Annotated in this window: 101 protein-coding genes, 1 tRNA gene, 1 other RNA gene and 2 pseudogenes (1 of these 105 only partly in view); 55 read left to right on the top strand and 50 right to left on the bottom strand. The window is 59.8% G+C overall.

The window, feature by feature from the left end; translation table 11 throughout:
- The 6 genes from ACW5XD_RS02215 to ACW5XD_RS02190 form a co-directional block, all read right to left on the bottom strand.
- Window positions 1-596 (bottom strand): IS5 family transposase (locus tag ACW5XD_RS02215; RefSeq protein ID WP_456493418.1); only part of this gene is annotated, 596 nt, incomplete at its 3' end.
- Window positions 597-726: 130 nt separating this feature from the next.
- Window positions 727-1536: a cobalamin-binding protein gene (locus ACW5XD_RS02210; protein ID WP_456493417.1), complete on the bottom strand. Its 810-nt coding sequence runs from the start codon at window positions 1534-1536 to the stop codon at window positions 727-729.
- Window positions 1529-2479, bottom strand: a complete 951-nt coding sequence (locus tag ACW5XD_RS02205) for a cobalamin biosynthesis protein CobD/CbiB (protein WP_456493416.1) — start codon at window positions 2477-2479, stop codon at window positions 1529-1531. Before ACW5XD_RS02205 ends, ACW5XD_RS02210 begins: the two co-directional genes overlap by 8 nt.
- Window positions 2476-3168: a 5'-methylthioadenosine/S-adenosylhomocysteine nucleosidase gene (mtnN, locus tag ACW5XD_RS02200; protein WP_456493415.1), complete on the bottom strand. Its 693-nt coding sequence runs from the start codon at window positions 3166-3168 to the stop codon at window positions 2476-2478. Before mtnN ends, ACW5XD_RS02205 begins: the two co-directional genes overlap by 4 nt.
- Before the next feature lie 139 nt (window positions 3169-3307).
- A complete protein-coding gene (locus tag ACW5XD_RS02195; RefSeq protein ID WP_456493414.1) occupies window positions 3308-4054 on the bottom strand; it encodes a substrate-binding periplasmic protein in 747 nt (248 codons plus the stop codon).
- A 108-nt stretch (window positions 4055-4162) separates the two neighbouring features.
- A complete protein-coding gene (locus ACW5XD_RS02190; protein ID WP_456493413.1) occupies window positions 4163-5095 on the bottom strand; it encodes a ZIP family metal transporter in 933 nt (310 codons plus the stop codon).
- Window positions 5096-5465: 370 nt separating this feature from the next.
- On the opposite strand from ACW5XD_RS02190, the gene ACW5XD_RS02185 reads away from it, so the two are divergent.
- Window positions 5466-7097, top strand: coding sequence for a methyl-accepting chemotaxis protein (locus ACW5XD_RS02185; RefSeq protein ID WP_456493412.1), 1632 nt, complete (start codon window positions 5466-5468; stop codon window positions 7095-7097).
- A 366-nt stretch (window positions 7098-7463) separates the two neighbouring features.
- Here the strand turns inward: ACW5XD_RS02185 and suhB are convergent, their stop codons facing one another.
- On the bottom strand, window positions 7464-8267 hold the full coding sequence (gene suhB / locus ACW5XD_RS02180; protein ID WP_005310327.1) for an inositol-1-monophosphatase: 804 nt from the start codon (window positions 8265-8267) through the stop codon (window positions 7464-7466).
- A 200-nt stretch (window positions 8268-8467) separates the two neighbouring features.
- Here suhB and ACW5XD_RS02175 point away from each other — a divergent pair, with 200 nt between their 5' ends.
- The 3 genes from ACW5XD_RS02175 (at window position 8468) to emrD (ending at window position 11226) form a co-directional block, all read left to right on the top strand.
- Window positions 8468-8923, top strand: coding sequence for a hypothetical protein (locus ACW5XD_RS02175; protein WP_456493411.1), 456 nt, complete (start codon window positions 8468-8470; stop codon window positions 8921-8923).
- Window positions 8924-9114: 191 nt separating this feature from the next.
- Window positions 9115-9777 (top strand): glutathione S-transferase family protein, encoded by a 663-nt coding sequence (locus ACW5XD_RS02170; RefSeq protein ID WP_456493410.1) that lies wholly within the window; start codon window positions 9115-9117, stop codon window positions 9775-9777.
- Window positions 9778-10026: 249 nt separating this feature from the next.
- Window positions 10027-11226 (top strand): multidrug efflux MFS transporter EmrD, encoded by a 1200-nt coding sequence (gene emrD / locus ACW5XD_RS02165; RefSeq protein WP_456493409.1) that lies wholly within the window; start codon window positions 10027-10029, stop codon window positions 11224-11226.
- A gap of 193 nt (window positions 11227-11419) precedes the next feature.
- Here the strand turns inward: emrD and ssrS are convergent.
- Window positions 11420-11602, bottom strand: a non-coding RNA gene (gene ssrS / locus ACW5XD_RS02160) — 6S RNA.
- Window positions 11603-11618: 16 nt separating this feature from the next.
- Window positions 11619-11951, bottom strand: coding sequence for a cell division protein ZapA (gene zapA / locus ACW5XD_RS02155; RefSeq protein ID WP_042865847.1), 333 nt, complete (start codon window positions 11949-11951; stop codon window positions 11619-11621).
- Window positions 11952-12124: 173 nt separating this feature from the next.
- On the opposite strand from zapA, the gene ACW5XD_RS02150 reads away from it, so the two are divergent.
- The 6 genes from ACW5XD_RS02150 to gcvP all read left to right on the top strand — a co-directional run bounded on the left by ACW5XD_RS02150 (window position 12125) and on the right by gcvP (window position 20614).
- Window positions 12125-12694: a UPF0149 family protein gene (locus ACW5XD_RS02150; protein WP_456493408.1), complete on the top strand. Its 570-nt coding sequence runs from the start codon at window positions 12125-12127 to the stop codon at window positions 12692-12694.
- Window positions 12695-12895: 201 nt separating this feature from the next.
- Window positions 12896-14119, top strand: coding sequence for a 2-octaprenyl-6-methoxyphenyl hydroxylase (ubiH, locus tag ACW5XD_RS02145; RefSeq protein WP_456493407.1), 1224 nt, complete (start codon window positions 12896-12898; stop codon window positions 14117-14119).
- Between the two features lie 100 nt (window positions 14120-14219).
- Complete coding sequence (locus ACW5XD_RS02140; protein ID WP_456493406.1) at window positions 14220-15455, top strand: FAD-dependent 2-octaprenylphenol hydroxylase; 1236 nt, start codon at window positions 14220-14222, stop codon at window positions 15453-15455.
- A 415-nt stretch (window positions 15456-15870) separates the two neighbouring features.
- Window positions 15871-16968 (top strand): glycine cleavage system aminomethyltransferase GcvT, encoded by a 1098-nt coding sequence (gene gcvT / locus ACW5XD_RS02135; RefSeq protein ID WP_456493405.1) that lies wholly within the window; start codon window positions 15871-15873, stop codon window positions 16966-16968.
- A gap of 94 nt (window positions 16969-17062) precedes the next feature.
- A complete protein-coding gene (gene gcvH, locus ACW5XD_RS02130; protein WP_456493404.1) occupies window positions 17063-17452 on the top strand; it encodes a glycine cleavage system protein GcvH in 390 nt (129 codons plus the stop codon).
- Between the two features lie 285 nt (window positions 17453-17737).
- A complete protein-coding gene (gene gcvP, locus ACW5XD_RS02125; RefSeq protein WP_456493403.1) occupies window positions 17738-20614 on the top strand; it encodes an aminomethyl-transferring glycine dehydrogenase in 2877 nt (958 codons plus the stop codon).
- Window positions 20615-20778: 164 nt separating this feature from the next.
- On the opposite strand, the gene ACW5XD_RS02120 is transcribed toward gcvP, so the two are convergent.
- On the bottom strand, window positions 20779-22431 hold the full coding sequence (locus tag ACW5XD_RS02120; protein ID WP_456493402.1) for a methyl-accepting chemotaxis protein: 1653 nt from the start codon (window positions 22429-22431) through the stop codon (window positions 20779-20781).
- A gap of 805 nt (window positions 22432-23236) precedes the next feature.
- Window positions 23237-23386 (bottom strand): SPASM domain-containing protein, encoded by a 150-nt coding sequence (locus ACW5XD_RS02115; RefSeq protein WP_456493401.1) that lies wholly within the window; start codon window positions 23384-23386, stop codon window positions 23237-23239.
- A gap of 9 nt (window positions 23387-23395) precedes the next feature.
- On the opposite strand from ACW5XD_RS02115, the pseudogene ACW5XD_RS02110 reads away from it, so the two are divergent.
- Together ACW5XD_RS02110 and ACW5XD_RS02105 are read left to right on the top strand one after the other, a co-directional pair.
- Window positions 23396-24073: pseudogene (locus ACW5XD_RS02110) on the top strand (glycine dehydrogenase (aminomethyl-transferring)); the annotation flags it as partial.
- A gap of 170 nt (window positions 24074-24243) precedes the next feature.
- Window positions 24244-24993, top strand: coding sequence for a class I SAM-dependent methyltransferase (locus ACW5XD_RS02105; protein WP_456493400.1), 750 nt, complete (start codon window positions 24244-24246; stop codon window positions 24991-24993).
- 80 nt (window positions 24994-25073) lie between these two features.
- Here ACW5XD_RS02105 and ACW5XD_RS02100 read toward each other — a convergent pair whose 3' ends face one another.
- Window positions 25074-25319 carry a hypothetical protein gene (locus tag ACW5XD_RS02100; protein WP_456493399.1) on the bottom strand — a complete coding sequence of 82 codons (246 nt, stop codon included), beginning with the start codon at window positions 25317-25319 and terminating at the stop codon, window positions 25074-25076.
- A 123-nt stretch (window positions 25320-25442) separates the two neighbouring features.
- Window positions 25443-26774, bottom strand: a complete 1332-nt coding sequence (locus tag ACW5XD_RS02095; protein WP_456493398.1) for a GAF domain-containing sensor histidine kinase — start codon at window positions 26772-26774, stop codon at window positions 25443-25445.
- 177 nt (window positions 26775-26951) lie between these two features.
- Here ACW5XD_RS02095 and ACW5XD_RS02090 point away from each other — a divergent pair, with 177 nt between their 5' ends.
- Window positions 26952-28244: an MFS transporter gene (locus ACW5XD_RS02090; protein WP_456493397.1), complete on the top strand. Its 1293-nt coding sequence runs from the start codon at window positions 26952-26954 to the stop codon at window positions 28242-28244.
- 84 nt (window positions 28245-28328) lie between these two features.
- Here ACW5XD_RS02090 and ahpF read toward each other — a convergent pair whose 3' ends face one another.
- From ahpF to ACW5XD_RS02075, 3 genes are all read right to left on the bottom strand, one after another.
- On the bottom strand, window positions 28329-29921 hold the full coding sequence (ahpF, locus tag ACW5XD_RS02085; RefSeq protein WP_456493396.1) for an alkyl hydroperoxide reductase subunit F: 1593 nt from the start codon (window positions 29919-29921) through the stop codon (window positions 28329-28331).
- 111 nt (window positions 29922-30032) lie between these two features.
- Window positions 30033-30599: an alkyl hydroperoxide reductase subunit C gene (ahpC, locus tag ACW5XD_RS02080; protein ID WP_011705621.1), complete on the bottom strand. Its 567-nt coding sequence runs from the start codon at window positions 30597-30599 to the stop codon at window positions 30033-30035.
- A 662-nt stretch (window positions 30600-31261) separates the two neighbouring features.
- Window positions 31262-31708 (bottom strand): CBS domain-containing protein, encoded by a 447-nt coding sequence (locus ACW5XD_RS02075; RefSeq protein WP_456493395.1) that lies wholly within the window; start codon window positions 31706-31708, stop codon window positions 31262-31264.
- 211 nt (window positions 31709-31919) lie between these two features.
- Between ACW5XD_RS02075 and queA the strand changes: the two genes are divergently transcribed.
- The 7 genes from queA to nlpI all read left to right on the top strand — a co-directional run bounded on the left by queA (window position 31920) and on the right by nlpI (window position 38946).
- Window positions 31920-32972, top strand: coding sequence for a tRNA preQ1(34) S-adenosylmethionine ribosyltransferase-isomerase QueA (gene queA / locus ACW5XD_RS02070; RefSeq protein ID WP_456493394.1), 1053 nt, complete (start codon window positions 31920-31922; stop codon window positions 32970-32972).
- Window positions 32973-33088: 116 nt separating this feature from the next.
- Window positions 33089-34225, top strand: a complete 1137-nt coding sequence (gene tgt, locus ACW5XD_RS02065) for a tRNA guanosine(34) transglycosylase Tgt (protein WP_456493393.1) — start codon at window positions 33089-33091, stop codon at window positions 34223-34225.
- Between the two features lie 50 nt (window positions 34226-34275).
- Window positions 34276-34611 (top strand): preprotein translocase subunit YajC, encoded by a 336-nt coding sequence (gene yajC, locus ACW5XD_RS02060; protein ID WP_033129086.1) that lies wholly within the window; start codon window positions 34276-34278, stop codon window positions 34609-34611.
- Between the two features lie 18 nt (window positions 34612-34629).
- Entirely contained in the window at window positions 34630-36483 is a 1854-nt protein-coding gene (gene secD, locus ACW5XD_RS02055) for a protein translocase subunit SecD (RefSeq protein WP_456493392.1), read from the top strand.
- Window positions 36484-36492: 9 nt separating this feature from the next.
- Window positions 36493-37440 (top strand): protein translocase subunit SecF, encoded by a 948-nt coding sequence (gene secF / locus ACW5XD_RS02050; RefSeq protein WP_456493391.1) that lies wholly within the window; start codon window positions 36493-36495, stop codon window positions 37438-37440.
- Window positions 37441-37539: 99 nt separating this feature from the next.
- Complete coding sequence (locus ACW5XD_RS02045) at window positions 37540-37908, top strand: rhodanese-like domain-containing protein (protein WP_456493390.1); 369 nt, start codon at window positions 37540-37542, stop codon at window positions 37906-37908.
- 90 nt (window positions 37909-37998) lie between these two features.
- Window positions 37999-38946: a lipoprotein NlpI gene (nlpI, locus tag ACW5XD_RS02040; RefSeq protein WP_456493389.1), complete on the top strand. Its 948-nt coding sequence runs from the start codon at window positions 37999-38001 to the stop codon at window positions 38944-38946.
- Between the two features lie 76 nt (window positions 38947-39022).
- Here nlpI and ACW5XD_RS02035 read toward each other — a convergent pair whose 3' ends face one another.
- Window positions 39023-39895, bottom strand: a complete 873-nt coding sequence (locus tag ACW5XD_RS02035; protein ID WP_456493388.1) for a U32 family peptidase — start codon at window positions 39893-39895, stop codon at window positions 39023-39025.
- Between the two features lie 14 nt (window positions 39896-39909).
- A complete protein-coding gene (gene ubiU / locus ACW5XD_RS02030; RefSeq protein ID WP_456493387.1) occupies window positions 39910-40905 on the bottom strand; it encodes a ubiquinone anaerobic biosynthesis protein UbiU in 996 nt (331 codons plus the stop codon).
- A 191-nt stretch (window positions 40906-41096) separates the two neighbouring features.
- Between ubiU and ubiT the strand changes: the two genes are divergently transcribed.
- Complete coding sequence (gene ubiT / locus ACW5XD_RS02025) at window positions 41097-41636, top strand: ubiquinone anaerobic biosynthesis accessory factor UbiT (protein WP_456493386.1); 540 nt, start codon at window positions 41097-41099, stop codon at window positions 41634-41636.
- Here ubiT and ACW5XD_RS02020 read toward each other — a convergent pair.
- On the bottom strand, window positions 41583-41999 hold the full coding sequence (locus ACW5XD_RS02020; protein ID WP_456493385.1) for a hypothetical protein: 417 nt from the start codon (window positions 41997-41999) through the stop codon (window positions 41583-41585). The genes ubiT and ACW5XD_RS02020 overlap by 54 nt on opposite strands.
- A gap of 180 nt (window positions 42000-42179) precedes the next feature.
- On the opposite strand from ACW5XD_RS02020, the gene trmJ reads away from it, so the two are divergent.
- The 20 genes from trmJ (at window position 42180) to ACW5XD_RS01920 (ending at window position 61237) form a co-directional block, all read left to right on the top strand.
- Window positions 42180-42902: a tRNA (cytosine(32)/uridine(32)-2'-O)-methyltransferase TrmJ gene (trmJ, locus tag ACW5XD_RS02015; protein WP_456493384.1), complete on the top strand. Its 723-nt coding sequence runs from the start codon at window positions 42180-42182 to the stop codon at window positions 42900-42902.
- A gap of 93 nt (window positions 42903-42995) precedes the next feature.
- Window positions 42996-43499 carry a Fe-S cluster assembly transcriptional regulator IscR gene (gene iscR, locus ACW5XD_RS02010; protein WP_042865866.1) on the top strand — a complete coding sequence of 168 codons (504 nt, stop codon included), beginning with the start codon at window positions 42996-42998 and terminating at the stop codon, window positions 43497-43499.
- A 52-nt stretch (window positions 43500-43551) separates the two neighbouring features.
- Window positions 43552-44766, top strand: a complete 1215-nt coding sequence (locus ACW5XD_RS02005; RefSeq protein WP_043136767.1) for an IscS subfamily cysteine desulfurase — start codon at window positions 43552-43554, stop codon at window positions 44764-44766.
- Between the two features lie 41 nt (window positions 44767-44807).
- Window positions 44808-45191, top strand: coding sequence for a Fe-S cluster assembly scaffold IscU (gene iscU, locus ACW5XD_RS02000; protein WP_005299770.1), 384 nt, complete (start codon window positions 44808-44810; stop codon window positions 45189-45191).
- Window positions 45192-45206: 15 nt separating this feature from the next.
- Window positions 45207-45530 carry an iron-sulfur cluster assembly protein IscA gene (gene iscA / locus ACW5XD_RS01995; RefSeq protein WP_042865868.1) on the top strand — a complete coding sequence of 108 codons (324 nt, stop codon included), beginning with the start codon at window positions 45207-45209 and terminating at the stop codon, window positions 45528-45530.
- 109 nt (window positions 45531-45639) lie between these two features.
- Window positions 45640-46158 carry a co-chaperone HscB gene (gene hscB / locus ACW5XD_RS01990; protein WP_456493383.1) on the top strand — a complete coding sequence of 173 codons (519 nt, stop codon included), beginning with the start codon at window positions 45640-45642 and terminating at the stop codon, window positions 46156-46158.
- A 28-nt stretch (window positions 46159-46186) separates the two neighbouring features.
- On the top strand, window positions 46187-48049 hold the full coding sequence (hscA, locus tag ACW5XD_RS01985) for a Fe-S protein assembly chaperone HscA (RefSeq protein ID WP_456493382.1): 1863 nt from the start codon (window positions 46187-46189) through the stop codon (window positions 48047-48049).
- A gap of 1 nt (window position 48050) precedes the next feature.
- Window positions 48051-48389 carry an ISC system 2Fe-2S type ferredoxin gene (gene fdx / locus ACW5XD_RS01980; protein ID WP_005310414.1) on the top strand — a complete coding sequence of 113 codons (339 nt, stop codon included), beginning with the start codon at window positions 48051-48053 and terminating at the stop codon, window positions 48387-48389.
- Window positions 48390-48547: 158 nt separating this feature from the next.
- A complete protein-coding gene (gene pepB / locus ACW5XD_RS01975) occupies window positions 48548-49852 on the top strand; it encodes an aminopeptidase PepB (protein ID WP_456493381.1) in 1305 nt (434 codons plus the stop codon).
- 103 nt (window positions 49853-49955) lie between these two features.
- Entirely contained in the window at window positions 49956-51239 is a 1284-nt protein-coding gene (pepB, locus tag ACW5XD_RS01970) for an aminopeptidase PepB (RefSeq protein ID WP_456493380.1), read from the top strand.
- Window positions 51240-51522: 283 nt separating this feature from the next.
- Window positions 51523-51951, top strand: coding sequence for a nucleoside-diphosphate kinase (ndk, locus tag ACW5XD_RS01965; protein ID WP_043136750.1), 429 nt, complete (start codon window positions 51523-51525; stop codon window positions 51949-51951).
- Window positions 51952-52117: 166 nt separating this feature from the next.
- Window positions 52118-53221: a bifunctional tRNA (adenosine(37)-C2)-methyltransferase TrmG/ribosomal RNA large subunit methyltransferase RlmN gene (locus ACW5XD_RS01960; RefSeq protein WP_456493379.1), complete on the top strand. Its 1104-nt coding sequence runs from the start codon at window positions 52118-52120 to the stop codon at window positions 53219-53221.
- A gap of 12 nt (window positions 53222-53233) precedes the next feature.
- Complete coding sequence (tapF, locus tag ACW5XD_RS01955; RefSeq protein WP_456493378.1) at window positions 53234-54025, top strand: PilW family type IVa pilus biogenesis/stability lipoprotein TapF; 792 nt, start codon at window positions 53234-53236, stop codon at window positions 54023-54025.
- Window positions 54015-54956, top strand: a complete 942-nt coding sequence (locus ACW5XD_RS01950) for a RodZ domain-containing protein (protein WP_456493377.1) — start codon at window positions 54015-54017, stop codon at window positions 54954-54956. Before tapF ends, ACW5XD_RS01950 begins: the two co-directional genes overlap by 11 nt.
- Before the next feature lie 10 nt (window positions 54957-54966).
- On the top strand, window positions 54967-56082 hold the full coding sequence (gene ispG, locus ACW5XD_RS01945; RefSeq protein WP_043136741.1) for a flavodoxin-dependent (E)-4-hydroxy-3-methylbut-2-enyl-diphosphate synthase: 1116 nt from the start codon (window positions 54967-54969) through the stop codon (window positions 56080-56082).
- Between the two features lie 139 nt (window positions 56083-56221).
- Window positions 56222-57499 (top strand): histidine--tRNA ligase, encoded by a 1278-nt coding sequence (gene hisS / locus ACW5XD_RS01940; protein ID WP_456493376.1) that lies wholly within the window; start codon window positions 56222-56224, stop codon window positions 57497-57499.
- Window positions 57500-57502: 3 nt separating this feature from the next.
- On the top strand, window positions 57503-58153 hold the full coding sequence (locus ACW5XD_RS01935) for a YfgM family protein (RefSeq protein WP_042865878.1): 651 nt from the start codon (window positions 57503-57505) through the stop codon (window positions 58151-58153).
- Window positions 58146-59330, top strand: a complete 1185-nt coding sequence (gene bamB, locus ACW5XD_RS01930; protein WP_043555294.1) for an outer membrane protein assembly factor BamB — start codon at window positions 58146-58148, stop codon at window positions 59328-59330. The genes ACW5XD_RS01935 and bamB overlap by 8 nt, the downstream gene beginning before the upstream one ends.
- A gap of 74 nt (window positions 59331-59404) precedes the next feature.
- On the top strand, window positions 59405-60904 hold the full coding sequence (gene der / locus ACW5XD_RS01925) for a ribosome biogenesis GTPase Der (protein ID WP_042865880.1): 1500 nt from the start codon (window positions 59405-59407) through the stop codon (window positions 60902-60904).
- A gap of 99 nt (window positions 60905-61003) precedes the next feature.
- Complete coding sequence (locus tag ACW5XD_RS01920; protein WP_042865881.1) at window positions 61004-61237, top strand: zinc ribbon domain-containing protein; 234 nt, start codon at window positions 61004-61006, stop codon at window positions 61235-61237.
- Between the two features lie 354 nt (window positions 61238-61591).
- Here ACW5XD_RS01920 and mltF read toward each other — a convergent pair whose 3' ends face one another.
- Window positions 61592-63082, bottom strand: coding sequence for a membrane-bound lytic murein transglycosylase MltF (mltF, locus tag ACW5XD_RS01915; RefSeq protein WP_456493375.1), 1491 nt, complete (start codon window positions 63080-63082; stop codon window positions 61592-61594).
- A 149-nt stretch (window positions 63083-63231) separates the two neighbouring features.
- On the opposite strand from mltF, the gene purL reads away from it, so the two are divergent.
- Window positions 63232-67149 (top strand): phosphoribosylformylglycinamidine synthase, encoded by a 3918-nt coding sequence (purL, locus tag ACW5XD_RS01910; RefSeq protein WP_456493374.1) that lies wholly within the window; start codon window positions 63232-63234, stop codon window positions 67147-67149.
- A gap of 68 nt (window positions 67150-67217) precedes the next feature.
- Here the strand turns inward: purL and ACW5XD_RS01905 are convergent, their stop codons facing one another.
- The 23 genes from ACW5XD_RS01905 to mepA all read right to left on the bottom strand — a co-directional run bounded on the left by ACW5XD_RS01905 (window position 67218) and on the right by mepA (window position 92047).
- Window positions 67218-68762, bottom strand: a complete 1545-nt coding sequence (locus ACW5XD_RS01905) for an HD domain-containing phosphohydrolase (protein ID WP_456493373.1) — start codon at window positions 68760-68762, stop codon at window positions 67218-67220.
- 18 nt (window positions 68763-68780) lie between these two features.
- Complete coding sequence (locus ACW5XD_RS01900) at window positions 68781-70214, bottom strand: HD domain-containing phosphohydrolase (RefSeq protein ID WP_456493372.1); 1434 nt, start codon at window positions 70212-70214, stop codon at window positions 68781-68783.
- Window positions 70211-71341: an FIST signal transduction protein gene (locus ACW5XD_RS01895; protein WP_456493371.1), complete on the bottom strand. Its 1131-nt coding sequence runs from the start codon at window positions 71339-71341 to the stop codon at window positions 70211-70213. The genes ACW5XD_RS01900 and ACW5XD_RS01895 overlap by 4 nt, the downstream gene beginning before the upstream one ends.
- Window positions 71342-71543: 202 nt before the next feature.
- On the bottom strand, window positions 71544-73007 hold the full coding sequence (nuoN, locus tag ACW5XD_RS01890) for an NADH-quinone oxidoreductase subunit NuoN (protein ID WP_456493370.1): 1464 nt from the start codon (window positions 73005-73007) through the stop codon (window positions 71544-71546).
- 61 nt (window positions 73008-73068) lie between these two features.
- Complete coding sequence (gene nuoM / locus ACW5XD_RS01885; RefSeq protein ID WP_456493369.1) at window positions 73069-74589, bottom strand: NADH-quinone oxidoreductase subunit M; 1521 nt, start codon at window positions 74587-74589, stop codon at window positions 73069-73071.
- 78 nt (window positions 74590-74667) lie between these two features.
- Complete coding sequence (nuoL, locus tag ACW5XD_RS01880; protein WP_456493368.1) at window positions 74668-76515, bottom strand: NADH-quinone oxidoreductase subunit L; 1848 nt, start codon at window positions 76513-76515, stop codon at window positions 74668-74670.
- Entirely contained in the window at window positions 76512-76820 is a 309-nt protein-coding gene (gene nuoK / locus ACW5XD_RS01875) for an NADH-quinone oxidoreductase subunit NuoK (protein WP_042034381.1), read from the bottom strand. Before nuoK ends, nuoL begins: the two co-directional genes overlap by 4 nt.
- Window positions 76817-77380, bottom strand: coding sequence for an NADH-quinone oxidoreductase subunit J (gene nuoJ / locus ACW5XD_RS01870; RefSeq protein WP_456493367.1), 564 nt, complete (start codon window positions 77378-77380; stop codon window positions 76817-76819). Before nuoJ ends, nuoK begins: the two co-directional genes overlap by 4 nt.
- Before the next feature lie 10 nt (window positions 77381-77390).
- Window positions 77391-77933 (bottom strand): NADH-quinone oxidoreductase subunit NuoI, encoded by a 543-nt coding sequence (gene nuoI / locus ACW5XD_RS01865; RefSeq protein ID WP_456493366.1) that lies wholly within the window; start codon window positions 77931-77933, stop codon window positions 77391-77393.
- A gap of 128 nt (window positions 77934-78061) precedes the next feature.
- A complete protein-coding gene (nuoH, locus tag ACW5XD_RS01860) occupies window positions 78062-79030 on the bottom strand; it encodes an NADH-quinone oxidoreductase subunit NuoH (protein ID WP_456493365.1) in 969 nt (322 codons plus the stop codon).
- Entirely contained in the window at window positions 79027-81765 is a 2739-nt protein-coding gene (nuoG, locus tag ACW5XD_RS01855) for an NADH-quinone oxidoreductase subunit NuoG (protein ID WP_456493364.1), read from the bottom strand. Before nuoG ends, nuoH begins: the two co-directional genes overlap by 4 nt.
- A gap of 62 nt (window positions 81766-81827) precedes the next feature.
- Window positions 81828-83213: an NADH-quinone oxidoreductase subunit NuoF gene (nuoF, locus tag ACW5XD_RS01850; RefSeq protein ID WP_456493426.1), complete on the bottom strand. Its 1386-nt coding sequence runs from the start codon at window positions 83211-83213 to the stop codon at window positions 81828-81830.
- A gap of 55 nt (window positions 83214-83268) precedes the next feature.
- Window positions 83269-83811: an NADH-quinone oxidoreductase subunit NuoE gene (gene nuoE / locus ACW5XD_RS01845; protein ID WP_456493363.1), complete on the bottom strand. Its 543-nt coding sequence runs from the start codon at window positions 83809-83811 to the stop codon at window positions 83269-83271.
- Window positions 83812-83873: 62 nt separating this feature from the next.
- On the bottom strand, window positions 83874-85679 hold the full coding sequence (gene nuoC, locus ACW5XD_RS01840; RefSeq protein WP_264303476.1) for an NADH-quinone oxidoreductase subunit C/D: 1806 nt from the start codon (window positions 85677-85679) through the stop codon (window positions 83874-83876).
- A gap of 2 nt (window positions 85680-85681) precedes the next feature.
- A complete protein-coding gene (locus ACW5XD_RS01835) occupies window positions 85682-86356 on the bottom strand; it encodes a NuoB/complex I 20 kDa subunit family protein (RefSeq protein WP_456493362.1) in 675 nt (224 codons plus the stop codon).
- Between the two features lie 29 nt (window positions 86357-86385).
- Window positions 86386-86790, bottom strand: coding sequence for an NADH-quinone oxidoreductase subunit A (locus tag ACW5XD_RS01830; protein ID WP_456493361.1), 405 nt, complete (start codon window positions 86788-86790; stop codon window positions 86386-86388).
- Window positions 86791-87149: 359 nt separating this feature from the next.
- A complete protein-coding gene (locus tag ACW5XD_RS01825; protein ID WP_456493360.1) occupies window positions 87150-88025 on the bottom strand; it encodes a flagellar motor protein MotB in 876 nt (291 codons plus the stop codon).
- Complete coding sequence (locus ACW5XD_RS01820; protein ID WP_456493359.1) at window positions 88003-88761, bottom strand: flagellar motor protein; 759 nt, start codon at window positions 88759-88761, stop codon at window positions 88003-88005. Before ACW5XD_RS01820 ends, ACW5XD_RS01825 begins: the two co-directional genes overlap by 23 nt.
- Window positions 88762-89035: 274 nt before the next feature.
- A tRNA-Ser gene (locus ACW5XD_RS01815) sits at window positions 89036-89123 on the bottom strand.
- A 145-nt stretch (window positions 89124-89268) separates the two neighbouring features.
- Entirely contained in the window at window positions 89269-89886 is a 618-nt protein-coding gene (locus ACW5XD_RS01810; protein ID WP_456493358.1) for a TPM domain-containing protein, read from the bottom strand.
- 20 nt (window positions 89887-89906) lie between these two features.
- Window positions 89907-90638, bottom strand: a complete 732-nt coding sequence (locus tag ACW5XD_RS01805) for a TPM domain-containing protein (RefSeq protein ID WP_456493357.1) — start codon at window positions 90636-90638, stop codon at window positions 89907-89909.
- Complete coding sequence (locus tag ACW5XD_RS01800) at window positions 90635-91240, bottom strand: LemA family protein (protein WP_172955367.1); 606 nt, start codon at window positions 91238-91240, stop codon at window positions 90635-90637. Before ACW5XD_RS01800 ends, ACW5XD_RS01805 begins: the two co-directional genes overlap by 4 nt.
- 42 nt (window positions 91241-91282) lie before the next feature.
- The gene (mepA, locus tag ACW5XD_RS01795) at window positions 91283-92047 is read right to left on the bottom strand and encodes a penicillin-insensitive murein endopeptidase (protein ID WP_456493356.1); all 765 of its coding nucleotides are present in this window, start codon (window positions 92045-92047) and stop codon (window positions 91283-91285) included.
- A 163-nt stretch (window positions 92048-92210) separates the two neighbouring features.
- Here mepA and ACW5XD_RS01790 point away from each other — a divergent pair, with 163 nt between their 5' ends.
- Window positions 92211-92753 (top strand): hypothetical protein, encoded by a 543-nt coding sequence (locus tag ACW5XD_RS01790; RefSeq protein WP_456493355.1) that lies wholly within the window; start codon window positions 92211-92213, stop codon window positions 92751-92753.
- Window positions 92754-92972: 219 nt separating this feature from the next.
- Window positions 92973-93251 (top strand): RNA recognition motif domain-containing protein, encoded by a 279-nt coding sequence (locus ACW5XD_RS01785; protein ID WP_026080382.1) that lies wholly within the window; start codon window positions 92973-92975, stop codon window positions 93249-93251.
- Window positions 93252-93328: 77 nt separating this feature from the next.
- On the opposite strand, the gene ACW5XD_RS01780 is transcribed toward ACW5XD_RS01785, so the two are convergent.
- Window positions 93329-94228, bottom strand: coding sequence for an aldo/keto reductase (locus tag ACW5XD_RS01780; protein WP_456493354.1), 900 nt, complete (start codon window positions 94226-94228; stop codon window positions 93329-93331).
- A gap of 107 nt (window positions 94229-94335) precedes the next feature.
- On the opposite strand from ACW5XD_RS01780, the gene ACW5XD_RS01775 reads away from it, so the two are divergent.
- From ACW5XD_RS01775 to ltaE, 3 genes are all read left to right on the top strand, one after another.
- Window positions 94336-94743, top strand: a complete 408-nt coding sequence (locus ACW5XD_RS01775) for an XRE family transcriptional regulator (RefSeq protein WP_456493353.1) — start codon at window positions 94336-94338, stop codon at window positions 94741-94743.
- Between the two features lie 90 nt (window positions 94744-94833).
- On the top strand, window positions 94834-95535 hold the full coding sequence (locus ACW5XD_RS01770; RefSeq protein ID WP_456493352.1) for a short-chain dehydrogenase: 702 nt from the start codon (window positions 94834-94836) through the stop codon (window positions 95533-95535).
- A gap of 90 nt (window positions 95536-95625) precedes the next feature.
- Window positions 95626-96642, top strand: coding sequence for a low-specificity L-threonine aldolase (gene ltaE / locus ACW5XD_RS01765; protein ID WP_456493351.1), 1017 nt, complete (start codon window positions 95626-95628; stop codon window positions 96640-96642).
- A gap of 63 nt (window positions 96643-96705) precedes the next feature.
- Here the strand turns inward: ltaE and ACW5XD_RS01760 are convergent, their stop codons facing one another.
- From ACW5XD_RS01760 to ACW5XD_RS01745, 4 genes are all read right to left on the bottom strand, one after another.
- Complete coding sequence (locus tag ACW5XD_RS01760; protein WP_456493350.1) at window positions 96706-97137, bottom strand: PAS domain-containing protein; 432 nt, start codon at window positions 97135-97137, stop codon at window positions 96706-96708.
- Between the two features lie 9 nt (window positions 97138-97146).
- Complete coding sequence (locus tag ACW5XD_RS01755) at window positions 97147-98181, bottom strand: response regulator (protein WP_456493349.1); 1035 nt, start codon at window positions 98179-98181, stop codon at window positions 97147-97149.
- A 54-nt stretch (window positions 98182-98235) separates the two neighbouring features.
- Entirely contained in the window at window positions 98236-99174 is a 939-nt protein-coding gene (locus tag ACW5XD_RS01750; RefSeq protein WP_456493348.1) for a LysR family transcriptional regulator, read from the bottom strand.
- Between the two features lie 73 nt (window positions 99175-99247).
- Window positions 99248-99949, bottom strand: a complete 702-nt coding sequence (locus ACW5XD_RS01745; protein WP_456493347.1) for a DUF2982 domain-containing protein — start codon at window positions 99947-99949, stop codon at window positions 99248-99250.
- Between the two features lie 169 nt (window positions 99950-100118).
- On the opposite strand from ACW5XD_RS01745, the gene ACW5XD_RS01740 reads away from it, so the two are divergent.
- The 4 genes and pseudogenes from ACW5XD_RS01740 (at window position 100119) to ACW5XD_RS01725 (ending at window position 104378) form a co-directional block, all read left to right on the top strand.
- Window positions 100119-102056 (top strand): putative bifunctional diguanylate cyclase/phosphodiesterase, encoded by a 1938-nt coding sequence (locus ACW5XD_RS01740; RefSeq protein ID WP_456493425.1) that lies wholly within the window; start codon window positions 100119-100121, stop codon window positions 102054-102056.
- 94 nt (window positions 102057-102150) lie between these two features.
- Window positions 102151-102877: pseudogene (gene nfsA / locus ACW5XD_RS01735) on the top strand (oxygen-insensitive NADPH nitroreductase).
- Window positions 102878-103065: 188 nt separating this feature from the next.
- Window positions 103066-103830 carry a DNA repair protein gene (locus tag ACW5XD_RS01730; protein WP_456493346.1) on the top strand — a complete coding sequence of 255 codons (765 nt, stop codon included), beginning with the start codon at window positions 103066-103068 and terminating at the stop codon, window positions 103828-103830.
- Window positions 103824-104378 (top strand): VOC family protein, encoded by a 555-nt coding sequence (locus ACW5XD_RS01725; protein WP_456493345.1) that lies wholly within the window; start codon window positions 103824-103826, stop codon window positions 104376-104378. Before ACW5XD_RS01730 ends, ACW5XD_RS01725 begins: the two co-directional genes overlap by 7 nt.
- A 70-nt stretch (window positions 104379-104448) precedes the next feature.
- Here the strand turns inward: ACW5XD_RS01725 and ACW5XD_RS01720 are convergent, their stop codons facing one another.
- The gene (locus ACW5XD_RS01720; protein ID WP_456493344.1) at window positions 104449-105663 is read right to left on the bottom strand and encodes an MFS transporter; all 1215 of its coding nucleotides are present in this window, start codon (window positions 105661-105663) and stop codon (window positions 104449-104451) included.
- A 93-nt stretch (window positions 105664-105756) separates the two neighbouring features.
- Here ACW5XD_RS01720 and ACW5XD_RS01715 point away from each other — a divergent pair, with 93 nt between their 5' ends.
- Together ACW5XD_RS01715 and cysB are read left to right on the top strand one after the other, a co-directional pair.
- On the top strand, window positions 105757-106632 hold the full coding sequence (locus ACW5XD_RS01715) for a LysR family transcriptional regulator (RefSeq protein WP_456493424.1): 876 nt from the start codon (window positions 105757-105759) through the stop codon (window positions 106630-106632).
- Window positions 106633-106705: 73 nt separating this feature from the next.
- Window positions 106706-107680, top strand: a complete 975-nt coding sequence (gene cysB, locus ACW5XD_RS01710) for an HTH-type transcriptional regulator CysB (protein WP_456493343.1) — start codon at window positions 106706-106708, stop codon at window positions 107678-107680.
- A 79-nt stretch (window positions 107681-107759) separates the two neighbouring features.
- Here the strand turns inward: cysB and ribA are convergent, their stop codons facing one another.
- Complete coding sequence (gene ribA / locus ACW5XD_RS01705) at window positions 107760-108353, bottom strand: GTP cyclohydrolase II (RefSeq protein ID WP_043555348.1); 594 nt, start codon at window positions 108351-108353, stop codon at window positions 107760-107762.
- Between the two features lie 248 nt (window positions 108354-108601).
- On the opposite strand from ribA, the gene cmk reads away from it, so the two are divergent.
- Entirely contained in the window at window positions 108602-109294 is a 693-nt protein-coding gene (gene cmk, locus ACW5XD_RS01700) for a (d)CMP kinase (protein WP_264305282.1), read from the top strand.
- A gap of 94 nt (window positions 109295-109388) precedes the next feature.
- Window positions 109389-111006 carry the 5' portion of a 30S ribosomal protein S1 gene (gene rpsA / locus ACW5XD_RS01695; RefSeq protein WP_042034339.1) on the top strand. 53 nt of this gene lie beyond the right edge of the window, so only the first 1618 of its 1671 coding nucleotides appear in the window; it begins with the start codon at window positions 109389-109391; its stop codon lies off the right edge, out of view.

Here is a 111006-nt window from a genome sequence, read left to right as displayed (position 1 = left end):
TTGGTGTCATATGCGCCATCGGCATACACGGTCCCAAGGGCTCGGCGTAGCGGATTGAACAGGGTCGGCAACACCTCTGCATCATGAATATTTTCCAACGAGGCCTCGGCTGCCACGATGTTGTGGCTCGCCGGGTCTACCGCCAGATGCAATTTGCGCCAGACCCGGCGCTTGTCATGGCCATGCTTTCTGACCTTCCATTCGCCCTCGCCAAACACTTTCAAGCCGGTGGAATCGATAACCAAATCGGTAACCTTGCCCTTGGGGGGCCGGCGGTATCCCACCTTCACTGTACTGGCGCGTTTGCTGACACAGCTGTAGTCGGGGGCACACAGCGGCACATTCATCAGCTCAAACAGCGAGTCGAGCAGGCCCTGTGTCGCCCGCTGGGAGAGGTTGAAAATGCCCTTGAGCATGAGAAAGGTACAGATGGTCTGGTCGGTGTAGAGGGAGCTTCGTCCCCGTCGGCCATGATGTTCTTGATGGAACCAGTTATGAACGACATTCTCATCAACCCAGAACGTTAGCGAGCCGCGTTTGACCAGGGAACGGTTGTACTGTGACCAGTTGGATATGGCGTGAAGCGACTTGCCCATGATGCTGATTTGAAGAGGGATTTGGTGATCAGATCACCGTCTCCACCATAAGTTCAATTCAGGTCACTCCGATTTGGGAAACAACGCTGTGAAACATTACTCGGTTACACAGTGTGCAAGCCGATTTTGGTTACTGTGTTCCCTCAATGGTGTTGCATATCTGTTCCACCGCATTGAGTGCCCTCGGAGTGAAGCGGTGCAGTTCGTCCGAGTTGATAAGTTGCAGACGCTGGAGTTTGACCGCATCGATCATGGGCCACTGCTGCCAGTGACGGAGATCGCCGGGATCTTGGCTCCCCGCGAGGATCAGTGCCGGGTTGGCCTTGATCACCTGCTCCAGACTGACTTGAGGGTAGGGAGTCTTGGCATTGGCCATCAGGTTGTCCCCTCCGCACAGTTCGATGGCCTGAGCCGGCCAGGCGGAACCGCTGACGCTGGTCAGGGGGGGATACCAGAGCTGATAAAACACCTTGATATGCTTGGGCTGGCCGTAGCGTTGCTTGAGTGCGGCCAATCTGGCGAGATAGGCATCAGCCTGGACATTGGCGGCTCGTTCCAGCTCCAACCGTTTTCCCAGCGCCCGCATTTCCGTGGCCAGCGAGGTGAAATCCGTGGGCTCGGAGTAGAACACCGGAATGCCCAATTGCTCTATGGGAGCCAGCATGCGGGATTGGGCCGAGCGCCAGGCCACTACTAGATCCGGTTTCTGGGCCAGCAGGGCTTCCAGGTTGATGCTGCGGTAGTTGGCCACGTGCGGCCGTGCTGTCACTTCGGGTGGAAAGTCGGAGGCATCATCGGTGGCGACGATGCGATCGCCGGCACCGATGACAAACAGTAGCTCGGTCAGATGGGGTGTGAGGCTGACGATGCGCATCGGCGCAGCCGCCAGCAGCGTCAGTGGCCAGCAGAATAGGCAGATCAGAGTGACATATCTAGCCATGCAGTTGCTCCAGTGCGGTGAAGAGAACTGCCAGTGTCAGCCAGCCCCAGCCAACCTGTTGCAACCGGTTGAGCACACGCAGCGCACCGCTGGCATCAGGGTCGTTCACCGCATCGAACACCGGGAAGCGAAACAGGGTGTTCTGGTAATAGCGTGGGCCGCCCAGCCGGACCCCCTGCGAGTGGGACAGCAGCGTCAGCAAGGCGCCCATGGCAGGGTAGGGCCACCGTATGGCCGTGCGCAGGCGAGCCCCCAGTTGGCGCAACTGGGTCAGGCACAGGGGCAGTGCCAGCAGCAGGATGGCGGGGGTACAGAGCCCCTGATAAAGCACGGCAGCGGTGCGACCGAAGTGACTGAATGCCGCTTGTTTGGGGCTCCAGCCCTGGTTCATCAGCTGAGCGAGTCGCCACAGCAGGGCGCCCTGAACGCCAGCCAGAGCAAACCCCAGCAAGGGGCCTGCCCATTGCCCCGTCAGCCGCAGCGCGCAGGTCTCGCTGACCGCCTTGGCGACCCCCATCACGGAGAGTTTGCCGGTATCGCGCCTGAGCCAGGGGGCGGCCTGCAGACGGGCAACCACCAGCGTCTCCTGACTTGCCAACAAACGGGTGGCCTTGGCCAGCTCTCGCAGCGGGCGCGACTCTATCATCAGCAGCAGAAATAGCAGATCAAAAAGCGGCTCCGAGAGGGAAAGGTTGCGCACCGCCCAGAGCCCGGCGGCGCATGGCAGCCAGACGACCAGCAATGCCAGCAGACCGGCCTGGAATTGCTGCCTGGGTGCGCCATCGGGCCTGTGTACCTTGTGGCCGAGGCGGGTCAGCAGGGGCACCAGGGCGGAGAGCCTGAACTGGGCTGGCCAGGGGAGTATGGCTTCCAGCAGCGCGGCCCCGAGCAAGATGGCCGCCGGAGTGGCGGCCATCTGTTCCAGCGTGGCGAGGTCGATCACAGTTTGCCGAGCATCTTGATGATCATCTCGGCCGAATGTTGGCCCGCCACCTCGATGAAGGCGTCGAAGGATTCAACCTGTTCCTTGCCGGCGATGTCTGACATGGCGCGCACTACCAGATAGGGGATCTTGAACATGTGGCAAACTTGGCCGATGGCGGCCCCTTCCATCTCGACTGCCAGCATCTGCGGGAAATCGGCACGGGCTTTCGCAATCGCCTCGGGCTTGCACATAAACTGATCGCCAGTACAGATGAGGCCAATTTTGGTCTGATGCTTGCCTTGCTCAGCGATGCAATCCTGGGCCACCGCGATCAGCTTCTCGTCGCAGGGGAAGGCGGCGGGTTGCTGCGCCATCTGGCCCATCTCGTAGCCGAAGGCGGTCACATCCACGTCGTGGAAGCGCATTTCGCTGGCGATGACCACGTCACCTATATGCAGATCCTGGGCAAAGCCGCCGGCGGAGCCGGTGTTGATCACGCAATCCGGGGCAAATTTTTCCAGCAGCAGGCTGGTGGCGACGCTGGCGGCGACCTTACCGATGCCGGAGCGAGTCAGGATCACCTCTTTGCCCGCCAGCATCCCCTGATAGAACTCGCAACCGCCCAGTTGCAGGGTGGTTGGCTCGTTTATCTGGCTGCGCAGCAGGGCCACTTCCTGTTCCATGGCGCCGATAATACCTACTTTCATCACTCACCTCGTTTCGATGGCCGCGTGGCCGAATAAGTTGTTGTGGATCATAACAAAAGTTGGCGAATGCGCCGAGCATTCCGAGATTGTCGCCAAGAGGCAGATAAAGAGGAAGAGAAGAAAGTGGTGTATCCCTTGCCTAGCGGTATTGTTCCGCCAGCCTTGTTAGCGCGCCGCTGTCAGCCAGTTGTTGCAGCGTGTTGGCAAACAAGGCCAGCCGCGCGGGTGACGTGTGTTGATGAAACAGTATGTAGAAGGGGGTTTCTTCCATGACGGTGGGGAGTATGCGCACCTGGCCGGTGAGTTGGTGCTGGTGAATATCGAATTCAAAGCCGGGTGAGCGGTAATAGATGAAGCGCCCCCGTTTCATCCGCAGCTTGTCGTAGTTGGCGGTGCTGTTGATCCCGCCACTGTCGATGAGAAGTCCGCCGATGGCTTGCAGCCGCTCTATGGCCCCGCTGCCATGGTTGATGAGGATCACGCCCTCCTTGCCGAGGGCCCTGACATCGTCCCAGTGACGAATATGGATGGGGTCGTCGCTGCGTACCGCCAGGTGGTAGCGCACCGTGAAGATGGGCGGTTGCAGATAGATGAAGTGGTTGCGGCGGGCAGGGTTGTCACCGACGCCACAGATAAAATCGAGCTGACCGTGCAACACGCTCTTTTCCAGCCGTTTCAGCGGACGGAAGATCTGATCGCCCTGGATCCGCAGGGCGGGCTCTCGCTGCTCCATGAGTCGAAACAGATCGACGCAGATCCCGCCGACGTGTCCATCCGGGTTTTCAATGTACTTTGGGGCTGACTCCGACTGCGCCGCCGTGTGGTAGACCTCGGTCGCACTGGCTGCCCATAGCGCAGGGGCAAGCAGGCAAAGTAGTGCAACCATCCAGGATCTCATCTCATTCAGGCCTCGATGAAGGCACGGGGAGATCCCGATGCCAGCTATGTCAGTATCGTCAACGAATGAAACATTAGGATATTTATCAGCATGTTATCAACCCAATGCGGTGTCGAGTGTCATCATGAGGGCGAAGCCGGCCATCAGTCCCAGAGTGGCGTGGGTCTGGTGACCATTACGGTGGGTCTGCGGGATCACCTCGTGGGAGACCACAAACAACATGGCGCCTGCAGCCAGCCCCAGCCCTATGGGGTAGGCGATGGCCATGCCGCTGGAGAGGCCCACCCCGAGCAGGGCGCCGAGCGGTTCCAGCAGACCGCTGCCGATGGCGACCAGCACGGCGAGTGAGGGTCGAAAGCCGGCGGCGCACATGGCCAGCGCTACCGCCAGCCCTTCCGGAATGTCCTGCAGTGCGATAGCCGTGGTGAGCGGCAGCCCCACCGACATGTCTCCCTGGGAGAAACTGACGCCGATGGCCATGCCCTCCGGCAGGTTGTGCAGGGCGATAGCAAACACGAACAACCAGACCCGTGAGCAACTCTCATGGCCGGGGCCGCAGGGGCCCGTTTTGTCGTGTTCATGGGGAGTAAACTGATCCAGCCCCAGCATCAAGAGCACGCCGAGCGTCATGCCAGCCACTACCACGGCAGCGGCAAGGAAGCCATCCCCGGTGATCCCTTCCGCCGCCTCGAGTCCAGGCAGCAGCAGGGAGAAGGCACTGGCGGCCAGCATCATGCCGGCGGCAAAGCCCAGCATGCTGTCTTCTACCCGTTGCGGCACGGCGCGCAAAAAGAGGGCAGGCAGGGCCCCGAGGGCGGTGGCGGCAAAGCCTGCCAGCCCGCCGATGAGGCCATAACGGGCACCCGAACTGATGTCGCCAGCCGCCAGCATGATGAGACTTTGCAACAGCAACAACAACACGGCTGCCAGGGCGATGAGCAGACCGATCGCGGTCAGCGGGCGAGCCTGCATCTGCTCGCGCAGCTGGATTGACCAGGAGGAAACCGGCAGCGCCGACGCGTTATCCATAAACATGACCTCGATTGACAGCGGATGAGGATGGCTCATCACCATGGCCTTGCATTACACCGAGGCGAGCCTGCTTTGTCCATGCCCGCTGACCGATTGCATTAATCGGCTAACTATTTGATATGTTTTGGTCGCTATAAATAATTTGTGATGAAAGTCTGGTTGTGTGGAAAAACAACTTGCTTTCACGCCGTGAAATCCGGTGAAGGAGTAGGCGGATCTGTGGTAAAGTGCCGCCCTCGCGAAACCAGCCCTTCCCTTGGTTTTTCGCAACGTCCCATCTCCCGTCAGGAATGTCCGGGTATCAGCTCATACGGATGTGATCGCCACAGTGCACCTGCTTGTCAGCAGTTGAGGATCACCAGCCACCATGTTTTATAAAAATTTGTCTATCGGTAAGAAGATTGCCGTGGTCTTTGCGGTCATTGCCACCGTCAATGTGATATTCGGTATTTTTCTCTCCAGCGAGCTGCGCGGCGTGCGCGATCGCGTGTTGAACTTTACCGACTCCACTCTGCCGAGCGTGCTCTCGGTGGAAAACCTGCTCTATGACGTCTCTTATGTTCGTCGTGCCCAGTTTGCGTTGCTGATGATCGAGGATACTGCCGATCTGCAGGTACGTCGCAGCAGGATCCAGGACAATGTTCAAAAGGTCGATCGCGCTTTTCATGCCTATGAGGCCACGGTCGGTGCCGATCAAGAACGCCAGGTGTTCAACCGCGCCAAGCAGGACTGGCAGCAGTACCTGAACTCGGTCAATGCGGTCGATCAGATGCTGGTACAAGGTCAGCTGGCCCAGGCCAAGGAGCAGCTGTTCCAGTCCAACGCCGCCTATGGCGCGCTGGAGCAATCGGTCAACAATCTGGTGGAGGTGAACCTCGGTTTCGTGAAGGAGAACCGGGGCAGCCTGCTCGACAGCGTCAACATGGTGACCAGTTTTGCCATGGTGAGCATAGGTGGTCTGCTGCTGTTCATGATGGCCATGACCTGGTTCCTGACTCGCCAGATTTGCCTGCCACTGCAAGCCGTGGTCGCGCAGGCCAACGCCATTGCCGCCGGTGATCTCACTCATCAGCTGGATCGCCAGCACATAGGTCGCGATGAGCTGGGCATGCTGGCAAAGGCATCCCTCAAGATGCAGGACAACCTGCGTGGCCTGATTGAAGAGGTGGTAGCGGCCGTGACCCAGCTTGGCACCGCCATCGAAGAGGTGAGCGCCGTCTCCGAACAGTCGGCACAAGGGATCCAGAGCCAGCAGCAGGAGATCTCCCTGGTGGCGACCGCCATGACCCAGATGAAGGCGACCGTGGCCGACGTGGCCGGCAACACAGAGACCGCCTCCGAGTCCGCCAGCTCCGCCAACGCCCTGGCCCGTCGCGGCAATCAGGATGTACAGAGCTCGCTGGTGGCCATTACCCGGGTCGCCGAGGAGATTGAACAGGCGGGGACCCTGGTCGCCGAACTGGAGCGTGAATCAGCCCAGATCAACGTGGTGGTGGACGTGATCCGCGGTATCGCCGATCAGACCAACCTGCTGGCGCTCAACGCCGCCATCGAGGCGGCCCGTGCCGGTGAGCAGGGTCGTGGTTTTGCCGTGGTGGCCGATGAGGTGCGTACCCTGGCGGGTCGTACCCAGGCCTCCACCGGCGAGATAGTGACAATCATAGAAACCCTGCAGGCGCGCGCCAACCAGGCGAAAGAGGTGACAGGTCAAAGCTGTGACATGATCCGCCAGTGCGTGGTGCAGAGCGAGCAGACCAGCAATGGCATCCAGCAAATTGAAGAGGCTGTCGCCCAGATTGCCGATATGGCCATTCAAATTGCCAGTGCCTGTGGCGAGCAGGATGCGGTCTCCGATGAGCTGGGTCGCAACGTGGAGCGGATCAATGAATCCTCCAACGAGGTTGCCATCGGTGCCGATCATACTGCCCGTGCCTGTCTGGAGCTGAGCCAGCTGGCCGCCGGTCTGAAGCAGACCATAGGTCGTTTCCGCCTGGCCTGATGAGGGCAATGCCGGCTTGGTCTAGGCTGAGCTGGTCCATGCCCGCTGGACACACAACAAAACCCGGCGTTTGCCGGGTTTTGTTGTTTTACAGGGCGACGGGGGAGGTGGATGCCCAGTGAGTGAATTGATCTTCACGCCGGGTCTGCGATAGTGGGCGGATGGCAGCGGGCAAGGGACGATATCGGCAGTGAAGCTTGGTGAACCCGGTTGGCAGGAAAGGGAGTGTGGGGAGAACGCTCACGCCAGCTGGGCTGCGAGGAATGCTCCGCACTGCTATGGAAGGGCTTGGGATCGTTGCTGTAGCCGCCATAAAAAAACCCGGCCAAGGCCGGGTTTTTTGTGCGTGCTCTGCGAGAGGCTGGCTTACTTGGCCAGGGACTCCGGCAGGTTTTCGCGGATCTTGCCGAGCATCTCTTTCAGGACGCGCGGGTTGGCAACCACTATGTTGCCGGAGTTTTCGTAGTTGTGACCACCCACGAAGTCGGTGACGATGGCGCCGGACTCTTTGGCCAGCAGCTCACCGGCAGCGGTGTCCCAGGGCTTGAGGCCGATTTCCCAGAAACCGTCGACGCGACCGGCAGCCACATAGGCCAGATCCAGTGCGGCGGAGCCGGAGCGACGGATGTCGGCACATTCGATGAACATGCTCTGGAACATCTTCAGATACGGCTCGATGTGGTGCTTCTGCTTGAACGGAAAACCGGTGGCCAGTACTGTGCCAGCCAGCTCTTTGGCTTTGCCGACACGGATGCGGTAGCCGTTCAGCTGGGCGCCGTTACCACGGGTCGCGGTAAACAGCTCGTCACGGATGGGATCGTAAACGACGGCCTGTTCGGTCTTGCCCTTGACGCGCAGGGCGATGGAGACGGCAAAGTGCGGAATGCCCTTGACGAGGTTGGTCGTGCCATCCAGTGGGTCAATGATCCATTGGTAGTCCGGATTGGTACCGGCAATCTCACCAGACTCTTCAGCTATGATGCTGTGTTCCGGGTAAGATTTTTTGATGGTGTGAATGATGGCCGCTTCGGCGTCACGGTCAACGTTGGTCACGAAGTCATTGCTGCCTTTCTGGATGGCCTCGATGTTCTCAGGCTGGGAGAAGGCTTTTACTACTACTTGACCGGCGTTGCGCGCAGCGCGCACGGCGATATTCAGCATCGGATGCATAGGTTCACCACTGGATGTTAAAGAACGGGGGATAAAAGGACGCGGTATAATACCAGTCTTTTCGATAATGACAACCGTTATACGCCGTCTTCCTGACCTTGACGACTGCCAGATCTGACGGCTCCAATATAGGCTTCTTTTGGTCTAGTCTTATGACAGCAACCGAATAACAGGCTGCATTGAGCATAGGGACGTGGATCATGAATCTGTCATTAGTCAGTCAAAAACCGTCGACAGCGACGACTCAAAGGCTGCTGGCTGCCTTGAGAGCATCAACCGGACATGGCGACTACTTCAACGAGGTGAGCATTGCCCAGCCATCACTGTGGCAACCGGGTAAAGAAGAAGCGGCCATACTGCTGCTCGATGGCGATACCGCCTGGCCCGAATTTGCTTGGCAGCGCAATAACGATACCTTTGGCTTGCCGGTATTGCCGCTGCTGATGCGCAGAGGGGATGAAACTCTCACCATTCAGGGACCGGATGTGCGGGATCCACGTTTCTATTTTGTCTCCAACGGCATAGTACTGGACGAATCCGAACTGGCCGATCCCGCCTGCAGCAGAGTGTTATTGAGCAAGCTTGAGTCCTACTTCCCGCTGTTGTCTCGTCTCATTTTGCTGCGTCAGCGCCAACCCATGGGGCTGTGCAGCTAGCATTTCTCTTCCCTCTTTCGGGCTGTTCAAGCGGTGCAATATTTGTCATAACTGACTCGTATTGTGCCGCTTTGCCATGCCGGAGCTTGGGAAAATGTCCGCATGGCGTCTATCCCGTTGTTTTTACCGATCTGGCATAAGCACAGCCGTGGTCGTTTCTGTGCCAATGTGTGGATCATAAGGAGTTCATGATGATCGATTTTTATACCGCAGCCACCCCCAATGGTTTCAAGGTGGCGATCGCCCTCGAAGAGCTGGGGCTGCCCTATCGGGTGATCCCGCTGGATTTGTCGGCACTGGATCAGAAAACCCCCGAATTTCTGGCCATCAACCCCAACGGACGCATCCCGGCCATCGTCGATCGGGATAACGGCGATTTCGCCGTGTTTGAGTCCGGCGCCATCCTGCTCTATCTGGCAGAGAAGGCGGGCAAGTTGCTGCCACAGGATCCCAAGCGTCGTTCCCAGGCCATCCAGTGGCTGATGTTCCAGATGGGCGGGGTCGGCCCCATGATGGGGCAGGCCAACGTCTTCTATCGCTACTTCCCGGAGAAGATCCCGGCCGCCATCGAGCGCTATCAGAAGGAGGGGCGCCGTCTGTTCGAGGTGCTCGACAGCCACCTGGCGCAGCACGAATACCTGGCCGATGAGTACAGCATTGCCGACATCGCCACCTGGCCCTGGGTGCGCATTTATGACTGGAGTGGCATCTCCATCGAGGGTCTGCCGCATCTGCAAGCCTGGATGGCGCGCATGGCAGAAAAACCCGCCTGCCAGAAGGGGATCACCATACCGCCACGAAACGAGGCGCCGGAAGACTTGGTCAAGCAGGCCCAGCAGATGGTAACGCGTTGATTTTTATTGCTGACGGGGCAAATTGCCCCGTTACATTAGAAAAACTAGGGAAAGCTGATTACAAAGATTCGTTCGTTTTTCGTGATCTGAATCACTAAGATCACGCCAAGCCAAGGGAGTGTCCTGCTCCCGGCCGGTGCGGGTTCTCCGCCTTGTATTTTCACCTTTGATTGACTCTGTTTTTTGGATCCCCTCTGCAGGTTTCTGCCAGGGGTGCGGCAGCTTTTTGATGATTTGCGGGACTGAGATATGTATCGGCACAGTTTTTACCCTCTGTTTTTTCTGACCATCCTGATGGTCGCTGTGGGCCAGATGACCCAGACCCTGTATGTGCCCTCCATTCCCATGATGGCGGGGGACTTCAACGTGGCCTCCGGCCAGTTACAGGCGGTGATGGCCTGTTACCTCATTCCGTACGGGCTCTCCCAGTTTGTCTATGGCCCGCTGTCGGATCGTATCGGTCGTCGTCCTGTACTGCTCATCGGCATGATGGTGTTTCTGGTGGGGACTCTGACCATTCAGCTGATCCCGAGCTTCACCGCGTTGTTGGTGGGAAGCCTGATCCAGGGGATGGGCACGGGTGCCGGCGGTGCCATGAGCCGGACCGTGATGCGCGATCGCTACAGCGGCGCCGAACTGAACCGGGCCAATAGCTTGGTGAGCATGGGGGTGATCTTCTCCCCGCTGCTGGCGCCGGTGCTGGGTGGTTGGTTGACTGAGTTGTTCAACTGGCGTGCAGGGTACTGGTTCCTGTTCGGCTTTGGTGCCGTGACCACCCTGGCCCTGCTGGCCTGGTTTGGTGAAACCCTGCCGCAGGCGGCTCGTCAACAGCCACTGCGGGTCGGCGCCGCCTACCGCCACGTGCTGGGCAATCCGCGCTTTCAGGGCAACCTGCTCTGCCTGATGGCGACCTTCGCCGGTCTGGCGGTGTTTGAAGCGGCGGCAGGCGTGCTGCTCGGCGACGTGCTCAAGCTGAGCGCCCGCACCGTGAGCGTCCTGTTCGTGTTGCCGCTGCCCGGCTACCTGTTTGGCGCCTGGCTTTCCGCCAAGCTGAGCTTTCGGTTGAGTCAGGGCAAGCTGATGCGCCTTGGCATCGTCTTCCTGGCGCTGGGGTCGCTGATCATACTGCTGCCAGGCTTGTTCGGCGTGGTAAGTGCGGCTTCTCTGGTGGGGGGCGCGGCCGTTTATTTTATCGGTAGCGGCATTCTCTATCCGACCGCCACCTCTTGCGCCATCGAGCCCTTCCCGGGGCAGGCGGGCACCGCTGGCGCCATCCTTGGAGGGATGCAGAACCTGGGGGCGGGGATAGTCACCCTGCTGGCAGCCGGCTTCCCGATGGAAGGCCAGGTGACCCTGGGAGCCATCATGGTGGTGATGGTGCTGATTGTGGCCCTAAGCTTTGCCTGGTTGCGCCACCATGGCTCACCTCACGAACAGATGGCTGTTTGATTGCCTCGTCACAGTGACAAGCCCGCCCTCGCCGGCGGGCTTTTTATTGGCTCGATGCTGGTGTCGTGGGGACCAGGGCTGGGGGAGAAGTAGGGGATGAACCTGAGCAGACAAGAATGAGCTGCCGCACTGGGCATCTGTAAACGGGAGGCAAAGAAAGAGCCCGTCATCGTGATGACGGGCTCTTTGCTGTTGGTACCCCGGAGATGCCGTTGCCGGTTTGGGCCCTTGAACCGTAGGTTCAAGGCGGGAATCGAATCTGACCGCAGGCTTCTCGGTCGTGCCGAGCATGCGCAATAGCCAGAAGGCCGATCCCCTGGTGGGTATGATTATCGGCTCGGGGACTTGAACCGGCTGACGCACATCCCAGGGAATTTTAAAACGGTGCGCGATTAGGGCTGCAGGCCCTCGCCGCTGGATTCGCCATACTGTCCGTGCTCGATCAAGGCCGCTTCTATGGTGCGTTGCAGCATCTTGATCCGCTTGTCCATGGTCTCAGAGTATTGGTGATTCTTCTCTTTTTCAAGGCAGAGCTCATGGCAAAAATTGAGCGCTGCCATGATCGCCAATTGCTCGTTGCTGGAGACCTTGGAGCGTTGACGCAGCTCGATGAGTTTGTCAGTCAGCTGGTCGGCGGCCTGGCGCAGGGCATCCTGCTGTCCCAAGGGACAGGATACCTTGTAGGGACGTCCCAAAATGACGATTTCTACGGCCTCTGTGCTCATGCCTTCCTCAATACGGCGGTGCTGATTTCCGCCTTTATCCACGTGGACAACTGGGCGGGACTATATAGCGCAGATGCAGAAGTTTCAAGGCCTTGCTGGCTCTGGAAGGGGGAGAATGCTAGGATCCTGACCATTAATTTTGCATATTTGCCTGAACTTTGAGCGGATCTTCGATGAGCAAAACGAACCCCCTGAAATACACGGCTGTGGCCGACCTGATGGAACAGCATGAGCTGATGGCAACGGCGGTGGAGGCCCATGGCGTGATCTGCGGTCTCGTCTGCGGTGGCGTGGCACTGGACGACAAGAGCTGGCTGCCGCCCTTCAACGATCTGGTCAACGACGGTTTCGGCTTGCCGGCCACGGTGCGCCAGGTGATGACAGATCTCTATCACGAGATAGTCGAGAGTCTGATGGCCCAGAAGGGCGTCGAGCTGCTGCTGCCAAGCGATGAGGCGCCGCTCGATGAGCGCATCGATTCGCTGGTGGACTGGTCGCAGGCATTTCTGGCCGGGTTTGGCGTGGTGCAGCAGGAGCTTTCCAGGGCGTCCGAAGAGTTGCAGGAGATGATCCAGGATATCGCCAGCATCACCCAGGTCTCTGCTGAGTTCGATCAGGAAGATGACGAGAACGAAGCCTCCTTCCTGGTGCTTTACGAGCATGTGCGCCTGGGGGTCATGATGACCTTCGAGGAGTTTGGCAAGCGTCCAGATAGCCCGATCGCGCCGCCGACCCTGCACTGATCGCTCCTGCGACAGAAACAGCATAAAACAATGCAGAGCGCCCGGTGGCGCTCTGCTTTTATCCGGCCGGATGGAGGGGCCAGTTCAGTATTTTTTCAACCAGATCATGGTCGTGACGCCGTTTTTTGCCCGTGGCCTCGCATCCCGGCCCCCCGCTTTGTGGTAGCATGAGGTCACGTTCCAGCTTCTTCCTCTCATCGCATGTCTCAATCTGATCTGGTTCACGTCGACGTGGCTATCGTCGGCGGTGGAATGAGCGGCGCCGTGCTGGCGCTCTCTCTTGCCGCGCTGCGCGGTGCCGACGGCGAGCCCCTGCAGATCCTGCTGCTGGAGGCGAGCGTCCCCGAGCTCAATGCTCACCCCGGCTTCGATGCCCGCGCCATCGCGCTCTCTGCGGGTACCTGCGAGGCGCTTGCCCGCCACGGGCTCTGGCCTTGCTTCGCTCCTCTCTGCTCCCCCATCACCCAGATCCATGTCTCGGATCGGGGCCACTGTGGCCAGGCCAGCTTGTCGGCGGCGGAATATGGACTGCCCGCGCTTGGCCAGGTGATCGAGCTGTCGGCGGCCGGCATGGCACTGCAACAGGGGATGGCGGCCTGCCCCCACATCCATATGCTGTGCCCGGCCCAGCTCTCGACCATTGAGCCGCTTGAGGAGGGCGTGACCCTGACGCTGGCCAGTGGCGAGCGTTACCAGACCCGGCTGCTGGTGGCGGCCGATGGCGGTCACTCCTTCGTGCGCCAGCACTTCAAGATGGCCGTCACTCGTCACGACTTTGAGCAAAGTGCCATCATAGCCACGGTCAAGACCGCCGAGGATCCCGCCGGGCGGGCGTTCGAGCGCTTCACCCTGGGGGGGCCGCTGGCCTTGCTGCCGATGCAGGATGGGCTCTCCTCCCTGGTGTGGAGCGTCGGTCGGGAGCAGGCGGATGAACTGATGGGGCTGGATGAGGCCGCCTTTCTCGCCCGGTTGCAGCAGGCGTTTGGCTGGCGGCTGGGCCGTTTCGAGCGATGCGGCCAGCGCCACGTCTATCCGCTGGTGCTGACGGCCACCGACTACCCGCTGGCCCAGCGCACCGTGCTGGTGGGCAATGCCGCCCACCTGCTGCACCCCATAGCAGGGCAGGGCTTCAACCTCGGCATGCGCGATCTGGACCTGCTCACCCAGGCGGTTGCTGGCGCGCTCGCGGCGAAGGTGGACATAGGCAGCTTTGCGGTGCTGAACGGTTACTGGCAGTTGCGCAAGGAGGATCAGGCCCGGACCATCTGGCTCACCTCCTCGCTGGCCCAGCTCTTCTCCAATGGCCACGATCCGCTGGTGGCGGGCCGCAACTTGGCGCTCTCCCTGATGGGGCGGCTGGCTTGCCTCAAGGCGCCGCTGGCCTCCCGTACCCTGGGGTTTGTGGCCGACCTGTGCCGTAAATGAGGGGCGCCGCCCACCCGCGGCGGTCAATCGCGAATTGAAAGGGGCTATGCCAACGGGCGTCCCCTGCTGACCCAGCGGTCAGCCACGAAAGGAACAGATGATGCAGATGCAAAACGTGGATGTGGTGATAGTGGGGGGCGGCATGGTGGGCCTGGGGCTCGCCGCCGCGCTCAAGCAGAGTGGCCTCAAGATTGCCATCGTGGAGGGGCAGTTGCCCGAACCCCAGCTCGGGGACGCGCCGGACAACCGGGTCAGTGCCCTGAGTCTGGCCAGCCAGCGCATCTTGCAGCAGGTCGGCGCCTGGGCCGGGATAGCGGCGCGGCGCCTGCAGCCCTACGAGAAGATGCAGGTGTGGGAGCAAGACAGCTTCGGCCAGATTGGCTTTGATGCTGCCAGTCTGCGCCAGGGGGCGCTCGGTCACATAGTCGAGAACCGGGTCATCCAGCTGGCGTTGCTGGAGGCGATTCTTGGTGGCAATGCAGGGGAGGCAGACAACATACAGCTGCTGAGCCCGGGCCGGGCCGCCAGCTTGCAAAGTGGCGAGGCGGGGTCGCTCCTGCTGCTGGACGATGGCCGCGCGCTGTCGGCCAAACTGGTGGTGGCCGCCGATGGCGCCCACTCCTGGGTGCGCCGCCAGGCGGACATTCCGCTCACCAGCTGGGACTACGGCCAGCACGCTCTGGTGGCGACGGTGCGTTGCGCCGAGCCTCATGAGGCGGTGGCCCGCCAGATCTTCACCCCGGAAGGCCCGCTCGCCTTCCTGCCCCTGTGGCAACCGGATCTCTGCTCCATCGTCTGGTCCGTGCCCGCCAGCCGGGCCGAGGCACTGTGCGCCTGCGATGACGAGCAGTTCAACCGCCAGCTCACCACCGCCTTCGATGGCCGGCTGGGGCTGTGCAAGGTGGAAGGGGCGCGCAGCGCCATCCCGCTCACCGCCCGCTATGCCCGCGACTTCGCTCGCGAGCGGCTGGTACTGGTGGGGGATGCGGCTCACACCATACATCCGCTGGCGGGGCAGGGGGTCAACCTGGGCCTGCTGGATGCGGCGGCGCTGGCGGAGCAGATTGTGCAAACGCATCGTGCCGGTGGGGACATAGGCCTGCTGGCCAACCTGCGCAGCTACGAGCGCTGGCGCAAGAGCGAGGCGGCCCGCATGCTGGCGGCCATGGAAGGGCTCAAGCGGCTGTTCAGCGGGGCGAACCCCCTCAAGAAGCTGGTGCGCGGGGTGGGATTGTGCGCCTTCGACGCGCTGGCGCCGCTCAAGCAGGGGGTGATCCGGGCTGCCATGGGGCTCGATGGCGAACTGCCCGCCCTGGCCAAGGGTGAAAAAATCTAATACTACTCAGGTTTTTTTACAACAAAACTAATCTGACGAGGCTGATGACCCATTTTGGGCATCAGCCTTTAATCTGGGTGGCAGGCGAAACGTTTTTCTTCAAATTGTGACGAAACGGTAAAAATCAAAATTTAATCTCGCGTGAGTCGCTGTTCGACTGTTTTTATCACTGTTTTTACCTTAGTGTCTGGGGTCTGTTTACTGGCGGTGGATTAGTTTTTTTTGAGCGGCAGGCTCGCCCGCTTGTCATATAATCCGCTGCGTTCAAGGAATCACTCTTGCCCCGCGGGGCTGGAACGAGCACAGACTCCAGCCGTCTCTTCTCTTTCTGTTGCACAGGCGATTGAATGTCCTGTTGGCTGTCAGGGGAGGGCGGATTGCGAGTGTTGTCGCGAACGCTTAAGGAAACACAGCGATGATCCAGACTACAGTACTGCATCCCAAGCATCTGGAAGCCGGCGCCAAAATGGTGGACTTCCACGGTTGGGAAATGCCCATCAACTACGGCTCCCAGCTGGAAGAGCACCACGCGGTGCGCACCGATGCCGGCATGTTCGACGTCTCCCACATGACCATAGTCGACTTGACCGGCGAGCGGGTCAAAGCCTTCCTGCAACACCTGCTGGCCAACGACGTGGCCAAACTCACAGTCCCGGGTAAGGCCCTCTACAGCGGCATGCTCAATCCGGAAGGCGGCGTCATCGACGACCTCATCACCTATTATCTTGGCGATACGTTTTACCGCCTGGTGGTGAACTCCGCCACCCGTGAGAAGGATCTGGCCTGGATCCGTCACCACGCCATCGATTTTGCCGTGAGCGTGACCGAACGTCCCGAGCTCGCCATGATCGCGGTGCAGGGCCCCAACGCCAAGGCCAAGGCGGCCAAGGTGTTCACCCCTGAGCAAAATGCGGCAGTGGAAGGGATGAAGCCCTTCTTCGGCGTGCAGGCGGAGGATCTCTTCATCGCCACTACCGGCTACACAGGCGAAGACGGCTATGAAATCGTGGTGCCGCAAGAGAAGGCGTGCGACCTGTGGCAGGCGCTGCTGGACAACGGTGTGGCCCCTTGCGGGCTGGGCGCGCGGGATACCCTGCGCCTCGAAGCCGGCATGAACCTCTACAGCCAGGACATGGACGAGAGCATCAGCCCGCTCGCCGCCAACATGGCCTGGACCCTGGCCTTCGAGCCGGCCTCCCGCCAATTTATCGGTCGCGCCGCGCTGGAAGCACAGAAGGCGGCGGGCACTCAGCCCAAGCAGGTCGGTCTGGTGATGGAAGAGAAGGGCGTATTGCGTTCCGGCATGCCGGTCACCTTCACCACCGCCAGCGGCGAGAAGCGGGAAGGTGTGATCACCTCGGGTTCTTTCTCGCCGACCCTGGGCTACAGTATTGCCCTGGCGCGGGTGCCCCGCGACATCGGCGAACAGGCCGAGGTGGAGATCCGCAAGAAGCTGGTCACCGTCAAAGTCACCAAGCCCGCTTTCGTGCGCAACGGCCAGAAGCTGGTGTAACAACCCCATTGCGGCGAAGGGGGCTGCCCTTCGCCAGTACCCCTTGTACGCGGTCCAGGTACAAGTGATCCAAGTGAATAAGAAGGAAGCACAAATGAGCCATATCCCGAGCGAACTGAAATATGCCACCTCCCACGAGTGGATCCGTGTTGAAGCCAACGGCGAGGCCGTGGTCGGTATCACCGAGCACGCCCAGGATCTGCTGGGAGACATGGTATTTGTCGACCTGCCGGAAGTGGGCAAGCAAATTGGCGCCGGTGATGACTGCGCCGTGGCCGAGTCGGTCAAGGCCGCCTCCGACATCTACAGCCCGGTGAGCGGCGAAATCATCGCCATCAACGAAGAGCTGGAAGGCAGCCCGGAACTGGTCAACTCAGACCCCTACGGCGCCGGCTGGTTGTTCCGCATCAAGCTGGATGACGCGGGCGAGCTCGCCAACCTGCTGGATGCCGAAGGCTACCAGAACCTGGTGGACGAAGAGTAATGCCCCCGGGCCCTGCCAACACAGCAGGGCCCCTTTGTATGACCGCCAGCCGGGCACATGCCGGCCGGTGGAAGGGTGAAGTCGCCCGCGCCTGCCGTTTGCCAGCCTGGCCTTGCCAGGGGGCAAGCGGGCCGGTACGCAACAAGGCGATCCCCTGTCGATGCTGGCGCAGCATCCGGTGCCGCACCCAGCCTGCGGGACCCAGAACATGAGTGGAGTCGGTATCAGCCGGCTATCAGGAACATCAGGTCTTGGTTATCAGGACTTAATACCAGGAATAGGGAAATGACCCAGTCACTGTTTGAACTCGAGCAAAAAACCGATTTCATCCGTCGCCACATAGGCCCGGGTGAGGAAGAAGTGCGCGCCCTGCTGGCCACAGTGGGCGCAGAGAGCCTGGACGATCTGATTGAGCAGACGGTCCCCGCCGCCATTCGCCGGCCGGGCCCGCTCGGCATCGGCGCCCCCATGACGGAAGTGGAGGCACTGGCCAAGCTCAAGGGCTACGCCGCCCAGAACAAGATCGCCAAGAGCTATATCGGCATGGGCTATCACGACACCCATGTGCCCCACGTCATCCTGCGCAACGTGCTGGAGAACCCGGGCTGGTATACCGCCTACACCCCGTACCAACCTGAGCTGGCCCAGGGCCGTCTCGAAGCCCTGCTCAACTTCCAGCAGCTGACCCTGGACTTGACCGGCATGGATCTGGCCAGCGCCTCCCTGCTGGATGAAGCCACCGCCGCCGCCGAAGCCATGGCGCTGGCCAAGCGCATGGCCAAGTCCAAGTCCCATCTCTTCTTCGTGGCCGATGACGTGCACCCCCAGGTGATCGACGTGGTCAAGGAGCGCGCCGTGCACTTTGGTTTCGACGTGGCCGTCGGCCCCGCCGGCGAGGCGGTGAGTGAAGAGGTATTCGGTGCCCTGTTCCAGTACCCCACCACCACGGGTGAGGTGAAAGATCTGCGCGCCCTGATCGCCGCCGTGCAAGCCCAGAAAGGGCTGGCCTGCGTCAGTGCCGACCTGCTCTCCTTGCTGCTGCTCAAATCCCCGGGTGAACTGGGCGCTGACGTGGTATTCGGCTCCGCCCAGCGCTTCGGCGTGCCCATGGGTTACGGTGGTCCTCACGCCGCCTTCTTCGCCACCCGCGATGCCTACAAGCGCTCCATGCCAGGCCGCATCATAGGCGTCTCCAAGGATGCCCGCGGCAAGGCTGCCCTGCGCATGGCGATGCAGACTCGCGAGCAGCATATCCGCCGCGAGAAGGCGAACTCCAACATCTGTACCGCCCAGGTGCTGCTGGCCAACATGGCTAGCTTCTACGCTGTTTACCACGGCCCGGTGGGGCTGAAAACTATCGCCTCCCGCGTGCACCGTCTCACCACCATTCTGGCGCTCGGCCTCAAGGCCAAGGGCGTCGCCCTCAAGCACGCCAGCTGGTTCGATACCCTGACCGTGCTGACCACGGGCAAATCAGAGCTGATCGCCAAGGCCGAAGGGCTCGGCATCAACCTGCGTGCAGACCTCGATGGTGCGGTAGGGGTGTCCCTCTCTGAAACCACCACCCGCGGCGATGTAGCCGAGCTGTTCGATCTCTTCCTCGGCCAAGGCCATGGACTGGATATCGAGGCCCTCGACAAGGCGGCGCAGGCCCATCACGCCATCCCGCAGGATCTGCTGCGTACCGATGCCGTGCTGACCCACGATGTGTTCAACAAGTACCACTCCGAAACCGAGATGCTGCGTTACATCCATCGTCTCGAAGCGAAAGATCTGGCGCTCAACTACGCCATGATTTCGCTCGGCTCCTGCACCATGAAGCTCAACGCCACCGCCGAGATGATCCCGGTCACCTGGCCCGAGTTTGGCAAGCTGCACCCGTTCGCTCCGCTGGCGCAGGCCAAGGGCTACCAGCTGCTACTGGCCGACCTCGAAGATTGGCTGGTGAAAGTGACCGGCTACGATGCTGTCTGCATGCAGCCCAACTCAGGTGCCCAGGGCGAGTACGCAGGCTTGCTCGCCATCAAGAAGTACCACGAGTCCCGTGGTGACGGTCATCGCGACATCTGCCTCATTCCGGCTTCCGCTCACGGCACCAACCCGGCCTCTGCCCAGATGGCGGGTCTGCGGGTCATAGTCACCGCCTGTGACAAGTCCGGCAACGTGGATCTCGACGACCTGCGCGCCAAGGCCGCCGAGGCGGGGGACCAGCTCTCCTGCCTGATGGTGACCTACCCTTCTACCCACGGGGTGTACGAGGAGACCATCAAGGAGGTGTGCGACATCGTTCACCAGCACGGTGGTCAGGTCTATCTGGACGGCGCCAACATGAACGCCCAGGTGGGCCTCACTGCACCGGGCTTTATCGGGGCGGACGTTTCCCACCTCAACCTGCACAAGACCTTCGCCATTCCTCACGGCGGTGGCGGCCCGGGCATGGGCCCCATAGGCGTGAAGAAACATCTGGCCCCCTTCGTGGCTGGTCACGCCGTGGTCAAGACCGACAAGGAGAGCCGCAACAACGGCGCCGTGTCGGCGGCACCGTTCGGCTCGGCCAGCATCCTGCCCATCAGCTGGATGTACATCGCCATGCTGGGAGACGAGGGGCTGAAGAAATCCACCCAAGTGGCCATCCTCAACGCCAACTACCTGGCCAAGAAGCTGGGTGAATCCTTCCCCGTGCTCTACTCCGGTCGCAACGGTCGGGTGGCCCACGAGTGCATCCTGGATATCCGCCCGCTTAAAGAGGCGTCCGGCATCAGCGAGATGGACGTGGCCAAACGGTTGATGGACTACGGTTTCCACGCACCGACCATGAGCTTCCCGGTGGCGGGTACCCTGATGGTCGAGCCGACCGAATCCGAATCCAAGCGCGAGCTGGACCGCTTCGTCGAGGCGATGACCGCCATTCGCGCCGAGATCGCCAAGGTGCAGGATGGTCACTGGAGTTTGGCCGACAACCCGCTGGTCAACGCGCCCCATACCCAGGATGACGTGATGGACGAGCAGTGGAACCGTGGTTACAGCCGCGCCGAGGCGGTGTTCCCGTCCGACGCCGTGCGCGCCGCTAAGCTGTGGCCGTCGGTCAACCGCATCGACGACGTCTACGGCGATCGCAACCTGTTCTGCTCCTGCATCCCGACTGAGGATTACGCCAAGTAAGAAGAGGCGTTCGTGGCTAAAGCGCCGTGACCTTGCGAACCATAAGGCCCTGCATCAGCAGGGCCTTTTTTATGTCGCGCGATAAAGAGGGTGAGAGAGACATAAAAAACGGCGCCATCGGATGGCGCCGTGAAAATAGGGGGAGCTTGTTGTTGGTATAGGTATCAGGTCAGGCTGAAGCGGCCGATGCTCTGCTGCAGGTGAATAGCCAGTTTGTTGAGATCCTGACAGGCCTGGGCCGTGTGCTGCGCACCCTGGGCGTTCTCGTCGGCGACCTCGTGAATGGTGACCATGTTGCGGTTGAGCTCGCCCGTCACCGTGTTCTGCTGCTCGGTGGCGCTGGCAATCTGGGTATTCATGTCGGTGATATGGGTCACCGCCTCGTTGATCTTGCCGATGCTGTTGCCCGCTTGGCGTGCCAGCTCGACGGAAGTCACCATCTGGTCGCGGTTGGCCTGCATGGCATTGCCGGCATCGATGGCGCAGTTTTGCAGTATCTCGATGATCTTGTTGATTTCACTGGTCGAGTCCTGAGTGCGTTTGGCCAGAGTGCGCACCTCATCGGCTACCACGGCAAAGCCACGACCCTGTTCACCGGCGCGCGCGGCCTCGATGGCGGCGTTGAGGGCCAGCAGGTTGGTCTGATCGGCGATGCCGCGGATCACGTCCAGTACCACGCCGATATTGCTGCTCTCCTGCTCCAGGTTGTGGATCACCCGGCCGGTCTGCTCCAGCTGGCTGGAGACCTCTTCGATGCTGTCGATGGCATCCAGCACGACCTGGTTACCCTGATGGGATGCTTCAAAGGCGTGCTGGGCCGCGACGGCTGCGTCGGTGGAGTTGCGGGCAACTTCATGTACCGTGGTCTGCATCTCGTTCATGGCGGTGGCGACCTGGGCAATCTCCTGCTGCTGCTGATGCATGCTCTGGGAAGCCTGAACCGAGATGGTGCTTACCTCTTCCACGGCGCAGCTCAGCTGGCTGACCGAGGCGTCGATGTCGTTGACCAGGTCGGTCAGCCCCTCCTTCATGTGGCGGATGGAGTGGGCAAGCTGGCCAATCTCGTCCTTGTGGAAGCGGCCCTGATCGAACCAGTCACACAGGGTGCTGCGCCCCAGACGGCCGGACGCAATCTGCTGAGCCTGATCGGCCAGCATCAACAGGGGATCACGGATCTGGCGGGTCAGGATGGTGGCGAACACGACTACGGCGATGACCCCCAGCAGCAGGGTGATCATGATGTTGAGGCGTGCGTTGCCATAGGCCTGTTCGGCCATGCTACGCCCTTCGACCGCATAGTCTTGGTTGATCTTGATAAGCGCCTCGACGGCCTCGTGGAGTTTGTCGTAAAGGGGCGTGCCATCGTGCAGGAACATATAACGTGCGTTGAGGGTATCACCACGCTCCAGAGTATTTTTTACCTGATGGTAGAAATTCAGGTAATTGCGCCAATCGGATTTCAGATCTTCGAACAGACGGGTTTCGTTTTGATCGTACAACGTCTTGCGATATTCCTCGAGGAGTATGTCCATTTGTGCTGGCTTGCTGTCCATGATGACTCGATATTCATTTCGCTTCTGCTCATCATCGAAATTGACGAAATAGAGCAATTCATGGCGACGCAGATCGGTCGCGACATTGCGAATATCATTGGCGCGATTGATGCTGGGGATCACCGCATCTGTGATATCCAGCGTATGCGAGTTCATATTTTCGAATTGCAACAAGGAGAAACCGCCGATGGAAGCTAGCATCAGCCCCAATACGATGAATGCGGCGCTCAGCTTCTTGCCGATGGTCATGTTGTTGATGGACATAGAGGATCCGAATTGTGAGTGTGATTTTTCCTTCCAAAATAGCTGCGCTCATCCCACCAAAATAAATTCAGGCAAGAGAGGAACAGGGGTCCTTGATATAGCGCGGGGTATTGTTTTTTATTATTTTAGTTTGAGTTTCAAGTGAAACTAAATGGGTTTATGATTTTCATCATATAACAAAATGGCGCGTTTGGTCAAATGAAATGAGTTGATTAATATCGTCTTGCATAGTAAATCGTTTTCTTTTTTTAATTTTTTGTTAATGTGTTACGGCTGTTTTTAATGGGATTGAACATTGCAAAATGTAACGATATTTATTTTTGGTCAGGCCGGATAATATGGCGTGGGCAAAGGTTTGCACGTTGGGAGAATAAAAATCATCATTGTCAGTTATTTATTGGCGTTGATACCTAGATGGGGTTAACCAGAAAAAATGGGACCGGGCCGGCTAAGAGGAGCAACCCACCGCGATGATCGATGAGTTGAGGAGGGCAAGAGGCCGACAGAGAGAGTAGATCAAAAAATCGACAAAGGTGGATGAGTGCAGGGTGACCATGCTCGTCGCTTATCTACCCTGATCCGACTCTTTGCGCACGTTGGAGATGCCTGCCTATATGGGGGGAATCAAAAAAGAGCTTGACCCGGGGGCAGAGGGAGTTAGGGCCAATCTCACCATCCGGGTCCCTGACCAGAGGATTCTTGAGGCATTTGCCCCAACAGAGCGTCAAGTAGGGGCACTTGACGCTGTAATCGGGCAGGTTGTCCCGCTTGGACATGTCATAGGTCTCCTGGCGGGTGGAGAAGTCTAGTGGCTCAAGGGGCGCTGTTTGATATCTCCCAGCCGATACACTGGATAGATGAAGTGATCGCAGGAGAAGACGCTACCATCGTGCTCGATGGCTAGGGACTTGCCACAAAACTTGGCGGCGACGCAGAGTTGGGAGGTGTATGCCATGGTCTGGACCACGCAGTGGTCAAGACCGACAAGGAGAGCCGCAACAACGGCGCCGTGTCGGCCGCACCGTTCGGTTCGGCCAGCATCCTGCCCATCAGCTGGATGTACATCGCCATGCTGGGGGACGAGGGACTGAAGAAATCCACCCAGGTGGCCATCCTCAACGCCAACAACCTGGCCAAGAAGCTGGGTGAATCCTTCCCCGTGCTCTACTCCGGGCGCAACGGTCGGGTGGCCCACGAGTGCATCCTGGATATCCGCCCGCTGAAAGAGGCGTCCGGCATCAGCGAGATGGACGTGGCCAAGCGGTTGATGGACTACGGCTTCCATGCGCCGACCATAAGCTTCCCGGTGGCGGGTACCCTGATGGTCGAGCCGACCGAGTCGGAATCCAAGCGCGAGCTGGATCGTTTCGTCGAAGCCATGACCGCCATTCGCGCCGAGATCGCCAAGGTGCAGGATGGTCAGTGGAGTTTGGCCGACAACCCGCTGGTCAACGCGCCGCACACCCAGGATGACGTGATGGACGCTGAGTGGTCTCGTGGCTACAGCCGCGCCGAGGCGGTTTTCCCGTCGGACGCCGTGCGCGCCGCTAAGCTGTGGCCGTCGGTCAACCGCATCGACGACGTCTATGGCGATCGCAACCTGTTCTGCTCCTGCATCCCGACCGAGGACTACGCCAAGTAATAGCGGCGCAGAGTGAATGCGGGCCAGCTGCCCGATAAAACCAAGGCCACCCCAGCGGGTGGCCTTGTTGTTTTTGAAGGGGCTGGGACAGTTGCTTTGCTGGCTGCGTTAGGGGCAGGATGAGTCGTGGGGTGATTGAGCGGGTCCCCAATTCATCACAAGGAGTACCAATGGACAGTACCCAGCGATTCTCGACCCGGGTCGAAGCTTATGTGAAGTATCGCCCCAGTTATCCGGCGGTCATGCTGGGCTTTCTGGCCCAAGAACTTGCCATGGGGCCCGAGGCCCGGGTGGCCGACATCGGGGCGGGCACCGGTATTCTGACTGCGCTGCTGGCGTCCCGGGTAGCGCGGGTCTGGGCAGTCGAGCCGAATCAGGAGATGCGCGAGGTGGCTCGGCGCCTGCTGCAGGGGGTGGCTAATATCGAGTGGCAGAGCGGCAACGCGGAAGCCACCGGCCTGCCGGATGGCTGCGTGGATCTGGTCACGGTGGCCCAGGCGTTTCACTGGTTCGATCGTCCCGCCTTCAAGCAGGAGTGCCGGCGCCTGCTGAGGCCCGCTGGCCGGGTCGCCCTCATCTGGAACGACAGGCTGACCGACACCGAATTTCTCAAGGCCTATGAGGCGGGGTTGCGCACCTATTCGGGGGACTATGAGGAGGTCAATCACCGCAATCTGGGGGAGGCCGATTTTCGGGCCTTCTTCGAGGGGGAGTACCGGCTCGATCGCTTCGCCAATTGTCAGCTGTTTGATCTCGACGGGGTGTTGGGGCGGCTCAACTCCTCCTCCTATGCCCCCATCGCCGGCTCACAAGCTCATGCCGAGCTGACAGCGCTGATTGCACGGGAGTTTGAATGCCATGCGGTCGATGGCGTGATTGCCTTCAACTACAGCACCCTGGTCTACAGCGGCCAGGTGTAGGGCGCCAGACATGACGCGGGCCCTTGTCACCCGTGAGGTGGGGCTCAACGCTTTCTGCTGCGAGCTGATTGGTCCCTGTGCTAGCCCTTGTTCAATCCCAGCATGGTCATTGCCTTGGCCAGGGTGTCGACGGACTCTTGATGCTTGCCCGCCTTGTGCAGTGTCTCGCCTTCTGCGCGAAGTTTCTTCACCTCGGCTAACTGTTCGGCACTGAGGGCGGGACCTGCTGCGAGGGCATCATCGATTTTCTTCATGTCTGCGGGGCAATGAAATGCGAGGGCACTGCCGGCAAAGAGCAGGCCAATCAATAACAGGACAGGTTTCATCTTGGTTACCTCAATGACGGGATGCTGTTCAAGAATAGACGGCGTGCCCCCTCAGGTGGCGACAAGAAAAAGCATTGTCATCGCTGTTGCCGGGGAAAGGCATCTGGGGCAGCCAAATGAGTGTTACATGCGCCCTGGGGCAACACGAGGAATGGTAAGGGTAAAGCAACTGCCTTCATCTGGTTTTGAACGTGCAGTAAGAGTCCCACCTAGTACGGAGGTTGCAATACGACGACAGATGGAGAGGCCAATTCCAGAGCCTCCCTGTCCCAAGGCTGTGGTGAAGAAGGGGTCAAATATATGGGTCAATACGCAGGGTTCCATGCCTCGACCATTATCGAGAACTTCCAGACTGATCTGCTCTTCGTGCAACCGGGCGCTGATCAATATAACGCCCTCTTGCTCTGCCCGGATACCGTGTATGGCTGCGTTATGGATCAAGTTGAGCAGCACCTGACTCAGGGGGCCTGGGTAGGTATCACAGATAACCCCGGGTTCGACAACGTTTTGCAGCGTTAGCCGATTGTGTACCAGACCGGGTTTCAGGTTGGCCAGGTTGTCGTCGATAAGACTTTTGAGATCAAAATGGCGCCTGCTCTCCGATGTCTGATCAATGGCGACCTGTTTGAAGCTTTTCACCAGCTTGGCAGACTGAGAAATGGCCTGTATGGCCACTTGGCTCATATCTAGCGCAGATTGTATGAACTCCTCCAGGGTGGAGCGGCGAATGGCCTGAGCCCCCAGCTGGACTGCCAATTGTTGCGTTTTTTCCTGCAGAGCTGTGGTGGCAATCAGGGCGTTGCCAATCGGGGTATTCAGTTCATGGGAAATGCCGGCCACCATGGCCCCGAGCGCTGCCAAGGTTTCGGTATGGATTAGATCCTCCTGGGTTTTTTTCAGGCTGTCGAGGGTTTGGGTCAGCTGTGCCTTGTGTTTTTCTAGATCCTCTCGGGTCTCTTTGAGGCGAATGTTGTCGTAGAGGGTATGCATGCTCTGTTGCACACTGTCACGAAATTGCCACAGCAGTTGGCGATAAAGACCACCGTAGTCGTTTTCCTCGCGACTCAGTACGCAAATGGTGCCAAAAATTCGACCATCCGGCCAACAGAGTGGCAGGCCACAATAAGAGATCATACCTAGTTTGATATCGGGATTATGCTGCCACTCTGGATCATTGAGCGCGTTGGGCACGAGCAGCTCCTGGCGGGTGTCCATGACTCGTTCGCAATAGAGACCCGAATCTAGGTGCTCACGAGCGCCTTCTGGGTAGCAGTTGCCTGGTGTGTCGCTGGTGATGAAAACTTCAATCTCGTTGGGATGTACCCGCATGATGAGCCCCGCGGGTACCTTAAACAGTTCGGCCATCAAATTGATGGTTTTTTGCCAAGAGAGGCGCAGGGAATCAGGAATATCGAACTCTGGGGCTATCGGGTACTTGGAGACACTCACAGACATGGAACCCTTCCTGTTTGCTGTGGCCCCACCATGGTGGGGCGCTCATTTTTTACTTCGCTTATTTTAGTTGCTCGGTGCCTGTTTCGCTCGCCACGTTGTGGCGTTATGGCCCGCATCGGGTTGATGTGAGTGGGAAATAGACGTTACCATGATCGTTTAGCCATCCGGAGAGTCTCCATGACACTCACAAGGTTGTTGTCGCCCTTTGCCAGTCTGGTGATATTCATTCTGGGCCACGGCATGTTCAATACCCTGCTGACGGTGCGACTCTCGGCCGAGCAGGTGTCGGTGCAGGCCATCGGTCTGGTATCGGCCGCCTACTTCGGTGGCCTGGTGCTGGGGGCCTTCGTCAACGCCCGCCTCATCATCCGGGTCGGCCACATCCGGGCTTATGCGGCCTACGCCTCCCTGCTCTGCTTTCTGTTTCTGCTGCACGGCATGGTAGTGGAGCCGCTCAGCTGGGCGGCGCTGCGGCTGGTGGGGGGCTTTGCCACCGGCGGTCTGTTCGTGGTGCTGGAGTCCTGGATGCTGGTTTCCAGCACGCCGGCCAACCGGGGGCGGCTGATGTCGCTCTACATGATCTTGCTCTACGGATCCCTGGCCATGGGCCAGTTGTTGCTCAAGTGGGTGGATCCCATGGTGCTGACCCCGTTTGCCCTGTGCGCCATGGCGGCAACCTTGTCGGTGATCCCGCTGGCGATTTCCCGGGTGGCTACCCCCGCCATGGTGGCGCCTCAGCCGGTCGGCGTACTGGAGCTGGTGCGGCTAACTCCGGCGGGCATGGGCAGCAGCTTCACCTCGGGCCTGATCCTCGGTGCCATCTACGGCCTGCTGCCACTTTATTTTACCGATAGCGGGGCCTCGCTTGTGCGGGTGGCGGACATGATGGCGCTGGTGATCCTGGGGGGTATGTGCCTGCAGTACCCCATCGGTCGTATGTCCGATCGTTATGACAGGCGGCTGGTGATCCTGCTGCTCGGCGCCGTGCTGACCCTGCTTGCCCTGCTGATGGTGCTGCTGCCTGAGGATTGGCGCGAGCCTGTCACCGGTACTCTGGTGTTCTTGCTGGGGGGGATGGCGTTTTCCATCTATCCCCTGAGTCTGAGTCATGCCTGCGATGAGCTGCGCCCGGATCAGGTGCTGGGGGCCAATCAGGGGCTGCTGCTCGCCTACAGTCTGGGAGCCATGATAGGGCCGCTGCTGGCGCCTTTCGTCATGCTGCAGTTCGGGCCGCAGGGCTTGTTCGTCTACTTCGCCCTGTGCGGCACCCTGCTGACGGCGTATCTGGGCTGGCGCAAGCGGCAGCGGGCCCCCATTCCGCTGGCCGATCATCAGGTGTTCATGCCGGTGCCGCCCAATACGCCCATGACTGCCGAACTGGAGCCGAGAACGGATCTGGCGGGGGAGGCTGTCCCTGCCAGCTATGCCACGCCTGAGTCATCCGGGCCACAGGATATGAAGGCCAGCTAGCGGTCACTGAACACGCGGATAAAAAAAGCCGACTCCATGGAGTCGGCTTTTTATTGGCAACGGGGACTATTTGCAACGGGCCTATCAGGCGGTCACGGCATCGGCCTTGACGGATGTCTCGGTGGCGTCCGGCGCCGCATTGCGGATGAGGTAATCAAACGCACCCAGCGCGGCGGTCGCTCCTGCGCCCATGGAGATGATGATCTGCTTGAACGGCACCGTGGTGGCGTCCCCTGCGGCGTAGACGCCGGGCAGGGAAGTGGCGCCCTTGGCGTCGATCTCGATCTCGCCAAAGCGGGTCAGTGCCACCTCGCTCCCCTTGAGGAACTCGGTGTTAGGTACCAGACCGATCTGGACGAAGATACCGGCGACCGCCAGGTGCTTGATTTCACCGGTGGTGCGGTCTTCGTAATCCATGCCCACCACCTTGCTGCCGTCACCTATCACTTCCGTGGTGCGGGCACTCATGATGATGTCGATGTTGCCCATGGAGCGCGCCTTCTTCTGCAGCACCTCGTCGGCGCGCAGGGTGTCGGCGAACTCCACCACGGTCACGTGCTCGACGATGCCGGCGAGATCGATGGCTGCTTCTATGCCTGAGTTACCGCCACCGATCACCGCTACGCGCTTGCCCTTGAAGAAGGGACCGTCACAGTGCGGGCAGTAGGCCACGCCCTTGGTGCGGTACTCCAGCTCGCCCGGTACGTTCAGGTCACGCCAGCGGGCACCGGTCGCCAGGATTACGGCGCGGCTCTTCAAGGTGGCGCCGGAGGCGAGTTCCACGTTCACATAGCCATCCTTGCTGATGGCGGCGGCGCGCTGCTCGGTGATCACTTCCACGCCGTACTGCTTGACGTGCTGTTCCAGGCTGGCGGCCAGTTTGGGGCCTTCGGTGTAGGGCACGGAGATGAAGTTCTCGATACCGACCGTGTCCATCACCTGGCCGCCGAAACGCTCGGCGACGATGGCGGTGCGAATGCCTTTACGAGCGGCATAGATGGCGGCGGCTGCGCCAGCCGGGCCACCACCGACGACCAGTACGTCGTAAGGCGCTTTTGCGCTCAGCTCTTCAGCTTTGCGTTCGGCGGCGCCGGTGTCGAGCTTGGCAACGATCTCTTCCAGCGAAATGCGGCCCTGGCTGAACGGCTGACCGTTCAGGTAGACGTTCGGTACCGCCATGATCTGACGCTCGTTGACCTCGTCCTGGAACAGGGCACCGTCGATCATGGTGTGGGTGATGCCGGGGTTCAGGGTAGCCATCAGGTTGAGGGCCTGCACCACGTCCGGGCAGTTGTGGCAAGAGAGCGAAATGTAAGTCTCGAAGTGGAACTCACCCTTGAGGTTGCGGATCTGCTCCTGCACGGCCGCATCGGCCTTGGAGGGGTGACCACCGCTCTGCAGCAGGGCGAGTACCAGGGAGGTAAATTCATGACCCATGGGGATGCCGGCAAAATGAACGCGCGGGGCTTGGCCCTTGGGCGCGATGCTCATGGAAGGCTTGCGGGCATTGCTGCCATCAGTCATGGCAATCTTGGGGGACATCTCGGCGATCTCGCCGGCCAATGCCAGCAGTTCGGCGGATTTGTCGCTGTCGTTGCCGGACACGCTGATCTCGATGGGATTGACGATGTACTGCAAGTAACCGTTGAGTTGTTGTTTGAGGTTGGTATCTAACATGGTCGAATTCCTTCTAGCTGAATGCGGGTCGGCACTGTGATTGGATACAGAAAATGGAGGTCCACAAAGCAGACCGGCCCTTGAATGGGCCGGTCTTAAGAGCGGGGAGGCTTAGATTTTGCCTACCAGATCCAGGGACGGGGCCAGGGTGGCATCGCCTTCTTTCCACTTGGCCGGGCACACTTCACCCGGGTGAGCGGCAACGTATTGGGCAGCTTTGACTTTGCGCAGCAGTTCCAGCGCATCACGGCCGATACCGCCAGCGTTGATTTCAACGATCTGGATAATGCCCTGCGGGTCGATGACGAAGGTACCGCGATCAGCCAGACCTGCTTCTTCGATCATGACGCCAAAGTTGCGGGTGATGGTGCCAGTCGGGTCACCAATCATCGGATACTGGATCTTCTGGATGGTGTCGGAGGTGTCGTGCCAAGCCTTGTGGGTGAAGTGGGTGTCGGTGGAGACGGAGTAGATCTCGACGCCCAGCTTCTGGAATTCGGCGTAGTTGTCGGCCAGGTCGCCCAGCTCGGTCGGGCAAACGAAGGTGAAGTCAGCCGGATAGAAGAACACCACGGACCACTTGCCTTTCAGGTCAGCGTCAGACACCTGAACGAATTTGCCATTGTGGTAGGCGGTGGCGTTGAACGGCTTGATTTCAGTGTTGATGTAGGTAGACATGTATTAGCTCCTTGGTGATGTACATATGCCTGTCTGGTATTGAAGAGGCTGTCCGGACCAGGCGTTTAACGTTCGATGGATTCATCATAGGGGCTTCTCCTAATCGATTAAAGCCACAATTTTGAATCACTTCAATCTATCTATTAGATAACCTACCGCTGCTGTACCTAACATGAATATTTCTGACATGCAGAGGTAACCCCTTGTCGAGATTCAACATCTGTGCGGCTATTGGGTTTTTCAAGGGTCGAATGGGCATCTTTCTCAGGGGGACAGGGCGTGGTAGTGACGTGTCGTGTGAAACACGCAAAAAAGAGGGGGGACGTGGGGCCGGGCAGGATCGTGCAGATAAAAAAATCCCGGCGCTGTCGAGAGGACAAGGCCGGGTCATCAAACAAGGAATGGCTATATAAACAAAAGCTTTACAGCAAAGACTAACTACGGGGTGTGCAAACTTGCAGACATATGAGAGGAAGAAGCTGGGTGCACAATCCCTCGTCTCCCCCTCGGCAACTATTGCATGAGGGAGATAATAGTGTGATGGGGATCACAAAGCAAGGTTGTGGTGTAAATTTTCAATCAAAATGAAAGTCTTTCAGCTTCATTGCTGATTTCATGTGCTGAAAACGCTTTTATTGTAATTTTATTACAGTTATTTAAGATCAGAAATCGCTGGGCGGCTCCTGTTCTTCCATCAGTTCGAGCAGGTTGATGGCCACTGCAATGAAATCCGACTCCGTGACTATGCCTACCAGCTTGCGCCCCTTGAGCACCGGCAGGCAGCCATATTTGTGGCGCTGCAGGTAGAGGGCTGCCTCCTTGATGCCGGCGTGGGGATCCACGCTCGCCACCTGGCGGGTCATGATCTCGTCGAGCTGGACGCTGTCGGTGAATTCCGCTTCCCGCTCCGGATTGATCAGCAGCAGTTTGGACTCGCGGGTGGCCAAGATGTCGGTGAGGGTGACCAGACCCAGCAGATGATGGTGCTCGTCGACGATGGGGATGTGGCGGATACGCTCCTGCTGCATCAGGTCCATCGCCTGTTTGACGCTGTTGTCCGGACCCAGGGTGAAGGGATGTTCTGTCATGATCTCGGATAAGGTCATCATGGTGGGCCTCCTTGTGTATCTGCTTTCACCCTAGCCCACCCCCCACAGGCAAAACATGATCAGGGTCAATACAGATCATTAAAGAATCATTAACCGGATAGATGTCTCAATATTGCTCGCTATCCCTTGTCTCTCTTGGGTTTTTGGTCTTTTGGGTTGCCTTGGAAGAGGGGGATAACTAGACTAGCCGCCGATTCCCCCGAGGTGAAAGATGCAAGTATCCGATTTTCATTTTGATCTGCCAGACGAGCTGATTGCCCGCTATCCGATGGCAGAACGTACTGCCAGCCGCCTGTTGCAGCTCGATGGTCAAAGCGGCGCCCTGCGCCACGGTCAATTTGTGGATGTGCTGGACCAGCTCAGCCCCGGCGATCTGCTGGTGTTCAACAACACCCGTGTCATTCCGGCGCGCATGTTTGGCCAGAAGGCCAGCGGCGGCAAGCTGGAGGTGCTGGTGGAGCGCATCCTGGACGAGCACAGCGTGCTGGCTCATGTGCGCTCTTCCAAGTCGCCCAAGCCCGGTACCCGGATGATCATGGATGGTGGCGTAGAAGCCGAGATGCGGGCCCGCCACGATGCCCTGTTCGAGATCCATTTCCTCGACCCGCGCCCTGTGCTGGAGATTCTGGACGCCATCGGCCACATGCCGTTGCCGCCCTATATCGACCGTCCTGATGAGGATGCCGACAAGGAGCGCTACCAGACTGTCTACAACCAGAAACCGGGCGCCGTGGCGGCGCCGACCGCTGGCCTGCACTTCGATGAGCCGCTGCTGGCAAAGATCCGCGCCAAGGGGGTTGAAACGGCCTTCGTTACCCTGCATGTAGGGGCCGGGACCTTCCAGCCGGTGCGGGTGGACAAGATTGAAGATCACCATATGCACTCGGAATATGCCGAAGTGCCGCAGGAGGTGGTGGATGCCATTACCGCGACCCGTGCCCGGGGTGGCCGGGTGATTGCGGTGGGCACCACCTCGGTGCGATCCCTGGAGAGTGCCGCCAAGGTGAGTCTGGCGCAGGGCAAGCCGCTGGCGCCATTTTTCAGCGACACCGACATCTTCATCTTCCCGGGCTACGAGTTCCAGATTGTCGATGCCATGGTCACCAACTTCCATCTGCCGGAGTCGACCCTGATCATGCTGGTCAGCGCTTTCGCCGGGTATGATCACGTGATGGCGGCCTATCAGGCAGCCGTAGCCGAGCAGTACCGTTTCTTCAGCTATGGGGACGCCATGTTCGTCACCCGTCGCCGGGCGATGGCATAAGCCTCGCCCTTCAGAAGCCGTTCAGGGCCAGTTTGTCAGGATCTTGACCGACTTTTTTTACCGGGCCCAGTGGGCTCTCTATTGTCAGACTGTTTCTCTGACGCAGCGAGGTAGCAATGAAATTTGAACTGAAAACCACCGACGGTCGTGCCCGTCGCGGTCAACTGGTCTTCGAACGTGGCGTGGTACAAACGCCGGCCTTTATGCCGGTCGGTACCTATGGCACCGTCAAGGGGATGACCCCGGAAGAAGTGCGCGAGACCGGTGCCCAGATCCTGCTTGGCAACACCTTCCACCTCTGGCTTCGGCCGGGGCAGGAAGTGATGCGTGCCCATGGCGATCTGCACGATTTCATGAACTGGCAGGGCCCGATCCTGACCGATTCCGGTGGTTTCCAGGTATTCAGCCTGGGACATATTCGCAAGATCACCGAAGCGGGCGTGCACTTTCGTCACCCCATCAATGGCGAGAAGATCTTCCTCGACCCCGAAAAATCCATGGAGATCCAGTACGATCTGGGCTCCGATATCGTGATGATCTTCGACGAATGCACACCGTATCCGGCCACTTATGAAGAAGCGCGCAAGTCCATGGAGATGTCCCTGCGCTGGGGCAAGCGCTCGCGCGACAAGTTTGATGCCCTCGGCAACAAGAACGCCCTGTTCGGCATCATCCAGGGTTCCGTGTATGAAGATCTGCGGGATGTGTCTCTGAATGGCCTGCTGGAGATTGGCTTCGACGGTTATGCGGTCGGCGGTCTGGCGGTGGGCGAGCCCAAGGAAGACATGCACAGGATCCTCGAGCATGTCTGCCCGAAAATTCCGGCCGACAAGCCGCGCTACCTGATGGGTGTGGGCAAGCCGGAAGATCTGGTGGAAGGGGTGCGCCGTGGGGTCGACATGTTCGACTGCGTGATGCCGACCCGCAATGCCCGTAACGGTCACCTGTTCACCACGGATGGGGTGGTCAAGATCCGCAACGCCAAGTACCGCAGCGACACCAGTACCCTGGATGCCGATTGTGATTGCTACACCTGCAAGAACTACACCCGCAGCTATTTGTACCATCTGGACAAGTGCAACGAGATCCTCGGTGCCCGTCTGAACACCATTCACAACCTGCGTTATTACCAGCGTGTGATGCAGGGTTTGCGGGACGCGATCGAGCAGGGTAAATTAGACGACTTTGTAGCTGAGTTTTACCGTCGGCAAGGGAAGCCTGTGCCTCCATTAGCTGAAAATGACGTGAAATAACAACGATATATAAGTTAGTTATCAAATCTACATCAATAAGAGGTTGTTAAATGAGCATTATCTCCAAAGCGTATGCAGAAGGTGCAGTTCCGGGTGCACAGGGTGGTGGTATGGAAATGATCATCATGCTGGCCGTGTTCGGCCTCATCTTCTACTTCATGATCTATCGTCCCCAGGCCAAGCGCGCCAAGACTCATCGTGACCTGATGAGCTCTTTGGCCAAGGGTGATGAAGTGCTCACCTCAGGTGGCCTGGTTGGCAAGATCGCCAAGGTTTCCGCCGATAGCGAATACCTCGTGCTGGCCCTGAATGATCAGACCCAAGTCACCATCAAACGTGATTTCGTCTCTGCCGTTCTGCCCAAGGGTTCTATCCAGTCCCTTTAATCTCCCGAGGAGCACAGCGTGTTAAATCGCTATCCGCTGTGGAAATACCTGATGGTGGTCTTCGTGATCGCCATCGGTTTTCTATATGCAGCCCCCAATCTTTACGGCGAAGACCCGGCCTTGCAGATCTCTGCCAGCCGGGGTGCCGAAGTCAAGCTAGAGACGCTTGATCTGGTGAAAGAGACCCTAGACGCGGCTCAGATCCCGGTCAAGCACGCCGCGTTTGAGCACGGTTTTATCCTGATCCGTTTCAAGAACACCGAAGAGCAGCTCAAGGCGCGTGATGTTGTTGCCAACAAGCTGGGCGACAACTTCATTACTGCCCTCAACCTGGCACCCTCCACCCCTGCCTGGCTCGAAGCCATCGGCGCCAACCCGCTCAAGCTGGGCCTGGACCTGCGCGGCGGTGTGCACTTCCTGATGGAAGTGGACATGGCAGAGGCGTTGACCAAGCAGCAAGAACAGATGGTGCAAGATTTCCGCACCGAGCTGCGTACCCAGAAAATCCGTTACTCCGGCGTGCGCCGGGTCGGTGATCAGGTACAGGTGCTGTTTCGCGATGAAGCGGATCAGGCCAAGGCGGTGTCTCACCTGCGTCGTCAAAACCCTGACCTGACGTTCACCACAGAACAGAAGGGGGATGAGTTCATCCTGCTGGCTGGGCTGAGTGAAGCCAAGATCAAGGAAGTGAAGAAGTACGCCCTCGAGCAGAACATCACCATCATCCGTAACCGGGTGAACGAGCTGGGTGTGGCCGAGCCGCTGGTACAACAGCAGGGTGCCGAGCGCATCGTGGTGGAACTGCCCGGTATTCAGGATACGGCAAGAGCCAAAGAGATCCTGGGCGCAACCGCGACCCTGGAATTCCACATGGTCGATGAAACCGCCGACATCCAGGCTGCTGCCGATGGCCGCGTGCCGCCGAGCTCCAAGGTCTACAACGATCGCAACGGCCGTCCCGTTGTGCTGCAAAAGCGCATCATACTGACCGGCGATCACATCGTGGGCGCCCAGTCTGGTTTCGACGAATACAGCCGTCCCCAGGTCAACATCAAGCTTGATGGCCAGGGTGGCAACAAGATGGCCAACTTTACCAAGGACAACGTCGGTAAGGGCATGGCCACCGTGTTCATCGAGTACAAACCGGTCGGTCAGCCGGGTCCGGACGGCAAGCGCAAGTTCCGCAAACAGGAGGAGGTGATCAACGTCGCCACCATCCAGTCGCGCCTTGGTAGCCAGTTCCGCATCACCGGTATCGACAACGCCAACGAAGCCCACAACCTGGCGCTGTTGCTGCGTGCCGGTGCCCTGATAGCCCCGATCCAGATCGTGGAAGAGCGCACCATAGGCCCGAGCCTGGGTCAGCAGAACATCGACAGCGGTATGGAAGCCATCGGCTGGGCCATGCTGGTGATCGTGCTGTTCATGGGGATCTACTACCGTGCATTCGGCTGGGTGGCCAACCTAGCGCTGACCATGAACCTGGTGCTGATCGTCGGCATCATGTCGATGATCCCCGGGGCCACCATGACACTGCCTGGCATCGCCGGTATCGTCCTGACGCTCGGCATGGCGGTGGATGCCAACGTGTTGATCTACGAGCGTATTCGTGAAGAGATCCGCAATGGCCGCGGGGTGCAGCAAGCCATCCACATGGGCTTCGACCGTGCCTTTTCGACCATAGCCGACTCCAACGTCACCTCGCTCATCACCTGTGTGATCCTGTTTGGCATCGGCACCGGCGCCATCAAGGGCTTTGCCCTGACGCTGGGCATTGGCCTGACTGCCTCCATGTTTACGGCCATCACGGTATCCCGCGCCATTATCAATCTGGCCTGGGGTGGACGGCGCATCGACAAGCTGCCGATCTAAGGAAGAGACATGTTTCAGATTCTACATTTTGAAAAGCCAATCCCCTTCATGCGCTTTGCCAAGGCGGGAATGGTGTTCTCTGCCCTGCTGACGATGCTCGCCCTGTTCTGCCTGTTCGATCGGGGTTTGAACTGGGGTCTGGACTTCACCGGTGGCACCACCATAGAAGTGGGGTTCCAGCAATCGGTGAGCCTGGACAAGATGCACGAGGCACTGGATCAGCAGAAAATTGAAGGGGCCACCCTGCAATTCTTCGGCTCCAGCCGCGACGTACTGGTGCGTATGACCCCGAAAGAGGGGGTCAAGGTGGAGCAGCAGGGCAACGAGGTGCTGGCGGCTGCCAAGCTGATCGATCAGGGCGCCGTGCTCAAGCGCGTCGAATTCGTAGGTCCCTCCGTGGGTGACGAGCTGGCGACAGACGGTGCGCTGGCCATGCTGGCCTCCATCATCTGTATCCTGATCTACGTGGCGGTGCGCTTCGAGTGGCGTCTGGCCATGGGGGGTATTCTCTCCCTGGCGCACGATGTCATCATCACCCTCGGTATCTTCGCCTACTTCCAGTACGAGTTTGATTTGACCGTGCTGGCGGCATTGATGACCCTGGTGGGTTACTCCCTGAACGACACTATTGTGGTGTTCGACCGTTTGCGGGAGAACTTCCGCAAGGTGCGCAAGGGAAATACCAGCGAAATCATGGATCTTTCCATGACCGAGACCCTGAGCCGTACCATCATCACCTCGGGGTTGACCTTCGTGGTGGTGGTGGCGCTGCTGCTCAAGGGCGGGCCGCTGATCCACGGTTTTGCCATCGCCATGGTGATCGGGGTGGCCTTCGGGACCTACTCCTCCATCTATGTGGCGAGTGCCTCAGCCATGTTCTTCGGGGTCAAGCGGGAGCATATGCTGCCGACCCAGGTGGAAAAAGAGGGCGCGGATCAGCAAGAGATCCTGCCGTAAACAGCAAGGGCGCCGCGAGGCGCCCTTTCTCTTATGGCCCGGGTGAGTCATTATGCTCCCCGTTACCCATCTCCTATCATCCAAGGCAAGGAGCAAGCCATGCAACACAATCCCCGTTTTTTGGCGCTGGTAGAGGCCGTTCGTACTCAGGTACAAGAGACTGACGTGCATCAGATCAAACGCTGGCAGGATGAGGGGCGTGCCTTTCATCTTATCGACGTGCGCGAAGAGAGCGAGTGGGCAAGGGGTCATCTGCCGGGTGCGGCCTACCTCGGCCGTGGCGTGATTGAGCGTGACATTGAGACTCGCTATCCGGATCCGGCTACCGAGCTCTACCTCTATTGTGGTGGGGGATTTCGCTCCATCCTGGTGGCGGATAACTTGCAGAAGATGGGTTATAGCCGGGTTGTCAGCGTAGATGGTGGCTTTCGGGGCTGGTGTGATGCCGGATACCCTGTCGAATCCTGATTTATTTGAGGGAGAGAGGATCAGCCACATGACAAAGTGTCGGTTGACCTTTACCATATGCGGGGTCAAGCGTAAGCGTCGGAGTGTTCATTGAACGTCAGGAAAGGGATTGGATACCTCCTTGGTATCCTGTTGTTGCTCCCCATGTGGGGTTGCAGCAGTAGCAGTCAGGTTGAAGCGCCTCAAGTTCCCAAGCCGCAACCCGCTTCACTGGTTTTGGCGACCCCCCTGCAGGTCTCTTACCAGAGCGAGTTGGCGTTGGCGCGACTCGGGCAGATGCTCAGTGAGATGGAATTGACCACCGAGCAACGGGCTGAACTGTTTTATGAGCGTGCCGTGGTGTTTGACCGGGTCGGCTTGCGCTCCCTGGCTCGGCTGGATTTCAACCGGGCCTTGCGGGAGAAACCGGATTTTGCCGAGGCCTACAACTTCATCGGCGTCTATCTGGTGCAGCAGCAGAATTATGACGAAGCCTATGAGGCATTTGATTCTGCCCTCGAACTGGCTCCCGATTATGACTACGCCTATCTCAACCGTGGCATAGCGCTCTATTACGGCAATCGTCCCGAGCTGGCCGCCGCAGATATGAAACGCTTCTATGAAGCGCAGCCGGAAGATCCCTATCGGGTCGTCTGGCTCTATCTGGCCGAGCAGAAGCTCAATGCACCGGCCGCCATGAGCCGGATGCGCGAGCGGCTCAACAAGTATGACGATGATGCCTGGAACTGGGATCTGGTTCGCCTCTATACCGGCGAGCTCAATGCCACCCAGTTGATGGGCAATGTGGTGAAAGGGGTGAAAGACAACCGGGAGCTTGCCGAGCGCCTGTGTGAAACCTACTTCTACTTGGGCAAGTTTGAACTGGGCAAGGGCAACCGCAAGGAAGCCATAAGTTACTTCAAGCTGGCACTCGCCAACAACGTGTATGACTTCATCGAGCACAGATATGCCCTGCTCGAGCTGGAGCTGATGGCGCGCAAACCCTTGCCGCCGGGTGCCCAGAGCACACAGGGCAAGAATAGCAAGCAGGCCTCCTGATTGCGGGTTCTCGCGATGTAAAAAAGGCCTCACCATGAGGCCTTTTTGCTGTCTGCGTTCTGGCATGGGTGCGGCGTTATTTCACCAAGTTCATGCCGGGGATCTGGCGCCAGTAACCGTTGCAGTCCCGCTCCCGTTGCAGGGACAGGGGGGCCAGACCTTGCTGGTTGGCCTTGAAGCTGGTCAGCATCTCCAGCGTCTCCATCCCCTCGGGGGAGAGGCGCACCACGTCCACCAGACCGTCCATGCCGTTGAGCTCGTTGCCGAGGTTGTAGCAGTAACCTGACTGGGTCTGGATACCGTTGAGGTTGAACACCTTCTGCCCCTCGCGGCTGCTGGCCAGCCGGCCTGTGGGGTAGTGGATGCAGGCGAGTTCGCAGTTGTCCTTGGGCTTGTCGAGGGAGCGGGCGGTGAAGCAGCGCGCCGAGTAGGCGAGCGGCAGGTGGCCGTAGGCGAATACCTCCACTTCGAACTGCTGGCGAGCGCTGCCGAGATCCTGATTGAGCTGCACCAGCCAGTCGCGTGAAAGTTCCACAGGCATCACCCAGCGTGTCATCCCCTGTTTGAGCAGCATGCGCAGCACGTCGGCGTTGTAGGCATTGATGGCCGGGCCGCAGACAAACGGTAGGCCAGCCTCGCTGGCGAGCTGAACGGTACCGAGGTCGTTGGCTTCAACCATCAGATCGCCATTGTCGACCAGCCGCTTCACCTCCTTGAGCTCCGAGGGGGCCGATATCAGCGCCAAGGTGGAAAGCACCACCTGCTTGCCAGAGGTCGCCACCTGGCGGGCGAGGGAGATCCAGTCATCCACTTTGAGTTCACGGCGCTTGCTGCAGACCGTTTCCCCCAGATAGATAATATCCGCCTGGCTCTGCGCCGCAGCGTCATAAAAGGCCTGGGTATCGGCCTTGGGCCAGTAGAAGAGCAGAGGCCCGAGAGAGAATTGCATGTGGTTGAGCTCCTTTATTGCCACTGACGATGATAGGCGCCCAAAGTGGTCTGACTCCCCTCGGAGACGCGGGCGAGCTGGGCATCCCACTCGGCCTTGACTTGATAAGCCTCTGGGTTGGCCTGATAGGCGTCGATGGCGGCGCGCCAGACCCGGGTCACCTGTTCCACGTAGGCGGGGCTGCGTTGGCGTCCCTCGATCTTGACCGACTGGATCCCGGTCTGGAACAGCTCGGGCAACAGGCCGAGGGTGTTGAGGCTGGTCGGTTCCTCCAGTGCATGGTAGGTCTGGCCATCCACCTCGAAGCGGCCCTTGCACAGGGTCGGGTAACCAGCGTTTTCTCCGGGGCCGTAACGGTCGATCAGCACCTCGTTGAGGCGGGACTCGAGGCCACTCGGCGTCTCCTCCCAGCGTACGAATTTGGCCGGTGAACAGGCACCTACCGTGTTGGGGCTTTCCCCCGTCATGTAGGACGAGAGGTAGCAACGCCCCTCCGCCATGATGCAGAGGCTGCCGAAGGCAAATACCTCGAGACCGACGTCGGTCTCGCGGGCCAGCTGTCTGACCTGATGCATGGAGAGCACCCGTGGCAACACCACCCGGCCGACGTTGAAATGCTGCTGATAGAAGCGAATGGCAGCGGCGTTGGTGGCGCTGGCCTGCACCGAGACGTGCAGCTCCATGTCGGGATGCTGGCGGCTGGCGTAATCGAGTACGGCCAGATCGGCGATGATCAGGGCATCGGCACCGAGCGCTGCACCCCGGTCCACCGCCTGCTTCCATCTGGCATCCGAACCCGGGTGGGCGAAGGTATTGATGGCGATGTGCAGCTTGCGGCCATGCTGGTGCACGTAGTCCACAGCCTTTTCCAGCTTGCTGTCGGTGAAGTTGAGGCCGGCAAAGTGGCGGGCATTGGTGTCATCCTTGAAACCGATATAAACCGCATCGGCCCCGTTATCCACGGCTGTTTTCAGTGCCGGCAAACTGCCTGCCGGACAGAGTAATTCCATCGGGTACGCTCCGAGAGGGCAAAAAATGCAAAAGTAGGCCCGATTGTATTCATCGCTGCCTTCCCGCTTTTTGACCTGAGGCAGCTTTCGGTGGCTTTACCCTTCTTGAGGTAAGTCGGCACAAGTTTGATTTCCAACAGGATCCAGAGCATGACCCTGTGTTTGAATGCGCAAAAAACTGGGAGTTTATCGTGTTTCAAAAACTGCAATGTCGCCTGGTCGAACAGGCTCCTCGCTTTCTACGTCCCCCCCTCAAGCTGGTGCCGTTTGCGCTGCAGCAGAACCTGATGGAACGCCTGCTGGCGCGGGTGTTCAAGGAAGCCATCCAGGATGGTGACTTCGAATTTTTGGCCGGCAAATGGCTCAGGGTCGAGGTATCGGATCTCGATCTCAGCTGGTTCATCAGCGAACAGGGTGGAAAACTGGTGGTAGCCCGCCATTGTGAGCGGGTAGATGTCTGTTTCAGCGGCACCACCAACGACCTCATTCTGATCGCCGGTCGCAAGGAAGACCCCGATTCTCTTTTCTTTCAGCGCAAGCTGAAGATTGAAGGGGATACCGAGCTGGGACTGGAGGTGAAGAATCTGATGGATAGTCTGGATCTGGATGGCTTGCCGAGCCTGATGCGCTACCCGCTGATGGATCTGGCCACCTTCATCGAGCGGGCGCGCATCGCGTCAGCGCAGGAGCCGCATTCTGCGCCGACGGGCGGGGTCCCGTCTCAGGTGTGATGCCAGGCCACCGTCATGGTGGCGGTAGTGACTGCGCGCCCACAGGCAGCGGCAGGCCCAGACACAAGGAAGCAAGGCCAGCAGGGCAGTGGCGTTGGGGAGGCGGGAGAGCAACAGACCCAGCGCCAGCCAGACGAAGGGCTGTGCCTCGTACAGCCATTCCGGCTGGAACCAGCGTTTGGTCGGAAAGATGACCAGATCGGTACGCCGATAGCTGGATCGCATCATCCAGATGACGGCGCCTGCGACAAACAACAGGCTGCCCGCCAGCCAGAGCAAGGGGGTCTGGGTAAGCGTGAGCGTGCCGACCGCGGTCAGCAGATAGCAGACTGGTAACCTCTCATAAAGCCAGTGTGGGCACATGTTGCCTCCGCTCCTAGATCCATTCATCCTCCAATTTTAGCCTGCAGTCAGCCGCTGCTCATGATGCTTTGTTCTACACAATGATGGTTTTGTTGTGAAATGGCGCGCCTTTTACGGTGCCAAAATAGCGATTGGCTATGTTACAATTGCGCGCCATTTTTGACTGAAGATTGACTGGGCATGTTGGATCAGATTCGTATCGTGTTGGTAAACACTTCTCACACCGGCAACATGGGCTCTGCGGCACGGGCCATGAAGACCATGGGACTGACTCAACTGGTGTTGGTTGATCCGCAAGCCTTGCCAGATGACAACGCCATGGCGTTGGCGGCAGGGGCCAGCGATGTCCTGGCCAATGCCCGCATTGTATCGACATTGGACGAAGCCATTGCCGATTGTGGTCTGGTCATCGGCACCAGTGCCCGTTCCCGGACCCTGAGCTGGCCCATGCTGGATCCTCGCGAAGCGGGGGAGAAGGCGGTAGAGGAAGGCGTGAAGCATCCGGTGGCTCTGGTGTTTGGCCGTGAACGCACCGGCCTCACCAACGACGAGCTGCAGAAGTGCCACTACCACGTGGCCATTGCGGCCAACCCCGAATACAGCTCCCTCAATCTGGCCATGGCGGTGCAGACCCTCTGTTACGAAGTGCGGATGCACTGGTTGCAGGATCAGGCTCCCGAGGTGGAGAGCGAGGCGGACTATCCCAGTGCCGATCAGCTGGAAGGCTTCTATCAGCACCTGGAGCAGACCCTGCTCAAGACGGGTTTCATTGCCGATGATCATCCGGGGCAGGTGATGAGCAAGCTGCGCCGCCTGTTCAATCGGGCCCGTCCGGAAACGGTAGAGCTCAATATTCTGCGCGGCATTTTGACCTCGGTACAGAAGCCGAAACCGCAGGATTAAACCTGACTGTATTACTCAACCATATACTTGACTGTTTTAGTCGGGTATGTGACCATATGCCCATATTGATTGGTTCGCAAGACGGTAAGGCATATGAGACTGACCTCAAAAGGACGTTACGCTGTGACTGCCATGCTCGACGTGGCGTTGCATGCAGAGCAGGGGCCCGTGCCTCTGGCTGATATTTCAGAACGCCAGGGCATCTCCTTGTCCTATCTGGAACAACTGTTTGCCCGCCTGCGCAAGCATGGTCTGGTGAGCAGCGTACGTGGCCCGGGTGGCGGTTATCGCCTCGGTCTGGCCCCTGATGCCATCTCGGTCGGTCAGGTGATCACCGCGGTCGACGAGTCGGTGGATGCCACCAAATGCCTTGGCAAAGGTGGCTGTCACGGTGGCACCCAATGCCTCACTCACTCCCTGTGGCGTGATCTCAGCGAGCGCATTTCCAGTTTCCTGGGGGATATCACCCTGGCAGAGCTGGTGGGTCAGGCCGATGTGCGCCGCATCGCCGGCAAGCAAGATGAACAAATGAAGACCGTGTTGTCCCTGGTTGACCGGGCCGAACGCGGTGATGTGAGCTTGAAAGTCCAACTATAAACGTGCTTTCCACGACGAGTCGCTGTGTGACCCCGTCGTAACGGAGAAAAACATGAAACTGCCTATTTACCTTGATTATTCGGCAACCTGTCCGGTGGACCCGCGTGTCGCAGAAAAAATGATGCAGTGCCTCACCATGGACGGCCTGTTTGGCAATCCTGCCTCCCGTTCTCACCGTTTCGGCTGGCAGGCTGAAGAGGCGGTAGACCTGGCCCGTAATCAAGTGGCAGAGCTGATCGGTGCCGACCCGCGCGAGATAGTCTTCACCTCCGGTGCGACCGAATCCAACAACCTGGCCATCAAGGGTGTTGCCCATTTCTATGCGGGCAAGGGCAAACACATCATCACCTCCAAGACAGAGCACAAGGCAGTACTCGATACTTGCCGCCAGCTGGAGCGTGAAGGCTATGAGGTGACCTACCTCGAGCCGATGCCGAATGGTCTGTTCACTCTGGAGCAGATCGAAGGTGCCCTGCGCGATGACACCATTCTGGTCAGCATCATGCATGTGAACAACGAGATCGGCGTGGTGCAGAACATTGCCGCCATCGGCGATCTGTGCCGCTCCCGCAAGATCCTGCTGCACGTGGACGCTGTCCAGAGCGTGGGCAAGATCCCGGTGGATGTGGAAGCCCTGAAAGTGGATCTGCTCTCCATGTCCGCCCACAAGGTATACGGTCCGAAAGGCATTGGTGCCCTCTACGTGCGCCGCAAACCTCGCGTTCGTCTGGAAGCCCAGATGCACGGCGGTGGCCACGAGCGCGGCATGCGTTCCGGCACTCTGCCGACCCACCAGATTGTCGGCATGGGCGAAGCCTTCCGCATCGCCAGGGAAGAGATGGTGAGTGAAGGTCAACGCATCATGGCCCTGCGTCAGCGTCTGTGGGATGGCATCAAGGACATTGAAGCCGTTTATATCAACGGTGACCTGGAGCAGCGTGTGCCGGGCAACCTGAACGTCAGTTTTGCCTATGTGGAAGGGGAATCCCTCATCATGGCGCTCAAGGACTTGGCTGTTTCTTCCGGCTCTGCCTGTACTTCGGCCAGCCTGGAGCCTTCCTATGTGCTGCGTGCACTGGGTTTGAACGACGAGCTGGCGCACAGCTCCATCCGTTTCAGCTTGGGTCGCTTCACCACAGAAGAAGAGATTGATTACGCAATCAAGCTTATCCGTGACTCCATCGGTCGTCTGCGCGAGATGTCTCCCCTGTGGGAGATGTACAAAGACGGCGTCGATCTGAACACGGTCGAATGGGCTCATCACTGATCCACGGGATCGGTGCTCAACGGAATTAGCAGGAGTTAGATATGGCTTACAGTGAAAAAGTAATCGACCACTACGAGAATCCCCGCAACGTTGGTGGCTTCGACAAAAACGACCCCAGCATAGCGACCGGCATGGTCGGCGCCCCGGCTTGTGGCGACGTGATGAAGCTGCAACTGAAGATCAGCGACGACGGCATCATCGAAGATGCCAAGTTCAAGACCTATGGCTGTGGTTCCGCCATTGCCTCCAGTTCCCTGGTGACCGAGTGGGTCAAGGGCAAGACCCTGGACGAAGCCGCCGGCATCAAGAACACCGACATCGCCGAAGAGCTGGCCCTGCCGCCGGTGAAGATTCACTGCTCCATTCTGGCTGAGGATGCCATCAAGGCCGCCATCGCCGATTACAAGCAGAAGAAAGGTCTCTAAGGTCAGGAGCGCAGTATGGCCATTACCATGACAGATGCCGCAGCGGCACGGGTTTCCTCTTTTCTGACCAACCGGGGCAAGGGCATTGGCCTGCGCCTCGGCGTCAAGACCACCGGCTGTTCGGGTCTTGCCTATGTGCTCGAGTTTGTCGATGAGCTGGCGGATGAAGATCAGGTGTTCGAGCAAAACGGTGTCAAAGTCATCGTCGATGCCAAGAGCCTGATCCATCTGGATGGCACAGAGCTGGACTTCGTCAAGGAGGGGCTCAACGAGGGCTTCCAGTTCAACAACCCCAACGCCAAGGGCGAGTGTGGTTGTGGCGAAAGTTTCAGTGTCTAACCGATTTGACGTACGACATGTCTTGCCGCTTGAACTGGCCGGAAATGGCCAGTTCAACACCGCCAGCGCCAAGGGCGAGTGTGGTGGTGAACGTGTCTAAGAGGCTTGCATGAATCATTTCGAGCTGTTTGGGCTGGTTGAAGGCTTCGAGCTCGATACCCGTCAGCTGGCGGATACCTACCGTCAGTTGCAAACCCAGTTCCACCCCGATCGTTTTGCCACGGCTCCCGAGCGGGAGCAGCTGGTTGCGGTGCAACGTGCCGCCCAGATCAACGAAGCATTCACCACCCTCAAGGCGCCCCTGCGCCGAGCCGAGTATCTGCTCTCCCTGCGCGGCACCGAACTTCGTGGCGAGCAGCAAACCCTGCAAGACACCACCTTCCTGATGCAGCAACTGGAGTGGCGTGAGCGGCTGGCCGACCTGAAAGGGGAACCCGACCCTGAGCGCGCCATCAAGGATTTTCGCCACGAAATCAGGCATGATCACCAGTTGTTGATGCAACGTCTGACTCAGGATCTCGCCGCAGGCGATGATGTGAGCGCGGCTGATTGCGTTCGCAAACTCAAGTTTGTCGACAAGCTCCTCGAAGAGCTGGAACGATTCGAAGACTCGCTGTTCGAGTCTTGATCCTTTAACGCTGGAATTTTGATTACCCATGGCATTACTGCAAATCGCCGAGCCCGGCCAGAGCGCCGCACCTCATCAGCATAAACGTGCCGTTGGCATCGATCTTGGCACCACCAACTCTCTCGTCGCTGCGGTTCGTAGCGGCCACGCCGATACCCTCTGCGACGAGCAGGGGCGCGATCTGCTGCCGTCCGTGGTGCACTATCAAGCTGCCGATTGCCAGGCTGACGCCATCCGTGTCGGCTTCGACGCCAAGCGTGAGGCTGCTCTCGATCCCCACAACACCATAGTGTCCATCAAGCGGATGATGGGCAAGGCGCTGGCCGATATCGATACCCGCCAGCAGCCTTACCAGTTCGTGGCCGCCGACAACGGCATGCCCCAGCTGCAGACTTGTCAGGGGCTGGTCAACCCGGTGCAGGTTTCGGCCGAAATCTTGAAGAAACTGGCCGAGCGGGGTGCCGCCGCACTGGGCGGCGAGCTGGATGGCGTTGTCATTACCGTGCCCGCCTATTTCGATGACGCCCAGCGTCAGGGGACCAAGGACGCGGCCCGTCTGGCCGGTCTGCACGTGCTGCGGCTGCTCAACGAGCCGACCGCAGCCGCCATCGCCTACGGCCTCGACTCCGGTCAGGAAGGGGTGATCGCCGTCTACGATCTCGGTGGCGGTACCTTTGACATCTCCATCCTGCGGCTGCATCGCGGCGTGTTCGAGGTGATGGCCACCGGTGGCGACTCCGCCCTTGGGGGCGATGATTTCGATCACCTGCTGGCGGACTGGATCAAGGCACAAGCCGGCCTTGAAGGCCTGCTCGACGCCCGTACCCAGCGCGAGCTGCTGGACGTGGCAGCCGCCGTCAAGCATGGCTTGACTGATGCCGAACGGGTGTCCTGTGCCTTTGCCGGCTGGCAGGGAGAGGTGAGCCGCAGCCAGTTTGATGAGCTCATCATGCCGCTGGTCAAGCGCACCCTGCTGGCCTGTCGCCGCGCCCTGCGCGATGCGGGTCTGGAGCAGGTGGAAGTGCTGGAAGTGGTGATGGTCGGTGGCTCCACCCGGGTGCCGCTGGTGCGCGAGCTGGTGGGCGATTTCTTCCAGCGTCCTCCGCTGACCAGTATCGATCCGGACAAGGTGGTGGCCATTGGTGCCGCCATCCAGGCCGACATTCTGGTGGGCAACAAGCCCGATGCCGAGATGCTGCTGCTGGACGTGATCCCGCTCTCCCTGGGGTTGGAAACCATGGGTGGCCTGGCCGAGAAGGTGATCCCGCGCAACACCACCATACCGGTGGCCCGCGCCCAGGAGTTTACCACCTTCAAGGACGGCCAGACCGCGATGGCGATCCACGTGGTGCAGGGTGAGCGTGAGCTGGTGGCGGATTGTCGCTCCCTGGGCCGTTTCACCCTGACCGGCATTCCGCCGATGGCGGCGGGCGCCGCCCACATTCGCGTCACCTTCCAGGTGGATGCGGATGGTCTGCTGTCGGTCAGCGCCATGGAGAAATCCTCCGGCGTGCAGGCCGAGATCCAGGTCAAGCCCTCCTACGGGCTGGGGGAGGAGGACATACTCACCATGCTGAGCGCCTCCATCGCCAATGCCCAGCAAGACATGGATGCCCGCATGCTGGCAGAGCAGCAGGTGGAGGCCGATCGTGTGGTCGAAAGCCTCAATGCCGCGCTGGCCGCTGATGGCGATGCGCTGCTGAGCGCCGCAGAGCGCGCCGCCATCGATGGTGCGATTACCCATCTGCTGGCCATGCGTGCCACAGGAACAACCAATCAAATCAAAGATGCCATTGAGGCGGCGGACGCCGTCAGTGGCGAATTTGCAGCCCGCCGGATGGATGCCTCCATCCGCAAGGTGCTGACCGGACAAAACGTCAACAAGGTGTAATATGCCAAAACTGATTATTCTGCCCCATCCCGAGCTCTGTCCGGACGGCGCCGCCCTCGAAGGCAAGAGTGGCGAGACCATTCTGGACGTGGCGCTGCGCAATGGCATCGAGATCGAGCATGCCTGCGAGAAGTCCTGCGCCTGCACCACCTGTCACTGCGTGGTGCGGGAGGGGTTTGACTCCCTCGAGCCGAGCGATGAGCTGGAAGATGACATGCTGGACAAGGCATGGGGACTGGAGCCGGAATCCCGCCTCAGTTGCCAGGCCCGTCTGGCGGACGAGGATCTGGTGGTGGAACTGCCCAAGTACACCATCAACCTCGCCTCAGAACGCCATTGATGGCGCCTTAATTACACATGAGTGAATTGAGCGTGCAGCATCCCATGGTGCAGTAATGATATGGTGAAGGCCGTGACCCTCGAGGGGAACGGCCTTTTTTGTGCTCGTTATTTCCCTGTTCATTAATGAAAGTGCCAATAAAAAGGAAGCAAGCAAAGATGGCTGACATGATGAAGGTACTGTTGTCCACCCAGGCCGCCGCCACCCAGTGGGGCGAAGGCGCCCTGCTCAGTTTCAACGATGATCAGGTGCTGATCCATCTGGACCTTGCCCGCCAGGAGCCGGATGTACTGCGTGCCATCCAGCGTGCTGGCCGTCGACTCGAGTCGACCGGCATCAAGCGGGTCAAGCTGGCCGGTGAAGCCTGGGATCTGGAGCGCCGCTACGCGTTCGCACAGGGCTTCTATGCCGCCAAGGGTGTGCGTGAGCTGGACCTCGGTGAACAGAGTGTTTCCGATGCCCGCGAGCTGGATGCGCTGCTCAAGGCGAGCCGCTGGGTGCGCGAGGTGACCAACGGTTGCCCGGAAGAGATTTACCCCATGAGTCTGGCGGAATCCGCCCTGCTGCTCATTCGTGGTCTGGCCGGGGATCTGGTGACTGCCCGCATCACGGCTGGCGAGGCGCTGCGTGAGGCGGGCCATATCGGGATCTGGTCGGTGGGCCGTGGCAGCGAGCGCGAACCCGTGCTGCTGGAGCTGGACTACAACCCGACCGGGGATCGCAACGCCCCTGTGGTGGCTGCCCTGGTGGGCAAGGGCATCACCTTCGACTCCGGTGGCTACTCCATGAAGTCCTCTGACAACATGTTGCCGATGAAGTCCGATATGGGCGGTGCCGCCATGGTGACCGGCGCCCTGGCGCTGGCCATCAGTCGCGGTCTCAAGCAAAGGGTCAAGCTCATCCTCTGCTGCGCCGAGAACCTGGTCTCCGGCCACGCCTTCAAGCTGGGTGACATCCTTACCTACAAGAACGGCATCTCGGTCGAGATCCAGAATACCGATGCCGAAGGGCGTCTGGTGCTGGCCGACGGCCTGATGGCCGCATCTGACAGTGGCGCCGCCTATATTCTCGATGCCGCCACCCTGACCGGCGCCGCCAAGACCGCACTGGGTCGCGACTACAACGCCGTGTTTGCCCTCGATGAGACCGAGCAGCAACGCGCCTTGGCCGCCGCCAAAGCCGAACAGGAGAAGGCCTGGGCCCTGCCACTGGAACCCTGGCATGCCAGCCAGCTTACCTCCGCGTTTGCCGAGCTGGGCAATGTGGCCTCCGCCGAAGGCACGGCCGGAGCCACTACCGCAGCCGCGTTTCTGTCACGCTTCGTGCGTGACGAAGGCCGGGGCTGGGTACACCTGGATCTGGCGGCTGCCTATCAAAAATCCGGCAACGATCTCTGGGCGACCGGTGCCAAGGGGCACGGCCTGCGTACGATCGCTCGCTGGCTGCAGGAGGTGACTGAATGAGTGTCTGGCTGAATCAAGAATTGGGTGATGGTTTGGGACAACCGGCGCAAAAAGCCACGGCCTGCGTATTATCGGTAGCTTGCAGACGGCAGGAGGAGACAGCATGAACGTCTGGTTAAGCCGTGAGTTCGCGCCAGCCGAGTGGGGGGAGGGAGCACTGCTCTCTCACCGCGCCGATGGCATGGTGATCCATCTGGTCACCGCCACGCCGCTGCTCGATATCCAGCAGGCAGCGCGTCGCCTGTGCAGCCAGGGGATCCAGAAAGTGGCCCTTGCCGGTCATTGGGAGCGCGAGCAGCAGTGGGCCTTCGCCCAGGGGTTGCAAACGCCCAAGGCCGAAGTCGAGCTGCAGTGGGCCACCTCGTCCGAGGAGGACAGGGAAGAGCTGGAGGCACGCTGGTTGTGCGGGCGCTGGGTTCGCGAGATGACCAATGCCACGCCGGAGCAGCTGGGGCCGCTGGAGCTGGCGGTTGAAGCCGCCGCCTTCATCACCGAGCTGGCGCCGGACAAGGTGAGCCACCGCATCTTGAAAGGTGAAGCCTTGCAACAAGCTGGCTGGGTCGGCCTCTATCAGGTCGGCCGTGGCAGCGAGCGCGAGCCTGTGCTGCTGGAGCTGGACTTCAACCCGAGCCGGGATCCCAAAGCGCCGGTGGCGGCGGCGCTGGTGGGCAAGGGTATCACCTTCGACTCCGGCGGCTACTCCATGAAGACCTCCCAGGGCATGCTGACCATGAAGCATGACATGGGCGGTGCCGCCATCGTCACCGGCGCGCTGGCGCTGGCCATTCTGCGCGGCCTCGACAAGCGGGTGAAGCTCATCCTCTGCTGCGCCGAGAACCTGGTCTCCGGTCATGCCTACAAGCTGGGTGACATCCTCACCTACAAGAACGGCACCACGGTGGAGATCGTCAATACCGATGCCGAGGGGCGGCTGGTGCTGGCCGACGGTCTGCAGCTGGCCGGGGATTCCGGCGCGCCGCTGGTCATTGACGCCGCGACCCTCACCGGGGCGGCGGTGATGGCGCTGGGGGGGCGTTACAACGCCCTGTTCGGGCTGGACAAGGGGCTGGTGAGCCGCGCCATGGGTTATGCGGATGCTGAACAGGAACCCGCCTGGCCGCTGCCGCTGGAGCCCTGGCATCGCCAGCAGTGCCCGTCCCACTATGCCGACACCGCCAACAGCCGGCCCGTGCCGGGCGGCGGTCCGGGTGGTGCCTCCAACGCGGCGGGCTTCCTCTCCCGTTTCGTTGCCAATGAGGGGCAGGGCTGGCTGCATATCGATCTCGCCTCTTGTTTCAGCGACAACGGTGACAGCCTGTGGGCGCCGGGCGCCAACACGCTGGGCATGCGCACCATAGCGCATACCCTGCTGGCGGAAGCGCGCTGAGCAGAGTGACAAGCGTCAAGAAAGGGCACCTGAGGGTGCCCTTTTCAACCGTGCTGGATGAGTGAGCAATAGGCAGGGTTTCAGGGGCTTAACATGGCTATCGTGCACAAGCGCACATTTTTTCCTGCTGCACTGGGTCAAGATGAGTGGTGATGTTGTTTTAAGGACGTGTTTGTTTAATAAAAGGTTGCTTTTTTGTGTGTCATTTCGGTTTTTGTTTACGTATAATCGCCGCCGAACATGGATTCTAACAATAAAACTCTGTAGTTAAGGAAAGATCTCAATGGCCATCGAACGTACCTTCTCTATCGTGAAACCGGATGCTGTCAGCAAAAACCTGATCGGTGCCATCTACAACCGCTTCGAGAGCGCTGGCCTGAAGGTCATCGCCGCCAAGATGCTGCACCTGAGCAGCGAGCAAGCCGCCGGTTTCTACGCAGAACACCAGGGCAAGCCTTTCTATGATGCGCTGGTCAGCTTCATGACCTCTGGCCCTGTAATGGTACAGGTGCTGGAAGGGGAAGAGGCCATCCGCCGTCACCGTGAAATCATGGGTGCGACCAACCCGAAAGAAGCCCTGGCCGGTACTCTGCGTGCCTGCTACGCCGAGAGCATCGACCGCAACGCGGTACACGGCTCCGACGCCCCGGCCTCTGCCGCCCGTGAAATTGCCTACTTCTTCTCTGACGACGAGATCTGCCCGCGCGGTTGATTTTGCCCCAAGATGATCAAGGGAGCCTCGGCTCCCTTTTGTTTTTTGGCCTTTTGACCAATATCCTCTTATTCTCCAGCTGGAAAGCCAGACCCATTATTTGTACAATGCCGCCCCCTGACATCGTCAGCCAATAATTTATGAAGTGTGTGGACTGAGGCCTTTGATGAGCGAAATAAAAACCAACCTGCTGGATCTTGATCGGGATGCCATGCGTGCCTTCTTCGTCGAACTGGGCGAGAAGCCATTCCGGGCAGATCAGATCATGAAGTGGATCTATCACTTCGGTTGTGATGATTTCGATCAGATGAACAACGTCAACAAGGTACTGCGCGAGCGCCTGAAGGCGATCGCCGAGATCCGCGCGCCACAAGTGAGCCGTGAACAGCGTTCCGCGGACGGCACCATCAAGTGGGCGCTGCAGGTCGGCGGTCAGGAAGTGGAAACCGTCTACATCCCGGAAGAGGACAGAGCCACCCTGTGCGTCTCCTCCCAGGTCGGCTGTGCGCTGGCGTGCAAGTTCTGCTCCACGGCCCAGCAAGGCTTCAACCGCAACCTGAAAGTGTCCGAGATCATCGGTCAGGTATGGCGTGCCGCCAAGATAGTCGGTGGCAAGCGCCCCATCACCAACGTGGTGATGATGGGCATGGGCGAGCCGCTGCTCAACCTCGCCAACGTGGTGCCGGCCATGCGTCTGATGATGGATGACTTCGGCTACGGCATCTCCAAGCGCCGGGTGACTATCTCCACCTCGGGTGTGGTGCCGGCGCTGGATATCCTCGGTGATCAAATTGACGTGGCCCTGGCCATCTCCCTGCATGCGCCGAACGACACGTTGCGTTCCGAGATCATGCCGATCAACGACAAGTACAACATCGAGGACTTCCTCGCCGGTGTGCGCCGTTATCTGGCCAAGTCCAATGCCAACGGCGGTCGCGTGACGGTGGAGTATGTGCTGCTCGATCATATCAATGACGACATGCAGCATGCCCACGAGCTGGCCAAAGTGCTCAAAGACACCCCGAGCAAGATCAACCTGATCCCGTTCAACCCCTTCCCGGGCAACCCCTATGGCAAGCCGAGCAACAGTCGCATCGACCGTTTCTCCAAGGTGCTGATGGAATATGGCTTCACCGTCATCGTCCGCAAGACCCGTGGTGACGACATAGATGCCGCCTGCGGTCAGCTGGTGGGGGAGGTGATCGATCGCACCAAACGCACCATGAAAAATCGGATGCAACAGGATGGGATTTCCGTCAAAATGGTTTAACTTGCTAAGCCATTGTATAGTCAGGGAATGGATACACGTACATTGATCGTAGTGGCAGCGCTTTGCGCGCTGCCAGGCTGTGTTACCGAGACCACTTACGCGGGCCAGAATTCGACCCAGCGTGAAGTGGGTCCCGACCTCAAGGCGGCTGCCCAGACCCGTCTGGACTTAGGTATTCAATATCTGCGACAAGGCAATGCCGAACAGGCCAAGTTCAACCTTGATCGTGCCCTCCAGTACGACCCCGACAACCCTCAGGTCTATATCGGCTTCGCTTACTTCTACCAGCAGGTAGAGGATTACAAGGCGGCCGAGGAGAGCTACAAGAAAGCCCTCGCCATGGATCCGTCCAATGCTGACGCAATGAACAACTATGGCGCTTTCCTGTGCAACCGGGGTCGTTTCGACGAGGCGGAGAAGGCATTCCTGCAGGCGATCAGCCAACCCAATTACATCAAGATTGCCGATACCTATGAAAATGCGGCACTTTGCGCAGCGCAAAATCGCAGAAATGATAAAGCAAGCGAGTACTATCGCTTGGCCTTGGGGTATAATCCCCGCAATCCAAGGTTATTGCTGGACATGGCTGAGCTTTCCATGAAAGATGGCAAGCTGCCTGATGTACAGGCCTATCTCGCTCGTTTCGCCGATGCGTCAGACGAGAACGAGAACAGTCTCTGGTTGAGATTGCGGCTGGCTCAGGCCATGGACAAACCAGCACTCCTTCACCAATTCGGGAATGAGCTGGTAAGGCAATATCCCTCTTCGCAACAAGCCAAGCGTTACTTAGCCAATGACTACTGAACAGCCACACGATTTCCAAGACGACTCCCAGGTAGTTGGCCCAGGCCAGCTGCTGCGCAACGCCCGTGAACAGCTCGGCTGGACACGAGAACAGGTTGCGTCCCGCATTCACCTTCGTCTGACCCTGATTGCTGCGATCGAATCAGATACGTATGACAAACATACTTCCCATACCTTTATCCGGGGCTATCTGCGTACTTACGCCAAGCTGGTCGGCATCCCGGAAGAGACTATTCTTGCCGCCTACGACAAGCTGGGGCTGACGCCGCCTGACAACATCGACATGCAGAGTTTCTCCCGTCGCTCACGCCAGCAGGCCAACGACAGCAGGCTCAAGGTGGTAACCTGGCTGGTGATCCTGGTGTTGATCGCGCTTTCCGTTGCCTGGTGGTGGCAGAGCACGGCACGCCGCTCTGCCGGTGATGAGGCATTGGCCGCGACTGAAATGGGGACAGCAGGCAATACTCCGGGCGAAACTGTCACTCCCGCCGTGGATGTGGCCGACCACGTCATGCCAGCCGCCTCCGAGGCGATGGCAACGACCGCAGAGCCGACCGTGAGCGGCGCTGCTGCCACGGCGCCGCTGGTTGATAGCAGCAGTGCCGCCGTAGAGACGACAGCCTCTGCAAGTGTGGCAACGCTCCCGGCCGCAGATGCCGCAGATGATGCGCCAGCCGATGCCGCCAAGGTGCCTCAGCTCAAGATGAGTTTCACTGCCGACTGCTGGCTGGACGTCAAGGATGCCAACGGCAAGACGCTGTTCAGCGGCCTGAAGAAGGCAAATGATCAACTGGTATTGGAAGGACCCGAGCCGCTCAAGTTCATCATTGGCGCGCCCATGGCGGTCAATATCGAATATCAGGGCAAGTCCATCGACATGAGCCGTTACAACAACGGCCGGACTGCTCGCCTCTCACTGCCGCAGGAGTAATCTGTCCGCCATGTCCGCTCACGAATCTCCCATCATTCGTCGTAAATCCAGGCAGATCATGGTCGGTAACGTACCGGTTGGGGGCGACGCCCCCATCACGGTGCAGACCATGACCAACACCAAGACCACGGACGTGGCCGCCACCGTCGAGCAGATCCGGCGGATCGAGCGGGTTGGCGCCGACATAGTCCGGGTCTCGGTACCCACCATGGAAGCGGCGGAAGCCTTCAAGCTCATCAAGCAACAGACCCGTATCCCCATCGTTGCCGACATCCACTTCGACTACCGCATCGCCCTGAAAGTGGCCGAGTACGGCGCCGACTGTCTGCGCATCAACCCGGGCAACATAGGCAACGAAGAGCGGGTGCGTGCCGTGGTCGACTGCGCGCGCCACTACAATATCCCGATCCGCATCGGCGTCAACGGCGGCTCTCTTGAGAAAGACATTCAGGAGAAGTACGGCGAGCCGACCCCGGAGGCGCTGCTCGAGTCGGCCATGCGCCACGTGGATTACCTGGATCGCCTCAACTTCGACAACTTCAAGGTGAGCGTCAAGGCGTCTGACGTCTTCCTGGCCATCGGGGCCTATCGCCTGCTGGCCAAGCAGATCGAGCAGCCGCTGCACCTTGGCATCACGGAAGCTGGCGGTTTTCGCGCCGGCGCGGTGAAATCCGCCGTCGGGCTCGGCATGCTGCTGGCCGATGGCATAGGCGATACCATCCGCATCTCGCTGGCGGCCGATCCGGTGGAAGAGATCAAGGTAGGCTTTGATATCCTCAAATCCCTGCGCATCCGTTCCCGTGGCATCAACTTCATCGCCTGCCCCTCCTGCTCACGTCAGGAGTTCGACGTGATCGGTACCGTCAACGCCCTGGAAGCGCGGCTGGAAGATATTATCACCCCCATGGATGTCTCCATCATCGGCTGTGTGGTGAACGGGCCGGGCGAGGCGCTGGTCTCCGATCTGGGGCTGGCGGGGGCCGCCAACAAGAGCGCCTTCTACGAGGGCGGTCAGCGGGTCGACCGGCTGGACAACAAGGATCTCATCCCGATCCTGGAGCGCCGCATTCGCGCCCGGGCGGCCATGCTGGATCCGGCCAACCAGATCCAGGTGGACGAGGGTTGAGCCAGTGCGGGGCCACCTTGGGGGGCCCCGTCTTTAGGTTGCTGATTTTACATCCCGCATTGGAACGCCCTGATTTTACCTCGGGGTCGAAAATCCCTATAATGCGGCCAAATTTCACGTCTTTTTCTCGAGTATCAACGTGGCAAAACAGATCCAAGCTATTCGCGGTATGAACGATTGCCTGCCGGAGCAGAGCCCGGTATGGCAGAAAGTAGAACAGATACTGCGCCAAGTGGTCGCCAGCTATGGCTACAGCGAAGTGCGCATGCCGATCGTCGAGCAGACTCATCTGTTCAAGCGTGCCATCGGTGAAGTGACCGACGTGGTCGAAAAAGAGATGTACAGCTTCGAAGACCGCAACGGCGACAGCCTGAGCCTGCGTCCGGAAGGGACCGCCAGCTGCGTCCGTGCCGGTATCGAGCACGGCCTGCTCTACAACCAGGAACGCCGGATGTGGTACATGGGCCCCATGTTCCGCCACGAGCGTCCCCAGAAGGGCCGTTACCGCCAGTTCCATCAGTTCGGGGTCGAGCTGTTTGGCATCAACGGGCCGGATATTGACGCCGAACTCATCATGCTGACCCACCGTCTATGGCGGTTGTTCGGCATCAGTGATCATGTCACCCTGCAGCTCAACACGCTCGGTCAGAGTGCCGAGCGCGCCGCCTATCGCGATGCGCTGGTGGCTTACCTCGAGCAGTACAAGGATCAGCTTGACGAAGAGAGCCAGCGCCGCATGTACAGCAACCCGCTGCGGGTGCTCGACTCCAAGGATGCCAAGGTACAGGCCATTCTGGTGGATGCCCCGCGCCTGTTCGATCACCTGGGTGAAGAGAGCCTGGCTCACTTCGAGGGGCTCAAGCGCCTGCTCACCTCCGCCGGTATCCAGTTCGAGGTGAACGAGCGTCTGGTGCGCGGCCTTGACTATTACAACCTGACCGTGTTCGAGTGGGTCACCAGCAGCCTGGGTGCCCAGGGCACCGTTTGTGCCGGTGGCCGTTACGACGGCCTGGTGGAGCAGCTTGGCGGTCAAGCGACCCCGGCCGTGGGCTTTGCCATGGGCATGGAGCGCCTGGTGCTGATGCTGGAGACCCTGGAGCTTAATGCCGATATCCGCCCTGCGGTGGACGTCTATCTGGCCATGGTGGGCGAGGGGACCGAGCAGGCTGGCTTCGCGATTGCCGAGCGTCTGCGTGATGCCCTGCCAGACCTGCGCCTGATGAGCCACTGTGGTGGCGGCAACTTCAAGAAACAACTCAAGCGTGCCGACAAGTGCGGCGCGGCCATTGCCCTGATCCTTGGTGAAACCGAGGTGCAAAACGGGGAGATCACCATCAAATATCTGCGTGGCCAGGCCGAGCAACAGACCGTCACGGTCGACGCCGCCATTGCCCTGCTGGCAGCCAAAGGAGAGTAAGCAGTGGAAGTTTATACCACCGAAGAACAACAGGTTGAGGTCATCAAGAGCTGGTGGAAAGAGAACGGAACCTCGGTGCTCGCAGGAACTGTTATCGGTCTGGTTGGACTCTTTGGCTGGCGTTATTACAACGAGCGTCAGCAGACCAACCAGGAAGCCGCTTCCCAGGCTTACAACGAGATCTCGGCCCAGCTGGCCAAGGGGGATGCCGCCGCCTTCGAACAGGTACAAGGCTTCATCAGTGCCCACCAGGGTGACTCTTATGCCGAGCTGGCCGCCCTGCAACTGGCTGCCGCTGCCGTCAAGGCAAACAAGCTGGACTTGGCTGCCGAGCAGCTGACCCAGGTGGCAAACAATGGTGATGAGAGCATTCGTCCCATCGCCGCCCTGCGTCTGGCCCGGGTCCTGAACGATCAGGGCAAGGCTGACGAGGCCCTGGCCCAGCTTGGCAAGATCAGCAATGACGCCTTCAAGGCCCAGGTGGCGGAAGTGCGTGGCGACATCCTGCTCAAACAGGGCAAGGCCGAAGAGGCGCGCGATGCCTATCAGGCGGCGGCCGATGCCGGCGGCTTGCAGGGCAGCGCCGAGCTCAAGCTGAAGATGGACGATCTGGCGCTGCCAGCCGTGACCACGGGTGGAGCTCCGGATGCGTAATCTGTTCAAGATGGTGGCGTTGGGGGCGGCAGTCTCCTTCGCCCTGCAGGGGTGCTCCCTGTTCAGCTCGGAAGAAGATCTCAATCCCATGGCGCCTTTGCCCGTGGTTGAATCTGCCTTCAGCGCCGACACGGCCTGGTCCTCTTCCGTCGGGGACGGCATAGGCGACTTCTACTCCCAGCTCAAGCCGGCGGTGGAAGAGGAGCGCATCTATGCCGCGGCCCGCGATGGCGATGTGACTGCCTTCGATCGTGCCAGCGGCAAGGAGCTGTGGAGCGTGGACTTGGCTGACCTGCCTATCAACGCCGACAAGCGCAGCGCCCGCCTCTCCGGCGGTCTGGTTTCTCGCTACGGCAAGCTGTTCCTCGGCTCCGAGAACGGGGTGGTCTACGCCCTGAACGAAGAGAACGGGGAAGTGCTGTGGCAGACCACGGTGCCGGGTGAAGTGGTGGCAAGCCCCGCCGTCGAAGACGGTCGTGTGGTGGTGTTGACCACCTCGGGGCGCCTGGTGGCGCTCGATACCGATGAAGGCAAGTTGCAGTGGACCCTGGCGGAAGAGCAGCCGCCGCTGACCTTGCGCAGTGCCGGTGCCCCCATCATCACCAACGGCGCCGTGCTCTATGGCCGTGCCGATGGCAAGGTGGGCATAGCCCTGCTGAGCAATGGTCAGCCTGTACGCCAGTCCAAGGTGGCCGATCCGCGCGGTGCGACCGAGCTGGATCGCATGGTGGACGTGGATGCGACACCGCTGATCGCTGGCGATGAGCTCTATGCCATCGCCTACAATGGTCAGCTGATGGCACGCAAGCTGATGACCGGTGACGAGGTGTGGAAGCGCAAGTATTCCGGCTACCGCGACATGGCGGTGACCGGCAATGCCATCGTGCTGACCGACAGCCGCAGCCATCTGTTTGCCGTTGACAGACGCAACGGGCTTGAGCTGTGGTCCAATACCCAGCTGGAAAACCGCACCGTGACTGCCCCTGTCATCCTGGGTGACTATGTGGTGGTCGGCGATGTGGAAGGTTACCTGTATTGGCTGGATCGTACCGACGGGTCCATCAAGGCCATGCAGCAGCTCGACAGCAGTGGTCTCTACGCCGCCCCTCTGGTGGACGGTGACACCCTGTATGTGCAGAGCCGTGGCGGCAAGTTGTACGCTATCAAGCGTCCCTGATCGTCCGATAATGTGAATATCCGGCTCCTGGTCTTCGGACCCGGAGCCTTTGTCGTCTTGAGAATGAGGCTTTTATGACTCCTGTAGTAGCCCTGGTGGGCCGCCCCAACGTGGGGAAATCCACCCTGTTTAACCGCTTGACCCGTACCCGGGATGCCCTGGTGGCCGACTTCCCCGGTTTGACCCGGGACCGTAAATACGGTCAGGCGAAGTTGGGCGAGCTGGAATTTATCGTGGTGGATACCGGTGGTATCGATGGCACCGAAGAGGGGATCGAGCTGAAGATGGCCGAGCAGTCCCTGCTGGCCATCGAAGAAGCCGATGTGGTGCTGTTTATGGTGGATGCGCGCGCAGGATTGACCGCCGCGGATCAGGCCATCGCCGAGCACCTGCGCAAGACCCACAAGACGGTGTTTCTGGTGGCCAACAAGACCGACGGTATCGACGGTGACTCCGCCGTGTCCGAGTTCTACGGTCTGGCGCTGGGAGAGGTCTACCAGATCGCTGCCGCCCACGGCCGTGGCGTGCTGAGCCTGCTGGAACTGGCGCTGGCACCCCATCTGGAAACCTTGGTCGAAGCCGCTGCCGAAGAAGATGCGCAGGATGAAGAAGAGGAGGACTTCGACGAAGAAGCCCTGCTGCGCATGGTAGCCGCCGGTGATCTCGATACCCGGGAAGACACCAAGGAGACCCCGTTCGCCGACTTGCCCATCAAGTTCGCCATCGTCGGTCGCCCCAACGTCGGCAAATCGACCCTGACCAACCGCATGCTGGGTGAAGACCGCGTCATCGTCTATGACATGCCGGGCACCACCCGCGACTCCGTCTATGTGCCGATGGAGCGTGACGAGCAGAAGTACGTCATCATCGACACCGCCGGTGTGCGTCGTCGTGGCAAGGTGCATGAGACGGTGGAGAAGTTTTCCGTCATCAAGACGCTCAAGGCTATTGAAGATGCCAACGTCTGCCTGCTGGTGATCGATGCCCAGGAGACCATCACGGATCAGGACTTGAGCATCCTCGGCTTCGTGCTCCACTCGGGCCGCTCCGTGGTGCTGGTGGTGAACAAGTGGGACGGCCTGGACCAGAAGGTGAAAGAGGACGTCAAGAACGAGCTGGACAGACGCCTGGGCTTCATCGATTTTGCCCGTGTTCACTTCATCTCCGCCCTGCACGGCAGCGGTGTCGGCCACCTGTTCGAATCCATTCAGGAGGCGTACCAGTCCGCCACCCGCCGTACCAGCACCGCCATGCTGACCCGCATCATGCAGATGGCGCAGGAAGATCACCAGCCGCCCATGGTGAACGGTCGCCGCGTCAAGCTCAAATATGCCCACGCCGGTGGTTACAACCCGCCGCGCATCGTGATCCACGGCAACCAGTTGAACGACCTGCCGGATTCGTACAAGCGGTATCTCATCAACTACTTCCGCAAGTCGCTCAAGATCATGGGCTCCCCGATCCGGGTCGAGTTCCAGGAGTCGGCCAACCCGTTCGAGGGTCGGAAGAACACCATGACCCTGAGCCAGGAGCGTCAACGCAAGCGCCTGCTCAAGGCCAAAACCAAGAAATAAGGCCCAGCGGCTGCCCTCACCGGCAGCCGTTTTTTCTTGGGGCGAGGGGCATCTGCTGTGGGGCGGCCCACAGCACATTCACTTTGAGAGGAGTCGAGTATGAGCACCCTAATATGCCCGGCCTGCAGCGCCGAGCTGGACAGCCGCAGTCCCGAGATCGGCTGTGGCCAGTGCCAGGCCCGTTATCGCATCCGGGCCCTGTGTCCGACCTGCCAGCAGGAGCTGGAGCGGCTCAAGGCCTGCGGCGCCGTGGATTACTTCTGCAACCACTGCAACAGCCTGGTGTCAAAGCGCGCGGTGCGCTTTGAGGTGAGCCCGGCAGGGCAGGCGTGAGGCAATAAAAAACCCGGCAAATGCCGGGTTTATTCTGTGTGTTCTGCTATCAGCAAGGTGTAGGAGCGGTTTCTGCGCCATATCTTGCGTTTGATGTCATTGAGCTTGAGTTTGCGTCTGGGGCTCCAGGCGCACTTTGCTTTTCTGACCAGTGTCGTTCTTCTACGAGCTCGCATCTTGGTCTCCTCCCATTGGATGGCCATCCCGGCCTCGATGAATGGAGCCCATCTGAAAATGCTGTCATCCAGCTGACAAGCTGCTGAAATCAGGCGATAAAAACAGTTTCGGACAGGCCCCGGTACATCCGGATGGTAACAGAGAACCTACCGGTAAAACAAACTTGTCAACAAGGGCTCAACGCAGGGTGATCTGCTTGACCACTTCGGCGATGACGGTGGGGCGTTCGGCACTCTGTGGCTCGCTGCTGTCGTCGTCATCCAGCTCCTCGCGGCGGTGGGCCTTCTGCTGCTCGTTGTCGAGCCAGAGCAGGCTCTGGTAATACTGACGCACGTTGTTGACGTAGTTGCGCGCCTCGCCGCCCCGGGCATAGCCGTAGCGCGCCTTGCGGTGCCAGCGCGCCTGCTGCAGCAGGGGCAGAACCTCTTTCACGTCGCTCCAGGCGTCGGGGTTCTTGCCGAGCTCCTTGGTCAGGCGGCGGGCATCCATCATGTGGCCGTAGCCGATGTTGTAGGCGGTGAGGGCAAACCACACCTTCTCGTCATCGGGCACTGAGGCGGGTACCTTCTCCATCATCTGCTGCAGATAGCGGGCGCCGCCCTTGATGCTCTCCTCCGGATGCAGCCGGTTGTTGACCCCCATCGCCTTGGCGGTGGGTTCGGTCAGCATCATCATGCCGCGCACGCCCGTGTAGGAACGCGCCTCCGGATCCCAGTGGGACTCCTGATAGCTGATGGCAGCCAGCAGGCGCCAATCCACCACGCTGGCGTGTGTCTTGAACAGATTCTGATACTTGGGCAGCAGGCTCTTGGCCCGCTGCAGGAAGGTGCGGGTGTCGACGAAGTCGAAGTTCTGTACGTGGCCGAAGTACTTCTCGTCCAGCTTGGCGATGGCGCCATCCATGAAGCGCTGGCCGAAGAAGTCGATGATGCTGGCGTAGAGGCTGTCATCGGGCAGCTTGGTCATGGCCCAGGCCACCGTCTGGTTCTTGGAGAGGGTCAGCCCCTCGGTGAGCTCGGGGTAGTAACGCTGGGTACGGGCCAGCACAGTATCCTGCACCACTGTGTAATCAATCTTGCCGTCGGCCACCTGCTTGAGCAGCTCTTCCACGTCAGCGTCCCGGTTGGTGCTCCACTTCAGGTTGGGGTGCTGTTTGCCGAGCTCTTTGAGCAGATCTTCCCCGGTGGAGCCGGCAGGCACCACTATGGAGCCCTTTAGGTCACCTATCCCCTTGGGCTTGGGGGAGCCGTTGCGATAGACCAGCTTGGGGGATACCTGATAAAAACCGGGGCCGAAGCGAAACAGGGCACGTCGCTCCGGGGTGACCACGATGGCGGCGGCGGCGAGATCCAGCTTGCCCTTCTTGAGCAGCTCGACCAGTTCGGCGGTGGAGTAGACGGGGACTATGGTGAGCTTGACGCCCAGCCAGTCGGCATAGCTTTTCGCCAGCTCGTAATCAAAGCCCTGGGCGGTCTCGTCACGCTGGTAATAAGAGGTGGGGCCATAGATGGTGCCAACCCGGATCTCGCCCCGTTGGCGGATCTGTTCCAGCTGGCTGGAGGGGGTGTAGAAGTCACAACCGACCAGGGTCAGCAGCAACATCAGCCCGATAAACAGTCGAAAAATGCAGCGCAAGTAGGTGAGTACCCTTGTTGAAAAAATCGGCATTTGTCAAAAAAGAGGGACCTTTATACCAGAGAGTGTGCACCGAGTCACACTTGGCAAATCAAGAAAAACGTTTGTCCGGCGTCGGCCTGATCCCTATAATACGCGCGTCTCAATTCCCCCCCACTTTAACACTTGGTGAGAAAGGTCATATGGATATCTTGCGTGGTGCCCCAGCACTGTCTGATTTTCGTGTCCAAAAACTGCTGCAACGCTTCGCACAGATGAGAAAGGAGAGTGGAGTAGAGAGCGGAGTAGAGATAGAGGATGTCTATGCCGAATATGTGCACTTCGCCGAGCTCTCGAGCCCGCTGTCACCGCCCGAGCGAGCGACATTGGGCCAGCTCCTGCGCTACGGCCCGACCATCCCCGAACACACCCCCAGCGGTCAGCTGTTTCTCGTTACCCCCCGCCCCGGCACTATCTCCCCCTGGTCTTCCAAAGCAACCGACATAGCCCACAACTGCGGCCTGACTCAGGTCAAGCGGCTGGAGCGTGGCATCGCCTATTACGTGCAGGCAAAGGGCGAATTGACCCAGGCCCAGTGCGCTGACGTTGCCGCCGTGCTCCATGACCGCATGATGGAAGTGGTGTTTGCCGAGATGAGCCAGGCGAGTGCCCTGTTTGCCCACCAGGCGCCGCGCCCCTTTACCCAGGTGGATGTGCTGGCCGGTGGCCGCAGCGCGCTGGCCTCGGCCAACGTGGCGCTGGGTCTGGCGCTGGCCGATGATGAAATCGACTATCTGGTGGAGAACTTCACCAAGCTGGGTCGCAACCCCAACGACATCGAGCTCTATATGTTCGCCCAGGCGAACTCCGAGCACTGTCGTCACAAGATTTTCAACGCCGACTGGACCATAGACGGCGAGCTGCAGCCCAAGTCGCTGTTCAAGATGATCAAGAATACCTTTGAGCAGACGCCGGATCATGTCCTGTCTGCCTATAAAGACAACGCCGCCGTGATGGAGGGCAGCCAGGGTGGCCGCTTCTTCCCGAGCCCCGCCAGCGGCGAGTACCAGTATCATCAGGAGCGTGTCGACATCCTGATGAAGGTGGAGACCCACAACCACCCGACCGCCATCTCCCCCTTCCCGGGGGCCGCCACCGGCTCCGGCGGCGAGATCCGCGACGAGGGCGCAACCGGCCGTGGTGCCAAGCCCAAGGCGGGTCTGGTGGGCTTTACCGTCTCCAACCTGCGCATTCCCGGTTTCGAGCAGCCCTGGGAGCAGGACTTCGGCAAACCGAGCCGCATCGTCAGCGCCTTTGACATCATGCAAGAGGGGCCGCTCGGCGGCGCCGCCTTCAACAACGAATTCGGTCGTCCGGCCATTCTCGGTTACTTCCGTACCTTCGAAGAGGAGGTGCCGAGCCACAACGGCGTCGAGGTGCGTGGCTACCACAAGCCCATCATGCTGGCGGGCGGCATCGGCAACATCCGCAGCGAACACGTCCAGAAAGGGGAGATCCCGGTCGGGGCGGCACTCATAGTGCTGGGCGGCCCGGCGATGAACATCGGTCTGGGTGGCGGTGCAGCCTCTTCCATGGCCTCCGGCCAGTCTGCCGAAGATCTCGACTTTGCCTCGGTGCAGCGTGACAACCCCGAGATGGAGCGCCGTTGCCAGGAGGTGATCGATCGCTGCTGGCAGCTGGGGGACGACAACCCCATCGTCTTCATCCATGACGTGGGGGCCGGTGGCCTCTCCAACGCCATGCCGGAGCTGGTCAATGACGGTGAGCGTGGTGGTCGCTTCGATTTGCGCGCCATCCAGAGCGACGAGCCGGGCATGAGCCCGCTGGAGATCTGGTGCAACGAATCCCAGGAGCGTTACGTGCTGGCGGTGGCGCAGGACAAGTTGCCGCTGTTCAAGGCGCTGTGCGAGCGTGAGCGCGCGCCCTATGCCGTCATCGGCACCGCCACCGAAGAGAAGCACCTTACCCTCTCTGACAGCCACTTTGACAACCAGCCCATCGACTTGCCGCTGGACGTGCTGCTGGGCAAGGCGCCCAAGATGCACCGTGATGTTGTCACCCTGCCTGCCCAGGGCAAGCCGTTGCAGCTCGATGGCACCACCCTCTCCGAGGCGGCCGAGCGGGTACTGCGTCTGCCGACCGTGGCGGAGAAATCCTTCCTCATCACCATCGGCGATCGCAGCGTGACGGGTCTCGTTAACCGTGACCAGATGGTCGGCCCCTGGCAGATCCCGGTAGCCGATTGCGCCGTCACCGCCGCCACCTACGACGGCTATCACGGCGAGGCCATGTCCATGGGCGAGCGCACCCCGGTGGCGCTGCTCTCCCATGCCGCGTCGGCCCGCATGGCGGTGGCCGAAGCTCTCACCAACCTGGCGCCGGCTCACATCGGCTCGCTCAAGCGGGTCAAACTCTCCGCCAACTGGATGTCCGCAGCCGGTCATCCGGGGGAAGATGCCGGTCTCTATGAGGCGGTCAAGGCGGTGGGCGAGGAGCTCTGCCCGGCCCTTGGCATCACGATCCCGGTCGGCAAGGACTCCATGTCCATGAAGACTCGCTGGCAGCAGGATGGCAAGGAGCACAGCGTCACCTCGCCGCTCTCTCTGCTCATCACCGCCTTTGCCCGGGTCGAGGATGTGCGCAATACCGTCACCCCGCAACTGCGTACCGATCTCGGTGAAACCGACCTTATCCTGATTGACCTTGGCAACGGCAAGCAGCGCCTCGGTGCTTCCGCCCTGGCTCAGGTCTACCGTCAGCTGGGGGACAAGGCGCCGGATCTCGACAATCCGGTGCAGCTCAAAGGCTTCTTCAATGCCATTCAGGCGCTGGTGGCCGATCGCAAACTGATCGCCTATCACGACCGCTCTGACGGCGGCCTGTTCGTCACCCTGACCGAGATGGCCTTTGCCGGTCACTGCGGCCTCGACATCCAGCTGGATCGCATTGGCGGCGAGCTGCTGCCGGCGCTGTTCAACGAAGAGCTGGGTGCCGTCATCCAGGTGCGTCGCGACGACAAGGAAGCCGTGATGACACTGCTGGCCGGTCACGGCCTGGCCGCTTGCTCCCACGTGCTAGGCACGGTGCGCGAGGGCGATCTCATCACCCTGCAGCGCGCGGGCCAGGAAGTGTATCGCGCCAGCCGCACTGCGCTTCGCACCCTCTGGGGCGAGACCAGCTGGCAGATGCAGCGCCTGCGCGACAACCCGGCGTGCGCCGATCAGGAACATGCGGCCCGTCAGGACGCCACCGATCCGGGTCTGCAGGCCAAACTGAGCTACAACCCGGCCGAGGATGTGGCTGCACCCTATATCGCCCGTGGGGTCTCCCCCCGTCTGGCGGTGCTGCGCGAGCAGGGTGTCAACTCCCATGTGGAGATGGCGGCGGCGTTTGACCGCGCCGGCTTTGCGGCGGTGGATGTGCACATGAGTGACATCCTCAGCGGTCGGATCAAGCTGGAAGAGTTCCAGAGCCTGGTGGCCTGTGGCGGCTTCTCCTACGGCGACGTGCTGGGGGCGGGTGAGGGCTGGGCCAAGTCCATCCTGTTCAACGACAGCGCCCGCGAGCAGTTCCAGCGCTTCTTCGAGCGTGGCGACACCCTCTCCTTGGGTGTGTGCAACGGCTGCCAGATGATGTCCAACCTGCGCACCCTGATCCCGGGGGCAGACCTGTGGCCGCGCTTCGTGCACAACCGCTCCGAGCGCTTCGAGGCGCGCTTCAGCCTAGTGGAGGTGCAGGACTCTCCGTCCGCCTTCTTCGCCGGCATGGCGGGCTCCGTGATGCCCATTGCCGTTTCCCACGGGGAAGGGCGGGTGGAGGTGCGTGACGCCGCTCACCTGAGCGCGTTGCAAAGCAGCGGTCTGGTGGGGCTGCGTTTCGTGGACAACCGCGCTCAGGTGACCGAGCAGTACCCGGCCAACCCGAACGGCTCGCCGGACGGTATCACCGCCGTGACCACGCAAGATGGTCGCGCTACCATCATGATGCCGCACCCGGAGCGGGTGTTCCGCACCGTGGCCAACTCCTGGCACCCGGACAACTGGGGCGAGGATGGCGCCTGGATGCGGATGTTCCGCAACGCCCGGGTGCGACTGGGCTAATCCCGCAGCGTACTCTGCAACAATAAAAAAACCGGCCAGCAGGCCGGTTTTTTTATTTCTGTCTCCTGCTAGTCATTGCCCAGCTCGTGGGGGGTGAAATCGCCCCGATCCAGTATGCGCAGGCAGGCATCCACTACGGCTTCGTCCAGTTGGGCACCCCTCATCTGGATAATGTGAGCCTTGGCTTGGGGAATGCCGAGGGCGGCGCGGTAGGGGCGATCCGACGACATTGACTCCACGATATCGGCCACGGTGAGAATGCGCGCCTCCAGCAAGATCTCATTACCCTCGAGACCGTCGGGATAACCTGAACCGTCGAGATATTCATGATGCTGGTGGATCATCTGGGCGATGGGCCAGGGGAAAGCGATCTCCTTGAGTGCCTGGTAACCGGCGGTCGGGTGCTCCTTGACCAGATTGAACTCCTGCAGCGTCAGTTTGCCCGGCTTGGTGAGGATGTCGACCGGTACCTGGATCTTGCCGATGTCGTGCACCATGGCCCCTAGATAGAGACCGCGCAGCTGTTTGTCGCCCAGTGCCAGCTCGCGGCCTATGGCCATGGCCAGGGTGGCGACGTGCTTTTGGTGACCGGCGGTGTAGGGATCGCGCTGTTCCAGTACGGCAGCGATGGCGCCCAGCGCATCCTCCAGCGCCAGCTCCAGCTGACGGGCATGCAGCACCTTGTCTCGCTGTGCGGCAAGGTAGGCCTGCTGAGTGCTGCGCGCTTGCAGGCCATAGGCCAGATAATCGGCCAGCTGACTGAAGAGTCGCACCTCTTCTTCAGTGAAGGCCCTGGCCTGTTGGCTATGGATGAGCAGAGCGCCCCGCACGGCGGAATGCCACTGCAGTGGGAGCAGCAGGCGAGCCCGCAAGGTGGTCGAGTGATGGACAAGTTCCGTCGTCAGCGCCTCGTTGCGCGGCTCGCCATCGCAGATGGCCTGACATAATTCCTGATCCTGATTGAGCCAGCTGTCGTTGGCAAACCAGACTGCGTTGCCTGCCTGCGCCAATATTTGCAGCGTATCCCGCTCTGTTGCCTCCTGTAGCACGGTAACCAGGGGAAAGCGGCCGTCGAAGGTGATGGCGTCACAAATTTCCTGCAGCAGCGTCTGCTCATCCCCCTGCCTGAGCATGGCGTGATGAGCGCGGCCAATGGCCTCCAGCGTCCAGGTGTATTGTTGCAAACGCTCCTGTTGCTGTTTTTTCTCAGTGATGTCATCGAAAAAGACGCCGACGCCGATCACCTCGCCCAGTTCATCGCGCAGGGGAAACTTGGTGGTGCTGAGCCAGCGGGCCTCGCCACCCTTGAGATAGGGCTCTTCGTGCCGATGTGTGATGCCGCTGGCCATGACCCTGAGATCGTCATCCCGATAGCGTTGGGCCAGCTCGGCCGGGAAAAAATCGGTATCACATTTGCCGATGATCTGGGCCGGAACAAGGGCGAGATCATCGGCCAACAACCGGTTGCAGGCGGTAAAAACGGAGCGCGTATCCTTGAGCAGGACGCGATAGGGCAGCTGATCCATCACCTGAGCAAAGAGAGGGTCAGCAGGCGATGATAGTCGAGCAGTGTCGAGCTGAGGGCTGGACGAGGGATCCGGTCTTGAAGTCATCTGTATTCCTGCTGCAGATCAGGTAGTTGTGAAACGGTAGCCTGCCTGCCACACGGCGAGGCAGGCGTTGACCACCTGTTCGTCATAGTGGACGCCGGCATAGCGCGCCAACTGGGCGAAGGCATCGGTCAGCGACATGGCGCGGCGGAAGGGGCGGTGCGCCGTCATGGCTGCCAGCGAGTCTGCCACCCGAATGATGCGTGCTTCCAGACAGATAGCATCACCCTGCAGACCTTGCGGGTAGCCGCTGCCGTCCATATTTTCGTGATGTTCTTGCACTATGGTGGCGATGGGCCAGGGGAAGTCTATCTGCTGCAGGATGTCGCAGCCGGCCTGAGGGTGCAGCTTGACCAGTTCAAACTCCACCGGTCTGAGCTCACGGGGACGGGTGAGGATCTCTGCCGGGATCTGCAACAAGCCTATGTTGTGCACCATGGCTGCGAGCCCGAGCCCATCCAGCCGCTCTTGGGGCAACTGCAGGTATTGGCCGATGGCCAGCGCCAGGTCGTGTACGCGGCACTCATGACCTGCCGTCCCGGGGTCCTTGTGCGCAATGGCAGAGGAGAGCGCGGTTATGGTTTGAAACAGCAAGGTTCGCTGCTGTTGTTCGCTCTCCTTGATATGGGTGATATCGACCAGTGCCCCTATGATGCCGGCTACCTTGCCCTCATGGTCGTAGAAGAGATCCTTGAAGTTGAGCACCTGGTAGCGATGGCCGCTGCGATCGAACAAGGTGTGCTCGAAGTATTGCGGCTGCCTGCTGCGCAGCACTTCCTGGTCGCGCTGGGTGTATTCGTCCGCCATCTCGGGAGGGAGGATCTCGTCGACCCGTTTGCCCAGCAGCTCGGCCTTGCTGATACCGGTGATCTGGGTAAAGGTCGGGTTGCAACTAATAAAGTGCCCCTCGACATCCTTGTAAAACACCGGAATGGGGATCGCCTTGAGCAGGGATTCGTTGAAGCGCTGCATGTTGACCAGTTCCGCCTGCTGGCGCAATGCCAGTTGCTCGCTATCCCGGCACAGCTGGATGGCGCGGGCCAGGTTGCCGAGGATGGGGCTGAACAGGTGACACAGCTGTTCCCCTTGTTGCTTTGCGTTCGGGGAGAGCAACAGCATGAGGTAGCCTCCCTCTATCCGCAAGCGGTAGGCAAAGGGATAGGGGCGGGAGCCCGTCATGGGTATGGTGCCATGCAGGCTGCACTGATCGCCGTCACTGACCCAGGCGGGCAGCGCCAGTGGTTGCCCATGCTGCTGGATCAGTTGCTCGTCCCCGATGGCCTTGACGATCTTGTACTCTCCTTGTGGCAACTGCTGCAACACCAGGCCCACCGGGCAGGCACAATGAAACAGAAAGCGTTGCAACACCTTGGTCAGCAGGGCATCGAGGGTCACCTCGCGTCCGATACAGAGTGCAAGATCGCAGACAATGGCCATGGCATGGTCGTTGTTCATGACGATGTTGCTCCATTGCAGAGAATGGCGCCATTGTGAAAGAGGGGATAGTCCCCCGGACGCAGGCTGCCAATTTCGCCAAGGGAGAGGGCGCCGACCAGCTCATGGGCACCGCTGTGACTGAACAGTGTGCTCAGCTCTATCTCGCTCTGCTGGCCAAAGTGTTGTTGACGGCCGGCGCAGTAATAGAGCTCCAACGTGTCGATCGGACCCTGTTGGCGGATCTTGCCGGCCAGCTCGATGGCATGGATGGTCGGGCTATGGGGTGCCTTTAGCAGGGTGAGAATGCTGTGATCCGGCACTTCGCCGACACAGAGCAGGGCGCCCTCTTCGGTAACGGCGACCGGGATCCTCACTATCACATCGCCATTGGCCCGCAGCAGGCCCAGCGGCAGGTGGACGCCGTACTGATAGAACTGTGCCGGGGTCAATGTCTGCTGAAATTGTTGCCATACCAGCGATTGGTAGCGACTGAACGCGGGTTCCCAATCGATGAAAGAGACCTTGTTGCCTTCTGTACTGGTGGCGAGCATGGGTTGGGCCGTGAGCTGATAACCATGTTCTAGAAACGGATAGCTGTTGTGAGGCAGGAGGGTGCAGATGACAGCCTGATCCGTCAGAGTCTGGTTGTCGAACAGGCAGGGCATGACCCTGAACTGGCCGCTGCCCGCATTGACACCCGCGTAGTTGACCCTGTCCGCCAGCCTGAGATACAGCTCCTCGAGAATGGAGGCGATATTGGGGATCATGGCATCAAAGGTCAGAAAGAGCGTGGGAGGTCTTGTCGGATCCGGCCATTGCGCGAGCCGAGGTGTCAGCTGTTCGCAGAGTGCATTGGCAAGACCATCAGCGCTTGACTCCGGGGGGAGTGGGATCAGCTGTGGAAGGCAGGATGAGGAGCGGGGAAGCAGCCAGGCCCCCCTGTCATGAAAGCCCTGCTGGCTAATTAGGCGAGGGAAGATGGCGCCGGAAAGCTGGATTGCTAGATGCTGGCACTCTTGCTGCAACTCGGTAACTCTGCCCATGTCTTGTTCGGCCAGCAGCACATCGAGTCGGCCTCCCTGATAGGGGAGTAGTGCATCGGCCAGTGCGTGTACATCAAAGTGACAAAAAGAGGGCTTCATCATCGCTCGGAACTCCATTCCTGCATCTTATAAATATATCAGCAAGGTATTGATGAGGATACTTGACTGTGGCTGGTGAGGTGGATAAGCCATTATAAAGACACATGAAATGTGAGCCTGCCTGCATAGTGCCCATGATGTGGCCCCGCGCGCAAACATAAAAAAACCGGCCAAGAGGCCGGTTTTTCATCTGATAGCAGGAATATTAGTGCAGGACCACATTCTGAAAACCCTGCACCAGGCTGATGACCGGCTGGGGGTAGAGACCCAGCGCCACCACTACCAGGGCAGAGAGCAGCACTACAAGACCGCCCGAGGAGACAGCCCAGTCCGCCTTGGCATCGCGAGTCTGCATGCCCGGTTCGTGCAGATAGAGGGTGACCATGACGCGCAGGTAGTAATAGAGCCCCAGAGCACTGCCCAGCACGATGGCGCCTGAGAGCCACCACAGCTTGGCATCGACCGTCACCCCGATGAGGTAGAACTTGCCGATGAAGCCGAGGGTCATGGGGATGCCCGCCAGAGAGAGCATCATCACTGTCATCACTGCAGTCAGGTAAGGACGGCGCCAGAACAGACCGCGGTAGCTGTGCAGGGAGTCCGCATCCTTGCCGCGATAGGGGCTGGACATCATGCTGATGACGCCGAATGCCCCCAGGCTGGTGAACAGGTACATCAGCAGGTAGACGCCGGCTGCTTCCACCGGCATCTGGCCGAGGCGGCTGGCGACGATCACCGCCAACAGATAACCGAAGTGGGAGATGGAGGAGTAACCCATCATCCGCTTGATGTTGGTTTGCAGCAGTGCCAGCAGGTTGCCGATGAGGATGGAGACGACCGCCATGGCCGCCAGCAGCCAGTGGATCATGGGATCCGCCGCCGCAGGCACCGCCAGATAGAAGCGCAGCAGTACGCAGAAAACGGCAATCTTGCTGACGGTGGCCAGGAAGGTGGCGACCGGCGCCGGGGCGCCTTCATACACGTCAGGGGTCCAGAGGTGGAAGGGGGCCAGGGAGAGTTTGAAGGCAAATCCCACCAGCATCAGTCCCAGACCGCCCATCAGCAGTGGATGGTGAGCCGGGGTGGCCGCCAGGGTCAGGCCCAGATCGCTGAAGCTCAGGCTGCCCGCCTGGGCATAGAGCAGCGCCATGCCAAACAGCAGGAAGGCGGTGGCGGCAGCGGAGAGCACCATGTACTTGATGCTGGCCTCCAGCGAATGGCGCTCGCGGTAGGCATACCCCACCAGACCAAACATGGGCAGAGTCAGCATCTCGATCCCGATGAACAGGGAGGCGAGGTGGCGGGAACCTGCCAGCACCAGGCCGCCGGCGGTGGCGATCAGCAGCAGCAGGTAGAACTCTTCCCGGTTGTCCGGATAGCCCTTGAGCCAGGATCGACCGAAGGTGCAGGTGGCCAGGGCGCCGATGAGTACCAGCCCCATGTAGAAGACGGCATAGCCGTCTATCTGCAGCAGCGGGGTCACGCCCTGATCCCCCTGCGCCATCACGATGGGCAGGGAGAAGAGTGCCAGATTGAGGCCAGCGATGGTGACCACGAAGGCGGTGTCATCACAGCGTTTCCAGGCGATGGCCAGCATCAGGGCCACCATGGTCCCGGTGGTCAGCAACAGGGGCAACAGAGCCAGCAGTTGAGAAGCGGTGAAGGTCATTGCAGTGCTCCTGTAATGGACAAGGAAGGCAACAGGGCCAGCGGTCGAAAAGCGGTCACTCTCATTGCAATGCTCCAGCGGACGGCAGTGCATACCAGTGCAGCACGCTCATCAGGCTGCTGCCTGCGGTATCGAGCACCGGTTGGGGATAGACACCGAGCAGCACCAGCAGGCCGGCGATGGTCATCATCATCACCAGCTCGCGGCGATCCAGGCCCTTGAGTACTTTTTCGTCCTTGGGCGCACCGAAGCAGGCCCGTTGCAACATGATGAGGGAGTAGACCGATGCCAGCACCAAACCGAAGGTGGCGATGACGGTGATGATGGGGGCGACCTGGAAGCTGCCGATAAGGATCAGGAACTCGCCGACGAAGTTGCCAGTCCCTGGCATGCCAAGGGAGGCCACCGAGAAGAACAGCATGACGCCGGGCAGGTAGCGCAGACGACCCCAGAGTCCGCCCATCAGACGCAGATCACGGGTGTGCAGCCGCTCGTAGAGCTGACCGCACAGGATGAAGAGACCGGCGGCGGAGAGGCCGTGGGCGATCATCTGTACCACGGCGCCTTGCAGCGCCAGCTCGCTGCCCGAGTAGATGGCGATCATCACAAAGCCCATGTGGGAGATGCTGGTGTAGGCCACCAGCCGCTTGATGTCGGTCTGGGCGAACGCCACGATGGCGCCGTAGACGATGCCGATGAGACCCAGCAGCATGGCGTAGGGGGCAAACTCGGCAGATGCTTCGGGAAACAGCGGCAGGGCGAAGCGCAGCAGACCGTAGGCGGCGGTTTTGAGCAAGATCCCCGCCAGATCCACGGAACCGGCGGTCGGTGCCTGACTGTGGGCATCCGGCAGCCAGCCGTGCAGCGGCACCAGCGGCATCTTGACCGCGAAGGCGATGAAGAAGCCCAACATCAACAACCACTGGACGCCCTTGCTCATCGGTGTGTTGAGCAAGTCCTGATAGTCAAAGGTGAACACGCCGGTGGCGGCATGGTGGGTCAGCACCAGGCCCAGAATGGCGACCAGCATGATGAGGCCGCTGACCTGGGTGTAGATGAAGAACTTGGTGGCCGCGTTGATCCTGGATTTGCCGTCGGTGACCGAGTGGCCCCACAGCGCGATCAGGAAGTACATGGGGACCAGCATCATCTCCCAGAAGAAGAAGAACAGGAACAGATCCAGCGCCATGAAGACGCCGAGCACCCCCCCCAGGATCCAGAGCAGGTTCAGGTGGAAGAAGCCGATGCGTTGCACGATTTCCTTCCAGGAACAGAGGATGGCCAGCACGCCGATGAAGCAGGTGAGCATCACCATCAGCAGGGAGAGGCCATCCACTGCTAGGTGCAGGGAGATGCCGAAGCGGGGGATCCAGGGCAACTGCAGTTCTGCTACCCAGGTGGATACGCCCGTCTGGGTCGCAAGGGAAAAGTCACCGCTCCACCAGATGGCGCCGGAGAGCAGCAGGCAGGCGCTCATGGACAGCAGGGCGACCCAGCGCACGAAATATTCACCGAAGCGCTCCGTCTGCCAGCAAAGCAGACCGCCGATGAAGGGTATTAACAAGATCCAGAGTAAGGTCACGATATCAGCTCTCGTCTATGTTCTAGTCACTGTGCAGGCCCGTGGGCTTGCTGCGAGTTCAGGGGCTGCATCACGGGATCAGCCGAGCAGCAGCAGAGCCAGGATCAGGGCGGCGCCCATCCCCATGGAGGCTGCATACCAGCGCAACTTGCCGGAAACGGTCCAGGCCAACAGCTGGTGGCCACTCTGTGCCAGCCAGGCCGGCAGGTTCATCATCCAGTCCAGCGGATCCTTGCCGAGCAGGCGGGTGCTGAGCAGGTAGGGTCTGACCCACAACTGATCGTACAACCAGTCAAATCCCCAGGCATTGAACCAGAGGGTGCTGAGCAGACGGCCAGGTGCGCTGTTTGCCACGCTGGTGGCCAGTCGACGCTCACCCAGAAACAGGAAGGCGGCCAGGGCGATACCCGCGATGGCGACTATGCCGGAAGTTATCTCCAGCGCGTGACGACCCGCCTCTATGTTGTCTCCCGGCCCTGCTGGTAATACCCCCGCCAGCGGCGGCACTATCAGGGCACCGATCCCGGTGGAGAGCACCAGCAGCACCAGCAGCGGCAGCTGGTGGGCCAGGCCGTGACCGGCGTGGGCCTCGGTCTGCACTTTGCCGTGGAAGGCGATGAAGATGAGGCGGAAGGTGTAGAGGGAGGTCAGGAAGGCCCCCACCAGACCGGCCCACAACAGCGTGGTCTGGCCGGATGCCTGCACCTGCCACAGGATGGCGTCTTTACTGTAGAAACCGGCCGTGACCAGCGGCAGCGCGGCCAGTGCCGAGCCCCCCACCAGGAAGCAGGCATAGACCAGTGGCAAACTCTTGCGCAGTCCCCCCATCTTGAAGATGTTCTGCTCATGGTGGGTCGCGACGATCACGGCACCGGCGGAGAGGAACAAGAGCGCCTTGAAGAAGGCGTGGGTCATCAGGTGGAAGATGGCTCCTTCCCAGGCGCCGACCCCCAGGGCCAGGAACATGTAACCTATCTGGCTCATGGTGGAGTAAGCCAGGATCCGCTTGATGTCGGTCTGTACCAGGGCCGCAAAACCTGCCAGCACTAGCGTGATGGCGCCGACCAAGGCCACCAGATGCAGGATCTCGGGGGCCAGCAGGAAGAGGCCGTGAGTACGGGCGATCAGATAGACACCGGCGGTCACCATGGTGGCGGCGTGGATCAGGGCAGAGACAGGCGTTGGGCCCGCCATGGCATCCGCCAGCCAGGTTTGCAGCGGCAACTGGGCCGATTTTCCGACCGCGCCGCCGAGCAGCATCAGACAGGCCAGCGACAGGGCAGGGGAGCCCTCGGCAAACACCACGGGTGCGCGCACCAGCAGCTCGTGGATATTGAGGGTGCCGAGTTCGCGGTAGAGGATGAAAAGGCCGATGGCGAGGAAGACGTCGCCGACCCGGGTCACCACGAACGCCTTGAGCGCGGCCGCCCCGTTGGCCGGGTTACGGTAGTAGAAGCCGATCAGCAGGTAACTGCACAGCCCCACCCCTTCCCAGCCGAGATAGACGAACAACAGGTCATCGGCCAGTACCAGGAACACCATGCTGGCAATGAACAGGTTGGTATAGGTGAAGAAGCGGGAATAGCCCTCTTCTCCGCGCATGTACCAGGAGGCGAACAGGTGGATGAAGAAGCCCACCCCGGTCACCACCCCCAGCATGGTCAGCGACAGGCCGTCCAGCGCCAGGCGGAAGGTGGGATTGAAGCTGCCCACCGACATCCATTGCCACAGGGTTTGGGTGTAGACACCGCCGACCGGCATGGTATTGAGGAAATCAATGCCGACCCACAGGGTGGTGAGGGCCGACAACCCTATGCTGCCGACGCCGATGAGCGCCGAGGTGCGCTCGCCGAAACGGCCGAGTGAGAAGGCCAGCACCAGCCATCCCAGCAGCGGAAATAGAAAAGTCAGGTATAAGAGGCTCATCCGCGCATCTCGCTCACAGTGTCCACGTTGAGGGTGTGGTAACGACGATAGAGCAGCAGTAACAAAGCGAGGCCGATACTGGCCTCCGCTGCCGCCAGAGAAATCACCAGTATGTACATGATCTGGCCATCGGCCTGGGCCCAGCGGCTGCCAGCCACCACGAATGCCAGTGCCGAGGCGTTCATCATGATCTCGATACTCATGAGGATAAACAACAAGTTACGGCGGATCAGCAGACCGCACAGGCCGATACAGAACAGCACGGCGGCCAGCAACAGACCGTGTTCCATGGGGATACCACTCATTGCTGGCCTCCTTCTTGAGATGAACTTGGTGCTGAGCGCACGGCAGTTTTGGGAACGGAAAGCACTTCCCCGCTCTTGTCTTCACGGCCCAGGTGATAAGCGGTCACCAGACCGGCCAGCAGCAAAATGGAGGCGAGCTCCACCGCCAGCACATAAGGGCCGAACAGGGCGATGCCGACCTCTTTCGCGCTGACGTCGGTCAGACCAAGCTGACCCCCTGTCACGCCGAGAATGCCATAGGCCAAGAAGCCAAGCAGAATGAGCGAGAGCAGGCCGGGACCCACCCAGGTAGTGGGGGTGAGCCAGTTTTTTTCCTGATCCTGTGCCGAGCCCAGGTTCAGCATCATCACCACGAACACGAACAGCACCATGATGGCGCCTGCGTAGACGATCACCTGCAGGGCTCCCGCGAAGGAAGCGCCCAGACAGAAGAAGATCATGGCCACGGCGATGAGCGAAATGATGAGATTGAGCAGCGCATGCATGGGATTGCTGGTGCTGATCACCCGCAGCGTGCTGTAAACGGCTACCAGGGCCGCGGCATAAAATGCCAGTTCCATGATTGACTCCTCAGGGCAGCAGGCTCTTGACATCGATAGGTTTGGCTTCGTGCTCGGCATCCCCTTTCGGCTTGCCGTCGATGGCCATCCCGCTCATGCGATAGAAGTTGTAATCCGGGTATTTGCCGGGCCCGCTGATCAGCAGATCTTCCTTCTCGTACACCAGATCCTGGCGGCGGTATTCGCCCATCTCGAAATCCGGCGTCAGCTGGATGGCGGTGGTGGGGCAGGCCTCTTCGCACAGGCCGCAGAAGATGCAGCGGGAGAAGTTGATGCGAAAGAACTCCGGATACCAGCGACCATCGTCCCGCTCCGCTTTCTGCAGCGAGATGCAGCCGACCGGACAGGCCACGGCGCACAGGTTGCAGGCCACACAGCGTTCGTCGCCATCGGGGTCGCGGGTCAGCACGATGCGCCCACGGTAGCGGGGAGAGGTATAAACTGCCTCTTCCGGATAGCTTAAGGTCTCGCGGGGGCGCCAGGCATGGGAGAACACCATCCCTAAGCTGCGTAGTTGGGTGCCAACACCCTTGATGATATTAATAACTTTCATAGTCGTGCCTCACTGCACATTCATCAGCACTACAGCCCGTACCGACTGCATCCCGAGCGGGATGCAGTGCGTTGGGCAAGCAGACGTTCCAGCCAAACGGCATTACAATTTTTTTGTCCATTGCGGCCTCACTGCGCATTCATCAGTACCACGGCACCGGTGATCAGCATGTTGAGCAGGGTCAGCGGCAGGCAGACCTTCCAGCCGAACGACATCACCTGGTCAAAGCGCGGACGGGGCAGGGAGGCCCGCAGCAGAATAAAAAACACCATAAAACAGGCAGTCTTCAGGGCAAACCAGATGAAGGGCGGCAACCAGGGGCCGTGCCAGCCACCGAAGAAGAGGGTCACGATGAGGGAGGAGACCAGCACTATGCCGATGTACTCACCCACGAAGAAGAGACCCCATTTCATGCCCGCGTACTCGATGTGATAGCCGTCGGCGAGCTCCTGCTCGGCCTCAGGCTGGTCAAACGGGTGGCGGTGAGTGACGGCGACGCCGGCGAACAGGAAGGTGATAAAGCCCAGGATCTGGGGTACCACGTTCCACAGTCCGGCCTGGGCCTCGACGATGTCTCTCAGGTTGAAGCTGCCAGTCTGGATCACGATACCCATCAAGGAGAGGCCGAGGAACACCTCGTAGGAGAGGGTCTGGGCCGAGGCGCGCAGGCTGCCGAGCAGGGAATATTTGTTGTTGCTCGACCAGCCGGCGAACAGCACCGCATAGACTGCCAATCCCGCGATGGCCAGAATGTAGAGCAGGCCCACGTTGAGATCCGCCACGCCCCATGTCGGGGTGAGCGGCACCACGGCAAACGCCAGAATGAAGGCGGTAAAGGCAATGATGGGGGCCAGGATGAAGATCCGGCGATCGGCGAACGGCGGGATCCAGTCCTCCTTGAAGAACATCTTGACCATGTCGGCCGCCAGCTGCAGCAGGCCGAACGGGCCCACCCGGTTGGGGCCGTAGCGATCCTGCCACAGTGCCAGCAGGCGACGTTCGATGAAGCTCATGAAGGCGCCTGCCCCCACAATTCCCACCAGCACGATCAGTGCTTTGCCGACTTCAATCAGCAGTTCCAACAGGGAATCACTCATGCGATGGCCTCCTGCAGGTTGTTGATGTAGGCCTGTTGCAGCGCTGTTGGCAGGCCATTCACGCCGAGGGGGAGTCCCGCCAGCCCCTGCGCCAGTACACTGCTGAGTCGCAGCTTCAGACGCCAGTGGTTGCCACCCCAGGAGAAGCTCACCTGGTTGCCCGCGTTGAGGGCAAGGCGAGCCGCATCGGCCGGGTTCAGCACCAGCTCTGGCTCATTCATGCGGGCCTGGATGACCGGGCTGCGAGCGGAGAGTTCCTCGCCGCCAAACAGTTGGTCATAATTCACGACCTGCAGGGTGTCCTGAGCCACGAAGGGGGCCGGTATGGAGTCGAACCAGCCGAGGGTGTCCTCACCCGGTTCCAGTAGACGACGACCCGGATCCCCTGCCCGCAGCTTGCCGCCCACCTCGTCCTGGAACTTGTTCCAGGCTGACGGCGAGTTCCAGCCCGGCGCCCAGGCAAACGGCACCTGTTGCATCGGCTGGCGGGCACCAGCATAGCCTTCCATGGAGAAGTTGAAGGGGGAATCCGGATCCTGGGCCACTCTCGGCTCGCTGACGTTTTGATCCGCCAGCATGGAAGTGCGGCCGCTATAACGGTGTGGCTCACGGGCCAGCTTCATGCCACGGATCCGCAGCCCGGCGTTGGGCGAGGCTTCCAGCATGGGGGTGAGCAGCGGCGTCGAGGCGGCGCAGGCGCGGCTGATCTCGTCAAGATTTTGCCAGCGCAGGGGCTTGTGATCGAGCGCCCCCTGCAGTGCCGCCAGCCAGCGCCACCCTTCCCGGATCTGGATGTCGGCGTTGTAGAAGGCCGGTGCATAGACCTGGAAGTAGCGCTGGGCACGGCCCTCCATATTGACGAGGGTGCCATCGGCCTCGGCAAAGCTGGCGGCAGGTAGCACCAGATCGGCCTTCTGGGCTGTCTGGGTATCCTGATGATCGACTACCAGCAGGTGTTGCAGGCGGGCGATGGCCGCATCGACCCGATTGCGCGGGGCGCGGCGATAGAGATCGTTCTCCAGGGTCACCAGCGCCAGGTTATCCTGGGCTTCGATGCGCTCAAGGGCTGCTTCCAGCGATTTGCCTGACGACGTGCCTGCATCCAGCATGGCCAGACCCAGACTGTTGGCCTCTTGCGCGACCAGTGCCAGGCTGACGTCCTGACCACGGCCCTTGAGGGCGCGGGCGATGTTGCTGGCAGCCTCGATCAGTGCCGGGGTGCGGGCTCCCGAGCCTGCAATAATGAGTGGCTTTTTGGCGTTGCCAAGCAGGTCGGCCCAGCGAGCGGCTTGCGCCTGCTGTTCTTGGCCGAGATCGGCCAGAGCCGGGGACGAAATGTCGAGCAGATGGGCGATGGCAAAACCGAGGCGGGCCTGATCCGCGTGGGGGGCGTGCAGTTTTTCTGCCGCCACGTCGTCGAGGCGGGTGCTGTCCAGGCTGGTGATGAGCAGCGGGTAGCGCTCATTCTGGCCCAGGGTCTGCACCGCGGCGACCTGCCACAAGTCCACCTTCATCTTGCGGGCGATGTCGCGCGCCTTGCCCTTGACCGACTGGCGCAGGGCCAGAGCGATGCGGGCGGCGCTCATGGTGACATCTTCACCCAGCACCAGAATGGCGTCGGCCTCTTCCATGTCGCGCAGGCTCGGGGTGCGAATACCGCCGTGTTGCAGTATGTGCAGCATCTTTTGCAGGCACTCCCACTCGCTCTGCTCGACGCCGCAGTAGAAGTTGTCGGCACCCACCAGCTCGCGCAGGGCGAAATTGCTCTCCAGCGATGCGCGGGGAGAGCCGATGCCGATGACGCCGGCCGCGGTGCGCAGGGCGTCGGCGGCACGGTTGAGGGCGCCGTCCACCGTGATGGCCAGCTTGTCGTTGCCGTCACGCAGCAATGGCTGACGCGGGCGATCCGCCAGATTGACGTAGCCATAGCCAAAGCGGCCGCGATCGCACAGGAAGTAGTGGTTGAGGCCACCGTGGAAGCGGTTCTCGATGCGGCGCAGCTCGCCGTAGCGCTCGCCCGGGCTGATGTTGCAACCGACCGAGCACTGCTGGCAGATGCTGGGGGCAAACTGCATGTCCCACTTGCGGTTGTAACGCTCGGAGTGGGTCTTGTCGGTGAAGACGCCAGTGGGGCAGACCTCCACCAGGTTGCCGGAGAACTCGCTCTCCAGGGTGCCATCTTCGACCCGGCCGAAATAGACGTTGTCGTGGGCGCCATAGACACCCAGATCCTCGCCGCCGGCGTAATCCTTGTAGTAACGCACGCAGCGATAACAGGCGATGCAGCGGTTCATCTCATGATTGATGCAGGGCCCCAGTTCCTGATTCTGGTGGGTGCGTTTGGTGAAGCGGTAGCGACGGCTGTTGTGGCCTGTCATCACCGTCATGTCCTGCAGGTGGCAGGCGCCACCCTCTTCACACACGGGGCAGTCGTGGGGGTGGTTGGTCATCTGCCACTCCACCACACACTTGCGAAACTCTTTCGCCTCTTCGTCTTCGATGGAGATATAGGTGCCATCGGTAGAGGGGGTCATGCAGGACATGACCAGGCGGCCGCGCTTGTCGTCGGCATTCTGATACTGTTTGACCGCACATTGGCGGCAGGCGCCGACGCTACCCAGCGCCGGGTGCCAGCAAAAATAGGGGACGTCCAGACCCAGCGACAGACAGGCTTGCAGCAGGTTGTCTGCGCCGTCTACCTCGTACTCTTTACCGTCTACAAAAATGGTGGCCATACAACTTCCCTGACATCAAATTAGATAAAATCCATGGCTCGCAGCGGGCGTGTCGCCTCGTGTTACCAGCGTTCACCCAGCAGATTGGGCTGGATCCCTTTGAGCAGCTTGTGATTATCCTGCGGTCCCTTGATCCCGGCCTCGAATTCGGACCTGAAATACTTGAGGGCACTGCCAAGGGGCTCGACGGCGCCAGGGGCGTGGGCGCAGAAGGTCTTGCCTGGGCCGAGGAAGTTGCACAGTTGCTCCAGAGTCGCCAGATCACCGGGCTGGCCCTCGCCGCGTTCCAGTGCCCGCAGCAGCTTGACGCTCCAGGGCAGGCCGTCACGACAGGGAGTGCACCAGCCACAGGATTCGCGGGCGAAGAACTCTTCCATGTTGCGCAGCAAGCCGACCATGTTGATGCTGTCATCCACCGCCATGGCAAGGCCGGTACCCATGCGAGTTCCCACCTTGCCGATGCCGCCTGCATACATCTGGGCATCCAGGTGTTCGGGCAGCAGGAAGCCTGTTCCAGCTCCGCCCGGTTGCCATGCCTTGAGGCGATAGCCGGGTTTCATGCCACCGGCGTAGTTTTCAAACAGCTCGCGGGCGGTGATGCCAAAGGGCAATTCCCAGACGCCAGGGTTGTTCACCTTGCCGGAGAAACCCATCAGCTTGGTGCCGTGATCTTCCGAGCCCGGCAGCGCCAGCCCCTGATACCAGGCGACCCCGTTGCCTATGATGGCGGGCACGTTGCACAGGGTCTCGACGTTGTTGACGCAGGTCGGCTTGCCCCAGACGCCGGAGACGGCAGGGAAGGGGGGTTTGGCCCGCGGGTTGGCGCGGCGTCCTTCCAGGGAGTTGATGAGCGCCGTCTCTTCGCCGCAGATGTAACGACCCGCACCCGTGTGGACGAACAACTCGAAGTCAAAGCCCGAGCCCAGGATGTTCTTGCCGAGCAAGCCGGCGGCCTTGGCCTCTTCCACCGCGCGGCGCAGGTTGATGGCGGCATCCACGTACTCGCCACGCAGGAAGATGTAGCCGCGATAGGCCTTGAGGGCCTTGGCGGAGATGATCATCCCCTCGATCAGCAGGTGGGGCAGTTGCTCCATCAGCAGCCGATCCTTGTAGGTATTCGGCTCCATCTCGTCGGCGTTGCAGAGCAGGTAACGTATGTTCATGCTCTCGTCTTTGGGCATCAGACCCCATTTCACGCCGGTGGAGAAGCCTGCACCACCGCGGCCCTTGAGGCCGGCATCCTTGACGGTGCCGACTATCTCATCCGGGCTCATCTGGCCGAGGGCCTTGCGGGCCGCCTCATAGCCCTGTTTGCTCTGGTATTCGTCCAGCCAGACCGGCTGGCCATCGTCACGCAGCCGCCAGGTGAGCGGGTGGGTCTCGGGGGCGCGTGCGACAAGGTTGGCCGTGCCGATGGAGGCCAGTGGCGTAGTTGGCCGTGGGCTCATGGACATAGGTTGCCCTCCGAGGTCTGGCGCATGGACAGATTGCCCTTGTAAAGACTCATGTGTAGGCCTCCAGGGTCTTGAGCAGGCTGATGGCATCGAGCCCGCCATAGGTGTCATCGTCGATCATCAGTGCCGGCCCCTTGTCACAGTTGCCAAGGCAGCAGACCGGCAGCAGGGTGAAGCGGCCATCGGCAGTGGTTTGGCCGGGGGCCAGATCCATCACTTCCTTGAGGCCTGCCAACAGCCCTTCGTGGCCGTTGATGTAGCAGACCATGCTGTCACAGACGCGGATGATGTGGCGCCCGACCGGCTGGCGGAATATCTGGCTGTAGAAAGTTGCCACGCCTTCCACGTCGCTGGCGGGAATGCCTAGTTCGGCAGCGATGGCATGGATGGCACCATCCGGTACCCAGCCGCGGGCTTGCTGCACAATCTTGAGTGCTTCTATGCTGGCGGCGCGGGGATCTTCGTAGTGGTGTATCTCATGCCGGATGGCGTTGCGTTCAGCCTGGCTCAGGACGAAGCCGTCCCCCTTGCTCTGGCACTCACTTTGCCCCTGCGGGGTCTGATTGTTTTGGCACTGACATTGCTGGCTCATGGCTTAACCTTTTGTGGCTTGTCCTTTTTGTCGCGTAACGGTTGTCTAGTAACAGCGGTTACTCAACGATCCACATCCGACATAACGAAATCGATACTGCCCAGGTAGGCGATGAGATCCGACACCATGCTGCCCCGGATCACCGAGGGGATCTGTTGCAGGTGAGCAAAGCTCGGGGTGCGGATCCGGGTCCGGTAGCTCATGGTGGAGCCATCGCTGGTCAGGTAATAACTGTTGATCCCCTTGGTCGCCTCTATCATCTGGAAGGATTCGGCAGCCGGCATCACCGGGCCCCAGGACACTTGCAGGAAGTGGGTGATCAGGGTCTCTATGTCTTGCAGGGTGCGATCTTTGGGCGGCGGCGTGGTGAGCGGGTGATCCGCCTTGAATGGCCCCTCCGGCATGTTCTTCACACACTGTTCTATGATGCGCAGGCTCTGGCGCATCTCTTCGAGACGCATCATGCCGCGATCGTAAACATCACCATTGGCACCGACCGGTACTTCGAACTCGAACTGATCGTAGCCGGAATAGGGGCGCCATTTACGCACGTCGAAGTTGAGGCCGGTGGCGCGCAGACCGCCCCCCGTGATGCCCCACGCCAATGCCTGCTCTGTGGTATAGGGGGCGACGCCGATGGTGCGGCCGCGCAAGATGCTGTTGCGCATGGCCGCCTTCTCGTAATCCATCAGCCGCTTGGGCAGCCAGTTCAGCAGGTTATCCTGGATGAGACGAGCCCAGCCCACCGGCAGATCGTGCGCCACGCCGCCGATACGGAACCAGGCCGGGTGCATGCGCGCGCCCGTGATGGCTTCGATGATGGTGTAGATCTTCTGCCTGTCGGTAAAGGTGAAGAAGACGGGGGTCATGGCACCCACGTCCTGGATATAGGTCCCGAGGAACAGCAGATGGCTCTGGATGCGGAACAGCTCCGCCAGCATCACCCGGATCACGTCTACCCGGTTTGGCACCTTGATGCCCGCCAGCTTCTCGACCGCCAGCACATAAGGCAGATTGTTCATGACGCCACCCAGGTACTCGACCCGGTCGGTATAGGGGATGTAGCTGTGCCAGGATTGACGCTCACCCATCTTCTCGGCACCGCGGTGGTGATAGCCAATGTCGGGCACGCAGTCGCGGATTTCCTCGCCATCGAGCTGCAGCACCAGGCGGAAGGCACCGTGAGCCGAGGGGTGGTTCGGGCCGAGGTTCAAGAACATGTAGTCCTCGTTCTCGTTACCCCGGTTCATGCCCCACTCTTCGGGTTTGAACAGCAGGTTGTCCTGCTCCTGATCCTGTTTGACCGCATCGAGCATGAAGGGATCGAACTCGGTGGCGCGGGCCGGATAGTCCTTGCGCAGCGGGTGACCCTGCCAGCTCTTGGGCATCATGATACGGGTCAGATGGGGGTGACCATCGAAGTTGATGCCCATCAGATCCCACACTTCCCGCTCGTACCAGTTGGCGTTGGGGAAGTGGCGGCTGATGGTTGGCAGGCTCAGATCGCTCTCTTTGAGCGGTACCTTCAGCATCACATCGGCGTTGCGGTCGATGGAGATGAGGTGATAGAAGACGGTGAAGTCGCTCTCGGGCAGGCCGTCGCGATGGCTACGCATCCGCTCGTCGGTGGCGCTGAGATCGAACAGCATCACGAACGGAGAGGGGAGCTTGCGCAAGAAGCCGATCACATCCAGCAGCAGCTCGCGGGAGAGCCAGACCACGGGCACGCCGGTGCGGGTGGTCTGAACGGTGAAGCGTTCGGCACCAAAGTGGGCAAACAGCTCGCCGACCACCTGGGCATCCTGGTGATCGCTCGGTTGCCACTGGGCCATGGTGTAGTTGCTGGGGAATTCTCGAGTCAGTTTCATGATCAGATCTCATCCGGCGTGCGCAGATTGGTGACGTTGATCCGCTCGCCGCGCTTGCGTTCCTTCTCGGCCTGCATCTGGGGACGGTAGATCCCCTGATCGCCCACTACCCAGGAGAGGGGGCGGCGTTCCTTGCCGATGGAGTCCTGCAGCAGCATCAGGGCTTGCAGGAAGGCCTCGGGACGGGGCGGGCAGCCTGGAATGTAGACGTCGACCGGCAGGAACTTGTCCACGCCCTGTACCACAGAGTAGATGTCATACATGCCGCCCGAGTTGGCGCAGGCGCCCATGGAGATGACCCACTTGGGTTCGAGCAACTGTTCGTACAAACGCTGGATGACCGGCGCCATCTTGATGAAAGGCGTCCCTGCTATCACCATAAAATCGGCCTGGCGCGGCGAGGCACGAATGACTTCTGCCCCGAAACGGGCCACATCATGGGGGGAGGTGAAGGCGGTACACATCTCCACGTAGCAGCAGGAGATGCCGAAGTTGTAGGGCCAGAGGGAATTTTTGCGACCCCAGTTGACGGTGTCTTGCAACACCTCCTCGAGACGCCCCATCATGATGCCGCGTTCAGCCTGTTGCGCCAGCGGATCATCGACGGTCTGGCTCTGTTCCTGTGGGTAGCGCTCAACAGGCGCATCTGGGTCGATCCGGGTCAGGGTGTACTTCATGGTGCAACCTCAAAGGGATAATCAGTAATTCAGTCTGGCTTCTTGTCGGTCAGGACGCGTTTTTTCGGAGCCCAGTCGAGGGCTCCAATGCGCCACAGGTAGACAAGCCCTACCAGCAACAAGGTGATAAAGATGGTGGCTTCAATGAAACCGACCCAGCCGCTTTCCCGAACGGAAACAGACCAGGCGAAAAGATAGAGTGCCTCGACATCAAAGATGACGAAGAACATGGCAACGAGATAGAACTTGGCGGAGAAACGCAGACGGGCATTGCCCACCGAGTCAACGCCAGATTCGAAGGGTTTGTTTTTAGCACGACCGTGGGCTCGGCCTCCCAGTAAGGCGGCAAGGCCGATCATGATCAGGCACAGACAGATAGCCGCAACGATGTAGATAGCAAAAGCCCAGTGCTGGACAGCAATATCAGCAAACATATAGGTTTTCCCTAACCGAATTAATCATGTGACTTAACAATGGTGTCACGTATTATGACACTTTAGCACTGATTTACATGTCATTTCAGAGGATTAATTATTAATCGCCGGGGGAAAATCAGTTTTTGCTACAAAGGTCAATTTTCTCATTTGATAATCATTTCCAATAGCAGTGCTCTGCTCTGCTCTGCTCTGCTCTGCTCTGCTCTGCTCTGCTCTGCTCTGCTCTGCTCGGCAAACGGCATTCCGTCGAGTTGGTCTTTGTGCGGAGGGAATGGAGAACTTGGGAAAAATGTATTGGTGGCCCAAGTAGGATGACTTGATGAAATAAAAAGACCCCGCATGGCGGGGTCTACAGATCAGGGTTTGAGGACCGGGAGTGCCTCTTCGGCGGCTTTGCCCTGGGAGAGGGTGATCTCGACCCGGCGGTTGGCCTGCCGATGTTCCGGGGTGTCGTTGGCATAGCGGGGCTGGGCATCCGCCACCCCCTGAGCGATGACTCTGGTGGCATCCAGTTTGGGGTTGGTGAGCAGGGTATGTACGATGGAAGCAGAGCGCAGCACCGACAGTTCCCAGTTGCTGCGATAGAGCTCTATCGGTGCCTGCGAGTTATCGGTGTGGCCTGTGACCACCACTCTGCCCGGAATGTCAGCCAGAATGCCGGAGATCTTGTTGACCAGCGGGATGAACTGAGGCTGCAGAAAGGCCGAATCGGCCGGGAACAACGCCTTTTCGCCGATGCGGATCACTAGCTGGCTGCCCAGCTGTTCAACTTCCAAATCCTTGGACTCAATTTGTGCCTTGAGCTGCTGCTCAAGCTTCTTCTTGGTAACCTGTACCCACTCCTGTTCCTTGGTCTTGTGTGGCCAGGATTCCGTCGCACTCGGTTTCTCTGATGCACCAATGGTCTCGTTGAAAGGATCCGAGGCTGCCATCGGGGCATCTTTTTCCAGCACCGTCTCTTTCTTTGGACTGCTGGGCGTGGTCTTGGACTCTGGCTCCAGGATCCCCGTGCCCCCCTGCATCACGGGAGAACCCGCGGCGGGGGAGATGAGGCCAATCTTGCCCAGCGATTCGATAAAGCCCTGGATCAATACCCGGGTTTCAGACTGTTTGGCCATTGCAAAGGAGTAGAGCACCACGAACAGTGCGAACAGCAATGTCATGAAGTCGGCATAGGAGACCAGCCAGCGTTCGTGGTTCTCTGGCGCTTCAGCCTTTTTCTTTTTTGCCACCGTGGCCTCCAAGGTAGGGTTCAAGGGTGACTTGCAGACGTTGTTGGGATTCGCCATCCACGATGCAGAGTATGCCGGTCAGGGTCATCTCCTTGTAGTGACGGATCTGATGGGCAAAGCCTTTGTAGCGGTTGCCGAAGGGCAGGAAGATCAAGTTGGCGGCCGATACCCCGTAGATGGTAGCGATAAAGGCCACCGCGATGGCGCCACCCAGTTTGTCAGGTGCATCCAGCAATCCCATGGCGTGGATCAGGCCAAATACAGCCCCCACGATCCCCATGGTTGGACAATAGCCGCCCATGGCTTCATAAAACTTGACGGTCTGCTCGAGATCTTCCTGCTCAAACTCAATCTCGTTCTCCAGTACCTCGTGGATCTTGGTTTTCTCGTAGCCGTCGACCATCATTTGTACCCCTTTTTGCAAGAAGGGATCCTTGATCTCGTCGATCATGCCTTCGAGAGCCAGCATGCCGCTGCGCCTGGCATTGCCTGCCAGGTTTTCCAGCAACTCAGCCTGCTCTTGCATGTCGAGTTTGAGGGGGGCCAGCAGCCACTTGAATCGCTTGAGGGTGCTGCCAACGACGGAGAAAGGGAACTGGGTCAAGGCGGCACCTATGGTACCACCGATCACGATGAGGAAGGCGGGCAGATCGAGCAGGGCGCTGGGATGTCCACCCTCGATCATGTTGCCGCCCAGGATGGCGATCAATGCCAGGACCAGGCCGATTAAGCTCATTTTTTATACATCCCTGAATATTGATAATGGCTAGTGTAGCTATTTAAGTATCAGTTTTTCAAAATGATATCCAATCGGTGAGCAATAAAGTCAACACCTTGACCCGATGAACAGATATCCATCCCGGATGAAAAGCCAGTGGGTCCACGAGAGTGACTTTTGTCAGCGCGATGACCCGGCAGTTGCGGGGCTTTGATTTGAAAGGCGTCAATGAAGGGAACCAGCACAAAGCTGAAAAGCAAAAAACCGACCATAGGGTCGGTTTTTTTAAATTTGGCGGTGAGGGAGGGATTCGAACCCTCGATACGTTGCCGTATACACACTTTCCAGGCGTGCTCCTTCAGCCACTCGGACACCTCACCAAATTTTCGCTCACAGCGCAGTTGCGTTGGAACGGGGCGTAATTTAGGGGAAAGGGTTGCCATGGTCAACCACTTTTCCCCTTATTTTTCATAATCTTTATCGAATGCCTATCCCTTGAACAGAATGCCGGTTTTTTAAACCTGTTCAAGGCTTGGCGAGAATGATCAGGCTGTCCGGCAACTCGTTCTGGTCCCGGGTGGCTGGGAAGGCATCGGTCAGGATGGCGCTGGTGCGCTCTATGCATTCAAGAAAACCCTGCTCCACCTCCTTGTTGCGAACCCGGCGGGTGAAATCATCGATGATCTCCTGCCACTGGGCATTGTCGATGTGTTGGGCGATGCCATCATCCACCAGGATTTCCACGTAATGCTCGGCCACAGAGACGAAGATCAGCACCCCCAGCCGGTCCCGGGTGCGGTGCAGCCCCTGTTCGACAAACTGCAGGCGTGCCATCAGGGCGGCCCTGTGCTGGCGAACTTGTTTCGGGATCAGGTACATCTTGATGGGAGTCCAGTGGAACAGGATGCTCAACATCAGCCAGACCGACCACTGCACCAGCAGGATCTCGTACCAGCCGAGCCAGAAGCCAAGCTCGAATACCAGCAGCGGCGTCAGCATGGCCAGCAGTGCCGCCCAGAGGGTGGGAATGTAGCGATAGCCGTCGCTGGCGGGGGCCAGCACGGTCACCAGCTCGGCATCGGTTGCCTGTTCTGCCTGTTTGACCCTGGCCAGCAGCGTGTGAAAGAACTGTTTCGAAATCATGTGTTGTCTCTTAATCCCTGTTACCAACCACCGGAAGCGCCGCCGCCGCCAAAACTGCCGCCGCCTCCGCTGAAACCACCGCCGCTACCAAAACCGCCGCCGGATCGACCGGCACCGAAGCCGCCGGCGAGGTAAGCGGCACGACGCCGGCCACCCCTGCCGCCACCACCGCCGCGCAGGTTGTGCAGCACGATCATCACTATCACCATCAGGATGAACAGCCAGGGACCGCCCAGCTTCTCCTTCTTGCTGGCGTTGTCCACCGGTTTGTACTCGCCGGCCAACGCCTGCATGATGGCCTGGCTGCCGGCGACCACGCCGGCGACCATGTCACCACGCTTGAAGGCGGGCAGAATCCGGGTCTGGATAATGTTGGCAGCAATGGCATCGGGCAGGGCTCCTTCCAGCCCGTAACCCACCTCGATGCGCACCTTGCGCTCATCCTGGGCGATCAGCAGCAGCACCCCGTTGTCCTTACCTTTCTGGCCGATGCCCCAGTGGCGACCGAGCTGATAGCCATACTCTTCGATGGTATCACCCGCCAGTGTATCGATGGAGACAACCACCAGCTGGATGCCGCTGCGCTGCTCGAATGCCGCCAGCTGCTGGGTGAGCTGGTGGGCCTGTTTGCGGGACATCAGACTGGCTTCGTCCACCACCCGCCCGCTCAGGACTGGGAAGCTGGGTGCGGCTTGCAGGACCGCCGTCCACAGCAGCAGCCAGGGCAGCAACCAGCGGGCAAGCTTGTTCATTGGAAGCTGACCTTGGGCGCTTCATCGGCACCTGGCTTGGCACTGAAGCTCGGTTTGGCTTCCAGATCCGAGTAGAGCAGCTTGGACCAGATGACGCCGGGGAAGGTGCGGATCTCGGTATTGAACTGACGTACCGCTTCTATGTAGTCGCGCCGGGCCACCGAGATACGGTTTTCGGTGCCTTCCAGCTGCGCCTGCAGGGTGAGGAACTGTTGATCCGCCTTCAGATCCGGATAGCGTTCGACCACCACCATCAGCCGGGAGAGGGCGCTGGAAAGCTGGTTCTGGGCTGCTTCAAACTCCTTGAGCTGGGCGGGATCGCTCACCTGCACGCTGCCGACTCGGGCACGGGCGTCAGTGACCGCTTTCAGGGTCTCCTGCTCATGGCTGGCATAGCCCTTGACGGTAGCCACCAGATTGGGAATGAGATCGGCCCGACGCTGGTACTGGTTCTCGACCTGCCCCCAGCTCGCCTTGACCTGTTCATCCAGAGTCGGAATGTTGTTCATGCCGCACCCCGTCAGTCCCAGCAGCAGGGTCAGGGTCAACAGGCTCTGTGTTGTCCTGCGCCAGAGTGAAGTGGCCATCTTGTTGTTCTCCATTGAAATTTCTAGCGGATATAGGTGCACCATAACAGCTTGTGGTCAACTGCTACAACGGGCTGGCAGCCTGGGTTTGTGGTAAGTCATCGAAACCTTGGGCAGTTGCGGCTTGTCCTTGAGCCAGGAGGCCAGCTCGGCACCGCAGCCATTGCCGGGCGGGATCGGGGCTTGGGGCTGGCAATCCGGGCTGCCGGCCGGGCAACGCAGGCGCACATGGAAGTGGCTGAAGTGGCCAACCCAGGGGCGCAGCTTGGCAACCCAGGGTTCGTCGGCGGCCCGCTTGCACACCTCGCCCTTGAGCACTGGGTTGATGAAGATGCGGGCCACCTCGGGCTTGCTGGCCGCGAGGCGCAGCAGGTTGAGTTGCTGGGGGCCAAAGCGCCCCGGCAAGACCCGGTAACTGGGCTCGTCGATCAGCGCCCACTCCCTGGGGGCATCTTGCTCCCATTTGCTGATGGGCTGGTTGGCCATCCGAAACCAGATGTCGGCGTCGAGCCCGGTCTGGTGGCTGCGATGGCCCGAGCTGAAGGGGCCGCCGTGGGCCATGGCCAGATCGGCGATATAGAGATCCGGCATGCCGGCCATCCGGGTCTGGTTCGCCAGGGTCGTGAGATAGTGAATAAGGTCGGGGTGACCGTAGTAGCGCAGCCGTTTGCTGCGGATCACCTGATAACCGGGTCCTGTCAGCGGCAGGGCCATGCCATTTTTGAGGCAGCCGGCCGAATAACCGCCAATGGCTTCGGGATCGATCGGGCTGGCCTCGGGATGCAGGGCACTGGCCATGAGGAGCAGGGTGGTAGCAAGCATGAGACTCCCGACAATTAGGCTAAGAGGTGGGCTCAGATAACCCCAATCATATCAAGAGTCTGACGAGGTCGTCACCCGACTTGCCGGTCGGGTTGCATCTTGGCGTGCGGCTCCCGCACAATGCGCGACACATTCAGGTGAGCGAGAGCATGAGGAGAACAAGATGAAGGTGAGTGAGTTGGTAGAGAAGGCGGGTTTCTGTTGCCTGATGCCTCCCGCCCGACGTTTTTATCCTGTGATGGGGGGCTTGCTGGTGGCGAGTCTGGTGACCGTGTTGGCAGCGGTCGGCCTGGGTTATCCGACGATGGGGCTGCTGCCCTGGGTGGGCGTGGTGTTTGGCGGCATAGTGTTGCTGATGATGGTGTTGCCTCGCAACTGGCAGCGCTGGCGCCTGGCCGAGCTCGCCTGGGACGATGAGTGCCTCTATCTGCTCAATGGCAGCGATGACAGGGCGCTGGCTTTGCCAAGAGCGGCTCTGGTTGGCATCGAGCGGGATCGCAAGGTGGGCCACGACGGCCAGTGGCTGGCGTTCAGCCTGGATCTTCGGCTTGATGACGAGCAGCTCGCGGCGGCGGCCAAATTGATGGGGCTCGGTCGTGAGGGAACCCACGAAGTCGCGCCCGGCATTTATCGTTTTGGCTTTAAGCGGGCCTGGTATGGTCGCGGTGCACTCAAGGAGATGCTCAAGACACTGTTCCCCATTTGAGCTGACTATTTTCTCGACAATCTTCCTCAAAGCTCAGATACTGCCAATGATTCGAATTGATCTTGCCTGTTCTGTTCGTCCAACAGATCAATGAGTTGAGCGAAGAGAACGGGGGAGCGCCTCGGCATGAGGCCTTGGCAGGTCCGGCATGGGGGTTGTGCCCTTACCTTTGTGTTGGTGATTGGATTGAGAAGGCACCTTGAATCGAGAGTGGATGGCATGAAGATTTACGTAGGTAATCTGTCGTACCGGATGACGGCCGACGAACTGACAACCGTGTTCAGCCAATTTGGGCAGGTAGACAAGGTCGATATCATCATCGATCGCGATACCGGTCAGTCCAAGGGGTTTGGCTTCATTGAAATGCCTGTCAATGGTGAGGCAGAGAAGGCCATCGCCGGGCTGCATGGCACCGAGATTGGTGGCCGTACCATCACAGTCAATCAGGCTAAGCCGAAGACAGATGCACCACGTGGTCGCCCCCAGCGTCATCGCTGAGCAGCCTCGATAGAGCAAAACGGCATGGGTCTCCCCCATGCCGTTTTTGTTTGTGCGCTATGTCGCTGTCGTTCAAGTCAGGGTACGTCGTAGCCGAGCGCCGCCTTGCGAATGCGGAACCACTGCTGGCGGTTGAGGACGATGGATTCAGACGCCACTGCGGCGGCGATCCGCTCCCGCTTGCCTGAGCCTATCAACGGCAGCGGCTGGCTTGGCAGCATCATGACCCAGGCATAGACCACCTGCTCGATGTGCTCGGCGCCCACTTCCTGGCGGATCAGCTCGAGCTCGGCACGTAACGGGGCATACTCCTGGCCGTTGAACAGGCGTCCGCCACCAAGGCAGGACCAGGCCATGGGCTTGATGTGCAGTTGCTGGCATTGATCCAGGGTGCCATCCAGAGTGGTGCTCTGGTTCAGTGGCGAGATCTCCAGCTGGTTGGTGACCAGCGGGAAGGGCAGGCGTGACTGCAGCAGCTCGAACTGGCGGGCGCTGAAGTTGGAGACACCGGCGTGTTTGATCTTGCCGGCCTGCTTGAGGGTGATGAAGGCATCGGCCACCTCGTCGGCATCCATCAGGGGATCCGGGCGGTGGCACAGCAACAGATCCAGATGGTCAGTGCCAAGTTTTTGCAGGGAAGCCTCGGCGCTGGCGATGATGTGCGCCTTGCCAGTGTTGTAGTGATTCAGCGCGTGTTCCGGTTTGGCGGTGAGGGCAATACCGCATTTGCTGACGATTTCCATTCGCTCGCGCAGGGAGGGTTCTTGGCGCAGGGCCTTGCCGAACGCCTCCTCGCATTGGTAACCGCCATAGATATCGGCGTGATCGATGGTGGTAACACCGAGATCCAGGTGGTACTTCATCAGATCGAGCAGCGCGGCAGGGGGGAGTTGCCACTCCATCAGACGCCAGTAGCCCATGATGAGGCGGGAGAAGGTCGGGCCCTGATCGTGCAGGGCGATGCGAGATACAGACATGAGTGACTCCTTGGGAAATTAATGCTGCCCGCATCTTGGTCTCTTCTGCCTGGCAAGGCAATAATGCGGTTCTTGTTCACTCGAACTTTGGTTCTGACGGGATACATATGGAAGGATTTGCCGAGCGGTTGCAGAGTCTGATCGGGGTGGGCAGCGTCAGCGCGTTTGCGCGTAAAGTCGGCTTGAGCGAAGCCCTGATCCGCAAATATATGAAGGGGGCCGAGCCCGGCCTGGGCAAGGCAAACCAGATTGCCATGGGAGCCAACTGCTCGCTGGAGTGGCTGGCCACCGGCTGTGGCTATCTTTACCGACAGGCCGAAGTGGTGGATCGGGAGGCGCTGGCAGCCGCAGGTTCCCTGTTGCAGGAGCAGCAGCCGGAGCAATCCCTGCCTGATGAGAGCCAACTGGTCACCCTGCTCGCCTACTACCAGTTCTTGCGTAGCCACAAGAAGGCCGACGGCTTCCTGGATCTGGCGTTGGCGCGCGAATTTGGCAAGCACCTCAATGAGGTATAAACCCGGATGGGCATAGCCAGCCAACTCTTGGCGGCAGCCAGTTATTATTCTGATAACCTCTAAACAGGCGGCAGATCCGGGGAGAAGGCGATGGGCTATCTGATCTTGGGCAGTGGTGGATTGGGCACGGCGCTGGCCAGGGAGCTGTCGGCTCGTGGCGAGGAGCTGGTGCTGGCGGGCAGGCAACTGCCAAAAGGGCTGGATCCGGCTTGCTACTTCCCGTTGCAGGAGGTCGATCCACTCTCTTTCGATGCACTGTTCACCCTCTATGACACAACCACTCTGCCGTGCGTGGTGATCAACACCATAGGACTGCTGCATGACATCAACTTCATGCCGGAACGGCGGGTGGAGGAGGTCAATCCCAAGTGGCTGTGCGACAGCCTGCTGGCCAATGCCTGGCCACATCTGGCCCTCGGCGCTTGCCTGAGCCGCCGCATGATGCCGGATGCCAGCTTGTGGCTCTGTTCTCTCTCCGATCTGGCCGGCAGCCTGACTGCCAATGAGGCGGGCAGCCGCTACAGCTACCGGATGAGCAAGGCGGCCCTCAACATGGGGGTCAGGACGCTGGCGCTCGAATGGCGGGATCGCTTTCCCGCCGCCGGGGTGATCACCGTTCATCCGGGCCCCATGAATACCCCCATGAATCAACCCTTCCTCCACGAACTGGCGACCGAGACCTTGCAGGATCCGGCGCAGGTGGCGCCGCGTCTGCTTGATCTCATCAACCAATTGTCGCCGGCCCAGTCCGGCAGCTTCCTTGACCTGCAAGGCCAGCCGCTGCCCTGGTAAGCCGTCACCGGGCTCACATTCCAGCTATGCCCTGCTTGCCAAGCCAGCCTGGGCTGGCTAACGTCGTCCTCCTGCACCAGGAGGGATGTCATGCGCTATATCGATTTACGAAGTGATACAGTCACCCAGCCCACGGATGCCATGCGTCAGAGCATGCTTCATGCCGAGGTCGGGGACGATGTCTATGGGGAAGATCCGGGCGTCAATGCGCTGGAAGCCTATGGGGCTGATTTGCTTGGCAAGGAGGCCGCGCTGTTCGTGCCATCCGGAACCATGTCCAACTTGCTGGCGGTGATGAGCCATTGCCAGCGAGGGGAAGGGGCCGTGCTGGGCTCGGCAGCTCACATCTATCGCTATGAAGCGCAGGGTTCTGCCGTGCTGGGGTCGGTGGCCCTGCAACCCGTGCCCATGCAGACCGATGGCTCGCTGGCACAGGTAGATGTACGGGCGGCCATTGCCCCTGACGATGCCCATTTTGCCCAGACCCGCCTCGTCTGCCTCGAAAATACCCATAACGGCAAGGTGCTGCCCTTGTCTTATCTGCGCGAGATGCGCGAATTTGTCGACGAGCATGGTTTGCAGTTGCACCTGGACGGCGCGCGTCTGTTCAACGCCGTGGTGGCGAGTGGCCATACGGTGCGCGAGCTGGTCGCGCCCTTTGACAGTGTCTCCATCTGCCTCTCCAAGGGGTTGGGGGCACCGGTGGGATCCCTGCTGGTGGGTTCTCATACCTTCATCGCCCGTGCCAGAAGGCTGCGCAAGATGGTAGGAGGCGGCATGCGTCAGGCGGGGATCCTGGCCCAGGCCGGCCTGTTTGCGTTACAGCAGCATGTGGTGCGTCTCGCAGACGATCATCGCCGTGCCAGACGGCTGGCCGAGGGGCTGGCGGCGCTGCCCGGCATCAGGCTGGATCTGGCGCAGGTGCAGACCAACATGGTGTTCCTGCAACTGACGAGTGGCGAGAGCGCCCCCTTGCTGGCCTTCATGAAGGAGCGGGGGATCCTCTTCTCCGGTTATGGCGAATTGCGGCTGGTCACCCACCTGCAGATCACCGATGACGACATCGAAGAGGTGATCGACGCTTTTACCGAGTATCTCGGGGCGTGACAATCTCATGGAATGAAACAGGGCGCCGCGGCGCCCTGTTTCATTCCAGTATTATATTGTTCGTCACGCCTGTCGCTGGCCTGTCATCAGCATGGCCTCGTCGGTAGCATCGTAGATCATCACGGCGATATGGGTCACCTGGCCACCAAAATCGGCCAGCGGCACCAGAGTCAGATTCTGGAACATGTGAGGGGCCGAGCCCGTGATGGGGCGATAGTTGGAGAAGCGCAGCAGATAGGGCTTTTGCTCCCAGGTGCTGAAGGCGCGATTGTTGAGCTTGAACACCATGTTGGCCTTGCGCTCGAACCAGGCCCTGTCCACATCGGGGAAGAGAGCGAACAGCACGCCATCGCGCACCTCGCCGGCCAACCGGCCGCTGTGGCTCTCCATGAAACCGTTCCACACCTGCACCCTGTACTCCTTGTCGAGTACCACCAGCCCCACGTCCAGGTTCTGGACTATGTTCATCAGCCAATGAAATTCACGAATTTCCATGGTCACTCCCTAGAGCATGTGCATGATTTTGTTGTTCATGGTGGCGATGGAATCTTCGGTAAACAGCAGCAGCAAGTCACACTGCACCGCGTAATCCTGGACCCGGTAGTTGATCTCGATGGCCAGGGTGCGGCGCCAGCGGCTCTTGTTGGTGTTGATGAGATCCTTGATGGGTCTGTGCTGGCCGAGCACCACCGGGTGGCCCTGACTAAACGGGGTGTCGAGCTGGCTGGCGTAACCGCGCAGGAAGGCACCGATCAGCACGTTGGCGGTGTCCATCAACAGCTCCAGCTCGGCATTGCGATCCAGCACGCCCTGGTGGTTCATCAGCCGGGCCAGATCCTTGAAGCTGGAGTCGTGGAACAGGATCAGCGCTTCGCCGGCGATCCCCGCCCCGATGAAGCCCTGACAGACGGCGGAGAGGGTATCCGAATCGGCGGCGGCGGAGAGGGCCATGTGCAACTCTGAGACTTCCAGCACGTTGACGTTGGGAATGGGCAGCACCACGAAGGCGTTGAGCAGACGGGCCAGCAGGTCCGCGGCCTGACCCATGGAGACGTTGGCCAGCTCCTGGTAAACGTCGCGGATCTCGGGGCTTATCTTGATCCCGGTATCCATGCTACCGACATCACTGGCACTCTGGCCGGCGGGCCGGATGGTATCCGTAGTGGTGACGCCTTTGGCTTGCCACAGATCATGCTGTTTCAGCAAGGCGCTGAGGGTTTCCGGTGCCGCGGGTTTCTTGATGAAATCCAGCGCCCCCAGCCCCATCACCCGCTGGTAGGCTTCCGGCTGGATATCGCCGGAGACCACGATTACCTTGTTGCGCAGTCCCTCCCGCTGGAGGGTCTCCAGCACGCCGTAGCCGTCCATCTCCGGCATGGTCAGGTCGAGAAAGATCAGATCGCCATGACCCATCAGAACCTGCTCTATCCCTTCCAGCCCGTTGGCGGCGTAATGCAGCGTCACATCCCAGTCGGCGGGAAGGGCACGGGCCAGCTGTTTACGAGCGAATCCTGAGTCATCACATATCAATATATTCATAGTGTTAGGCTGGCCTGGTCAACGAGGATTGCTATAAGTGTGGCCCGCTGACGGTCAGATGCAATGGGACAGGCTGGTCGCCGGTGAAAATTGATTGTCCCATTGGTGATTCCGGTAGCGCGCTGAATATTTTTCAACGAATTCAGCGAACATCTTAACACGCAGCGGGGCGAACTGAGGCTGGCAGCGCAACATATAGAAGGGGCGATTGCCGGTTTTCCAGTCCGGCAGTACGGCGACCAGTTGTTCATCCTGCAGGAAGGGATGCACGTAGTGCAGCGGAGCGTTGACGATTCCCAGATGTCGTCTGGCTGCCCTGACAGCGGCCTGGGTCTGGTTGACGGTGAGCTTGGCGGCGCGCTTGATCTGCACCGTCTGCTCGTCCCGGTCGGTCAGTTGCCAGTGCTGATGGGGCCAGCAGTAGATCAACGCGTGCTCTTCCAACTGGGCCGGGTGAGCGGGGATGCCCATTTTCTCCAGATAGAGTCTGGACGCAAACAGGCCATATTCGATGTGACCGAGACACTGGGCATTGGTCATGGATTGCGGCAGTTCACCGTTGAAGAACACCAGATCCCGATCGTTGTCGAGCAGGTGCTGATGATCGTTGGTCTGGGTGATATCGAACCGTACAGCCGGGTAGTGCAGGCCAAAATCTGCCAGCATATCGACCAGTATGGTGTTGGAGAGCGCGATGGGGGCGGCGAGGCGGATCACTCCGTTGATATCGGCTTCCCGGCCCTGAATTTCCCCCGTGGCCTGCTCAATTTCGGCCAGCGGGGTGCACAGACGCTCGTAATATCTGAGCCCGTCGTCGGTGAGGCGGAGTTTGCGGGTGGATCTGTGTAGCAAGGAGCAGCCGAGCTGCTCTTCCAGCTGAGAAATACGTCGACTGATGGTGCCGGTAGGCATGCCCAGTGCGGCAGCCGCATGGGAGAAGCCTCCCTCTTGCACCACCTTGACGAACAGATAGAACTCTTCGATGTACTTCATAAGCGGTGTTCTGGGTGTAACAAGCCAGTGACCTTAAAAAGAGCGGCCGGCCTTGGCAAGTGCAATCCGGTGTTTAATTGATCTGGATTAGATTCGACTCCCGCTGGTATTGGTGCAACAGGCGGACAAATTCGGCCGGATCCCGGTCCAGGCTGTTATCCGGTACCAGCAGATCGTAACCGAGCAGGTCATGCAAGCGGGTCATGCGATTGGCCAGCATGGCGATCACCCCCTCGTAACGCTGACCAGATGAAGAGCGAAAATGACTCTCTTCCAGCAGGCCTTCTCCCCGAAAGGCATCACCGCAGCCGCCGATGGCGCAATCTTGCTGTTCACTGCGCAGGGCTTGCAACAGTACAGCCCGTTGTTCGGTGAGCAGGCGTACTGCCAATCTGGGTGTGATCAATGTCAAAAAATCGTCGTAATCTTTTATCTTCAAACCAATGTAGGGCAGGGCAACCAGATCCCAGCCCAGATGGATGCGCGGTTGGTCAATACGCTGAATATTTCTCCATTTCAGGATCCAACCGCCGTATTTATGGTGATATTGCAAACAATCGTGACAGAGGGAGAGACTGAAATGGGGTTCAACCAGCTTCAATGAGCCGATAAATATCATCATCAGACCCGCCAACAGGCCGGAGACGAAGGGGATTAGTGGTTGTTCACGGAATAAAAAAAGTATAAAAATCATAGTAATGGTTACTATGATGCCCAACAATATCAAGGTGAGTCCGTTTTTCCTGACCATGGGTTTCACATGTAGCGTTTTCATATGAAGTCAGCCCTTGTGCGCATGCTTATTTCCAGATTATGGGCTGGATCCGATTTTGTACCAGCACCGGGCGTCCCGATGGGGCGCCTTGTTGCAGGGTTTCCCTGTGATCACACATCATGAATCACCATATTAGATGAATACGCTAGACGAACGGTTATTGAACGGAATGGATGTGCTGCATACCCCTATCTGGGTTTATGACATCCGGCACCATCATATCTATTGGGCCAACCGTACCGCATTGGGGGTGTGGGAAGCCAACTCGCTTGCCGAACTAAAGTCGCGTGATTTTTCGGCCGACATGGCCGATGCCATCGACTTGTTGCTACAACGCTATCTCGGCGATTTTCAGCAGGGACGAAGCTACAGCGAGTGGTGGACACTCTCGCCCAAGGGCGTCAAGAAGCAGATCTATCTGCGTCTGTCCGGCATTCAGCTGGCCGGTCGCTTGATGATGATGACGGAGGCGGTGATCGACGCCGATACCCTCTATCAGGAGTCCTCCCTCGCCACCGGCGACACCCTGGCTTGCTTGTTTGACAATCAGGGCCGTCTGGAGAGTGGCAACCACCATTTCGACATGTGTTTCGGTGATCGGGTCAGCCAGCTTTCCCAAGTGTTCTCCGGCAACGACGAAGCCTTCTACCAGAAGCTCTCCCGACTTGACGAAGTCGTGGCCGAAGGGGAGTGCCGGACGCTCAAGGGGATGCGTTGGTTCCAGTACCAGTTCCGTCATATCCAGCATGGTGCGCAGATCCTGCTCACCATGCGCGATATCACGGACCGCAAGCTGGAGGAACTGGAACACCGCCATCTGGCCTGGCACGATTCGCTGACGGGTCTGCTCAACCGCTACGGTCTGATGAAATCCCTCGAGGCATACTGCGGTCTGGGTGGGCGTTTCGCGCTGGTGTTCATGGACTTGGACAACTTCAAGCTGGTCAACGACAACTATGGTCACAAGGCCGGGGATCGCCTGCTGGAGCGGGTGGCCGGTCGGCTCAAGCAGGTTTGCCCGCGGGATGTGGAGCTGGCGCGCCTCGGTGGGGACGAGTTCACCGCTCTGGTGCCGCTGACGCACTCCAGCGATCGTGCGCAGGAAGTGGCCGATCTCATGCTCTCCCAGATGACCAAGCCGCTGCAGCTGAGCGGGGTGCCCGAGGTGACCATAGGTGGCAGCATCGGCATTGCCATCTACCCGGACGATGCAGATGACGGCGACAACCTGATCACCCGTGCCGACATGGCCATGTATCAGGCCAAGCAGATGGGGCGCCTGCGCTGGCAGCGTTTCACCCCCAGCATGCAGCAGACCCTGCACCGCAAGCTGACCCTGAAGCAGTTTCTGGCCAAGGCCATAGGTCGGCAGGAGCTGAGCCTTTGCTACCAGCCCCAAGTAGATGCGGCAAAGGGCACGTTGCTCGGTTACGAGGCCCTGTTGCGCTGGCACAACCCTGTGCTTGGTCATGTCTCGCCGGTGGAGTTCATTCCGCTGGCCGAAGAGATGGGGTTGATCCGGGAGATCGGCAGCTGGGTGCTCTCGACGGCACTGGCCCAGATGGCGCATTGGCAGCAGGAGTGGCAGGTGCGGGTGCCGGTTTCGGTCAATCTGTCCGGGTTCCAGCTCTCCACCTCTTTGCCGGAGCTGGTGGCCCAGCAGCTCAAGGCATATGGCGTGGATGCCAGCCTGCTGACTCTGGAGCTGACCGAGACTGTCCTTATGCTGGACATGAAAGGCTGCATCGAGATCCTCGATGCCCTGAGCGAGCAGGGCATCAAGATCGCCATCGACGATTTTGGTACCGGCTATTCGTCACTGGCCTACCTTAACCGACTGCCGATCGACACCATCAAGCTGGATCGCTCGTTCGTGGTGGGGCTGAACCTGCCGGTGATCCGCGCTACTGTTGCCATGGCGACCAGCCTGGGGCTCGGCATCATGGCCGAAGGGGTGGAGGATGAGCACGAGCTCGCGGCGTTGCGTGCTCAGGGCTGTCACGTGTTTCAGGGCTTTTTGTTCAGCAAGCCGATGACGGTGGAGCAGGTGGAGGCCAGTGCCTTTCTGGTTCGCTGCAAGGCGGGCGCCTACCCGCTGGCGGGATAGGGCCAAGAAACGTGCATCTGTCATCGTCAGCTGCGAGGGGCCTTGGGCCCCTCCATTTTTTTGGGTAAAGTGGGGGCTTCTTTCTGGAGGCATCATGAACCCGACCATAGACCTTATTCTCGCCCACCGCTCCATTCGTCAATTTACCCCGGAACCCATCACGGCGGCCCAGCTTGACCAGATCCTGAGTGCGGCCCAGTCTGCCTCCAGCTCCAGTTTCCTGCAGGCCAACAGCATCATACGGGTGACCGACATGGCCCTGCGCACCCGACTTGCCGAACTGGCGGGGCATCAGGCTTATGTGGCCGAGGCGGCCGAGTTTCTGATGTTCTGCGCCGATTATCATCGCCACGGCCAAATCGTGCCGGATGCCCAGACAGGTTTTGTCGAGCAGTTGCTGATCGGGGCCATCGATGGCGCCCTGATGGCCCAGAATGCCCTGCTGGCCCCCCCATCGGGGGGGTTGGGGCGGCGTCTATATCGGAGGAATTCGCAATAATCCGGCTGCCGTGAGCGAGGCGCTGGGGCTGCCGCATCAAGTGATCCCGTTATTCGGGCTCTGTCTGGGTCATCCAGCGCAGGCCCCCGAACAGAAACCACGCTTGCCCCGGGCGCTGGTAGTGCACGAAAACCATTATCAGACAGAGTTGGACCGCCCCTTGCTGGCGCAATACGATAAACAGATAGAGGCGTACTATCAGGCTCGTAGCAGCAATAACAAGCAGCAGACCTGGAGCAGCCAGATCCGGGGTATCCTCGGCAAGGAGGCCCGCCCTTTCATGCGGGAATTCCTGCAATCGAAAGGGTTCAACCTCAAGTAATGAGCCCGATGGGCGATACTATGAGGTAATGGCAGTGTTGCCATTGCTGCGTGATCCTGATCTCCGCTGCCGATTTGTGGCCCCAGAGCGCAATAAATCGTGGGTACGCTCGGCGGTGCGGACTACCTTAAGTGGGTAAGCTGTTGTAGGATCACGCAATTGGATAGGGACAGGAGTTTGAACATCCTATGATTTTAACCTTGGTATTGCTGTCTATTGGCGCACTTCTGTTTCTGGTGATCGCCTATAACGTGATGCAGCAATATAAGCAGAAGGCAGAGGCCGACAAGCGCCATGCCATCGCTCGTCATAAGGCAGTGGCGGATGAAACCGAAGAGGTGCTGCTGAATGTCAACTTGGTGCCCTTTTCCAAGAACATTGTCTTGCTGCTGCAACACCGGATTCTGGACGCCTATAGGGCCATTGCGCTGGTGATGCCCAATGGCCAGATCAAGCAGCGCATCGCTGACGTGCAGACCCAGATCAAGAATGTACAGGAAAATTACAGCAGTCAGGATGAGGGGCATTTCAAGACCCCGGAATCTGACCGCCAAGCCATTCAGATGCTGCAACTGGTCAAGAAGATGCGTGCCGTGCTGCGGGTCGAACACAACAAGGGCAAGATAGATCCGCAAGGTTTTGCCCAGGAAGAGCGACGCCTCGAGCTCATGCAGCTCAAGATCAACATTGCCAACCTGGTCAAACGGGCAATGGATGCGCAAATACAGGGGCAATATGGCACTTGTCGCCAGCTTTATACCAAGGGACTCTCTGCTTTGGCTGGGGTATCTGACAAGGATCCTTATCTGATGGCCAGGGAAGAAGACATGCGCCAGGGGTTGGCCGGACTGGATGCCCATCTGCAGCAGCACAGCGAGAAAGAACTGCAAAATATCAAGGACAAAGAGGCAGACGAGCTGGATGTCCTGTTCCAACCCAAGAAGAAATGGTGATCATGTCCCACTCACTCGATACCACATTGGGGCCCATGGCCCCATTTGTTTGCCAACTGCTGGCTGAACTCGATCAACGCGCCGTTCAGGTCGATGCCATCAACGTTGATCACCTCTGCTACCGTGCGGCCACGTTGGTCGAATATCAGACCCTGAAACAGACTTTGGCGGTGCACGGTGCCCTGCTGGTGGAAGGCATGATAGGGGGCCGCCCCATTGCTACCTATCAGCTGCATCATCCCGTGCGCTGCGGCGACGTCAGCGTGCCCTGTATCGAATTGGCTGCGCCCAAACCGGGTCGTAGCCATCAGGCGGGGTTGGAGCACATAGAACTGGTTGTGCCGTCCCTGCCCTCGTTGGTGGCCGCGCATCCCGATGTGCCGTTCAAGATTGGCAACATGAATGATCTCCGCAACCCTGACGTGGGCTTGATGCTGGCATCGGGCCAGATCAAGTTTCACCTGCGCTCTTTGGCTGAGGTGATCGCGGAAGAGCTGCACACTGGCGCCGTGGAGCCTGTGCCCGCCGATTATTACGACAACATCTGATTGATGCGAGAGCGGGCACGGGTGCCCCTTGATGATGGCGAAGCGTAGACGTGCGAGCCGCTACCGGTGACTACAACGGTGTATGACAGGAGAGGCGGCGGGTGGTACGCCCCTTCAAGTGACCGAGCCAGAGGCTCAACCCTGCAGTGATCACCAGCACCAGCTCGATGCCGAGCACCAATCCCCCCAAGCCACCCTGTTCCCAGAAAGGATGCAGGTAGAGGCCTCCCAGGCTGGCACCCAGATAATACCCCACCAGATAGAGTGACGAGGCGAGCGCCCGGTTGTGTTCCACGTGCTGGCCGACCCAGGCACTGGCACAGGCGTGGGCGAGAAAGAACCCGAAGCTCGAGATCAGTAGCCCCGTCAATATGGCCGCCAGCGAACCGTGCAACAGCAGTGCACTGCCCAGCGCCATCAGCGAGATCCCCGCCAGCAAAAGGCGCTGTGCCCCCCAGCGGTGGGCGCAGCGACCACTCAGTGAGGAGGCGACCGTGCCCGACAGATAGGTCAGAAACAGCATGCCGAGCCATTGGGTGGGCAGGGAGAAAGGGGCCTTGGCCAGCAAGAAGGTGAGGTAGCTGTACTGGTTTAAAAACACCATGAAGTTGAGTCCGCCGATGAGATAGGCTCCGACCAGCAGCGGGTTGCCGAGGTGGCTGCTGATGGCCTGGCGGAACTGGCCCGGCTTGGCAATGACGGGCACGAAGCGGGTCTGAGCAGGCAATAACCAGATGACGAGAGGCAGCAGGGCCAGACTGATGAGTCCGATGCCGAGAAAGGTGTGTTGCCAGTCGCCAAACCAGCCGGCCAGCAGACCGCCGACGACCCGGCCTGCGATCCCGCCGAGCGAGTTGGCAGCGATATAGACCCCGACGGCGGAGAGCAGGGCGCGCTTGCTGAACTCTTCTCCCATATAGGCGATGGCGGTGGCGGGCAGTCCGGCCAGCAACACCCCTTGCAGTATCCTCAGCAGCAACAGTGATTCAAATTGGTGCACCATGCTGATGAGCAGGGAGAGCAGGATGGCGCCAGCCAGGCTCCACAGCATGATCCGTCGCCGACCGAACCTGTCCGCGAGGCGGGCACAGAGCAGCAGCGAGGCGGCCAGACCTGCGGTGCAGCCAGCCAGCGTCCAGCCCGCCGCCAGCGAGCTGACGGAGAAGACATCTGCCAGCAGTGGCAGCAGGGGGTGGGTCTGGTAGAGGTTGAGAAACACCAGAAAGGAACCCAGGCTCAGGGCCAGGGTAGCGCGTATCCATTCGCGGCTGCCTACTTCGATCATATGCAATTGTCCTGACGGCTTTTGTGCAGATTAGTGCGCCACAGAGCATAAATATAATATATTTAAGTTATCCAACTAATAAGATTAATTGATATTGATTTGAAGCAGCTCACCTATTTGCTGGCGGTACGGGATGCCGGCTCCTTCACTAAAGCGGCCAATGGCCTCCATATTGCGCAGCCCGCTATCAGCATGGCCATCGCCAAGCTGGAGCAGCAGCTCGAGTTGCGGCTGTTTGACCGGCAGGATCGCACAGTGCGGCTCACCCCGGAGGGGGAGGTACTCTGCCGTCATGCCGAGCGACTGTTGTTGCAAATGCACCAGGCGGAAGCCGAGATGGCCGAACTGAAAGGGCTGGAGCGTGGCGAGGTACGCATCGGCATTCCCTACATGATGGGATCTTACTACTTTCCTCCGATCCTGATGGCCTTCAAGCATCGCTATCCCGGCCTCAAGATCCGGGTGGAGGAGGCGGGCTCGCGTGAGCTGTTGAGTCGCATGGTGGATGGCACCCTGGATCTCGCCATCCTGATCACCAGCGATCTGCCGCCGGCGCTGGAAGGGGCCCAACTGCTGCGTGAAGAGATGTTGATGGTGGTGGGGGAAGAGCACCCGTTGCGGCAGGCCCCGGCCGTCTCCCTGACCCAGTTTTTCGGCCAGGAGCTGGCCATGTTCCGGCGCGGTTTCTACCACCGCGAGCACATGGAAGCATTGGCACAGGGCTTGGGCTGTGAGCCCGATATCGCCTTCGAGAGCAACCTTATCCCGCTGCTCAAGGCGGTGGTAAAGCAGGGCTTTGCGGTGACTACCTTCCTGCGGATGGTGCTGGACGAGGAGACTGCCTTGATCGGCGTGCCGTTTGCTCCGCCCATTTTCCTCGATCTCTGCGTTGCGTGGCGGCGGGGGGATCCGCTCTCCATGGCGAACCGCGCCTTGCGGGATTTTTTGCTGGCGCAGGCCCGGCCATAAATGGCCAAGAAGGAAAGGCTATCAGGCAAAAGTTTGTTAGTATTAGTTCAAGTCGCCTTTAGAGCTTAACATCATGAAACTCCAACAGTTGCGTTATATCGTTGAGGTTGCCAACCACAGATTGAACGTGTCGGCAACGGCAGAGAGCCTCTACACCTCTCAGCCAGGGATCAGCAAGCAGGTGCGCATGCTGGAAGATGAGCTGGGGATCCAGATTTTCGAGCGCAGTGGCAAGCATCTGACTCAGATCACACCGGCAGGGCGGGATGTGATCAAGATTGCCAACGAGATCCTGGGCAAGGTGGAGAGTATCAAGGCGGTGGCGAGCCAACATACTCACCCCGAGCAGGGCACGCTTCATATCGCGACCACCCATACCCAGGCCCGCTATGCGCTGCCCGATGTGATCAAGGGATTCATCAAGCGCTTTCCCAAGGTCTCCCTGCACATGCATCAGGGGACCCCGACCCAGATCAGCGAAGCCGTGGTCAAGGGCCAGGCCGACTTTGCCATCGCCACCGAGGCGCTACATCTGTACGAAGACCTCATCATGCTGCCCTGCTACCACTGGAATCGCAGCGTGATCGTGCCCAAGGGACACCCCTTGACTCAGGTGGGCAAGCTCTCCATTGCCGATATTGCCCGCTTCCCGCTGGTGACTTATGTGTTCGGCTTTACCGGCCGCTCGGAGCTGGATACCGCTTTCGACCGGGCCGGGTTCGAACCCAATATCGTCTTTACCGCCACCGATGCCGACGTGATCAAGACCTATGTCCGGTTGGGGGTTGGCATCGGAGTGATGGCGACCATGGCGCTGGATCCCCAGGTCGATACCGATCTGGTTGCACTTGATGCCAGCCACCTGTTCGCCCACAGCACCACCAAGATAGGGTTTCGCAAGGGCTCTTTCCTGCGCACCTATATGTATGACTTCATGACCCGTTTCGCCCCGCACCTGACCCGGGATGTGGTGGAGCGCGCCATCGCGCTGCGCTCCAGTGACGACGTGGATGCCATGTTCGCCGATATCGAGTTGCCTGTCCGCTAACGCGACCAGTCAAAATGTCTGCCAACAAAAACGCCTCCCGATGGGAGGCGTTTTTCATGCCGGCGTGGGCGAGCCGGGATCACTTCTTGAACAGGTGATCCAGCTTGCTCGCCTTGGTCGAGAGATAAAACTCGTTGTGGGGATTGCGCCCTTCCTGCAGGGGAACCCGCTCCGCCACCGGAATGCCAAAGCTCTCCATCGCCTTCATCTTGCGCGGGTTGTTGGTCATCAGGCGCAAACTGGTGACGTGCAACGCCTTGAGCATGTCGGCGCAGATGGTGTAGTCGCGCATGTCGGCGGCAAAGCCCAGCGCCACATTGGCCTCAACGGTATCGGCGCCCTGATCTTGCAGATGGTAGGCCCGGATCTTGTTGAGCAGGCCTATGCCGCGCCCTTCCTGGCGCACGTACAGCAAGACGCCACGACCGGCCTTGGCGATGTTCTCCATGGCGGCCTGCAATTGGAAACCGCAGTCGCAGCGCAGGCTGAACAGGGCGTCTCCGGTCAGGCACTCAGAGTGAATGCGGCCCAGCACAGGCTCATCACCCGTGACATCGCCCATCACCAGCGCAGCATGATCCTTGCCGGTACCGGTTTCCTGAAAGCCTACCAGCGTGAAGGTGCCCCAGGGGGTCGGCAACTTGGATTTGGCCACGAGGGTAACGCTGCTCATAGGTTGCTCCTTACTACAGCTGCTTAAAAAGGGCGGCCAGTTTAGCGCGCCTTGTCCATAACAACCATAAGAACAAAACCTTGCACTGTTTAATGACTTGAGTCGCTGTACGCAAACCACGCGATCGCGACGGCTTCTGCGCAAATGTGCGCCCTGACGACTGCCAGGCTCGGCACATTTGGGTATAATCGGCGCCCATTACCCCATCCCTTCCGGGATGTGTGCAACAAGTGTGCAGGAGATAAGTTATGCCTCAGATGGCCCCCGTGATGACAATCGATGGCCCGAGTGGTGCCGGTAAAGGCACTCTGTGCCAGTTGCTGGCTGAGAAACTGGGTTGGCACCTGCTCGATTCCGGCGCCATCTACCGGGTGTTGGCCCTGGCTGCCTTGCACCATGATGTAGAACTCGATTCTGAAGCCGCCCTGGTCCCACTGGCTGCCAATCTGGATGTGCAATTCCAGGTGGACAGCGAGCAGGTCAAGGTGGTGCTGGAAGGGGAGGATGTCTCCCGTACCATACGTACCGAAGAGGTGGGCAATGCCGCGAGCAAAATCGCCGCCTTCCCGCGGGTACGCGAAGCCTTGCTGCGCCGTCAGCGTGCATTTCGTCAGGCTCCGGGTCTGATCGCCGACGGACGTGACATGGGAACCGTGGTTTTCCAGGAGGCCGAGGTGAAGATTTTCCTCGACGCCAGTGCGGAAGAACGCGCCCAGCGCCGCTATAAGCAGTTGCAAGATAAGGGCTTTGATGTTAACTTTGAGCGTCTTTTAACCGAGATTAGGGAACGTGACGATCGCGACAGAAATCGCGCCGTAGCGCCCCTTAAAGCGGCAGAAGATGCTCTCGTGGTGGATTCTACCGCCATGACCATAGATGAAGTGCTGGCAACGGTACTCGCCTATGCCGAGCAACAACTTGGTGATGCCAGCGCAAGCTGACATCCGGTCGTCTGCACCAAGGATGGCGCAGATTATTTAAAACAGCCCCGCTTGTGCCGGATTGCAAGTGGATGTTTCATTTGTGACATAAACAATGATCGAATCTTTTGCTCAACTCTTTGAAGAGTCCCTGAACTCCGTTGAAACCCGTCAAGGTTCCATCGTCAAGGGTACTGTCGTTGCTATCGAGAACGGTTTCGTACTGGTTGACGCCGGTCTGAAATCTGAGTCCGCCATCCCGGCTGAAGAATTCAAGAACGCCCTGGGCGAGCTGGAAATCAGTGTGGGTGACACTGTTGACGTAGCTCTGGACTCTATCGAAGATGGTTTCGGCGAAACCAAGCTGTCCCGTGAAAAAGCCAAGCGCCACGAAGCCTGGCTGCAGCTTGAAAAAGCTTACGAAGAGCAAGCTACCGTTATCGGTATCATCAACGGCAAGGTCAAGGGTGGTTTCACCGTTGAACTGAATGGCATCCGTGCCTTCCTGCCGGGTTCTCTGGTTGACGTGCGTCCGATCCGTGACACCGCTCACCTGGAAAATAAAGAACTCGAGTTCAAAGTCATCAAGCTGGACCAGAAGCGCAACAACGTTGTTGTTTCCCGTCGTGCCGTGATCGAGACCGAGAACACCTCCGAGCGCGAGAGCCTGCTGGCTAACCTGCAAGAAGGTCAAGAAGTTAAGGGTATCGTCAAGAACCTGACCGACTACGGTGCATTCGTAGATCTGGGCGGTGTTGACGGCCTGCTGCACATCACCGACATGGCGTGGAAGCGCGTTAAGCATCCTTCCGAAATCGTCAACGTTGGCGACGAAATCGCAGTCAAGGTTCTGAAGTTCGACCGCGAGCGTACCCGTGTATCTCTGGGTCTGAAGCAGCTGGGCGAAGATCCCTGGGTTGCTATCGCCAAGCGTTACCCGGAGACCACCCGTCTGTCTGGCCGCGTGACCAACCTGACCGACTACGGCTGCTTCGTTGAAATCGAAGAAGGCGTTGAAGGCCTGGTACACGTATCCGAGATGGATTGGACCAACAAGAACATCCACCCGTCCAAAGTTGTTAACGTTGGCGACGTGGTTGACGTGATGGTTCTGGATATCGACGAAGAGCGTCGTCGTATCTCCTTGGGTCTGAAGCAGTGCAAATCCAACCCGTGGCAGCTGTTTGCCGAAACTCACGCCAAGGGCGACCGTGTTTCCGGTAAAATCAAGTCTATCACTGACTTTGGTATCTTCATCGGTCTGGACGGCGGTATCGACGGCCTGGTTCACCTGTCTGACATCTCCTGGAACAACCAGGGCGAAGAAGCCGTGCGTGAATTCAAGAAAGGCGACGAGATCGAAGCCGTTGTTCTGCAAGTGGACCCGGAGCGTGAGCGCATCTCCCTGGGTGTCAAGCAGATCGAAGAAGACCCGTTCAATAAGTACCTGTCTGATAACAAGAAAGGTGCTATTGTGAAGGGTAAGGTTACCGAGGTTGATGCCAAGGGTGCCGTGATCGAACTGGCTGACGGCGTAGAAGGCTACCTGCGTGCCTCCGACGCTGCTCGTGACCGTGTTGAAGACGCGACTCTGGTTCTGTCTGTTGGTGATGAAGTCGAAGCCAAGTTCATGGGCGTTGATCGTAAGAACCGCACCGTAAGCCTGTCTGTCCGTGCTAAGGACGAGGCTGACGAGCGTGTTGCTATCGATAGCCTGAACCAACAAGAAGAAG

It is taken from the genome of Aeromonas enterica, from assembly GCF_054052465.1.
This window is presented reverse-complemented; position numbering and strand designations above follow the sequence as displayed.

Excerpts from the sequence above, each read along its gene's own strand:
- ACW5XD_RS02210 (WP_456493417.1), bottom strand. The coding sequence starts at position 1,536 with ATGGCTAGATATGTCACTCTGATCTGCCTATTCTGCTGGCCACTGACG.
- mtnN (WP_456493415.1), bottom strand. The coding sequence starts at position 3,168 with ATGAAAGTAGGTATTATCGGCGCCATGGAACAGGAAGTGGCCCTGCTG.
- ACW5XD_RS02195 (WP_456493414.1), bottom strand. The coding sequence starts at position 4,054 with ATGGTTGCACTACTTTGCCTGCTTGCCCCTGCGCTATGGGCAGCCAGT.
- ACW5XD_RS02190 (WP_456493413.1), bottom strand. The coding sequence starts at position 5,095 with ATGGATAACGCGTCGGCGCTGCCGGTTTCCTCCTGGTCAATCCAGCTG.
- ACW5XD_RS02185 (WP_456493412.1), top strand. The coding sequence starts at position 5,466 with ATGTTTTATAAAAATTTGTCTATCGGTAAGAAGATTGCCGTGGTCTTT.
- suhB (WP_005310327.1), bottom strand. The coding sequence starts at position 8,267 with ATGCATCCGATGCTGAATATCGCCGTGCGCGCTGCGCGCAACGCCGGT.
- ACW5XD_RS02175 (WP_456493411.1), top strand. The coding sequence starts at position 8,468 with ATGAATCTGTCATTAGTCAGTCAAAAACCGTCGACAGCGACGACTCAA.
- ACW5XD_RS02170 (WP_456493410.1), top strand. The coding sequence starts at position 9,115 with ATGATCGATTTTTATACCGCAGCCACCCCCAATGGTTTCAAGGTGGCG.
- emrD (WP_456493409.1), top strand. The coding sequence starts at position 10,027 with ATGTATCGGCACAGTTTTTACCCTCTGTTTTTTCTGACCATCCTGATG.
- zapA (WP_042865847.1), bottom strand. The coding sequence starts at position 11,951 with ATGAGCACAGAGGCCGTAGAAATCGTCATTTTGGGACGTCCCTACAAG.
- ACW5XD_RS02150 (WP_456493408.1), top strand. The coding sequence starts at position 12,125 with ATGAGCAAAACGAACCCCCTGAAATACACGGCTGTGGCCGACCTGATG.
- ubiH (WP_456493407.1), top strand. The coding sequence starts at position 12,896 with ATGTCTCAATCTGATCTGGTTCACGTCGACGTGGCTATCGTCGGCGGT.
- ACW5XD_RS02140 (WP_456493406.1), top strand. The coding sequence starts at position 14,220 with ATGCAGATGCAAAACGTGGATGTGGTGATAGTGGGGGGCGGCATGGTG.
- gcvT (WP_456493405.1), top strand. The coding sequence starts at position 15,871 with ATGATCCAGACTACAGTACTGCATCCCAAGCATCTGGAAGCCGGCGCC.
- gcvH (WP_456493404.1), top strand. The coding sequence starts at position 17,063 with ATGAGCCATATCCCGAGCGAACTGAAATATGCCACCTCCCACGAGTGG.
- gcvP (WP_456493403.1), top strand. The coding sequence starts at position 17,738 with ATGACCCAGTCACTGTTTGAACTCGAGCAAAAAACCGATTTCATCCGT.
- ACW5XD_RS02120 (WP_456493402.1), bottom strand. The coding sequence starts at position 22,431 with ATGTCCATCAACAACATGACCATCGGCAAGAAGCTGAGCGCCGCATTC.
- ACW5XD_RS02115 (WP_456493401.1), bottom strand. The coding sequence starts at position 23,386 with ATGGCATACACCTCCCAACTCTGCGTCGCCGCCAAGTTTTGTGGCAAG.
- ACW5XD_RS02105 (WP_456493400.1), top strand. The coding sequence starts at position 24,244 with ATGGACAGTACCCAGCGATTCTCGACCCGGGTCGAAGCTTATGTGAAG.
- ACW5XD_RS02100 (WP_456493399.1), bottom strand. The coding sequence starts at position 25,319 with ATGAAACCTGTCCTGTTATTGATTGGCCTGCTCTTTGCCGGCAGTGCC.
- ACW5XD_RS02095 (WP_456493398.1), bottom strand. The coding sequence starts at position 26,774 with ATGTCTGTGAGTGTCTCCAAGTACCCGATAGCCCCAGAGTTCGATATT.
- ACW5XD_RS02090 (WP_456493397.1), top strand. The coding sequence starts at position 26,952 with ATGACACTCACAAGGTTGTTGTCGCCCTTTGCCAGTCTGGTGATATTC.
- ahpF (WP_456493396.1), bottom strand. The coding sequence starts at position 29,921 with ATGTTAGATACCAACCTCAAACAACAACTCAACGGTTACTTGCAGTAC.
- ahpC (WP_011705621.1), bottom strand. The coding sequence starts at position 30,599 with ATGTCTACCTACATCAACACTGAAATCAAGCCGTTCAACGCCACCGCC.
- ACW5XD_RS02075 (WP_456493395.1), bottom strand. The coding sequence starts at position 31,708 with ATGATGACCTTATCCGAGATCATGACAGAACATCCCTTCACCCTGGGT.
- queA (WP_456493394.1), top strand. The coding sequence starts at position 31,920 with ATGCAAGTATCCGATTTTCATTTTGATCTGCCAGACGAGCTGATTGCC.
- tgt (WP_456493393.1), top strand. The coding sequence starts at position 33,089 with ATGAAATTTGAACTGAAAACCACCGACGGTCGTGCCCGTCGCGGTCAA.
- yajC (WP_033129086.1), top strand. The coding sequence starts at position 34,276 with ATGAGCATTATCTCCAAAGCGTATGCAGAAGGTGCAGTTCCGGGTGCA.
- secF (WP_456493391.1), top strand. The coding sequence starts at position 36,493 with ATGTTTCAGATTCTACATTTTGAAAAGCCAATCCCCTTCATGCGCTTT.
- ACW5XD_RS02045 (WP_456493390.1), top strand. The coding sequence starts at position 37,540 with ATGCAACACAATCCCCGTTTTTTGGCGCTGGTAGAGGCCGTTCGTACT.
- ACW5XD_RS02035 (WP_456493388.1), bottom strand. The coding sequence starts at position 39,895 with ATGCAATTCTCTCTCGGGCCTCTGCTCTTCTACTGGCCCAAGGCCGAT.
- ubiU (WP_456493387.1), bottom strand. The coding sequence starts at position 40,905 with ATGGAATTACTCTGTCCGGCAGGCAGTTTGCCGGCACTGAAAACAGCC.
- ACW5XD_RS02020 (WP_456493385.1), bottom strand. The coding sequence starts at position 41,999 with ATGTGCCCACACTGGCTTTATGAGAGGTTACCAGTCTGCTATCTGCTG.
- trmJ (WP_456493384.1), top strand. The coding sequence starts at position 42,180 with ATGTTGGATCAGATTCGTATCGTGTTGGTAAACACTTCTCACACCGGC.
- iscR (WP_042865866.1), top strand. The coding sequence starts at position 42,996 with ATGAGACTGACCTCAAAAGGACGTTACGCTGTGACTGCCATGCTCGAC.
- ACW5XD_RS02005 (WP_043136767.1), top strand. The coding sequence starts at position 43,552 with ATGAAACTGCCTATTTACCTTGATTATTCGGCAACCTGTCCGGTGGAC.
- iscU (WP_005299770.1), top strand. The coding sequence starts at position 44,808 with ATGGCTTACAGTGAAAAAGTAATCGACCACTACGAGAATCCCCGCAAC.
- iscA (WP_042865868.1), top strand. The coding sequence starts at position 45,207 with ATGGCCATTACCATGACAGATGCCGCAGCGGCACGGGTTTCCTCTTTT.
- hscB (WP_456493383.1), top strand. The coding sequence starts at position 45,640 with ATGAATCATTTCGAGCTGTTTGGGCTGGTTGAAGGCTTCGAGCTCGAT.
- hscA (WP_456493382.1), top strand. The coding sequence starts at position 46,187 with ATGGCATTACTGCAAATCGCCGAGCCCGGCCAGAGCGCCGCACCTCAT.
- fdx (WP_005310414.1), top strand. The coding sequence starts at position 48,051 with ATGCCAAAACTGATTATTCTGCCCCATCCCGAGCTCTGTCCGGACGGC.
- pepB (WP_456493381.1), top strand. The coding sequence starts at position 48,548 with ATGGCTGACATGATGAAGGTACTGTTGTCCACCCAGGCCGCCGCCACC.
- pepB (WP_456493380.1), top strand. The coding sequence starts at position 49,956 with ATGAACGTCTGGTTAAGCCGTGAGTTCGCGCCAGCCGAGTGGGGGGAG.
- ndk (WP_043136750.1), top strand. The coding sequence starts at position 51,523 with ATGGCCATCGAACGTACCTTCTCTATCGTGAAACCGGATGCTGTCAGC.
- ACW5XD_RS01960 (WP_456493379.1), top strand. The coding sequence starts at position 52,118 with ATGAGCGAAATAAAAACCAACCTGCTGGATCTTGATCGGGATGCCATG.
- ACW5XD_RS01950 (WP_456493377.1), top strand. The coding sequence starts at position 54,015 with ATGACTACTGAACAGCCACACGATTTCCAAGACGACTCCCAGGTAGTT.
- ispG (WP_043136741.1), top strand. The coding sequence starts at position 54,967 with ATGTCCGCTCACGAATCTCCCATCATTCGTCGTAAATCCAGGCAGATC.
- bamB (WP_043555294.1), top strand. The coding sequence starts at position 58,146 with ATGCGTAATCTGTTCAAGATGGTGGCGTTGGGGGCGGCAGTCTCCTTC.
- der (WP_042865880.1), top strand. The coding sequence starts at position 59,405 with ATGACTCCTGTAGTAGCCCTGGTGGGCCGCCCCAACGTGGGGAAATCC.
- ACW5XD_RS01920 (WP_042865881.1), top strand. The coding sequence starts at position 61,004 with ATGAGCACCCTAATATGCCCGGCCTGCAGCGCCGAGCTGGACAGCCGC.
- mltF (WP_456493375.1), bottom strand. The coding sequence starts at position 63,082 with ATGCCGATTTTTTCAACAAGGGTACTCACCTACTTGCGCTGCATTTTT.
- purL (WP_456493374.1), top strand. The coding sequence starts at position 63,232 with ATGGATATCTTGCGTGGTGCCCCAGCACTGTCTGATTTTCGTGTCCAA.
- ACW5XD_RS01905 (WP_456493373.1), bottom strand. The coding sequence starts at position 68,762 with ATGACTTCAAGACCGGATCCCTCGTCCAGCCCTCAGCTCGACACTGCT.
- ACW5XD_RS01900 (WP_456493372.1), bottom strand. The coding sequence starts at position 70,214 with ATGAACAACGACCATGCCATGGCCATTGTCTGCGATCTTGCACTCTGT.
- ACW5XD_RS01895 (WP_456493371.1), bottom strand. The coding sequence starts at position 71,341 with ATGATGAAGCCCTCTTTTTGTCACTTTGATGTACACGCACTGGCCGAT.
- nuoN (WP_456493370.1), bottom strand. The coding sequence starts at position 73,007 with ATGACCTTCACCGCTTCTCAACTGCTGGCTCTGTTGCCCCTGTTGCTG.
- nuoL (WP_456493368.1), bottom strand. The coding sequence starts at position 76,515 with ATGAGCCTCTTATACCTGACTTTTCTATTTCCGCTGCTGGGATGGCTG.
- nuoK (WP_042034381.1), bottom strand. The coding sequence starts at position 76,820 with ATGAGTGGTATCCCCATGGAACACGGTCTGTTGCTGGCCGCCGTGCTG.
- nuoJ (WP_456493367.1), bottom strand. The coding sequence starts at position 77,380 with ATGGAACTGGCATTTTATGCCGCGGCCCTGGTAGCCGTTTACAGCACG.
- nuoI (WP_456493366.1), bottom strand. The coding sequence starts at position 77,933 with ATGAAAGTTATTAATATCATCAAGGGTGTTGGCACCCAACTACGCAGC.
- nuoH (WP_456493365.1), bottom strand. The coding sequence starts at position 79,030 with ATGAGTGATTCCCTGTTGGAACTGCTGATTGAAGTCGGCAAAGCACTG.
- nuoG (WP_456493364.1), bottom strand. The coding sequence starts at position 81,765 with ATGGCCACCATTTTTGTAGACGGTAAAGAGTACGAGGTAGACGGCGCA.
- nuoF (WP_456493426.1), bottom strand. The coding sequence starts at position 83,213 with ATGAGCCCACGGCCAACTACGCCACTGGCCTCCATCGGCACGGCCAAC.
- nuoE (WP_456493363.1), bottom strand. The coding sequence starts at position 83,811 with ATGAGCCAGCAATGTCAGTGCCAAAACAATCAGACCCCGCAGGGGCAA.
- nuoC (WP_264303476.1), bottom strand. The coding sequence starts at position 85,679 with ATGAAACTGACTCGAGAATTCCCCAGCAACTACACCATGGCCCAGTGG.
- ACW5XD_RS01835 (WP_456493362.1), bottom strand. The coding sequence starts at position 86,356 with ATGAAGTACACCCTGACCCGGATCGACCCAGATGCGCCTGTTGAGCGC.
- ACW5XD_RS01830 (WP_456493361.1), bottom strand. The coding sequence starts at position 86,790 with ATGTTTGCTGATATTGCTGTCCAGCACTGGGCTTTTGCTATCTACATC.
- ACW5XD_RS01820 (WP_456493359.1), bottom strand. The coding sequence starts at position 88,761 with ATGAGCTTAATCGGCCTGGTCCTGGCATTGATCGCCATCCTGGGCGGC.
- ACW5XD_RS01810 (WP_456493358.1), bottom strand. The coding sequence starts at position 89,886 with ATGATTTCGAAACAGTTCTTTCACACGCTGCTGGCCAGGGTCAAACAG.
- ACW5XD_RS01805 (WP_456493357.1), bottom strand. The coding sequence starts at position 90,638 with ATGAACAAGCTTGCCCGCTGGTTGCTGCCCTGGCTGCTGCTGTGGACG.
- ACW5XD_RS01800 (WP_172955367.1), bottom strand. The coding sequence starts at position 91,240 with ATGGAGAACAACAAGATGGCCACTTCACTCTGGCGCAGGACAACACAG.
- mepA (WP_456493356.1), bottom strand. The coding sequence starts at position 92,047 with ATGCTTGCTACCACCCTGCTCCTCATGGCCAGTGCCCTGCATCCCGAG.
- ACW5XD_RS01790 (WP_456493355.1), top strand. The coding sequence starts at position 92,211 with ATGAAGGTGAGTGAGTTGGTAGAGAAGGCGGGTTTCTGTTGCCTGATG.
- ACW5XD_RS01785 (WP_026080382.1), top strand. The coding sequence starts at position 92,973 with ATGAAGATTTACGTAGGTAATCTGTCGTACCGGATGACGGCCGACGAA.
- ACW5XD_RS01780 (WP_456493354.1), bottom strand. The coding sequence starts at position 94,228 with ATGTCTGTATCTCGCATCGCCCTGCACGATCAGGGCCCGACCTTCTCC.
- ACW5XD_RS01775 (WP_456493353.1), top strand. The coding sequence starts at position 94,336 with ATGGAAGGATTTGCCGAGCGGTTGCAGAGTCTGATCGGGGTGGGCAGC.
- ACW5XD_RS01770 (WP_456493352.1), top strand. The coding sequence starts at position 94,834 with ATGGGCTATCTGATCTTGGGCAGTGGTGGATTGGGCACGGCGCTGGCC.
- ltaE (WP_456493351.1), top strand. The coding sequence starts at position 95,626 with ATGCGCTATATCGATTTACGAAGTGATACAGTCACCCAGCCCACGGAT.
- ACW5XD_RS01760 (WP_456493350.1), bottom strand. The coding sequence starts at position 97,137 with ATGGAAATTCGTGAATTTCATTGGCTGATGAACATAGTCCAGAACCTG.
- ACW5XD_RS01755 (WP_456493349.1), bottom strand. The coding sequence starts at position 98,181 with ATGAATATATTGATATGTGATGACTCAGGATTCGCTCGTAAACAGCTG.
- ACW5XD_RS01750 (WP_456493348.1), bottom strand. The coding sequence starts at position 99,174 with ATGAAGTACATCGAAGAGTTCTATCTGTTCGTCAAGGTGGTGCAAGAG.
- ACW5XD_RS01745 (WP_456493347.1), bottom strand. The coding sequence starts at position 99,949 with ATGAAAACGCTACATGTGAAACCCATGGTCAGGAAAAACGGACTCACC.
- ACW5XD_RS01740 (WP_456493425.1), top strand. The coding sequence starts at position 100,119 with ATGGATGTGCTGCATACCCCTATCTGGGTTTATGACATCCGGCACCAT.
- ACW5XD_RS01730 (WP_456493346.1), top strand. The coding sequence starts at position 103,066 with ATGATTTTAACCTTGGTATTGCTGTCTATTGGCGCACTTCTGTTTCTG.
- ACW5XD_RS01725 (WP_456493345.1), top strand. The coding sequence starts at position 103,824 with ATGGTGATCATGTCCCACTCACTCGATACCACATTGGGGCCCATGGCC.
- ACW5XD_RS01720 (WP_456493344.1), bottom strand. The coding sequence starts at position 105,663 with ATGATCGAAGTAGGCAGCCGCGAATGGATACGCGCTACCCTGGCCCTG.
- cysB (WP_456493343.1), top strand. The coding sequence starts at position 106,706 with ATGAAACTCCAACAGTTGCGTTATATCGTTGAGGTTGCCAACCACAGA.
- ribA (WP_043555348.1), bottom strand. The coding sequence starts at position 108,353 with ATGAGCAGCGTTACCCTCGTGGCCAAATCCAAGTTGCCGACCCCCTGG.
- cmk (WP_264305282.1), top strand. The coding sequence starts at position 108,602 with ATGCCTCAGATGGCCCCCGTGATGACAATCGATGGCCCGAGTGGTGCC.